The organism is Arenimonas daejeonensis, from assembly GCF_007993735.1.
GTDB classification, from domain to species: domain Bacteria; phylum Pseudomonadota; class Gammaproteobacteria; order Xanthomonadales; family Xanthomonadaceae; genus Arenimonas; species Arenimonas daejeonensis.
In genome coordinates this window covers 2,623,860-2,734,727 of sequence record NZ_CP042453.1, presented here as the reverse complement: position 1 = coordinate 2,734,727, position 110,868 = coordinate 2,623,860, and the positions used below count along the sequence as shown (strand labels likewise).

General features: G+C 67.7%; 92 protein-coding genes, 12 tRNA genes, 1 other RNA gene, 35 pseudogenes and 1 riboswitch (1 of these 141 cut by a window edge). Of the genes and pseudogenes, 80 read left to right on the top strand and 60 right to left on the bottom strand.

The annotated features are described in order from the left end of the window. Positions 1-63 precede the first annotated feature (63 nt). Positions 64-714 carry an arsenical resistance protein ArsH gene (gene arsH / locus FRZ33_RS13450; protein WP_227977900.1) on the top strand — a complete coding sequence of 217 codons (651 nt, stop codon included), beginning with the start codon at positions 64-66 and terminating at the stop codon, positions 712-714. 59 nt (positions 715-773) lie between these two features. On the opposite strand, the pseudogene gcvP reads toward arsH, so the two are convergent. From gcvP to pstS, 6 genes and pseudogenes are all read right to left on the bottom strand, one after another. After that, positions 774-3,658: pseudogene (gene gcvP, locus FRZ33_RS13445) on the bottom strand (aminomethyl-transferring glycine dehydrogenase). A gap of 41 nt (positions 3,659-3,699) precedes the next feature. Then, positions 3,700-3,801: riboswitch (glycine riboswitch) on the bottom strand. Between the two features lie 576 nt (positions 3,802-4,377). After that, positions 4,378-5,102, bottom strand: a pseudogene (gene phoU / locus FRZ33_RS15545) (phosphate signaling complex protein PhoU). Positions 5,103-5,117: 15 nt separating this feature from the next. Further along, positions 5,118-5,936, bottom strand: coding sequence for a phosphate ABC transporter ATP-binding protein PstB (pstB, locus tag FRZ33_RS13435; RefSeq protein WP_146910220.1), 819 nt, complete (start codon positions 5,934-5,936; stop codon positions 5,118-5,120). Beyond that, a complete protein-coding gene (gene pstA, locus FRZ33_RS13430) occupies positions 5,929-6,792 on the bottom strand; it encodes a phosphate ABC transporter permease PstA (protein WP_146910219.1) in 864 nt (287 codons plus the stop codon). The genes pstB and pstA overlap by 8 nt, the downstream gene beginning before the upstream one ends. Further along, positions 6,792-7,755: pseudogene (gene pstC, locus FRZ33_RS13425) on the bottom strand (phosphate ABC transporter permease subunit PstC). The gene pstA and the pseudogene pstC overlap by 1 nt, the downstream one beginning before the upstream one ends. Before the next feature lie 85 nt (positions 7,756-7,840). Further along, a complete protein-coding gene (pstS, locus tag FRZ33_RS13420) occupies positions 7,841-8,860 on the bottom strand; it encodes a phosphate ABC transporter substrate-binding protein PstS (RefSeq protein WP_146910217.1) in 1,020 nt (339 codons plus the stop codon). Between the two features lie 285 nt (positions 8,861-9,145). Between pstS and FRZ33_RS17105 the strand changes: the two genes are divergently transcribed. Together FRZ33_RS17105 and FRZ33_RS13415 are read left to right on the top strand one after the other, a co-directional pair. Further along, positions 9,146-9,271, top strand: coding sequence for a hypothetical protein (locus tag FRZ33_RS17105; protein WP_265468640.1), 126 nt, complete (start codon positions 9,146-9,148; stop codon positions 9,269-9,271). Then, positions 9,271-10,449 (top strand): OprO/OprP family phosphate-selective porin, encoded by a 1,179-nt coding sequence (locus FRZ33_RS13415; RefSeq protein ID WP_146910215.1) that lies wholly within the window; start codon positions 9,271-9,273, stop codon positions 10,447-10,449. Before FRZ33_RS17105 ends, FRZ33_RS13415 begins: the two co-directional genes overlap by 1 nt. Here FRZ33_RS13415 and nth read toward each other — a convergent pair. The 7 genes and pseudogenes from nth to FRZ33_RS13385 form a co-directional block, all read right to left on the bottom strand. Beyond that, a pseudogene (nth, locus tag FRZ33_RS13410) lies at positions 10,446-11,164 on the bottom strand (endonuclease III). The gene FRZ33_RS13415 and the pseudogene nth sit on opposite strands and share 4 nt — an antisense overlap. Positions 11,165-11,233: 69 nt before the next feature. Continuing rightward, positions 11,234-11,803 (bottom strand): annotated as a pseudogene (gene rsxE, locus FRZ33_RS13405) (electron transport complex subunit RsxE); the annotation flags it as partial. Next, positions 11,800-12,471: an electron transport complex subunit RsxG gene (gene rsxG / locus FRZ33_RS13400; RefSeq protein WP_146910213.1), complete on the bottom strand. Its 672-nt coding sequence runs from the start codon at positions 12,469-12,471 to the stop codon at positions 11,800-11,802. The pseudogene rsxE and the gene rsxG, both read right to left, overlap by 4 nt. Then, positions 12,468-12,794, bottom strand: a complete 327-nt coding sequence (locus FRZ33_RS16520) for an RnfABCDGE type electron transport complex subunit D (RefSeq protein ID WP_265468639.1) — start codon at positions 12,792-12,794, stop codon at positions 12,468-12,470. Before FRZ33_RS16520 ends, rsxG begins: the two co-directional genes overlap by 4 nt. Beyond that, entirely contained in the window at positions 12,773-13,516 is a 744-nt protein-coding gene (locus tag FRZ33_RS16515) for an RnfABCDGE type electron transport complex subunit D (protein WP_227977899.1), read from the bottom strand. Before FRZ33_RS16515 ends, FRZ33_RS16520 begins: the two co-directional genes overlap by 22 nt. Next, positions 13,513-15,021 carry an electron transport complex subunit RsxC gene (gene rsxC, locus FRZ33_RS13390; protein WP_146910212.1) on the bottom strand — a complete coding sequence of 503 codons (1,509 nt, stop codon included), beginning with the start codon at positions 15,019-15,021 and terminating at the stop codon, positions 13,513-13,515. The genes FRZ33_RS16515 and rsxC overlap by 4 nt, the downstream gene beginning before the upstream one ends. Before the next feature lie 16 nt (positions 15,022-15,037). Continuing rightward, the gene (locus FRZ33_RS13385; RefSeq protein WP_146910210.1) at positions 15,038-15,820 is read right to left on the bottom strand and encodes an enoyl-CoA hydratase/isomerase family protein; all 783 of its coding nucleotides are present in this window, start codon (positions 15,818-15,820) and stop codon (positions 15,038-15,040) included. A 151-nt stretch (positions 15,821-15,971) separates the two neighbouring features. On the opposite strand from FRZ33_RS13385, the pseudogene FRZ33_RS13380 reads away from it, so the two are divergent. The 3 genes and pseudogenes from FRZ33_RS13380 to FRZ33_RS13370 all read left to right on the top strand — a co-directional run bounded on the left by FRZ33_RS13380 (position 15,972) and on the right by FRZ33_RS13370 (position 18,415). Further along, a pseudogene (locus FRZ33_RS13380) lies at positions 15,972-16,699 on the top strand (FKBP-type peptidyl-prolyl cis-trans isomerase N-terminal domain-containing protein). Between the two features lie 56 nt (positions 16,700-16,755). After that, positions 16,756-17,561, top strand: a pseudogene (locus FRZ33_RS13375) (CoA pyrophosphatase). Next, positions 17,558-18,415 (top strand): sulfurtransferase, encoded by an 858-nt coding sequence (locus tag FRZ33_RS13370; protein ID WP_146910208.1) that lies wholly within the window; start codon positions 17,558-17,560, stop codon positions 18,413-18,415. The pseudogene FRZ33_RS13375 and the gene FRZ33_RS13370 overlap by 4 nt, the downstream one beginning before the upstream one ends. Here FRZ33_RS13370 and FRZ33_RS13365 read toward each other — a convergent pair whose 3' ends face one another. The 3 genes from FRZ33_RS13365 to FRZ33_RS13355 are packed head-to-tail and all read right to left on the bottom strand — an operon-like array spanning position 18,416 to position 20,368. After that, positions 18,416-18,766, bottom strand: a complete 351-nt coding sequence (locus tag FRZ33_RS13365; protein ID WP_158637241.1) for a hypothetical protein — start codon at positions 18,764-18,766, stop codon at positions 18,416-18,418. It abuts the gene before it with no gap. A gap of 29 nt (positions 18,767-18,795) precedes the next feature. After that, entirely contained in the window at positions 18,796-19,548 is a 753-nt protein-coding gene (locus FRZ33_RS13360) for an enoyl-CoA hydratase/isomerase family protein (protein ID WP_146910204.1), read from the bottom strand. A 7-nt stretch (positions 19,549-19,555) separates the two neighbouring features. Continuing rightward, positions 19,556-20,368, bottom strand: a complete 813-nt coding sequence (locus FRZ33_RS13355) for a DUF4139 domain-containing protein (RefSeq protein WP_265468780.1) — start codon at positions 20,366-20,368, stop codon at positions 19,556-19,558. Positions 20,369-20,496: 128 nt separating this feature from the next. Here FRZ33_RS13355 and FRZ33_RS16510 point away from each other — a divergent pair, with 128 nt between their 5' ends. Both FRZ33_RS16510 and FRZ33_RS15300 read left to right on the top strand, forming a co-directional pair. Continuing rightward, positions 20,497-20,925, top strand: a complete 429-nt coding sequence (locus tag FRZ33_RS16510; RefSeq protein ID WP_146910200.1) for a hypothetical protein — start codon at positions 20,497-20,499, stop codon at positions 20,923-20,925. A 12-nt stretch (positions 20,926-20,937) separates the two neighbouring features. Then, entirely contained in the window at positions 20,938-21,498 is a 561-nt protein-coding gene (locus tag FRZ33_RS15300; RefSeq protein WP_146910198.1) for a copper chaperone PCu(A)C domain-containing protein, read from the top strand. On the opposite strand, the gene FRZ33_RS16505 is transcribed toward FRZ33_RS15300, so the two are convergent. The 3 genes and pseudogenes from FRZ33_RS16505 to uvrA form a co-directional block, all read right to left on the bottom strand. Then, positions 21,495-21,692, bottom strand: coding sequence for an acyl-CoA thioesterase family protein (locus tag FRZ33_RS16505; protein WP_227978369.1), 198 nt, complete (start codon positions 21,690-21,692; stop codon positions 21,495-21,497). The genes FRZ33_RS15300 and FRZ33_RS16505 overlap by 4 nt on opposite strands. Next, a pseudogene (locus FRZ33_RS17100) lies at positions 21,689-21,847 on the bottom strand (acyl-CoA thioesterase); the annotation flags it as partial. The pseudogene FRZ33_RS17100 and the gene FRZ33_RS16505, both read right to left, overlap by 4 nt. Positions 21,848-21,893: 46 nt before the next feature. Continuing rightward, a pseudogene (uvrA, locus tag FRZ33_RS13335) lies at positions 21,894-24,746 on the bottom strand (excinuclease ABC subunit UvrA); the annotation flags it as partial. A 314-nt stretch (positions 24,747-25,060) separates the two neighbouring features. On the opposite strand from uvrA, the gene rplU reads away from it, so the two are divergent. The 3 genes and pseudogenes from rplU (at position 25,061) to cgtA (ending at position 26,873) form a co-directional block, all read left to right on the top strand. Then, on the top strand, positions 25,061-25,372 hold the full coding sequence (gene rplU, locus FRZ33_RS13330) for a 50S ribosomal protein L21 (RefSeq protein ID WP_146910195.1): 312 nt from the start codon (positions 25,061-25,063) through the stop codon (positions 25,370-25,372). An 11-nt stretch (positions 25,373-25,383) separates the two neighbouring features. Beyond that, entirely contained in the window at positions 25,384-25,650 is a 267-nt protein-coding gene (rpmA, locus tag FRZ33_RS13325; protein WP_146910193.1) for a 50S ribosomal protein L27, read from the top strand. A gap of 148 nt (positions 25,651-25,798) precedes the next feature. After that, a pseudogene (gene cgtA / locus FRZ33_RS13320) lies at positions 25,799-26,873 on the top strand (Obg family GTPase CgtA). A gap of 118 nt (positions 26,874-26,991) precedes the next feature. On the opposite strand, the gene rpsT reads toward cgtA, so the two are convergent. Beyond that, on the bottom strand, positions 26,992-27,261 hold the full coding sequence (gene rpsT / locus FRZ33_RS13315) for a 30S ribosomal protein S20 (RefSeq protein WP_146910192.1): 270 nt from the start codon (positions 27,259-27,261) through the stop codon (positions 26,992-26,994). Between rpsT and FRZ33_RS17370 the strand changes: the two are divergent. From FRZ33_RS17370 to FRZ33_RS13285, 7 genes and pseudogenes are all read left to right on the top strand, one after another. Beyond that, positions 27,190-27,576 (top strand): annotated as a pseudogene (locus tag FRZ33_RS17370) (lipid II flippase MurJ); the annotation flags it as partial. The gene rpsT and the pseudogene FRZ33_RS17370 overlap by 72 nt on opposite strands. Positions 27,577-27,715: 139 nt before the next feature. Further along, positions 27,716-28,983: pseudogene (murJ, locus tag FRZ33_RS17360) on the top strand (murein biosynthesis integral membrane protein MurJ). Continuing rightward, positions 28,980-29,936, top strand: a complete 957-nt coding sequence (locus tag FRZ33_RS13305) for a bifunctional riboflavin kinase/FAD synthetase (RefSeq protein ID WP_146910190.1) — start codon at positions 28,980-28,982, stop codon at positions 29,934-29,936. Before murJ ends, FRZ33_RS13305 begins: the two are co-directional and overlap by 4 nt. Positions 29,937-29,995: 59 nt before the next feature. After that, positions 29,996-32,814: pseudogene (gene ileS, locus FRZ33_RS13300) on the top strand (isoleucine--tRNA ligase). After that, positions 32,811-33,314 carry a signal peptidase II gene (gene lspA, locus FRZ33_RS13295; RefSeq protein ID WP_146910655.1) on the top strand — a complete coding sequence of 168 codons (504 nt, stop codon included), beginning with the start codon at positions 32,811-32,813 and terminating at the stop codon, positions 33,312-33,314. Before ileS ends, lspA begins: the two are co-directional and overlap by 4 nt. An 8-nt stretch (positions 33,315-33,322) precedes the next feature. Beyond that, positions 33,323-34,273: a 4-hydroxy-3-methylbut-2-enyl diphosphate reductase gene (gene ispH, locus FRZ33_RS13290; protein ID WP_146910188.1), complete on the top strand. Its 951-nt coding sequence runs from the start codon at positions 33,323-33,325 to the stop codon at positions 34,271-34,273. Positions 34,274-34,433: 160 nt separating this feature from the next. After that, positions 34,434-34,509: transfer RNA gene (locus tag FRZ33_RS13285), tRNA-Thr, on the top strand. A 40-nt stretch (positions 34,510-34,549) separates the two neighbouring features. On the opposite strand, the gene FRZ33_RS13280 is transcribed toward FRZ33_RS13285, so the two are convergent. The 4 genes from FRZ33_RS13280 to FRZ33_RS13265 form a co-directional block, all read right to left on the bottom strand. Then, the gene (locus FRZ33_RS13280; RefSeq protein WP_146910186.1) at positions 34,550-34,831 is read right to left on the bottom strand and encodes a DUF6953 family protein; all 282 of its coding nucleotides are present in this window, start codon (positions 34,829-34,831) and stop codon (positions 34,550-34,552) included. A 487-nt stretch (positions 34,832-35,318) separates the two neighbouring features. Next, entirely contained in the window at positions 35,319-35,987 is a 669-nt protein-coding gene (locus tag FRZ33_RS13275; RefSeq protein WP_146910184.1) for a DUF5343 domain-containing protein, read from the bottom strand. Between the two features lie 371 nt (positions 35,988-36,358). Then, positions 36,359-36,583 carry a hypothetical protein gene (locus FRZ33_RS13270; protein ID WP_146910182.1) on the bottom strand — a complete coding sequence of 75 codons (225 nt, stop codon included), beginning with the start codon at positions 36,581-36,583 and terminating at the stop codon, positions 36,359-36,361. A 168-nt stretch (positions 36,584-36,751) separates the two neighbouring features. Beyond that, a complete protein-coding gene (locus FRZ33_RS13265) occupies positions 36,752-37,495 on the bottom strand; it encodes a hypothetical protein (RefSeq protein ID WP_146910181.1) in 744 nt (247 codons plus the stop codon). A 65-nt stretch (positions 37,496-37,560) separates the two neighbouring features. On the opposite strand from FRZ33_RS13265, the gene FRZ33_RS13260 reads away from it, so the two are divergent. After that, entirely contained in the window at positions 37,561-38,952 is a 1,392-nt protein-coding gene (locus FRZ33_RS13260; protein ID WP_146910179.1) for a helix-turn-helix domain-containing protein, read from the top strand. Here FRZ33_RS13260 and FRZ33_RS13255 read toward each other — a convergent pair. The 12 genes and pseudogenes from FRZ33_RS13255 to FRZ33_RS17845 all read right to left on the bottom strand — a co-directional run. Continuing rightward, positions 38,949-40,340, bottom strand: coding sequence for a phage terminase large subunit (locus tag FRZ33_RS13255; RefSeq protein ID WP_146910178.1), 1,392 nt, complete (start codon positions 40,338-40,340; stop codon positions 38,949-38,951). The genes FRZ33_RS13260 and FRZ33_RS13255 overlap by 4 nt on opposite strands. Positions 40,341-40,343: 3 nt before the next feature. Beyond that, positions 40,344-40,733 carry a hypothetical protein gene (locus FRZ33_RS13250; RefSeq protein ID WP_174754973.1) on the bottom strand — a complete coding sequence of 130 codons (390 nt, stop codon included), beginning with the start codon at positions 40,731-40,733 and terminating at the stop codon, positions 40,344-40,346. After that, positions 40,715-41,314: a recombinase family protein gene (locus tag FRZ33_RS13245; RefSeq protein ID WP_227977897.1), complete on the bottom strand. Its 600-nt coding sequence runs from the start codon at positions 41,312-41,314 to the stop codon at positions 40,715-40,717. The genes FRZ33_RS13250 and FRZ33_RS13245 overlap by 19 nt, the downstream gene beginning before the upstream one ends. Position 41,315: 1 nt before the next feature. Then, a complete protein-coding gene (locus tag FRZ33_RS15295) occupies positions 41,316-41,492 on the bottom strand; it encodes a hypothetical protein (protein WP_227977895.1) in 177 nt (58 codons plus the stop codon). 189 nt (positions 41,493-41,681) lie between these two features. After that, positions 41,682-41,924: a hypothetical protein gene (locus tag FRZ33_RS13240; protein WP_146910174.1), complete on the bottom strand. Its 243-nt coding sequence runs from the start codon at positions 41,922-41,924 to the stop codon at positions 41,682-41,684. A gap of 364 nt (positions 41,925-42,288) precedes the next feature. Beyond that, entirely contained in the window at positions 42,289-44,607 is a 2,319-nt protein-coding gene (locus tag FRZ33_RS13235) for a virulence-associated E family protein (protein WP_146910173.1), read from the bottom strand. Further along, positions 44,597-44,890 (bottom strand): hypothetical protein, encoded by a 294-nt coding sequence (locus tag FRZ33_RS13230; protein ID WP_146910171.1) that lies wholly within the window; start codon positions 44,888-44,890, stop codon positions 44,597-44,599. The genes FRZ33_RS13235 and FRZ33_RS13230 overlap by 11 nt, the downstream gene beginning before the upstream one ends. A 68-nt stretch (positions 44,891-44,958) precedes the next feature. Beyond that, a complete protein-coding gene (locus FRZ33_RS13225; protein WP_174754971.1) occupies positions 44,959-45,207 on the bottom strand; it encodes a helix-turn-helix domain-containing protein in 249 nt (82 codons plus the stop codon). After that, positions 45,194-45,556 (bottom strand): hypothetical protein, encoded by a 363-nt coding sequence (locus tag FRZ33_RS13220; protein ID WP_146910169.1) that lies wholly within the window; start codon positions 45,554-45,556, stop codon positions 45,194-45,196. The genes FRZ33_RS13225 and FRZ33_RS13220 overlap by 14 nt, the downstream gene beginning before the upstream one ends. A 94-nt stretch (positions 45,557-45,650) precedes the next feature. Further along, positions 45,651-46,334, bottom strand: coding sequence for a hypothetical protein (locus tag FRZ33_RS13215; protein ID WP_146910168.1), 684 nt, complete (start codon positions 46,332-46,334; stop codon positions 45,651-45,653). Next, positions 46,331-46,798, bottom strand: coding sequence for a site-specific integrase (locus FRZ33_RS16495; RefSeq protein ID WP_227978368.1), 468 nt, complete (start codon positions 46,796-46,798; stop codon positions 46,331-46,333). The genes FRZ33_RS13215 and FRZ33_RS16495 overlap by 4 nt, the downstream gene beginning before the upstream one ends. A 565-nt stretch (positions 46,799-47,363) precedes the next feature. Next, positions 47,364-47,600, bottom strand: a pseudogene (locus tag FRZ33_RS17845) (hypothetical protein); the annotation flags it as partial. A 383-nt stretch (positions 47,601-47,983) separates the two neighbouring features. Here FRZ33_RS17845 and radA point away from each other — a divergent pair. Further along, a pseudogene (gene radA, locus FRZ33_RS13205) lies at positions 47,984-49,380 on the top strand (DNA repair protein RadA). 32 nt (positions 49,381-49,412) lie between these two features. Here the strand turns inward: radA and FRZ33_RS13200 are convergent. Continuing rightward, positions 49,413-50,126: pseudogene (locus FRZ33_RS13200) on the bottom strand (cytochrome C assembly family protein); the annotation flags it as partial. 191 nt (positions 50,127-50,317) lie between these two features. Here FRZ33_RS13200 and ffh point away from each other — a divergent pair. From ffh to FRZ33_RS13160, 8 genes and pseudogenes are all read left to right on the top strand, one after another. Beyond that, positions 50,318-51,662, top strand: a pseudogene (gene ffh / locus FRZ33_RS13195) (signal recognition particle protein); the annotation flags it as partial. 153 nt (positions 51,663-51,815) lie between these two features. Further along, a pseudogene (gene rpsP, locus FRZ33_RS13190) lies at positions 51,816-52,071 on the top strand (30S ribosomal protein S16). Between the two features lie 35 nt (positions 52,072-52,106). Beyond that, a pseudogene (gene rimM, locus FRZ33_RS13185) lies at positions 52,107-52,612 on the top strand (ribosome maturation factor RimM). Positions 52,613-52,631: 19 nt separating this feature from the next. After that, positions 52,632-53,390, top strand: coding sequence for a tRNA (guanosine(37)-N1)-methyltransferase TrmD (gene trmD, locus FRZ33_RS13180; RefSeq protein ID WP_146910162.1), 759 nt, complete (start codon positions 52,632-52,634; stop codon positions 53,388-53,390). Between the two features lie 114 nt (positions 53,391-53,504). Then, positions 53,505-53,867 carry a 50S ribosomal protein L19 gene (rplS, locus tag FRZ33_RS13175; RefSeq protein ID WP_146910160.1) on the top strand — a complete coding sequence of 121 codons (363 nt, stop codon included), beginning with the start codon at positions 53,505-53,507 and terminating at the stop codon, positions 53,865-53,867. Positions 53,868-53,971: 104 nt separating this feature from the next. After that, positions 53,972-54,361, top strand: coding sequence for a hypothetical protein (locus tag FRZ33_RS13170; protein WP_146910159.1), 390 nt, complete (start codon positions 53,972-53,974; stop codon positions 54,359-54,361). Between the two features lie 20 nt (positions 54,362-54,381). Beyond that, on the top strand, positions 54,382-55,005 hold the full coding sequence (locus FRZ33_RS13165) for a PHB depolymerase family esterase (RefSeq protein WP_158637234.1): 624 nt from the start codon (positions 54,382-54,384) through the stop codon (positions 55,003-55,005). Positions 55,006-55,036: 31 nt separating this feature from the next. Next, positions 55,037-55,441 (top strand): RNA-binding S4 domain-containing protein, encoded by a 405-nt coding sequence (locus tag FRZ33_RS13160; protein ID WP_146910155.1) that lies wholly within the window; start codon positions 55,037-55,039, stop codon positions 55,439-55,441. 10 nt (positions 55,442-55,451) lie between these two features. On the opposite strand, the pseudogene mutS reads toward FRZ33_RS13160, so the two are convergent. The 4 genes and pseudogenes from mutS to FRZ33_RS13140 all read right to left on the bottom strand — a co-directional run bounded on the left by mutS (position 55,452) and on the right by FRZ33_RS13140 (position 59,671). Further along, a pseudogene (gene mutS, locus FRZ33_RS13155) lies at positions 55,452-58,034 on the bottom strand (DNA mismatch repair protein MutS). Between the two features lie 186 nt (positions 58,035-58,220). Further along, positions 58,221-58,910: pseudogene (locus tag FRZ33_RS16485) on the bottom strand (TonB family protein); the annotation flags it as partial. Beyond that, entirely contained in the window at positions 58,846-59,313 is a 468-nt protein-coding gene (locus FRZ33_RS17840) for a M56 family metallopeptidase (RefSeq protein ID WP_146910153.1), read from the bottom strand. The gene FRZ33_RS17840 and the pseudogene FRZ33_RS16485, both read right to left, overlap by 65 nt. Continuing rightward, entirely contained in the window at positions 59,303-59,671 is a 369-nt protein-coding gene (locus FRZ33_RS13140) for a BlaI/MecI/CopY family transcriptional regulator (RefSeq protein WP_146910151.1), read from the bottom strand. Before FRZ33_RS13140 ends, FRZ33_RS17840 begins: the two co-directional genes overlap by 11 nt. A 114-nt stretch (positions 59,672-59,785) precedes the next feature. On the opposite strand from FRZ33_RS13140, the gene FRZ33_RS13135 reads away from it, so the two are divergent. The 22 genes and pseudogenes from FRZ33_RS13135 (at position 59,786) to FRZ33_RS13030 (ending at position 75,673) form a co-directional block, all read left to right on the top strand. After that, positions 59,786-60,292, top strand: a complete 507-nt coding sequence (locus FRZ33_RS13135) for a CinA family protein (protein WP_146910149.1) — start codon at positions 59,786-59,788, stop codon at positions 60,290-60,292. Between the two features lie 54 nt (positions 60,293-60,346). Beyond that, positions 60,347-60,975: pseudogene (lexA, locus tag FRZ33_RS13130) on the top strand (transcriptional repressor LexA). A 182-nt stretch (positions 60,976-61,157) separates the two neighbouring features. Then, positions 61,158-62,192: a recombinase RecA gene (recA, locus tag FRZ33_RS13125; RefSeq protein WP_146910147.1), complete on the top strand. Its 1,035-nt coding sequence runs from the start codon at positions 61,158-61,160 to the stop codon at positions 62,190-62,192. 28 nt (positions 62,193-62,220) lie between these two features. Then, positions 62,221-62,699: pseudogene (locus FRZ33_RS13120) on the top strand (regulatory protein RecX). Between the two features lie 154 nt (positions 62,700-62,853). Beyond that, positions 62,854-65,515, top strand: a pseudogene (alaS, locus tag FRZ33_RS13115) (alanine--tRNA ligase). 138 nt (positions 65,516-65,653) lie between these two features. Continuing rightward, positions 65,654-65,869 (top strand): carbon storage regulator CsrA, encoded by a 216-nt coding sequence (gene csrA, locus FRZ33_RS13110; protein ID WP_146910145.1) that lies wholly within the window; start codon positions 65,654-65,656, stop codon positions 65,867-65,869. A 55-nt stretch (positions 65,870-65,924) separates the two neighbouring features. Beyond that, positions 65,925-66,017: transfer RNA gene (locus FRZ33_RS13105), tRNA-Ser, on the top strand. 140 nt (positions 66,018-66,157) lie between these two features. Further along, positions 66,158-66,234, top strand: a tRNA-Arg gene (locus FRZ33_RS13100). A 136-nt stretch (positions 66,235-66,370) separates the two neighbouring features. Beyond that, positions 66,371-66,447: transfer RNA gene (locus tag FRZ33_RS13095), tRNA-Pro, on the top strand. A 71-nt stretch (positions 66,448-66,518) separates the two neighbouring features. Then, positions 66,519-66,595: transfer RNA gene (locus FRZ33_RS13090), tRNA-Arg, on the top strand. 39 nt (positions 66,596-66,634) lie between these two features. Beyond that, positions 66,635-66,711, top strand: a tRNA-His gene (locus FRZ33_RS13085). A 63-nt stretch (positions 66,712-66,774) separates the two neighbouring features. Beyond that, positions 66,775-66,850 (top strand) — tRNA-Lys (locus FRZ33_RS13080). Positions 66,851-66,883: 33 nt separating this feature from the next. After that, a tRNA-Leu gene (locus tag FRZ33_RS13075) sits at positions 66,884-66,968 on the top strand. An 88-nt stretch (positions 66,969-67,056) separates the two neighbouring features. Next, the gene (gene tig / locus FRZ33_RS13070) at positions 67,057-68,358 is read left to right on the top strand and encodes a trigger factor (RefSeq protein ID WP_146910143.1); all 1,302 of its coding nucleotides are present in this window, start codon (positions 67,057-67,059) and stop codon (positions 68,356-68,358) included. A gap of 26 nt (positions 68,359-68,384) precedes the next feature. Continuing rightward, positions 68,385-69,008 (top strand): ATP-dependent Clp endopeptidase proteolytic subunit ClpP, encoded by a 624-nt coding sequence (gene clpP / locus FRZ33_RS13065; protein WP_146910142.1) that lies wholly within the window; start codon positions 68,385-68,387, stop codon positions 69,006-69,008. A gap of 114 nt (positions 69,009-69,122) precedes the next feature. Beyond that, entirely contained in the window at positions 69,123-70,409 is a 1,287-nt protein-coding gene (gene clpX, locus FRZ33_RS13060) for an ATP-dependent Clp protease ATP-binding subunit ClpX (RefSeq protein WP_146910140.1), read from the top strand. 137 nt (positions 70,410-70,546) lie between these two features. Continuing rightward, positions 70,547-72,984: pseudogene (gene lon, locus FRZ33_RS13055) on the top strand (endopeptidase La). Between the two features lie 208 nt (positions 72,985-73,192). After that, the gene (locus FRZ33_RS13050; RefSeq protein WP_146910138.1) at positions 73,193-73,465 is read left to right on the top strand and encodes an HU family DNA-binding protein; all 273 of its coding nucleotides are present in this window, start codon (positions 73,193-73,195) and stop codon (positions 73,463-73,465) included. A gap of 15 nt (positions 73,466-73,480) precedes the next feature. Continuing rightward, a tRNA-Val gene (locus FRZ33_RS13045) sits at positions 73,481-73,555 on the top strand. Between the two features lie 15 nt (positions 73,556-73,570). Beyond that, positions 73,571-73,647 (top strand) — tRNA-Asp (locus FRZ33_RS13040). An 83-nt stretch (positions 73,648-73,730) separates the two neighbouring features. Further along, on the top strand, positions 73,731-74,315 hold the full coding sequence (locus FRZ33_RS13035) for a SurA N-terminal domain-containing protein (RefSeq protein ID WP_146910136.1): 585 nt from the start codon (positions 73,731-73,733) through the stop codon (positions 74,313-74,315). Next, positions 74,234-75,673, top strand: coding sequence for a peptidyl-prolyl cis-trans isomerase (locus FRZ33_RS13030; protein ID WP_158637233.1), 1,440 nt, complete (start codon positions 74,234-74,236; stop codon positions 75,671-75,673). Before FRZ33_RS13035 ends, FRZ33_RS13030 begins: the two co-directional genes overlap by 82 nt. Positions 75,674-75,739: 66 nt before the next feature. Here the strand turns inward: FRZ33_RS13030 and FRZ33_RS13025 are convergent, their stop codons facing one another. The 6 genes and pseudogenes from FRZ33_RS13025 to FRZ33_RS17830 form a co-directional block, all read right to left on the bottom strand. Then, positions 75,740-76,531, bottom strand: a complete 792-nt coding sequence (locus FRZ33_RS13025; protein WP_146910133.1) for an enoyl-ACP reductase FabI — start codon at positions 76,529-76,531, stop codon at positions 75,740-75,742. Between the two features lie 90 nt (positions 76,532-76,621). After that, positions 76,622-76,840, bottom strand: a complete 219-nt coding sequence (locus FRZ33_RS13020; protein WP_158637232.1) for a LysM peptidoglycan-binding domain-containing protein — start codon at positions 76,838-76,840, stop codon at positions 76,622-76,624. Next, complete coding sequence (locus FRZ33_RS13015; protein ID WP_158637231.1) at positions 76,837-77,340, bottom strand: transglycosylase SLT domain-containing protein; 504 nt, start codon at positions 77,338-77,340, stop codon at positions 76,837-76,839. Before FRZ33_RS13015 ends, FRZ33_RS13020 begins: the two co-directional genes overlap by 4 nt. After that, complete coding sequence (locus tag FRZ33_RS15290) at positions 77,288-77,731, bottom strand: hypothetical protein (protein WP_158637230.1); 444 nt, start codon at positions 77,729-77,731, stop codon at positions 77,288-77,290. Before FRZ33_RS15290 ends, FRZ33_RS13015 begins: the two co-directional genes overlap by 53 nt. A 61-nt stretch (positions 77,732-77,792) precedes the next feature. Then, entirely contained in the window at positions 77,793-78,128 is a 336-nt protein-coding gene (locus FRZ33_RS17835; protein ID WP_425480592.1) for a hydroxyacylglutathione hydrolase C-terminal domain-containing protein, read from the bottom strand. Positions 78,129-78,348: 220 nt separating this feature from the next. Beyond that, a pseudogene (locus FRZ33_RS17830) lies at positions 78,349-78,603 on the bottom strand (MBL fold metallo-hydrolase); the annotation flags it as partial. Between FRZ33_RS17830 and FRZ33_RS13005 the strand changes: the two are divergent. From FRZ33_RS13005 to FRZ33_RS12985, 4 genes and pseudogenes are all read left to right on the top strand, one after another. Next, complete coding sequence (locus FRZ33_RS13005; protein WP_146910128.1) at positions 78,602-79,294, top strand: methyltransferase domain-containing protein; 693 nt, start codon at positions 78,602-78,604, stop codon at positions 79,292-79,294. The pseudogene FRZ33_RS17830 and the gene FRZ33_RS13005 sit on opposite strands and share 2 nt — an antisense overlap. A 24-nt stretch (positions 79,295-79,318) precedes the next feature. Then, the gene (rnhA, locus tag FRZ33_RS13000) at positions 79,319-79,756 is read left to right on the top strand and encodes a ribonuclease HI (protein WP_146910126.1); all 438 of its coding nucleotides are present in this window, start codon (positions 79,319-79,321) and stop codon (positions 79,754-79,756) included. A gap of 4 nt (positions 79,757-79,760) precedes the next feature. Continuing rightward, a pseudogene (gene dnaQ, locus FRZ33_RS12995) lies at positions 79,761-80,472 on the top strand (DNA polymerase III subunit epsilon). A 128-nt stretch (positions 80,473-80,600) separates the two neighbouring features. After that, a pseudogene (locus FRZ33_RS12985) lies at positions 80,601-82,026 on the top strand (serine/threonine-protein kinase). A gap of 6 nt (positions 82,027-82,032) precedes the next feature. On the opposite strand, the gene FRZ33_RS12980 reads toward FRZ33_RS12985, so the two are convergent. The 3 genes and pseudogenes from FRZ33_RS12980 to FRZ33_RS17825 form a co-directional block, all read right to left on the bottom strand. Continuing rightward, complete coding sequence (locus FRZ33_RS12980; protein WP_146910118.1) at positions 82,033-82,734, bottom strand: PP2C family protein-serine/threonine phosphatase; 702 nt, start codon at positions 82,732-82,734, stop codon at positions 82,033-82,035. Between the two features lie 120 nt (positions 82,735-82,854). Then, entirely contained in the window at positions 82,855-83,754 is a 900-nt protein-coding gene (locus FRZ33_RS12975; RefSeq protein WP_227978353.1) for an autotransporter outer membrane beta-barrel domain-containing protein, read from the bottom strand. 496 nt (positions 83,755-84,250) lie between these two features. Beyond that, positions 84,251-84,526: pseudogene (locus FRZ33_RS17825) on the bottom strand (hypothetical protein); the annotation flags it as partial. A gap of 937 nt (positions 84,527-85,463) precedes the next feature. On the opposite strand from FRZ33_RS17825, the gene FRZ33_RS16475 reads away from it, so the two are divergent. The 5 genes and pseudogenes from FRZ33_RS16475 to FRZ33_RS12950 all read left to right on the top strand — a co-directional run bounded on the left by FRZ33_RS16475 (position 85,464) and on the right by FRZ33_RS12950 (position 88,510). After that, positions 85,464-85,634, top strand: a complete 171-nt coding sequence (locus tag FRZ33_RS16475; protein ID WP_227977891.1) for a hypothetical protein — start codon at positions 85,464-85,466, stop codon at positions 85,632-85,634. A 228-nt stretch (positions 85,635-85,862) separates the two neighbouring features. Beyond that, positions 85,863-86,378 (top strand): annotated as a pseudogene (locus FRZ33_RS17820) (tetratricopeptide repeat protein); the annotation flags it as partial. A 181-nt stretch (positions 86,379-86,559) separates the two neighbouring features. Next, positions 86,560-87,957, top strand: a complete 1,398-nt coding sequence (locus FRZ33_RS12960) for a caspase family protein (RefSeq protein WP_146910114.1) — start codon at positions 86,560-86,562, stop codon at positions 87,955-87,957. Continuing rightward, positions 87,936-88,026: transfer RNA gene (locus FRZ33_RS12955), tRNA-Ser, on the top strand. Before FRZ33_RS12960 ends, FRZ33_RS12955 begins: the two co-directional genes overlap by 22 nt. 76 nt (positions 88,027-88,102) lie before the next feature. Further along, a complete protein-coding gene (locus tag FRZ33_RS12950) occupies positions 88,103-88,510 on the top strand; it encodes a DUF6165 family protein (RefSeq protein ID WP_146910112.1) in 408 nt (135 codons plus the stop codon). Between the two features lie 4 nt (positions 88,511-88,514). Here the strand turns inward: FRZ33_RS12950 and FRZ33_RS12945 are convergent, their stop codons facing one another. Further along, complete coding sequence (locus FRZ33_RS12945; protein ID WP_146910110.1) at positions 88,515-89,561, bottom strand: glycosyltransferase family 9 protein; 1,047 nt, start codon at positions 89,559-89,561, stop codon at positions 88,515-88,517. A gap of 18 nt (positions 89,562-89,579) precedes the next feature. On the opposite strand from FRZ33_RS12945, the gene FRZ33_RS12940 reads away from it, so the two are divergent. Genes FRZ33_RS12940 through FRZ33_RS12915 form a run of 6 tightly spaced genes read left to right on the top strand, consistent with a single transcriptional unit; the run spans position 89,580 to position 93,239 of the window. Beyond that, a complete protein-coding gene (locus FRZ33_RS12940) occupies positions 89,580-90,326 on the top strand; it encodes a 3-deoxy-D-manno-octulosonic acid kinase (protein ID WP_146910108.1) in 747 nt (248 codons plus the stop codon). After that, entirely contained in the window at positions 90,323-91,078 is a 756-nt protein-coding gene (locus tag FRZ33_RS12935; protein ID WP_146910106.1) for an MBL fold metallo-hydrolase, read from the top strand. The genes FRZ33_RS12940 and FRZ33_RS12935 overlap by 4 nt, the downstream gene beginning before the upstream one ends. Beyond that, entirely contained in the window at positions 91,075-92,097 is a 1,023-nt protein-coding gene (gene moaA / locus FRZ33_RS12930) for a GTP 3',8-cyclase MoaA (RefSeq protein ID WP_146910104.1), read from the top strand. The genes FRZ33_RS12935 and moaA overlap by 4 nt, the downstream gene beginning before the upstream one ends. A 1-nt stretch (position 92,098) precedes the next feature. Then, a complete protein-coding gene (gene moaC / locus FRZ33_RS12925) occupies positions 92,099-92,590 on the top strand; it encodes a cyclic pyranopterin monophosphate synthase MoaC (protein ID WP_146910103.1) in 492 nt (163 codons plus the stop codon). After that, a complete protein-coding gene (locus FRZ33_RS12920; protein ID WP_146910101.1) occupies positions 92,587-92,823 on the top strand; it encodes a MoaD/ThiS family protein in 237 nt (78 codons plus the stop codon). Before moaC ends, FRZ33_RS12920 begins: the two co-directional genes overlap by 4 nt. Then, positions 92,820-93,239 carry a molybdenum cofactor biosynthesis protein MoaE gene (locus tag FRZ33_RS12915; RefSeq protein ID WP_146910099.1) on the top strand — a complete coding sequence of 140 codons (420 nt, stop codon included), beginning with the start codon at positions 92,820-92,822 and terminating at the stop codon, positions 93,237-93,239. The genes FRZ33_RS12920 and FRZ33_RS12915 overlap by 4 nt, the downstream gene beginning before the upstream one ends. Before the next feature lie 154 nt (positions 93,240-93,393). On the opposite strand, the gene ffs is transcribed toward FRZ33_RS12915, so the two are convergent. Together ffs and FRZ33_RS12905 are read right to left on the bottom strand one after the other, a co-directional pair. Continuing rightward, positions 93,394-93,489: signal recognition particle sRNA small type (gene ffs, locus FRZ33_RS12910), an RNA gene on the bottom strand. A gap of 84 nt (positions 93,490-93,573) precedes the next feature. Then, positions 93,574-93,666, bottom strand: a tRNA-Ser gene (locus FRZ33_RS12905). Positions 93,667-93,804: 138 nt separating this feature from the next. Between FRZ33_RS12905 and dnaX the strand changes: the two are divergent. The 4 genes and pseudogenes from dnaX (at position 93,805) to FRZ33_RS12885 (ending at position 96,817) form a co-directional block, all read left to right on the top strand. After that, positions 93,805-95,500, top strand: a pseudogene (gene dnaX / locus FRZ33_RS12900) (DNA polymerase III subunit gamma/tau). A gap of 16 nt (positions 95,501-95,516) precedes the next feature. Continuing rightward, a pseudogene (locus FRZ33_RS12895) lies at positions 95,517-95,843 on the top strand (YbaB/EbfC family nucleoid-associated protein). A 19-nt stretch (positions 95,844-95,862) separates the two neighbouring features. Beyond that, positions 95,863-96,465 carry a recombination mediator RecR gene (recR, locus tag FRZ33_RS12890; protein WP_146910095.1) on the top strand — a complete coding sequence of 201 codons (603 nt, stop codon included), beginning with the start codon at positions 95,863-95,865 and terminating at the stop codon, positions 96,463-96,465. Between the two features lie 11 nt (positions 96,466-96,476). Then, positions 96,477-96,817, top strand: a pseudogene (locus tag FRZ33_RS12885) (histidine triad nucleotide-binding protein). 7 nt (positions 96,818-96,824) lie between these two features. Here the strand turns inward: FRZ33_RS12885 and FRZ33_RS12880 are convergent. From FRZ33_RS12880 to FRZ33_RS12865, 5 genes and pseudogenes are all read right to left on the bottom strand, one after another. Beyond that, positions 96,825-97,289 carry a Slp family lipoprotein gene (locus tag FRZ33_RS12880; protein WP_146910094.1) on the bottom strand — a complete coding sequence of 155 codons (465 nt, stop codon included), beginning with the start codon at positions 97,287-97,289 and terminating at the stop codon, positions 96,825-96,827. 15 nt (positions 97,290-97,304) lie between these two features. Beyond that, complete coding sequence (locus tag FRZ33_RS16465) at positions 97,305-97,574, bottom strand: DUF4129 domain-containing protein (RefSeq protein ID WP_227977889.1); 270 nt, start codon at positions 97,572-97,574, stop codon at positions 97,305-97,307. Positions 97,575-97,588: 14 nt separating this feature from the next. Then, positions 97,589-99,238, bottom strand: a complete 1,650-nt coding sequence (locus FRZ33_RS12875; RefSeq protein WP_227977888.1) for a transglutaminase TgpA family protein — start codon at positions 99,236-99,238, stop codon at positions 97,589-97,591. Further along, positions 99,231-100,105, bottom strand: a pseudogene (locus FRZ33_RS12870) (DUF58 domain-containing protein). Before FRZ33_RS12870 ends, FRZ33_RS12875 begins: the two are co-directional and overlap by 8 nt. 98 nt (positions 100,106-100,203) lie before the next feature. Then, positions 100,204-101,157 carry an AAA family ATPase gene (locus tag FRZ33_RS12865; protein ID WP_146910092.1) on the bottom strand — a complete coding sequence of 318 codons (954 nt, stop codon included), beginning with the start codon at positions 101,155-101,157 and terminating at the stop codon, positions 100,204-100,206. 51 nt (positions 101,158-101,208) lie between these two features. On the opposite strand from FRZ33_RS12865, the gene FRZ33_RS12860 reads away from it, so the two are divergent. Then, a complete protein-coding gene (locus tag FRZ33_RS12860) occupies positions 101,209-102,102 on the top strand; it encodes a glycosyltransferase family 39 protein (protein ID WP_146910090.1) in 894 nt (297 codons plus the stop codon). Between the two features lie 64 nt (positions 102,103-102,166). Further along, entirely contained in the window at positions 102,167-103,045 is an 879-nt protein-coding gene (locus FRZ33_RS12855; RefSeq protein ID WP_146910088.1) for a hypothetical protein, read from the top strand. 15 nt (positions 103,046-103,060) lie between these two features. Here FRZ33_RS12855 and FRZ33_RS12850 read toward each other — a convergent pair whose 3' ends face one another. Both FRZ33_RS12850 and FRZ33_RS12845 read right to left on the bottom strand, forming a co-directional pair. Then, positions 103,061-103,636: a Maf family protein gene (locus FRZ33_RS12850; RefSeq protein WP_146910086.1), complete on the bottom strand. Its 576-nt coding sequence runs from the start codon at positions 103,634-103,636 to the stop codon at positions 103,061-103,063. Further along, on the bottom strand, positions 103,633-104,118 hold the full coding sequence (locus FRZ33_RS12845; RefSeq protein ID WP_146910085.1) for a hypothetical protein: 486 nt from the start codon (positions 104,116-104,118) through the stop codon (positions 103,633-103,635). Before FRZ33_RS12845 ends, FRZ33_RS12850 begins: the two co-directional genes overlap by 4 nt. Positions 104,119-104,236: 118 nt before the next feature. On the opposite strand from FRZ33_RS12845, the gene FRZ33_RS12840 reads away from it, so the two are divergent. The 9 genes and pseudogenes from FRZ33_RS12840 to FRZ33_RS12805 all read left to right on the top strand — a co-directional run. After that, positions 104,237-104,752, top strand: a complete 516-nt coding sequence (locus tag FRZ33_RS12840) for a YceD family protein (RefSeq protein ID WP_146910083.1) — start codon at positions 104,237-104,239, stop codon at positions 104,750-104,752. Between the two features lie 13 nt (positions 104,753-104,765). Then, complete coding sequence (gene rpmF, locus FRZ33_RS12835) at positions 104,766-104,960, top strand: 50S ribosomal protein L32 (RefSeq protein WP_146910081.1); 195 nt, start codon at positions 104,766-104,768, stop codon at positions 104,958-104,960. Between the two features lie 136 nt (positions 104,961-105,096). Then, on the top strand, positions 105,097-106,071 hold the full coding sequence (locus FRZ33_RS12830; RefSeq protein ID WP_146910079.1) for a beta-ketoacyl-ACP synthase III: 975 nt from the start codon (positions 105,097-105,099) through the stop codon (positions 106,069-106,071). Positions 106,072-106,077: 6 nt separating this feature from the next. Continuing rightward, positions 106,078-106,800, top strand: coding sequence for a BUD32 family EKC/KEOPS complex subunit (locus FRZ33_RS16460; protein WP_227977885.1), 723 nt, complete (start codon positions 106,078-106,080; stop codon positions 106,798-106,800). 97 nt (positions 106,801-106,897) lie between these two features. Next, positions 106,898-107,815 (top strand): ACP S-malonyltransferase, encoded by a 918-nt coding sequence (gene fabD, locus FRZ33_RS12825; protein ID WP_227978351.1) that lies wholly within the window; start codon positions 106,898-106,900, stop codon positions 107,813-107,815. A 21-nt stretch (positions 107,816-107,836) separates the two neighbouring features. Further along, complete coding sequence (fabG, locus tag FRZ33_RS12820; protein ID WP_146910075.1) at positions 107,837-108,580, top strand: 3-oxoacyl-ACP reductase FabG; 744 nt, start codon at positions 107,837-107,839, stop codon at positions 108,578-108,580. A 130-nt stretch (positions 108,581-108,710) separates the two neighbouring features. After that, positions 108,711-108,950 carry an acyl carrier protein gene (gene acpP, locus FRZ33_RS12815; RefSeq protein ID WP_034210536.1) on the top strand — a complete coding sequence of 80 codons (240 nt, stop codon included), beginning with the start codon at positions 108,711-108,713 and terminating at the stop codon, positions 108,948-108,950. Positions 108,951-109,070: 120 nt separating this feature from the next. Next, positions 109,071-110,309, top strand: a complete 1,239-nt coding sequence (gene fabF / locus FRZ33_RS12810; protein WP_146910073.1) for a beta-ketoacyl-ACP synthase II — start codon at positions 109,071-109,073, stop codon at positions 110,307-110,309. A gap of 23 nt (positions 110,310-110,332) precedes the next feature. After that, positions 110,333-110,868: pseudogene (locus tag FRZ33_RS12805) on the top strand (aminodeoxychorismate synthase component I) (it continues 807 nt past the right edge of the window).

Sequence of the window (110,868 nt, the reverse complement as noted above, 5' to 3'; positions counted from 1 at the left end):
GACAGACCTGCTTCCCAACCTCAGCCCCGGCGCCCTGCAGACCCCAGCCTGGCCGGTCTGGCCATGGATGGCGCCGGCCATGCGCCGCGGATCCTGATCCTCTACGGCTCGCTGCGGCCCGAGTCCTACAGCCGCAAGCTGGCGCTGGAAGCCGAGCGGTTGCTGCGGCATTTCGGGGCCGAGACGCGGGTGTTCGATCCGGCGGGATTGCCCTTGGTGGGGTCCGTGGCGCCCGAGCATCCGGAGGTGCAGCGGCTGCGCGCTTCGTCTCTTTGGTCCGAAGGCCAGGTCTGGGTCAGCCCGGAGCGGCACGGCACCCTGACCGCGGTGTTCAAGAACCAGATCGACTGGCTGCCGCTGGAGCAGGGCGGCGTGCGGCCCACCCAGGGGCGCACCCTGGCGGTGATGCAGGTCTGCGGCGGTTCGCAGTCGTTCAATACGGTGAACGCGCTGCGCGTGCTGGGCCGCTGGATGCGCATGGTCACCATCCCGAACCAGTCCTCGGTGGCCAAGGCCTGGCAGGAGTTCGACGACGACGGGCGCATGAAACCCTCGGCCTACTACGACCGTGTCGTGGACGTGATGGAGGAACTGGTGAAGTTCACCCTGATGGTGCGCGGTCGCAGCGATTACCTGACCAGCCGCTACAGCGAACGCAAGGCCGATGCGGCGGCGGCGAAGTTGGCGGCGGTTTCGGGTGCCGTGGCGCGATAGCCGGCCCAAACGAAAGGCCCCGCATCGCGGGGCCTTCCTGACACGTCTTCGCCGGTCGATCAGGCCTCGGCTTCGTCCTTGTACGCATCCACCGGGATGCAGGCGCACATGATGTTCTTGTCGCCGTAGACGTTGTCCACGCGTGCCACCGGCGGCCAGTACTTCTGCTGGCGCAGGCTGGCCAGCGGGAACACCGCCAGTTCGCGCGGGTAGGCGTGGCTCCACTCGCTGGCCGAGACCGCGGTGGCGGTGTGCGGCGCGTTCTTCAGCGGATTGTCCTCGCGGTCCAGGCGGCCGTCCTCGACCGCGCGGATCTCGTCGCGGATCTGGATCATGGCGTCGATGAAGCGGTCGAGTTCGTGCTGCGATTCGCTTTCGGTCGGCTCCACCATCAGCGTGCCGGCGACCGGGAAGCTCAGCGTCGGGGCGTGGAAGCCGAAGTCGATCAGGCGCTTGGCGACGTCCTCGGCGCTGATGCCGGTGGCGTCCTTGAGCGGGCGCAGGTCCAGGATACACTCGTGCGCCACCAGGCCGTTGCGGCCGGTGTAGAGCGTCTTGTAGTGCGGCGCCAGGCGGGTGGCGATGTAGTTGGCGTTGAGCAGGGCCACCTGGGTCGCCTTGCGCAGGCCTTCGGCACCCATCAGGGTGACGTACATCCAGCTGATCGGCAGGATCGAGGCGCTGCCGAAGCTGGCGGCCGACACCATGCCGACATCGCCGGCGCCGACGCCCTCCGTGCGCAGGCCGTTCTTGTCGAGCGGACGCGGCAGGAAGGGCGCCAGGTGCGACTTCACCGCGCAGGGGCCCACGCCCGGGCCGCCGCCGCCGTGCGGGATGCAGAAGGTCTTGTGCAGGTTCAGGTGCGACACGTCCGAACCCCACTTGCCGGGCTTGGCCAGGCCGACCAGCGCATTCATGTTGGCGCCGTCGGTATAGACCTGGCCGCCGTGCTTGTGGATCAGCTCGCAGATCTCGACCACATCCTCTTCGAACACGCCGTGGGTGGACGGGTAGGTGATCATCAGCGCGGCCAGGCGGTCGCTGTACTTCTCGGCCGCACGGCGCAGGTCGGCGACATCCACGTTGCCGTTGGCATCGGTCTTGGTGACGACCACGGTCATGCCGCACATCTGCGCGCTGGCCGGGTTGGTGCCGTGCGCCGAATCCGGGATCAGGCAGATGTCGCGGTGCGCTTCGCCGCGGCTGCGGTGGTAGGCGCGGATCGCCAGCAGGCCGGCGTATTCGCCCTGCGCGCCGGAGTTCGGCTGCAGGCTGACGGCGTCGTAGCCGGTGCATTCGACCAGCATCGCCTCCAGGCTTTCGATCAGCGCCTTGTAACCGGTGGTCTGCGCGGCCGGCGCCAGCGGATGCATGTTGCCGAACTCCGGCCAGGTCACCGGGATCATCTCGGCGGTGGCGTTGAGCTTCATCGTGCAGCTGCCCAGCGGGATCATGGTGCGGTCCATCGCCAGGTCCTTGTCGGCCAGGGCGCGCATGTAGCGCAGCAGCTCGTGTTCGCTGTGGTGGGTGTTGAACACCGGGTGCTGCAGGAAGGTGCTGGTGCGCCACAGCGCCGCCGGCACCGCCTTGGTCACCGCCGCGTCCAGCGCGTCCACGTCGGCTTCCACGCCGAACAGCGCGGCCAGTGCGACCACGTCTTCGCGCGTGGTGGTCTCGTCCAGGCTGATGGCCAGGCTGCCGGCGTCGAGGCGACGCAGGTTGATGCGGGCGGCTTCGGCCTTCGCGTGCACGGCCGCGGCGTCGATGCCGGTGATGTGCAGGGTGTCGAAGAAGCCGTCGCCGACGCCCACGCCGGCGCCACGCAGCGCGGCCGCCAGGATCGCCGCCAGGCGATGCGTGCGGCGGGCGATGCGGGTCAGGCCCTCGGGGCCGTGGTAGACGGCGTACATGGACGCCATGACGGCCAGCAGCACCTGTGCGGTGCAGATGTTGGACGTGGCCTTTTCGCGGCGGATGTGCTGCTCGCGGGTCTGCAGGGTCAGGCGGTAAGCCGGCTTGCCCTCGGCGTCGACGGACACGCCGATCAGGCGGCCCGGCATCGAGCGCTTGAAGGCGTCCTTGCAGGCCATGAAGGCCGCGTGCGGGCCGCCGAAGCCATAGGGCACGCCGAAACGCTGGCTGTTGCCGACCACGATGTCGGCGCCCCATTCGCCCGGGGCGGCGATCATCGTCAGCGCCAGCAGGTCGGTGGCGACGGCGACCAGGCCGCCGCGCGCGTGCACGGTTTCGGCCAGGGCCCTGTAGTCGTTGATGCGGCCGAAGGTGTCGGGGTACTGCAGCATCACGCCGAAGGCGTCGATGCCCGCCGCGTCGGCGTCATCGGCGACGACCACTTCAATGTCCAGCGGTTCGGCGCGGGTGCGGATCACCTCCAGCGACTGCGGATGCAGGCCGCTGGAGACCACGAAGACCTTGGACTTCGACTTGCACGAGCGCTTGGCCAGGGTCATGGCCTCGGCGCAGGCGGTGGCCTCGTCCAGCAGGGAGGCGTTGGCGATCTCCATGCCGGTCAGGTCGGCGCACATCGTCTGGAAGTTGATCAGCGCTTCCATGCGGCCCTGGAGATCTCGGCCTGGTAGGGCGTGTAGGCGGTGTACCAGGCCGGGTTCTCGAGGATGTTGCGCAGGATCACGTTCGGCGTGTGGGTGCCGTAATAACCTTGGCCGATGAAGCTTCGGAAGACCTGGTTCCGGTCGGCGATGGCGCGGATCTTGGCGATGGCCTCGACTTCGGTCACCGGCGCCGGCAGGGCCAGCGGGGCGGCGGACTTGATGCTGGCCGGCACGATGGCGTCGGTCAGGGCATCCAGGCTGTCGTGGCCCACGACGCGCAGCATGTGGGCGATCTCGGCGTCATTGGGGCCGATGTGGCGTTCGAGGAAGGCGTCGTGTTGCTCGAGCGAGCGCAGGCTGTCGCGGTTCATGGGCGGTCCGGGCAAAGGGGAGGGCCGTGCATGGATGCACGGGGCGCCCCTCTGTCCTTTTGCCTGAGAGTTTTGGGCCGCGTTCCCTGCGGTCCCATGCCCCTTCGGCGCCGGAATGAACCGGTCTCTCCAGAGTTGCTCGCGCGGTACGGTTCCGGGTCCTGAGCGATTACGGGCGTTACGCCTTCGGCGCTGGCCTTGGCCAGCCTCTCCCGCACCACGCATCGAGCCCGCGCATTCTACCCCAGCCCTGCCGGTCGCGGGTGTCCCTGCCTTCCTGGCCTGCCGTAGCTAAGTCATTGCTGCGCAAGAATATTGGTGCCGGGGTGGCTGTGCCGGGCTCGTTCGTGGCGATAGGCCGCCGTACGTGAGGTCTTTTTCCGCGGACGCCGTGAATCCATCCATGGAGGCTCTTCGAAAACGTCCATGTTTTCGAAGCCGCGGAAAAAGACCTCACGCACGACGACCTGCGGACCGTCAGGGCCGGGATGCCGATCTGGGGCATGGGCTCGCGAGGCTCTTCGAGTTCGACAGTCCGGACCAGATCGACCACAGGCCGTCGTGCGAGGGAACTTTTCCGGACCTTCAGCGACATGGACGTCGCTGAAGAGCCTACAGGGACGTACTTGCGGCGTGTCCCGGAAAGTTTCCTCGTGCGGCGGCCTATCGCCTCGAACGATCCCGGCACACACTCGAACACCTGCCCCCGCGCGATGGATCTACTTGCGCAACAGCGCAAGCGTGTCACTGGCTGGTGAGGTCGCGTTTTCGCGCTCGCCTTCGGGCTGCTCGCCGTGCACCAGAACCAGGTGTTCTCGGCGATGTTGGTGGCGTGGTCGCCGATGCGCTCGATGTTCTTGGCCATGAACAGCAGGTGCGTGCAGGCCGTGATCTGGCGCGGGTCCTCGGCCATGTAGGTCAGCAGCTCGCGGAACAGGCCGGTGTATTCGGCGTCGAGTTCGGCGTCGCGGCTGCGCACCGCCATGGCGCGGTCGGCGTCGCGGGCGGTGTAGGCCTCCAGCGCCTCGCGCACCAGCGTGTTGGCGAGTTTGGCAAGCGCCGGCAACCCGCGCGCCGCCGAGACCGGCGCCGTCTGGTTGAGCACGATCGAACGCTTGGCGACGTTCGCCGCGTAGTCGCCGATGCGCTCGATGTCAGACGAGATGCGCAGCGCCGCATAGACCTCGCGCAGGTCGCGCGCCATCGGCTGGCGCAGCGCCAGCAGGCGCAGCACGTCGTGGCTGACCTCGTGCTCCAGCGTGTCGATGGCCTCGTCGTTGGCCACCACCCGCATGGCCGCCTGGCTGTCCCGGCGCTGCAGCACGTCGATGGCGGCGTCGAGCTGGGCGATGGCGATCCCGCCCATGCGCTGGATCTCGCCGTCCAGGCGCTTGAGCTCGCTGTCGTAGCTCTTGACGATGTGGTCGTTGGAGGTGGGGCTCATGGTCGCGTCCTGTGCTCAGCCGAAACGGCCGGTGATGTAGTCTTCGGTCTGCTGCTTGGTCGGCTTGGTGAAGATGGTGGACGTGACGCCGTGCTCGACCAGTTCGCCCAGGTACATGAAGGCCGTGTAGTCCGAGCAGCGCGCCGCCTGCTGCATGTTGTGGGTGACGATCAGGATCGTGAAGTGCTGCTTGAGCTCGGCGATCAGCTGCTCGATCTTGCCGGTGGCGATCGGGTCCAGCGCCGAGGTCGGCTCGTCGAACAGGATCACCTCGGGCTTGAGCGCCACCGCGCGGCCGATGCACAGGCGCTGCTGCTGGCCGCCGGACAGGCCCAGCGCGTTCTGCTTGAGCTTGTCCTTGACCTCGTCCCACAGCGCCGCCTGGCGCAGCGCCTCTTCCACGCGGTCGTCCATCGCCGAACGCGACAGCTTCTCGTAGTGGCCGATGCCGTAGGCGATGTTGTCGTAGATGGACATCGGGAACGGAACCGGCTTCTGGAACACCATGCCGATCTTGCTGCGCAGCTTGTTGAGCGGGTACTTCGGGTCGAGGATATTCTCGCCGTCCAGGATCACCTCGCCGCTGGCGCGCTGGCCCGGGTAGATCGAGTAGATGCGGTTGAAGATGCGCAGCAGCGTGGACTTGCCGCAGCCGGACGGGCCGATCAGCGCGGTGACGCGCTTCTCGGGAACGTCGAGGTTGATTTCCTTGAGCGCGGTGAAATCGCCGTAATGGAAGGCGAGGTTGCGCGCCGACAGCTTCGCCGAGCGCGGCGACAGTTCGGCGGCGACCGGAACGGCCGTGTTGATGGCGATCGAATGGGCGTTAGTCATGGCTCATCTTCTTGCGAAGCAGGAAAAAGCGGGCGGTGATGCTGACCAGCAGCACGAACACCGTGATCAGGAAGGCGCCGGCCCAGGCCAGCTGGTTCCAGTATTCGAACGGGCTGAGCGCGAACTGGAAGATGGTGACCGGCAGGTTGGGCACCGCCGCCGTCATGTCCGTGTTCCAGTACTGGTTGTTGAAGGCGGTGAACAGCAGCGGCGCGGTTTCGCCGCTGATGCGCGCCAGCGCCAGCAGCACGCCGGTCAGGATGCCGGGTGCGGCGGCGCGGTAGAGGATCTGGGTGGTGACCTTCCACTGCGGGATGCCCAGCGACAGGGCCGCTTCGCGCATCTGGGTCGGCACCAGCTGCAGCATCTCGTCAGTGGTGCGCACCACCACAGGCAGCACGATGAACGCCAGGGCGATGGCACCTGCGAATCCCGAGAATCCGCCGGTGGTCCGCACCACCAGGGTGTACACGAACAGGCCCAGCACGATCGACGGCGCCGACAGCAGGATGTCGTTGACGAAGCGGATCACCTCGCCCAGCACGCGGTGGTTGACGTATTCGGCCAGGTAGGTTCCCGCGGCCACGCCGATCGGCGCGCCCAGCAGCACGGCCAGAGCGCTGATCAGCAGGCTGCCGACGATGGCATTGAGCAGGCCGCCGGTGTCCTGGCCCGGGGGCGGAGTCATCTCGGTGAACAGCTGCAGGCTCATCGCGTCCACGCCCTTGGTGAACGTGGTCCACAGGATCCAGACCAGCCAGAACAGGCCGAAGATGGCCGCGGCGCCGGACAGCACCAGGGACAGGCCGTTGATGATGCGGCGCTTGAGGAACAGGCGGTCGGCGACGACGGACATCACTTGCCTTCCCTCTTCTTGAGCTGCATGAGCATGAGCTTGGCGATGGCCAGGACGATGAAGGTGACCACGAACAGCAGGAAGCCCAGCGCCAGCAGCGCCGACTGGTACATCGGCGTGGTCGCTTCGGCGAATTCGTTGGCGATGCTGGCGGCGATCGAGTTGCCGGGTTCCAGCAGCGAGGCGCTGATGCGGTGCGCGTTGCCCAGCACGAAGGTGACGGCCATGGTCTCGCCCAGCGCGCGGCCCATGCCCAGGAAGATGCCGCCGATCACCGCCGAGCGGGTGTAGGGCAGCACGATGTCCCAGACCACTTCGGTGGTGGTCGAACCCAGCGCGTAGGCCGATTCCTTCAGGCGCGTCGGCACGGTCAGGAAAACCTCGCGCATCACCGAGGAGATGAAGGGGATGACCATGATCGCCAGCACGATGCCGGCGGTGAGCATGCCGATGCCCAGCGGCGGGCCGCGGAACAGCGCGCCCAGCACCGGCCAGGGTCCGATGGTTTCGTCGATCCAGGATAGACGTGGTTGCCCAGGATCGGCGCGAGCACGAACAGGCCCCACATGCCGTAGATGATCGAGGGAATGCCGGCCAGCAGTTCGATGGCGGCGCCGAGCGGCTGCCGGATCCAGGCCGGTGCCACCTCAGTGAGGAAGAGGGCGATGCCGAAGCTGACCGGCACGGCGATGATCATGGCGATCAGGGTGGTGACGACGGTGCCGTAGATCGCGACGGCGGCGCCGTATTTTCCTGCACCGGGTCCCAGTCGGTCGAGGTCAGGAAGCCCCAGCCGAATTCGCCGAAGGCCTCGCGGCCGCCCCAGTACATCGAGAACGCGGCCAGGAACAGCGTGATCAGCACGAACCAGCCGGCGATCGCGACGATGTTGCGGAACACCCAGTCGCCGATCCCGTCCAGGGATCGCGGCGCGGTGTCGGCGTTGGCGGCGGGACTGTGCATTCAGTCGTACTCGGCGTTGACGCCCCGTCGGGGGCGGAAACAGCCGCGCGCGCCGGAGGGCGCGCGCGGCCAGTCTAGAGCAGCCTTACTTGGTCAGCGACTTGGCCCAGTAGGCCTCGATCTGCTGTACCAGCGGGGCCGGCAGCGGCACGTAGCCGAGGTCGGTGGCCTGCTGGGCGCCGTTGGCGTAGGCCCAGGCGAAGAACTCGCGGGCGTGGCGGTTGTTCTCCACGTTCTTCGGCTTCTTCGACAGCAGGGCGAAGTTGGTGGCGGTGATCGGCCAGGAGGCCTCGCCCGGGGCATTGGTGATCACCAGGAAGAAGTCCTTGGACTTGCTCCACTCGGCGCTGGCGGCCGCGGCCTGGATCGACTCGTTGGACGGGGTGATGAAGTTGCCCGCGGCGTTCTGCAGCTGGCCGTAGGCGACCTTGTTGGTCAGCGCGTAGGACAGTTCGATGTAGCCGATCGAACCCTTGATCTGCTTCACGTACGCGGTGACGCCTTCATTGCCCTTGCCACCCACGCCCACCGGCCAGCGCACCGAGGTGCCTTCGCCGACCTTGGTCTTCCACTCCGGGCTGACCTTGGACAGGTAGTTGACGTAGTTGAAGGTGGTGCCCGAACCGTCCGAGCGGTGCACGACGGTGATGCGCTGGTCCGGCAGGGCCAGGCCCGGGTTGACCGTGGCGATGGCCGGGTCGTTCCACTTGGTGACCTTGCCCAGGTAGATGTCGGCCAGCAGCGGGCCGGTGAACTTGATCTGGCCCGGCGCCACGCCGGCCAGGTTCACGACCGGCACGATGCCGCCCATGACCAGCGGGAACTGGATCATGTTGGACGCCGCCAGGTCCTCGGGCTTGAGCGGGGCGTCGGACGAACCGAAGTCCACCGTGTTGGCCTTCATCTGGGCGATGCCGCCGCCCGAGCCGATGGACTGGTAGTTGATGCGGTGGCCGGTGGCGGTGTTGTAGTCGGCCGACCACTTGGACATGACCGGGAACACGAAGGTCGCGCCGGCACCGGTGATGTCGGCGGCCTGGGCGGCGGTGGTGAGGCTGGCGGCCAGGGCCAGGGTGGCCAGGTTGCGCTTGAAGGACTTGAGCACGGAACGACTCCTCGGATGGATGGACGGCGTCGGAGGGGGCCTCCGATGGCGGCCATTACAGGACGCTTGGGTGACAAGCCTGTTTCTCAAACATGACAACCGTGTGACAGTCGCGTCCGTAAGCCTGCGGACACCGGTCACGCGGCTGTCATGAAACTCACAACTGGCGGTAATGAAACCGGTGCAGCCTGTGCTCGCTTAACAGCCCCGTAACGGACCGGGGCAGGGGCCGTTGATCCGGCCATGCACCGGTGCCGCGTCATCACATTTCCAAGGAGTTCCACCATGCGTCTGACCACCCTGGCCGCCGCCCTCGCGGTCGCACTCACCGGCCTCAGCCCCGACGTCGCCGTCGCCGCGGAAGCCTCGTCCCATAAATCGCCGAGCTCAAGGCCCAGGTGGCCGCCCTGATGGGCCGCATCGATGAACTCGAAGCCCGCGACGAAGCCCAGTCCGGCATCAACGTCGACACCGCCGAGGCCCTGAAGGCCCAGGCCGCCACCCAGCCCAAGGTCGAGACCAAGGGCGGCATCAAGGTGACCTCGCCCGACGGCCAGTTCTCGGCCCAGATCGGTGGTCGCATACACGGTGACATCTACGCCTTTGACCGCGATCTGGCCGCGACCACCGGCACCTCCGAATTCCGTCGCGCCCGCCTGACCCTGTCCGGCACCGCAATGGGCTGGGAATACAAGATGGAGCAGGACTTCGCCGCCGGCACCAATCTCGACGGCCTGCGCGACCTCTACATCGCCAAGGCCTTCGGCCTGGGCAAGCTGACCATCGGTCACTTCAAGCCCTATCGCTCGATGGAAGAACTGACCAGCTCGAACGAGATCCTGATGATGGAGCGCCCGTTCGCCTCCGCCACCGGCATCTACAGCGGCCGCCAGTTCCAGCAGGGCCTGGGTTATCTGTACGGCGGCCGCAACTACAGCGCCGGCGTGTCCGTGTTCAACCTGCGTGGTGCTTCGGGCCCCCGCAACGAGGGCATGGGCGTGTCCGGCCGCGCCACCTGGGCGCCGATCATGAGCGGCACCCAGACCTTCCACCTGGGCGCCTCGGCCAGCCATGAGGACGCCAACCAGGGTTCGGCCGACCTGGCCGCCAGCGTCAACTACGCGGGCCGTCGCGGTCCGTCGCAGCTGATCGCCACCACCACCGGCGCCAGCCGCAACCAGGTGGATACCTTTGGCCTGGAAGCGGCCGGCCAGTTCGGTCCGCTGTTCTTCCAGTCCGAGTACGCCAACGCCAGCTACGGCCAGCCGATCGGCGGCGACCAGGAAGTCGAGACCTATTACATCCAGGGCAGCTGGATGCTTAATGGCGGCCAGAAGATCTACAAGCCGCAGACCGGCGTGTTCGGTTCGCCCAAGGTCACCGACAAGGGCCTGTGGGAGCTGACCGCGCGTTACGACCACATCGAGAACAAGGACCTGTTCAACACCGAGGCCGAGTCGATGATCCTGGGCATGAACTACTACGTGAACTCGAACCTGCGCTTCATGTTCAACTACACCCAGGGCGACAACGAGGTCACGGGCGACGAAACCGCGCAGTACGCCGTGCGCGCCCAGTTCGCGTTCTAAGGCTGCACCCGCCGCGGTCTGGCGGACTTCGCGCCCCCGGTCTCCGGACCGGGGGCGTTTGTTTTGGCGGGGACTTCATCGTCGGCTGGCGTCTTGTCGCGGTAAGCGCACAGGTCGCGGATCACGCACTGCGGGCAGTCGGGTTTGCGGGCCTTGCAGACGTAGCGGCCGTGCAGGATCAGCCAGTGGTGCGCATCCATCAGGTACTCGGGCGGCACCGACTTGAGCAGTTTGTCCTCGACCGCGCGCACGGTCTTGCCCGGCGCCAGGCCGGTGCGGTTGGCGACCCGGAAGATGTGGGTGTCCACCGCCATGGTCGGCTGGCGGAAGGCGGTATTGAGCACCACGTTGGCGGTCTTGCGCCCGACGCCGGGCAGGGCCTCCAGCGATTCGCGGTCCTGCGGCACCACGCTGCCGTGTTTTTCCACCAAGATCCGGCAGGCGGCGATGATGTTGGCGGCCTTGGCGTTGTACAGCCCGATCGTCGAGATGTGGCGTTTGAGGCCGTCCTCGCCCAGCGCGAGGATTTTTCCGGCGTATCGGCGACCGGGAAGAGTTTGCGCGTGGCCTTGTTCACGCCCACGTCGGTGGCCTGGGCGGACAGCGTCACCGCCACCAGCAGTTCGAAGGGCGTGCGGTATTCGAGTTCGGTCTTCGGGTGCGGATTGAGTTCGGCCAGGCGGGCGAACAGTTCGCGGCGCTGCGCCGGCTTCATGCGGCGGTCCCGCGCCGCTGCCGCCAGCCCTGGCGCAGCGCGATCAGGCCGGCGAGCACCAAGGAAGGCGCCGATCGGCAGCACCGCCAGCAGGAAACCCGGATAACCCGCCGCCGCCAGCTCCAGGCCGGGCAGGCCGAGCAGGCGGCCGGCCCCGGCGAACAGGCTGCCTTCGCCCAGCAGCTCACGCACCACGCCGATCACCAGCAGCACCCAGAGGAAACCCAGGCCGATGGCGAAACCGTCCAGCGCGGCGCGCGCCGGGTCGTGCCGCGACGCGAAGGCCTCGGCGCGCCCCATCAGCGCGCAGTTGGTGACGATCAGCGGGATGAACAGGCCGAGCACCGCATGCAGTTCCGGCAGCCAGGCGCGCAGGCCCAGTTCGATCGAGGTCACCACCGCGGCGATGATCATCACGAAGGCGGGGATGCGCACGTCGCGCCCGGTCAGCCGCCGCAGCAGCGACACCGAGGCATTGGTCAGGGTCAGCGCCAGCACCGTCGCCAGGCCCAGGCCGAGCGCGTTGACGGCGTTGTTGCTGACCGCCAGCAACGGGCACAGGCCCAGCAGCTGCACCAGGCCGGTATTGCCGCTGGCCAGGCCGTATTCGAGGATCGCGCGGGGCGTGGTGGCGCTCATCGCGGGGCGGTGTCGTCGGGGGCGGTGTCGAAGCGCAGTGTAGCGCCGGCCGGTGCGGCCCTGAGTTCGTCGCCGTGGCGGGCGACGAAAGCGAGGCAGCGTTTCACCGCACGCACCACCGCGCGCGGGGTGACGGTGGCGCCGGCGAACTGGTCGAAATGGCCGCCGTCACGGCGCACCGCCCACTGGTCCGCGGGCGGGTCGCCCAGCGCGCGGCCGGTGAAGCGGGTGATCCAGTCGCTTCGTTCCACTTCGATGTCATCGCCCAGGCCCGGCGTTTCCTGGTGGCCGGTGACACGCACGCCGAGCACGCGGCCATCCTGCGCGACGGCGACCAGCAGGCGGATCGGGCCGGCATAACCGTCCGGCGCCGAAACCTGCAGCACCAGCGCGCTGGGTTCGCCCGCCAGGCGCGCGCGGTGCACGGTCGCCGTGTCCAGGCCCAGCCAGGCTTCGGCGTGCACCTGCACGCTGTCGGCCACCAGGTCGTTGTCGTAACGCGTGGACGGCAGCACGATTTCCAGTGCCGCCATCTGCGCGTGGTGTTCGGCGGCGACGATGTGTTCGCGGGTCAGCACCCAGGTGCCGGCCAGCAGCAGTGCCGCCAGCAGACCGGCCAGGCCGAGCTGGGCGGCGGCGCGCAGCGGTTCTCGCGCGGTGCCGTTCATGGCGACCGGCCTTCGCCGTAGATGCGCGGACGCGTGTGCAGGTCGATCCAGGGCGCCGCGCAGTTCATCAGCAGCACGGCGAAAGCGACGCCGTCGGGAAAGGCGCCCCAGCGGCGGATCAGCAGCGTCAGCACGGCCACGCCGATGCCGAACACCAGCCGCCCGCGCGGCGTGGTGCAGCCGCTGACCGGGTCGGTGGCGATGAAAAACGCGCCCAGCACCAGTGCGCCGGAAAACACGTGCTGCAGCGGGAACGGGTGCAGGTCGGGGTCGTACAGCCAGAAGGGCAGGGTGAGCAGGATCACCGTGCCCAGGGTCGCCACCGGTACCTGCCAGGGTATGACCCGCTTCCAGAGCAGGAAAAAAGCCGCCCAACGCGAAGAAGTTGGCCACCCATTCCCAACCGCGGCCGCCGAAATCGCCGAACAGCGGGTCGTGCCGGATCTCCGCCAGCGTGGCGCTCTGGCCGGCCAGCGTGCGCACCGTGTCCAGCGGCGTGGCCTGGGCGATGGTGTCCCAGCCCCCAGGGCGCCGGCAGCACGCCGGTGAAGACCACGCGCAGGCTGTCGCCCAAGCCGGGCAGACCGATAGACGGATCCAGTCCGGCCGGCGGCAGCCATTGGGTGAATTCGCGCGGGAAACACAGCAGCACCACCGCCACGCCGGCCATCGCCGGGTTGAACAGGTTGTGGCCCAGTCCGCCGTAGAGATGTTTCGCCAGGATGATCGCCGCGGCCATGCCGATCGCCGCGATCCACCACGGCGCCAGCGGCGGCACCGACAGCGCGAACAGCACCGCGGTCAGCGGCGCGCTCAGGTCGGTGAGGAAGGGCCGCAGCGGGCGGCCGCGCAGCCTGAGCATCGCGGCTTCGAAACCGAGCGCGAACAAGGTCGCCAATACGATCTGGATGGCGATGCCCGGACCGAAGAACCAGCCGTGCGCCAGCACGCCCGGTGCCAGAGCCAGCAGCACCAGGCCCATCACCGTGCGCACGTTGCGCTTCGGCGGCAGGTGCGGGGCGCTGGCGGTGTCGAAGGTTTTCACGCGCCCGCCCCTGGTTCGCCCGGTGCGGCGCGTTTGGCGCGGGCGCGTTCCAGCGCCGCGGCCACCGCGTCGGGGCTGGCGGCGTTGCGGCGTCGCGCGGCATCCCGTTCGACGCGTTCGGCGGCTTCGCGCTCCAGGCGCTGCTGGCGCGATTCATGGCGTTCGCGCGCCGCCAGGGCACGGGCGGTTTCGGCGGCGCGCGCACGCTGTTCGCCCTTGGCGTGGCGGAAGTGCGCGGTCAGCGGGATGTGGCTGGGGCAGGCCAGGTCGCAGCAGCCACATTCGATGCAGTCGAACAGGCCCTGGTCGGCAGCGCGCTCCGGCCGTTCGGCGCGCACCTGCCAGAGCAGTTGCTGCGGCAGCAGCCGGGCCGGGCAGACCGGCGCGCAGTCGCCGCAGCGGATGCAGGGCATCTCGGGTTCAAGCGTTTCGGCCGCGACCTCGGCGGCGGTCTGCACCAGCACGCAGTTGTGGGTCTTGCCCACCGGCACGTCGTCGTGCGGCAGCGCCAGGCCCATCATGGGTCCGCCCAGCAGCAGGCGGGCGGCATCGGGCGTGTAGCCGCCGGCCTGTTCGACCAGGTGCGAAACCGTCGTGCCCAGCGGCACGACGTAATTGCCCGGGTTCGCCACGCCCGGACCGGTGACGGTGACGATGCGTTCGGTCAGCGTTTCGCCCAGCGTCACCGCACGCCAGGCCGCACGCGCGGTGGCGACGTTCTGCACGATCACGCCCAGGTCGCGCGGCAAGCCGCCGCGTGGCACCTCGCGGCCGGTGAGCGCCTGGATCAGCTGGCGTTCGCCGCCTTCGGGATAGATCGTCGGCACGACCGCCAGTTCGACCTCGCCGGCGCCGTGTCCGGCCAGCGCCGCGCGGCAGGCTTCGAGCGCGGCGGTCATGCTGTCCTCGACCGCCAGCTGCACGCGTGCGGCGCCGGTGGCGCGCGCCAGCAGACGGCCGCCCAGCACCACTTCGTCGGCGTGGGCGCGCAGCAGGGCGTCGTCGCAGGCGATCCAGGGCTCGCATTCGGCGCCGTTGAGCACCAGGCGCTCGCGGCAGGCCGAGAGTTTTTCTGCGGTCGGGAAGCCGGCACCGCCGAGGCCGACGATGCCGGCTTCGCGGATGCGCTCGCGCAGTGTTTCCGGGGAGGCGAGGGTCCAGTCGAGTGGCGGCAGCGTCGTGACGCCGTCGCCTTCCACATCAATCCAGACTTCGACCACGCGCTGCCCCGGGAAAGCGGGCGACTCGCCGGATTCGATGGCCTGGATCCGGCCCGCGCACGGTGCGTGCACGTCGGCGCTGTACTCGCCCTCGGCGCGGCCGATGCATTGCCCGCGCCGCACCCGTTCGCCGACGGCGACGCAGGCTTCGGCGGCGCGGCCGGCGTGCTGCAGCAATGGCACCCGCAGCCGCGCCGGTGGCGGGCAGGGCCGCAGGCCGTCGGCGCTGGACTCGGCCTTGTGGCCCGCCAGCCTCAGTCCGCCGTGGAAGCGCTGCGGGCGCATGGCGCCGGTCCGCGCCTCAGCGGCCCGTGAACTGCGGCTTGCGCCGGGCCAGGAAGGCGCCGGTGCCTTCCTTCATGTCCTCGGTGGAGAAGGCCAGCGCGAAGGCCTGGGTTTCGTAGTCCAGGCCCGCCTCCAGGGGCGCCTCGCCGCCGGTCAGCACGGTGTCCAGCACGCCGCGCAGGGCTTGCGGCGCCGCGGCGGCCAACTGTTCCGCCAACTTCTGGGTTTCGGTCTCCAACTGGTCGGCCGGCACCACCCGGGTGACCAGGCCGAGCTGGGCGGCGCGGGTGGCGTCGATCGGGGCGCCCAGCAGGCACAGTTCCAGCGCGGCGCCGCGGCCGACCAGCCGCAGCAGGCGCTGGGAGCCGCCGAAACCGGGGATCAGGCCCAGGTTGACCTCGGGCTGGCCCAGTTTCGCGGTGTCGGCGGCGATGCGCAGGTGGCAGGCCATGGCCAGCTCCAGGCCGCCGCCCAGGGCGAAACCATTGACCATGGCCAGCACGGGTTTGCCCAGCTGTTCGATCCGGCTCATCAGGCGCTGGCCGTGGCGGGAGAAGTCGCGCGCCTGGACCGGGCTCAGGCCGCTCATCTCGGCGATGTCGGCGCCGGCCACGAAGGCCTTGGGGCCGGCGCCGGTCAATACCACCACGCGGATATCGGCATCGGTGCCGGCGGCCTCGAAGGCGGCATGCAGTTCGGTCAGGGTGGCGTGGTTGAGCGCGTTGAGCTTGTCGGGACGGTTGAGCGTGATGCGCCGGATGGCGCCGCTGTCCTCGACCAGCAGGTTGCTGAAAGCCATGGGAACTCCGTGGATGAATGAACTTCGGCCGCCCGTACGGGTCCGACGCCGGCACTGGCTGATGTCAGTAGCGGTTCAGCCGTGCGGGGGCTATCCTAGCGCGGCCTTTGGGGCCCCACATGGTCCCCGCATCCACAACTGGAGATTCCTGATGAAGTTGCGTCTGTTGGCTGCCAGTCTGGCGGCCCTTGGTCTGAGCGCCGGCGTTGCCCTGGCCCAGACCGCCCCGGCTTCGGCTCCGCAGGCCCAGCCGGCCCCGGCGCCGGTCAACAAGCCGGTGTTGAGCTATGCGATCGGCTACGACCTGGGCAAGGACCTGGCGCAGCAGAACGTCGATGTAGACATCAATGCGGTGATCCGCGCCTTGCAGGACGGTTTCGCCAAGAAGGCGCCGGCCCACCCGCAGGAGCAGATGGACGCCCAGCTGAGCGGCCTGCAGCAGCGCATGGTCGGCCAGGCCCGCGCCGAGTTCGAGCGCGTGGCGCGCGAGAACAAGGCCAAGTCCGACGCCTTCCTTGCCGCCAACCGCGCCAAGCCGGGTGTCACCACCCTGCCCAACGGCCTGCAGTACCGCGTGATCGAGCCGGGTGCCGGCGCCAAGCCGACCACGGCCAGCACGGTGCAGATGCACTACCGCGGCTCGGTTTCCAGCGGCCAGGAGTTCGCCAACACCTACGCCCAGCAGAATCCGACCCCGGCCAGCTTCAAGGTCAGCGAGTTCCCGATCATGGGCGTGCGCGAAGCCCTGGTGATGATGCCGACGGGCGCGCGCTGGGAAGTCTTCCTGCCGGCCGAGAAGGCTTTCGGCAACGACCCGCGTTCGCCGGTCGGCCCGGGCCAGGCCCAGTGTTCGACATCAAGCTGGTCAGCGTCAAGTAAGCACACACTGCCGCCGCGCCGGGTCTCCCCGGCGCGGCGGTTTCGTGTCCGGAGCCATGAACAGCAGTCCTTTCCGTGCGGTGCTCAGTCCTTGCGTCGGGGTTTGTTCCCTCGACCTCGCGGGCTTGTGCGAAGGCTGCCTGCGCACTACCGCCGAAATCGCCCGGTGGCCGCAGATGAACGACGACGAGCGCCTGCACCTGATGGAAGTGGTGCTGCCGCGACGCGAGGCGCAGCGGGTGTGACGCCGCCGTTCGATCCGTTCGAACGCCTGCCCCGCGCGCTGCATCCGCTCGCCCAGCCGCCGCCCGGGCCGGGCTGGAACCATTCCGAACTTGCCGATCTGTTGCCTGCGGGCACCCTGTTGCGTCCGGCCGCCGTGCTGGTCGCGCTGGTCGCCCGCGCCGATGGGCCACGCGTGCTGCTCACCCGCCGCACGGAAGCGCTGCGCCTGCACGCCGGCCAGATCAGTTTTCCCGGTGGCCGCATCGAGGCCGATGACGCCGACCCGGTGGCCGCCGCGCTGCGCGAGGCGCAGGAGGAAGTCGGCCTGGCCGCGTCGCTGTCCTCGCCGCTCGGTTACCTGGATCCGTTCGTCACCATCACCGGCTTCCATGTCTATCCCGTGGTGGCGACGGTGACGGGGGACTATGTGCCGCGACTGGATCCATCGGAAGTGGCGGAGGCCTTCGAGGTGCCGCTGGGTTTTCTGCTCGACCCGGCCAACGTGCACGAGCTGGACGTGGACTGGCAGGGCCGGCGCCGGCGCCTGCTGGAGTACCGTTACGGCAACCACCGCATCTGGGGCGCGACCGCCGCGATGCTGGTGAACTTCCGCCACCGCCTGGAGCAGGCCCCATGAACTGGACCACGCTGGTTTCCGCCGAGGACCTGGCCGCCGCGTACGGCGACCCGTCACTGGTCGTGGTGGATTGCCGCCATGTACTGGCCGGTGCCGATCCCGGCGCCGGCGAACGCGCCTGGCAGGTGTCGCATCTTCCGGGCGCGGGGCACGCGCATCTGGATCGCGATCTTTCCGACCATTGCAAGCCGGCATCGCTCGGGCGCCACCCTTTGCCCGAAGCTGCCGATTTCCGCGCGGTGCTGGTGCGACTCGGCATCACGCCGGCCTCGCAGGTCGTGGCCTACGACGCGGGCGACGGCGCCATGGCCGCCGCGCGTTTCTGGTGGCTGCTGCGGCTGCTGGGGCACCGGCGCGTGGCGGTGCTGGACGGCGGTTTCGCGCGCTGGACCGCGCTGGGCCTGCCGCTGGAGACCGTGCCGCCGACGCCCAAGGCGGGTGCCTACGAGGGCGACTTCGACATGGCGCAGGTGGCCGGCACCGACGAGGTGCGGACGCGCCTTCACGACGCGCCAGGCTGGTTGCTGGACGCACGTGCGCCGGAACGTTTCCGTGGCGAAATCGAACCGCTGGATCCGGTCGCGGGCCATGTGCCCGGCGCCCGCAACCGCCCCTACACCGACAACCTGGCGGACGGTCGCTTCCGTGCGCCCGGGGCCCTGCGTGCCGACTTCGAACGGCTGATGGGAGGGCGCGATCCGCGCGAAGTCGTGCTCGGCTGTGGCTCCGGCGTGACCGCCTGCCACAACCTGCTGGCGATGGAACATGCGGGCCTTGCTGGCGCGCGCATCCATGCGGCGTCGTGGAGCGGCTGGGTCAGCGACGCCTCGCGGCCGGTGGCGACCGGCGCCTGATCACAACCTCAGGCTGTCCTGGCCGCTTTCGACCGGCAGGATGTCCACGCGCGTCAGCTCGACCCCGTCCACCGTCATGCGCCAGCGGCCGTTGTCCAGGTGCGGTCCGCGCTGCACATCGAAATCGGCGCTCAGCGGCCCCACGCCGATGCGGAAGCCGTCATCGTCGAAGCTGTGCACATTGCCTTCGATCGAGACCCGGCGCTGCGCCTGCACCCGGTCGTAGTCGGCATGGCCGTCGGCGCGGATCACCAGCCGCATGCCGTCGCCGCGCCAGTGGCCGACGTAGTCGGCGAAGGCGGGTGGCACGGGTTCGGCGCAGGCCGCAAGCAGTCCCAGCAGCATGACCATAACGAAACATTTCAGGGGTGTCGCGGCGTTCACTTCTTGAGTCGCGCCACCAGGGCCTGCAGAGCGGCCTGGGTGCCGGGCGCATACCAGTCTTCGATGAAGGCATCGAGCTGGTCGTCCTGGAAGGCCTCCAGTGCGGCGACCGCATCGGCCCGGGCGATGTCGCGACTGGCCAGCATGGCGCCCGACGGCAGCGCCAGAAGTTCCTCGAGCCAGCGCACGGCGCGGGTGACGACCCCTTCGGCCTCGGTGAGTTCATCGACCAGGCCGATCGCATGGGCCTGCTCCGCCTCGACCAGGGCGCCAGCGACCAGCAGGCGTTCGGCGCGATAGGTGCCGACCACGCGCCGCATCAGGTGCTGGATCGAGTCCGGCGCCACCAGGCCCACCTGCACCTCGTTCAGGCCGATGCGGAAGGGACCGCGCGCCATGATGCGGTAGTCGCAGCACAACGCCAGCACGCAGCCGCCGGCCGGGCTGTGACCGCCGATCGCGGCCACCACCGGCACCCGCGAGCCGGCAATGGCGCGCGCGGCGGCAAACAGCGTGGACCAGCCGGCCTTCAGGCCCGCCCGGTCCAGGCCCATCAGGTGCGGCACGTCCATGCCGGCCGAGAAGATCTGCGTGCCGCCGGTGAGCACGATGCCGCGCGCGCCTTCCGAAGGCGCCGCCTGCACCGCCGTGCGCAGCGCCAGCAGCAGCTCCGGCGTCAGCGCATTGACCGGCGGGCGGGCCAGGCGGATCTCGTGGATGTCGCCGTGGCGGTGCAGTTCGATGCTCATGCGGGCCTCAGGGAATCTGGACGTCGGGAGCCCAACGATACCGCACCGTGTAGGTCACTTTCGCCGTGCCGCCCGCAGGCACGGTCAGGGCGAACGCGGCGGTCTGGGCATCGCGCTTGCCCGCCGGCACGGTGCTGGACACGATTTCCCAGTCGCTCCAGCGCGTCATCTGCTCGACCACGTGCACGGTGGCGGCTTCGGGCTTGGCGTTGCGGACGATGATCGAGACACGCTCTTCCATCGTGCGGCCGGTGCGGTCCAGGCGGAAATCATCGCGCGTGCGTTCGGTGGTCAGGTCGAACACGGTGCCCAGGTCCAGCGTGGTGCGGGCGTTCGCCGGCGTGTGGCCGAGCGTGGCTTCGCCCAGCAGGTCACCGCCGTCGAACACGCGCACGCGGCCGGCCGGCAGCGGTACGCCGAGGCCGTCGGTCTTGCGGTTCTCGAACTGCAGGCTGGCGATCACCTCATGTGCACTGGTTCCGGAATTGAAGCCGGCGTCGATCAGCGGGTAGGGCGGACGCCAGTCGCCCATCTGCGAACGTGTTTCGTAGCGGCGCTCGCAGGCGACGCCGCGCGCGGGGTTGATGAGCGGCAGCCGTTGCACGCTGCCCTGGGGCAGATTGGCGCTGCCTGGCATGCGGTAGGCGTGGTATTCGCCGGAAGCGACCGGGGCCGGGGCGGCGGCATCCGCCACCATCATTTCGGCGCGTGCGTAGCCCTTGGCCTGCATCGGCCCGGAAGCCGGCGCGCGGTTCGGCTGCCCGGCAACCAGCGTCAGCGCCACGCCGTTGAAATCGGCGCCCGAACGGTTGGCCACCATCGCCGCACCGTCGATGTCCATGCGGCAGGCCTTGGCCTGTCCGGCCAGGTCCACCCTGGTATTCGGCACGCCACGCCAGGCCGGCGGTGGCGTAGGCCAGGTCGAATTCCTGGCGGCCGGTGCCGGCGATGTCCCAGGTCAGCGTGGGTTCGTTGACGATGCCCTCGGGCAGCACCGGCAGCTCGAAGCTGGAATATTCCGACAGCACCTTCACCCGGCCGTCGGGCAGGCGCAGCGTGAGGCCGTTGCCGGCCGCCATCAGCACGCCGGTATGGCTCTGGCGGTTGCCGCCGCTGGACTGTTCGACGGTCACGGTCTGGCCGATGGAGCGGCGCAGCAGTTCGTCCTGGCCGGCGATCGCGAAGTCGAAACGCTGGCCGCGCACGCTGGCGTTGCCGCGCGGCTTCAGGCGCACCGAGCTGGCGTCGAGCGCCGTCGGCAGGCCGCCCTGGCTGACGCGGTTTTCGCCCTTGCGCAGGTCGAAACCAAGCGTGGAGTCGAACAGCGCGAAGCCCGGGCCGCCAGGCATCGCCTCGGACTGCACCACGGCGTCGTAGTCGCCGCTGTAGATGGTGAGGCGGGATGCCGCGGCGTGGGCCGGGGCGGCGAACAGGGAAGCGAAGGCGACGGCAAGCAGGGTACGGGTCATGCGGAACTCCTGGGGCGCGTGGGATTATCATAGGCCCATGAACGTACTGCGCCTTTCCATGGGGTTGATGCTTGCCCTTTCGTCTTCAGCCGCCGTTGGGGCTGAGACCGACTGTGTCCCTCTGATCGAAAAAGCCTGGGTGCGTGCCGCGCCGCCGGGTGCCAGCACGCTGGCCGGTTACCTGGTGCTGCGCAATCCGTGCGCCATGGCCGTGGACGTGGTGGATGTCGAGAGCCTCGATTTCGGCATGCCGATGATCCACCGCACCGAACAGGTGGATGGCGTCAGCCGGATGCGGCCCGCGGGCAAGCTGCAGGTTCCCGCTGGCGGCGAACTGCGATTCGAACCCAATGGCCTGCACCTGATGCTGATGAAACCGCTGCGCCCGCTGGCTGAAGGCGATACCGCGCGCTTGCGTCTGGTGCTGGCCGACGGCCGCCGGCTCTACGCCGAAGTGCCGGTGCGGCGCGAGGCGCCTTAACCGACGGCGCAGGCTGCGCGCACGTTCTCCGGCAGCAACACGGATTGGCCGCTGCGGTCGATCCAGACCAGCACGGTGTGGCCATCGCAATACAGCGTGTCCGCCGAGCCGGCGGCGACGATGCGGTGGCCCAGGTCAGGCTCTTGTTGCCGGTGCGCTCGGCGATCAGCTCGATGCGCAGTGTTTCCGGCCATACCGCCGGGCGCCGGTAGTTCATCGTCACCGACGCCATGACGGGTGCGGCGGTTTCGCCGGCCCAGTCGGTGCTGAGTGACTTGAACCAGCGCACGCGTGCTTCTTCGACATAGCCGAGGTAACTGGCGTTGTTGACATGGTTGAAGGCGTCCATGTCGCGCCAGCGCGCTTCGATGTCCAGGTGTAGACCACGTGGCTCATGCGCTCTTCTTCCGCTTGGCCGGCGCGGCGGGCGCCAGCAGCTTGGCCAGGAAACGGCCGGTGTGCGAACCCGGAACCGCCGCCAGGTCCTCCGGCGTGCCTTCGGCCAGGATCTGGCCGCCACGGTGGCCACCCTCGGGACCGAGGTCGATCACCCAGTCGGCGGTCTTGATCACGTCCAGGTTGTGTTCGATCACGACGATGGTGTTGCCGTCGTCGCGCAGCTTGTGCAGCACGGCCAGCAGGTGTTCGATGTCGTGGAAGTGCAGGCCGGTGGTCGGTTCGTCGAGGATGTAGAGCGTGCGGCCGGTGTCGCGGCGGCTGAGTTCCTTCGACAGTTTGACGCGTTGCGCCTCACCGCCCGACAGCGTGGTCGCCGACTGGCCGAGCTTGATGTAGCTCAGGCCGACGTCCACCAGCGTCTCGAGCTTCCGGGCCAGGGTCGGTACCGGCTCGAACAGCTTGAGCGCATCCTCGACCGTCATCTCCAGCACGTCGTGCACGCTGTAGCCCTTGTAGTGGATCTCCAGCGTCTCGCGGTTGTAGCGTTTGCCGTGACAGACGTCGCAGGGCACGTAGACATCGGGCAGGAAGTGCATCTCGACCTTGATCAGGCCATCGCCCTGGCAGGCCTCGCAGCGGCCTCCGCGCACGTTGAAGCTGAAACGGCCCGGCGAATAACCGCGGGCGCGCGCTTCCGGCACCTGCGCGAACAGTTCGCGCAGCGGCGTGAACAGGCCGGTATAGGTGGCCGGGTTGGAGCGTGGCGTGCGGCCGATCGGCGACTGGTCGATGTCCACGACCTTGTCGAACAGCTCCATGCCGACGATCTCGCGGTGCGGCGCCGGCGTGTGCGAGGCGCCGTTGAGCTCGTTCGCGGCCAGGTGGTAGAGCGTGTCGTTGATCAGCGTGGACTTGCCCGAACCGGACACGCCGGTGATGCAGGTGAACAGCCCGGCCGGGATCGTCAGGTCCACGTCCTTGAGGTTGTTGCCGCTGGCGCCCAGCAGCCTGAGCGACATCTTCGGGTTGGGCTTGTGGCGCTTCTTCGGGATCTCGATGCGGCGTTTGCCCGACAGGTAGGCGCCGGTGATCGAGCGCGGCGCCTTCAGCACGTCGGCATAGCTGCCCTGGGCCACCACTTCGCCGCCGTGCACGCCGGCGCCGGGCCCGATGTCGACGATGTGGTCGGCCAGGCGGATCGCATCCTCGTCGTGTTCGACCACGATGACGGTGTTGCCGAGGTCGCGCAGCCGGGTGAGGGTGCCGAGCAGGCGCTCGTTGTCGCGCTGGTGCAGGCCGATGGAAGGCTCGTCCAGCACGTACATCACGCCGACCAGGCCGGCGCCGATCTGCGAGGCCAGGCGGATGCGCTGGGCTTCGCCGCCGGACAGGCTGTCGGCCTTGCGCTCCAGGGTCAGGTAGTCGAGGCCGACATCCACCAGGAAACGCAGGCGATCGCGGATTTCCTTGACGATCTTGGCGGCGATCTCGCCGCGCCAGCCGGGCAGGGTCAGGTCGGAGAAGAAGGCCAGCGACTCGTCCACCGGCAGCTGGGTGATCTGCGAGAGGTTGCGTTCGGCCACGAAGACGTTGCGGGCCGAACGGTTCAGGCGCGCGCCGCCGCAGTCGGGGCAGGCACGGTCGGAGATGAACTTGGCCAGCTCTTCCTTCACCACCTGCGATTCGGTTTCGCGGTAGCGTCGCTCGAGGTTGGGCACGATGCCCTCGAACTTGTGCTTGCGCTGGGTGCGGCCGCCGGATTCGGTGAGGTAGGTGAAGGTGATGATCTCTTCGCCGCTGCCGTACAGCACGGCCTGGCGCACCTGTTCGCTCAGCTCCTGCCAGTGCGTGTCGGGGTCGAAGCCGTAGTGCTTGGCCAGCGAGGCGATCAGCTGGAAGTAGTAGGCGTTGCGGCGGTCCCAGCCGCGCACGGCGCCCGCGGCCAGGCTCAGCTCGGGATGCACGACCACGCGCGAGGGATCGAAGAACTGGGTGATGCCCAGGCCGTCGCAGCTCGGGCAGGCGCCCACCGGCGAGTTGAACGAGAACAGGCGCGGCTCGAGCTCGGGCAGGGCGTAATCGCAGACCGGGCAGCTGAACTTGGACGAGAACAGCAGCGGCGCGGCGGTCTCGTCGTCCAGGTCCTGGACCTGGGCCAGGCCGTCGCCGAGCTTGAGTGCGGTCTCGAAACTTTCGGCCAGGCGCTGCTTGAGCTCGGCGCGCGGCTTGAAACGGTCGATCACGGCTTCGATGGTGTGCTTCTGGCGCAGCGCCAGCGCCGGCACCGAATCGAGCTCGTGCAGCACGCCATTGACGCGCACGCGCACGAAACCCTGGGCGCGCAGCTGGTCGAACACCTGGGCGTGTTCGCCCTTGCGCTCGCGGATCACTGGGGCCAGCAGCATGTAGCGGCGGTCCTCGGGCAGGGCCAGCACCTGGTCCACCATCTGGCCGACGGTCTGGGCTTCGAGCGGGTAGTGGTGGTCCGGACAGCGCGGGGTACCAACGCGGGCGAACAGCAGGCGCAGGTAGTCGTAGACCTCGGTGATGGTGCCGACGGTCGAACGCGGGTTGTGCGAGGTGGACTTCTGCTCGATCGAGATGGCCGGCGAAAGGCCCTCGATGTGGTCCACGTCGGGCTTTTCCATCACGCTCAGGAACTGCCGGGCATAGGCCGACAGGGATTCGACGTAGCGGCGCTGGCCCTCGGCGTAGATGGTGTCGAAGGCCAGGGAGGACTTGCCGGACCCGGACAGGCCGGTGATGACGATCAGCCGGTCCCGGGGCAGGTCCAGGTCGATGTTCTTCAGGTTGTGGGTACGGGCACCGCGGATTCGGATCGTGTCCATGCGCCTGGGAGAGGCTCCGGAGGGGGCAGCCGGGCAGTTTAGCAGGGCCTCGTCGGCAGGCTGTGACCCTGCTTCGGGGCGAAACAAAAACCTGTCTGGTCAATGGTTTGGACGTAAGTTTTCCGATCCGCCAGCCCGTTTCCCGGTCCAGTCGCCTGACGCTCCCCGCGAGGGCGGGCAGCCCCGGTCGTCTGGTCACGGGGCGGAAAGTCAGCAGGCGATTGACCGTAAAGGCCTGTTTCCCCTAGAATTCCGCTTCTGTCCCGTGACCGCGGGGCAGGTTTGACCAAAATAACTACAGAGGAATCCCGGTCATGTACGCAGTCATCGTTACCGGCGGTAAGCAATACCGCGTTATGCAGGGCGAGACCCTGAAGGTCGAGAAGATCGACCTCGAGGAAGGCAAGAGCTTCGACATCGACTCCGTGTTGATGATCGGCGACGGCGAGAAGGTCACCGTCGGCACCCCGAACGTTTCGGGCGCCAAGGTCACCGCCACCATCAAGTCGCACGGCCGCCTCGACAAGGTCCGCATCGTCAAGTTCCGCCGTCGTAAGCACCATCGCAAGCAGATGGGCCACCGGCAGTACTTCACCGAAATCGAAATCACCGGCATCGCCGGCTAAGCAAGAGGAGCATTCGTCATGGCACAGAAAAAGGCGTAGGCTCGTCGCGCAACGGCCGCGACTCCAACCCGAAGTACCTGGGCGTCAAGATCTACGGCGGCCAGGCCATCGAAGCGGGCAACATCATCGTCCGCCAGCGTGGCACCGAGTTCCACCCGGGCATGGGTGTCGGCCTCGGCCGCGACCACACGCTGTTCGCGCTGGTCGACGGCGTCGTCGACTTCTCCGTGAAGGGCCCGAAGAAGCGCCGCACCGTGAGCGTCGTCCCGGCGGCCTGAGGCCAGCCCGGACCGGCTTGAAGGGCCCCGCTTCGGCGGGGCTTTTCGTTTCTGAACCCCGGCCACCGCGGCCCGCGCCCTTCACGGCGCGACGCGGACGGCCCACAATCGCGGCGGACGGCCTCGCGCCCCCGCCAGGGACCTGCCTGTGAAATTCGTCGATGAAGCCCAGATCATGGTGTACGCCGGAAAGGGCGGCAATGGCTGCATCAGTTTCCGTCGCGAGAAGTTCATCCCGCTCGGCGGTCCCGACGGCGGCGACGGTGGCAATGGCGGCAGCGTCTGGCTCGAAGCCGACGAGAACCTCAACACGCTGATCGACTTCCGCCACCAGCGCCAGTTCCGCGCCCAGAGCGGCCAGAGCGGAATGGGCCGCCAGGCTTTCGGCAAGGCCGGCGACGACATCGTCATCCGCGTGCCGATCGGCACCGAGGTCATCAACGTCGAGACCGACGAGATCATCGGCGACCTGACCGAACACGGTGGCCGCCTGCTGGTGGCCCAGGGCGGCATCGGCGGCAAGGGCAACGTGCACTTCAAGAGCTCGGTCAACCGCGCGCCGCGCAAGGCCGGCACCGGTACCCCGGGCGAAGAGCGCGAGATCCGGCTCGAACTCAAGCTGTTGGCCGACGTCGGCCTGCTCGGTTTCCCGAATGCCGGCAAGTCCACCTTCATCCGCGCCGTCTCGGCCGCGACGCCGAAGGTGGCCGACTATCCGTTCACCACGCTGTACCCCAACCTGGGCGTGGTCAGCGTCGAGATGGACCGCAGTTTCGTCATCGCCGACATCCCCGGCCTGATCGAGGGCGCGGCCGACGGCGCCGGCCTCGGCAGCCTGTTCCTGCGCCACGTGCAGCGCACCCGCGTGCTGCTGCACCTTGGTGGACATGGCGCCCTTCGACGAAGGCGTGGACCCGGCGACCCAGGTGCGTGCGATCGAGAACGAGCTGCGCAAGTACGATCCCGGCATGCTGGAAAAGCCGCGCTGGCTGGTGCTCAACAAGGCCGACCTGCTGCCGGAGGACGAGCGTCAGGCCCGCGCCGAGGCGCTGGTGAAGGAGCTGGACTGGAAGGAGCCCTGGTTCATGGTCTCGGCCATCGGCCGCGAGGGCACCTGGCCGATCGTGCTCAAGATCCAGCAGTTCTTCGACGACCAGAAGGCCGCGGCCCTGGAGGCGGCGGAAGACGCCGCCGCCCGCGCGGAGATGAGCCGCAATGGCTGATGCGCGCCGGGGCGCGCGGCAGGCCGGTACGTGCCGGGCCGGCCGGTCCGTCGGAACCCGGAAAGCAGAAAGGCCGGCTTGCGCCGGCCTTTCGCTGCAACCCTCCGGTGTGACCGGATCAGGCCTGCTTCAGCGCCTTGATGTGGGCGGAGATGCGGCTCTTGTGGCGGGCAGCCTTGTTCTTGTGGATCAGGCCGCGGGCCGAATAACGGTCCAGGATCGGCTGGGCGGTCGCGAACGCGGCCTCGGCGGCCGGCGCGTCCTTGGCTTCCAGCGCCTTGAGGACCTTCTTCACGGCAGTGCGCAGCATGGAGCGATGGCTGACATTGCGGGCGTTGCGGACGAGGGTCTGCTTGGCGCGCTTCTTGGCGGACTTGATGTTGGCCACGGAGGGCTCCTGAAATCGATGGTTGGTGGCCGGGTCGGTGTTCGGAACCGGCGGGGAAAGAGGGGTGGAGCTAGAAAGACCCGGAATTATGGGCGATTCAATGGCTTGAGTCAATTCCCCGAACCCTGCCGGGGTGCGGGCGTGAGCCGGGGCGGCCTGCTGCGGTCCACCGCGGTGTTCAGCGCCATGACCCTGCTGTCCCGGATCGCCGGTTTCGTCCGGGACATGGTCCAGGCCCACCTGTTCGGCGCCGGCGGCATTGTGGATGCCTTCGCGGTGGCCTACCGGATACCGAATTACCTGCGGCGCATCTTCGCCGAGGGCTCCTTCGCCTCGGCTTTCGTGCCGGTGCTGTCGGAATTGCGCCAGAAGAACGACCCGGCGGCGCTGAAGGACTTCCCACCACGTCGCCGGCGCCCTGTGCGCGGTGGTGCTGGTGGTCAGCGGGCTGGGCATGCTGGCCGCGCCGGCCGTGGTGGCCCTGATCGCGCCCGGCACGCTCGACGACCCCGCCAAGTTCAAGCTCACCTCCGACCTGCTGCGCATCGTTTTCCCTACCTGGCCCCGGTGTCCATGACGGCGCTGGCAGGCGCGGTGCTCAACAGCTTCCAGCGCTTCGCCCTGCCGGCGGTGACGCCGGTGCTGCACAACCTGGCGGTGATCGCGGCGATGCTGTGGCTGTCGCCGCTGCTGGCGGTGCCGATCAGCGCCCTGGCCTGGGGTGTGCTGGCCGCGGGCGTGATGCAACTGGTGCTGTTGTGGCCGGCGATGGGCCGGTTGGGCCTGCGGCCGCGCCTGCGCCTGGATTTCAGGCATTCGGGCGTGCTCCGGGTCGGCCGGCTGATGCTGCCCACGCTGTTTTCGTCGTCGGTGGCGCAGCTGAACCTGATCGTCGGCACCATGTTCGCGTCGCTGTTGATCGACGGCAGCCAGAGCTGGCTGTATTACTCCGACCGCCTGATCGAGTTCCCGCTGGGCCTGTTCGGCGTGGCCCTGGCCACCGTCATCCTGCCCCACCTTTCGCGCCGCCACGCCGACACCGACGCCGAAGGGTATGCCGCGGCCCTGGACTGGGGCCTGCGCACCGTGCTGCTGCTGGCGGTGCCGGCGGCGCTGGGCCTGGCCCTGCTGGCCGAACCGATGGTGGTGACGATCTTCGAGCGCGGCGAATTCGATGCCGGCGACGCCCGCATGACCGGCCTGAGCCTGATGGCGATGAGCCTGGGCATTCCCGGCTTCATGGCCAGCAAGGTGCTGTTGTCGGCCTTCTACGCCCGCCAGGACACCCGGACGCCGATGCGCGCGGCGGTGGTCACGGTGTTCCTCAACATCGCACTCACTGCCGCCCTTGGTGACGCCGCTGTGGCTGGGCGGCGTGTCCGGCGCGCACGCGGGCATCGCCCTGGCCACCGGCCTGGCCGGCCTGGCCAATGCCTGGCTGCTGTGGCGGGCCTTGCGCCGCGACGGCGGTTTCGTGCTCGCGCCCGGCTGGGGTCGGCACCTGCTGCGCATCGGCGTGGCGGCGCTGGTGATGACCGGGGTGGTGCTGATGTCGGCCCATGCGATCGGAGACTGGCGTGCCTGGTCGGGCATGGCCCGCTGGGGCTGGCTGCTGGCCGTGGTCGCGGCCGGTGCCGGCGCCTACGGACTGGCCCTGATGGCCTGCGGCTGGCGGCCGCGCGAACTGCGCGGGCTCTGAGCCCGGCTATAATTTCGGCATGAGCAGGCTGTTCCGGGACGTCGAGGGCGAATCACTTTGCCCGCAGGGCAGCGTGGTTTGCATCGGCGCCTTCGACGGCCTCCATCTGGGGCATCGGGCACTGGTCGACCGCGTGCGCGAGCGTGCGCGCACTGCCGGCCGCGCTGCGGTGGCCCTGAGTTTCGAGCCACTGCCGCGCGAATTTTTCGCCCGTGACCAGCCACCGCCTCGCCTGCTGCTGCCGCGCGCAAAGTTCGAGGGCCTGTGCGGGTTGGGCATGGACATGGTCGGCCTGCTGCGTTTCAACGCGGCGATGGCGGCGATGAGCGCAGAGGACTTTGTCGACCGGGTGCTGGTGCGCCGGCTGTCGGCGCGTGAGGTCTGGGTCGGACCGGATTTCCGCTTCGGCAACGGCCGTCGGGGCGACCTGGCCCTGCTGCAGGCACTCGGCGCGAAATCGGGTTTCAGCGCCGACGCGATCGCGCCGGTGGACGGCGAGGGCGGACGGTATTCGAGCACGGCGATCCGCCAGGCCCTGGCCGCCGGCGACCTCGACGGCGCGGCCCGCGCCCTGGGCCGGCGCTACGCGATCGCCGGCAAAGTCGTGCGTGGCCGGCAACTGGGCCGCAAGCTCGGCTACCCTACGGCCAACCTCAGGCTGGCGGGCAAGCGGCCCGCGCTGTCGGGCATCTACGCTACTTGGGTGCATGGCATCGGCGCCGAGCCGATGGCCAGTGTCTCCAGCCTGGGCACGCGCCCGACGGTGCTGGGTGTGGAGCCGCTGCTCGAGGCGCATGTGTTCGACTTCGATGGCGACCTGTACGGGCGCCGCATCGAAGTGGAGTTCGTCGCCAGGCTGCGCGACGAAGTGAAGTTTGACGATTTGCCCGCCCTGGTCCGGCAGATGGACCTGGATGCGGCGCAAGCCCGGCGCGTTTTGCGCCACGACCTGGAAGAACGCGGAGCGTTGGCGTGACCGAGAACGGCGGCAAGGACTACAAGCACACCATCAGCCTGCCGGAGACGGCGTTCCCGATGCGCGGCGACCTGCCCAAGCGGGAGCCGGGCATGCTGGCCGGGTGGCAGAAGCAGGGGCTGTACGCCCAGGTGCGCGCGAAGGCGAAGGCGGAAAAACGCCCGCTGTTCGTGCTGCACGACGGCCCGCCCTACGCCAACGGCTCGATCCACATCGGCCATGCGGTCAACAAGATCCTCAAGGACATGGTGGTGAAGTCAAAGCTGCTCTCCGGCTTCGACGCGCCCTACGTGCCGGGCTGGGACTGCCACGGCCTGCCGATCGAGCTGGTGGTGGAGAAGAAGTTCGGAAAGGTCGGCGACAAGCTCGACGCCGCCGGCTTCCGGGCCAAGTGCCGCGAGTACGCCGCCGAGCAGATCGCCGGGCAGTCGAAGGATTTCCAGCGCCTCGGCGTGCTGGGCGATTGGGACAACCCGTACCGCACCATGGACTTCGCCTTCGAGGCGGACATGCTGCGGGCGCTGGCGAAGATCGTCGAGCGCGGGCACCTGACGCGCGGCGTGAAGCCGGTGCACTGGTGCTTCGACTGCGGCTCGGCCCTGGCCGAGGCCGAGATCGAATACGCCGACAAGACTTCGCCGATGGTGGACGTGGCCTACGACGCCTTCGACCCGAAGGCGCTGGCGGCGAAGTTCGGCGTGGATTCCGGCGACGCCATCGTCGGCGTGCCGATCTGGACCACCACGCCCCTGGACGCTGCCCGCCTCGCTGGCGGTCACGCTCGGTCCCGAGGTCGACTACGTGCTGATGGTCGGCCCCGAGCGCGCGGGCAGGCACCAGTACCTTTATGATCGCCGAGCCGCTGTTCCACGAGGCCGCCAAGCGTTACGGCCTGGAGGCCACCGACGGTAACGGCCTGCCGCACTACGCCAAGAAGGGCGGCACGGTGAAGGGCGCCGAGCTCGAAGGCGTGCTCCTGAAGCACCCGTTCTACGAGCGCGAAATCCCGGTCATCCTGGGCGATCACGTCACTACCGATGCCGGCACCGGCGCCGTGCACACCGCGCCCGGCCATGGCCAGGAGGACTACCAGGTCGGCCTGAAGTACGGCTTGATGGAGAAATACTCCACGCCCGAGCTCAATCCGGTCGGCGGCAACGGCGTGTACCTGCCGGGCACGCCGATCTTCGAGGGCCAGTTCATCTGGAAGGCGAACAAGACCATCGTCGAGCTGCTGCGCGAGCGCGGTGTGCTGCTGTCCAGCGGTGAGATCAACCACAGTTATCCGCACTGCTGGCGGCACAAGTCGCCGGTGGCCTTCCGGGCCACGCCGCAGTGGTTCATCTCGATGGAGCAGGCGAACCTGCGTCGTGACGCGCTGGCCGCGATCGGGCAGGTCGGATTCGTGCCCGACTGGGGCGAGGCGCGTATCGCCGGCATGGTCGAGGGCCGCCCGGACTGGTGCATCAGCCGCCAGCGCACCTGGGGTGTGCCGATCGCGCTGTTCGTGCACAACGTCAGCGGCGAGCCGCATCCGCGTTCGATGGAACTGATGCGTGCGGTGGCCGACCGCGTGGCGGAGCAGGGCGCCGACGCCTGGTTCAAGCTCGATGCGGCGGAACTTCTGGGCGCGGAAGCGGGCGACTACCACAAGATCACCGACATCCTGGACGTCTGGTTCGACTCCGGCGTCACCCACGAAGGCGTGCTGGCGGCGCGCGCGGGCGACGGCCTGCGCAAGCCGGCCGACCTCTACCTCGAAGGTTCCGACCAGCACCGCGGCTGGTTCCAGAGCTCGCTGCTGACCGGCATCGCGATGGATGGGGCGGCGCCGTATCGCCAGGTGCTGACGCACGGGTTCACCGTGGACGCGCAGGGCCGCAAGATGTCCAAGTCGGTCGGCAACGTGGTCGAGCCGCAGAAGGTCAACGACTCGCTGGGTGCCGACGTGCTGCGCCTCTGGGTGGCCGGCACCGACTACCGCAACGAGATGTCGGTGTCCGACGAGATCCTCAAGCGCAGCGCCGACGCCTACCGCCGCATCCGCAACACTGCGCGGTTCCTGCTGGGCAACCTGCATGGCTTCGACCCGTCCGTGCACCTGCTGCCGAACGACCGGCTGCTGCTGCTCGATCAGTGGGCCGTGCACCGCGCCCACTCGCTGCAGGAAGAAATCAAGGCCGCCTACGAGCGCTACGACTTCGCCGCCGTGGTCGCCAGGGTGCAGAACTTCTGCACCAACGACCTGGGCTCGCTGTACCTGGACGTGACCAAGGACCGCCTGTACACGATGAAGGCGGACAGCCACGGCCGGCGTTCGGCCCAGAGTGCGATGTACCGCATCGCCGAGGCCTTCGCACGCTGGGTGGCGCCGGTGCTGAGCTTCACCGCCGACGAGATCTGGCAGCACCTGCCGGGTACGCGCGAAAGCCATGTACTGCTGGCGACCTGGTACGACGGCCTGGCGCCGCTGCCGGCCGCTGCCGCGCTGTCGGCCGCGGACTTCGATCGCCTTCTCGAGCTGCGCGAGGCGGTGAGCAAGGTGCTGGAGCCCATGCGCGCCGATGGCGCCATCGGCGCCTCGCTCGAGGCCGAGGTGGACATCTACGCCGACGAAGCGACGCTGGCGCGGTTCGCGCCGGTGGCCGACGAGCTGCGCTTCTTCTTCATCACCTCGCGCCTGGAACTCAAGCCGGTGGCGGCCAAACCCGAGGCCGGTGCCGGCCCCTGGGTGCATGCGGTGTCCACCACTTACGGCAAGTGCGTGCGCTGCTGGCACTACCGCGCCGACGTCGGCAGCCATGCCGGGGATCCCGAGCTGTGCGGCCGCTGCGTCGAGAACGTCAACGGCGCCGGCGAAACCCGGCGGTGGTTCTGATGTCACTGCCCAAGCCGAACGCGCTGTCCTGGCTGGGACTGTCGGCACTGCTGATCGTCGCGGACCAGTGGTCCAAGGCCTGGGCGACGGCCAGTCTGGTCTATCGCCAGCCCGTGCCGGTCATCGACGGCTTCTGGAACTGGACCCTGGTGCACAACTACGGTGCCGCCTTCAGCTTCCTGTCCGATGCCGGCGGCTGGCAGCGCTGGTTCTTCAGCACGCTGGCGGTGGTCATCAGCGGGGTGCTGGCGGTGATGCTGGCACGCACGTCGCGTTCGGACTGGCGCACGGCCCTGCCGTTCGCGCTGGTGATCGCCGGTGCCCTGGGCAACCTGGTGGACCGGGTGCGCTACGGCTACGTCGTGGACTTCGTGGACTGGTACGCCGGCAGCTACCACTGGCCGGCCTTCAACGTGGCCGACTCGGCCATCGTGGTCGGCGCCGTGCTGCTGGTCCTGTTCAGCTTCAAGGCCCCGGGCGGGGCGGAAAAGGGCGGATAATCCGCGCCATGGACGTCCTGCTCGCCAATCCCCGCGGTTTCTGCGCCGGTGTCGACCGCGCCATCGAGATCGTCAAGCGCGCCATCGAATCGCTGGGCGCGCCCATCTACGTGCGCCATGAAGTGGTGCACAACCGCTTCGTGGTCGAGGACCTGCGCCAGCGTGGCGCGATCTTCGTCGAGGAGCTCGACGAGGTTCCCGCCGGTGCCACCGTCATCTTCAGCGCCCATGGTGTCTCCCAGGCCGTGCGTGCCGAAGCCGAGCGCCGCGGCCTGAAAGTGTTCGACGCCACCTGTCCGCTGGTGACCAAGGTGCACATCGAGGTCGCGCGCCATTGCCGCGCCGGCCGCGACGTGATCCTGATCGGCCACGCCGGGCACCCCGAGGTGGAAGGCACCATGGGCCAGTGGAAGAAGGAATTCGGCGAAGGCCGGATCTACCTGGTCGAGGACGTGGGCGGCGTGGCGACGCTGGCGGTGAACCAGCCCGAGCAGTTGGCCTACACGACCCAGACCACGCTGAGCGTGGACGACACCCGTGAAATCATCGCCGCCCTGCAGGACCGGTTCCCGGCCATCCAGGGCCCGAAACACGACGACATCTGCTACGCCACCCAGAACCGCCAGGACGCGGTGCGCCTGCTGGCCGAGCAGTGCGACCTGGTGCTGGTGGTCGGCTCGGTGAACAGTTCCAACTCCAACCGCCTGCGCGAGCTGGCCGAGAAGCAGGGCGCCCGCGCCTACCTGATCGACGGTGCCGAGCACATCGATCCGGCCTGGGTGGCCGGCGCACGCCGGGTCGGCGTCACGGCCGGCGCCTCGGCGCCCGAAGTGCTGGTGCAAGGGGTCATCGCCCGCCTGCGTGACCTGGGCGCCGGCGTGGTCGAGCACCTGGAGGGCAAGCCCGAGGACGTGGTGTTTGCCCTGCCCAAGGAACTGCGGATCAGCCTGGTAAATTGACCCGGCTGGCCCTGGAAGCCTAGAATCCGCGCCTTCCGCCGGAATAGCTCAGTTGGTAGAGCGGCGCATTCGTAAGATTAAGGTCTCCTGACCGAAGCCCCATGAATTCGTGGATTCCCGGCTCGTGAGAACGGCCCTAGTAAGGCTATAATAAGGCTTCGCCGGAATAGCTCAGTTGGTAGAGCGCGTCATTCGTAATGATGAGGTCGTAGGTTCGATTCCTATTTCCGGCACCAGTAGACCCAGAAAGGCCGCCCCGAAAGGGCGGCCTTTTTGTTAGCGGACCATCCGCTTGTCAGGCGGATCGGTTTCGCGACGTTGCCGCCACGTTTGTGAACTCCGGCTCCACACCACGTCGTCAGGCGTCAGCTTGCGGAATTCCTCAAGGATGCCCTTGTTGATCCCCCAATTGTGCTGGCGGTTCTTGTAGACGTGCTGTTCGCCGAAGGTGGCTCGAATGCCGCGCGCCGCGGTTGCCTGAACCAGGCGATTGGATCGCCGGTATTGCTCAAGCATCCACTGCGCAACGTCCTTCTCTTCCTCGGTCGAAGAAGTCATGTTGCCTCCATTACCCGAGGGGACTGTGATGCCAGTGACGGGAGGCGCCCCGAAGGGCGCTCCCGGGTGCTGCTCAGCCCGGCGGGCTGCGCATATGCTTGCAGACGTATTCCAGACGGCCCTTTCGGAACCGGCTGTACGCGCAAACATGCACCGTCTTGGCACCGGACATAAGTCCTCCTCAAGTCGGTATGAGGAGGGCGATATGGAATACCAGAGTTCAAAGAGGTATACTCTTTGCCGTATCAAGGGCCTCGGTATCGGCAGAGGGACGCCCTCACTGCCTTGCCGTTGTCCGCCTCGCGCCTCAACTCAAGCCTGTTTAGTAGACGGGGACTTGGGTTGGGGCGTTTCTTTTTCTCGGCCACTCGCGGCGGCGGTTTTACGCGAGTAGCCAGCTGCTCTCCTCATCCCGGCTCCTCCTTGTTGACAGTCGGAACCGACTCCTCGGCCATCGTGTCGCGGTAGTTCTGCAGGATGAACTCCGTCATCTTGATGACGTTCTCCCACTGCTTAGCCGACATCTGGTCGGGCAAGTAGATGACGCCGTCCTGTCCCCCGAAGATGGGGATCGGGATCGCAACCATTCCTTCCCGCGGCGGCTTGGGCTTGCCGTGCGCGTGATGGTCGGGCGCCAGCGGGGCGCTGTCTGCTGAAGCGGCGTCGGAGTCTTGGTCTTTCGCTTCGTACCGCCATTGCTGGGAGCCGGCGGCGCCTTCGCATGAGGGCTGACCTTGATGCCCGCGTCCTTCGCTGCCGACAGGAAGAAGCTGATCGACTTCGTCAGCGTCGAACCACTGATCTCAAACTCGCGGAACTTGTCCGCGAGCATGTTGGTCGTCGCGCTTCCCAGCGCGAAGGAGCCGTCGGTGACTGCGCTGTAGGACTGCTCGACCATCTTCTTGAACATCGCGGCGGCTTTGATCTCGTCCGCAACGATGTAGTCGCGCAAAAGCTGCGTCGGAGCGCCGGAGTCATCAATCATGCCGAACCACTTCAGCGCCGCAATCAGGCCCGACTGCTCCGAGCCCGACCGCTTTTTCAGATAGCCACGGTCAATCGCACCCGGGAGGACGTCATGGGTGCGCAGCTCACCGATGAGCCACTGCCAGGTCTTGTAGGTGATGTAAGGCGGCTTCGCGATCTTCTCGTTCATATGGGTCCTTCCCCGGCCGGTGGTGGCGCGAGTGGCACACAGAATGACAGGACGAAGACGAGAATGCAAGCGCTCTCGCGCAAAAAGATGTTAAAAGAATGTTATATGTGCGAAACACATAGAACGGCTGACTATGTGTCATTAACAATCAACAACTTATGTAACAAAGGAGCGTATTCAGATTAGGCGTCTAAACGTTTCCGGTCTAGACCGAGTTTACCTAGACGCCTCCATGCATTCTCATTCCGTGAGAATGCCCGGCTCCGTTGCCCCGGGCCGGTGACGTCGTAAACGATCCCTCCTGTGGGTCGGACGGGCTGGAGCGGACGAAGCGCCTTTGGGCTAGGGAAACACCCATCTTGGGCCGCCGCTCAGCAGGACGCTGGGCGCGATTCGCCACCCCGGGACGTCTGGATGCGCCCAGCCACGAGGTCGTCAAGGGCGGGGGACTTGAGCCCGAACTGCTGGCGCATTTCGAGCTTCGTCCGGGACACGATCTGCCCGGAGGACACGCGCTGCCAGTAGTAGGTGCGCTCGTCCCGCCGGAAGCTGCCCGCGTTCTCTCGATAGGCCGTGTCCTGCCAGCGGGCCTTCATCTGGGCCGAGATTCGCTCCCGGAAGGCAGGATCGGCCCACTTGGCGCGAATCGCCTGCCTAGAGGCCTCCGCTTGGCGGGAGGCGGGCGCGTCGGCTAGGTCGGGGCCTCTGTTCGCGTCAGGGCGCAGCTTGCGTGATGCACCCACGAACCGAGGCCCCGAGTTCGACTAGGCGGATGCTTCCGCGATTGCCCGGGCGGCGAGCTGGTTCGACAGGTTCATGATCGGGTCTGCCCGGCCGCGGATGAACTCGGCGTTGGCGGCGCGGGCCGTCTTCTCGGCGAGGATCACCCCTTGCAGCTTCGCGTGTACCTGGCGATGGATCGCCCCGTAGGCACGCTCCGCAAAGGCGGAGGCGGTAAACGGCCGGCGATTCGTGGGGCGCCGGTCGATCACGGTCACGATTGCGGCGCAAAGGACGACATCCTCCGTGGCAATCGCGGTGATCGCCGCGGTTTCCAGCTCGACCGGGCCGGCGCCCTCCAGCTGCAGCTGGTACTGGGTGCGCTTGGTTTCGCCCAAGGCAACGCGACCGAGCATCTGGGCGGGGGAGTGGCAGAGGCTGAGAAGGAACTTCGCGTCCTCGGCAAGCCTTGCCAGCGGGCGAAGAATCTCCTCCCGCTGGGCGCGGCTCGAAACCTCGATGTTGGTCTTGAACTTGATGAGGCGCATCGCGGCCTGCTGCTTCGCGAACTGGCGGGCAACATTGCGGTTGGCCGGTTCGGTTTCGTTGACGATCTCATCGGCCTCGCGGCTATAGCGCTCGCGTGCCTCTCCGACCTGCTGCTGGATGTTCCCGATGCGATTCGCGAAGGCCGTGGCGAGTTCCGCGGCGCGATCCGCGAGGCGGTTGATGTTCTCGACGGTAAGGGGAACATCGGTGGGGATAGTGCTGAAATCAACGGCGGCCATGGGCTGGTCCTCGGCGAGTATCGTCAGGGCTATTCCTGAGTGTCGCGAGGACCATAGCTGGCCGGTTGGACCGAAATAAAGAAAAGCTTTTTGTATCTGCTATCTTCCGCAGAATAAGGGGCAGTCTGGAAGGCGAGAAGACTATGAACGTTTGGGAGTTCTATGGATTTTCTGAAAATCCCTATAGTCCCCGCCCTATAACGGCGAGCGACGATGGTGTCCGTTTGCTTGTTGGCCGCGACGATGAGTTGAGGTGGCTAGGTCGCTACCTGCGGTCAGCGGATACGCATCCAACTATTGAGGGTCCCAACGGCGTAGGAAAGACGAGCTTGGTGGCTGTTAGCACGTACACGCTTCAGCTCGAATTCTTTAACAAGGAGACGGAGCAGGCACTCATTCTGGTGGATCCGCCTTTCCAGCTAACTGGTGAGACGAAGCCTAGAACTTTCAAAAAGGAAGTGTTGTTCAAGATCGCGCAATGCTATATCGAGCACGAGCAGATGTTGCGCAGTCGGGGCAAGTTTGCGCCGGATGTTGACGAGGTTAGGCAATGGTTGAACTCTCCGCTATTCGTGACTGAGGGCGGCGGAGTGACGATAGCGGGTTTCGGCGGTTCTGCATCCGGTGGGTCTTCCCCGAACACCTCCTCCGGCTTTTCGGAGGAGGGCTTCATTGCGATGGTCAGTGACTGGCTATCGAAGACCTTCCCGAAAGCCAAAGATGGTGCTTTCGTTTGCGTCATAGACAACCTTGAGCTGCTCAACACTTCGCGTGCCGCGCGCGAGTTAATCGAGGCGCTGCGTGACGACGTACTGAACCTGCGTGGCCTGAAATGGGTTCTCTGTGGTGCGCGGGGAATTGCACGAAGTGTAGCCTCATCGCAGCGGCTGCAAGGTGTTATTTCTGAGCCGCTTGACGTCAGTCCGGTAGCGAACAAGTACATCGAACCGCTGATCGCGGCTAGGTTAGAGAGCTTTGCCACTTCTGGTGAAACGTTGGTGCCAGTCGAGGCGAGAGGATTCAATCATCTGTATTTGGTTGGGAACTCAAACCTTAGAAACGCGATGAAGTACAGCGAAGACTTCTCAATGTGGCTTTTTGACCGGGCGTCGAAGGATTTGAGTTCAGATGACAAGTACGAGCTGTTGGAGATATGGATGTCGGAAGTGGCGGACAAGGCCGCGGCAGACACCAAAGATGTGAAGCCAAGGGCCTGGACGGTTTTTGATCAGTTGGCCAAGGCTGGAGGGTTTACCTCTCCGGGGGAGTTTGCGGACTACGGCTTTGAAAGCAATCAAGCTATGCGCCCCCATTTGCGATCTCTCGAGGAAGCGAAACTGATTGACAGCGAAGTAGACGAGACGGACAACCGGAGAAAGACAATTTCCGTGACGTCCCGCGGATGGATCGTCTCATATCAGAGAAGTGGTTACCGACACTTGGCTGGTGCCCGCTAGACTCGAATCACTTTCGTTATATTTGGTTCTCGCTGCGAAGCGCCAAACGCGGTGACGCGAACCCGGCCTTGGGCCTCGCCCGCGATCGCGTAGCTCGTCGCGTCGAGGAAGTGGTCGTTGGCCTTCGTGTCCACGTCCTCGGGGATGCGGGAATCCCGCGGCAGGCTCGGCACGGTCGCCAGCCAGTAGCGGCAACGACTGGCGACGAAGAATTCGCCGTTGACCATGAGCTGCTTTAGATGCTCAAAACGTGGGACGCGCGCGCCCTTCTTTGCGGGCGTGACGCGAATGCCCGCCGCCCGGAACAGGTCAGAGATCGACGCTTCTAGCCGGCCGGCGGTTCGTGCCTCCGCGGCCGAGTCGATCACGCCGCGTGCGCGACAACGGTTCCGCCCAGCCATGGCATGGAGGGCGGGGGCAATCTGGCCCGGCGTCCGTCCGGTGCCGCGAGCCAGATTTCTTGGATCTATCTCCGCGTGTTCGTCGTAGATCACCCATGCGCCCTTCGGCAGGACGCGATCATCCGGAAGCCGAATGTCGAACGCGAGCTGCCCAGCAAGGACCGCGGCCATTGGAGCGGCGCTACCCCAGTCGATGGAGAGCTTCAGCGTCGAGAAACACTCCGGCGGAACGTCGTGATGGTCAATGACCATCCGCTCGGCGCTCCATATTCCTTGGAAGTAATCGCCCACCAGCGCGGACCAATCGCCCAAGCGCATGGCGCGGTAGATCGCGGGGTCCGTATGGCGGAGTACCTCGAAGTTCTTGCGGTATGCCGTTGGTAAATGCGGGTTGTCGTCGACGGTGGATGGGGCGTAGACCCACGTATTCCCAGCGAACTCGAACGGCGCCCACGGCTCGCGCGCGGTCACGTACCGCTCGGCGAGTGCGGAATGGTTGGCCCCGCCCGGGTTGCCGGCCAAGATCACGCGCAACGGCACCCCGCCGCCGCCGCGGAGCGAAAGGCCGAGCTGGTCGATTACTTCCATGCTCGGACCTTCGCCGGCTTCGTCCACGGCGATCAGCGTAAAGCTCATGCCTTGGGCGACGTCGGAAAGGGCGGACGGGGACTCAACGTGGGTGAGCTGGATCGTCGCGCCGTTGGGGAGCCGGAACACGGAATCGTTCTGGTTGTAGGCGACCTCCCGTCCATAGGCCGAGCGGAGCAGGGCGCGCATTTCCTCGGCGAACTGGATCAGGGACTTCAGCCGCCGCCGGGTCACGAGGACCTTCGCGCGCGTCGTGTATTGGTCGCAGTGCCGAAGGATCAGGAATTGCAGCGCCATGGACTTGCCGCCACCACGGCCCCCGCCCAAGAACACGAAGTGGTCCTCGGGAACGGACAGGACCTGCGACTGGTACGGCGTCGGCCGGATTTCAACCTTCATGGGTCAATGCCCCCGCTGGATATCGATCACCCGGGCGTAGTCGTCCGGCGTCAGCGCGGCATTGATGAAGATCGAGACGCGCGGCACCTCGACGTTGCCGTCGCCGCGGTTGAGCTGGAACACGCGATCCGCCAAGAATTCGGCCGCGCGCTCGGAGCCCTCCTTCATGCGGACCTTCATGAAGGCGATCACGTCGCCAGCTCCCTCGGCCCGGCCTTCCTCCAAGGCGAGCGCCAGTGGAGACAGCTCCCCGTCCTCGGCCTCGGTCTTCAGGGCCTTCCATTGCGCCACGGTCAGCCCCAGCGCGCGGCGGATGGTGTGTTCCCGGCATCCCTCCTGCGCCAGCAGGCGGACCGAGGCGAGCGCCTGCTCGGTCAGGTCGGCAGCGGACATGCTTCCAGCTCCCTCTTGATTCGGTAGACGGCGGCATTGCCCGTACAGGTCATGCGGGCGACCCTGTTCGCCGGGGTCCCTGCTTCGAGGAGTGCGCTTATGCGGCGCTCGGTCGCCGGGGCCACCCTCGGCCTGCCTAGCTTCTTTCCCTGCCGCCTCGCACGTTCTAGGCCCATTAGCGTGCGTTCCCGGATCAGCTCGCGCTCGAACTCGGCCAGCGATCCGATCACGTTGAACATCAGCCGGCCGGCCGGGGTGGAGGTATCAAGGGCGAGGTTGCGGACGAACAGGCCGACGCGGAGGGCTTCCAGCTCGGCCACGAACTGGACCAGGTGATTGAGGCTCCGGCCCAGCCGATCCAGCGCGGTAATGGCGATGAGGTCCACCTCCCGTCGCCCAGCGGCGAGGGCGAGGGCGGCGAGTCCCGGCCGTTTGTCCTTGCCCTTGGCCCCGCTGATGCCGTCGTCGCAGAACTCGGCCACGATCTGGTGGCCGTGGGCGGCGGCCCAATCGCGCAGGACCAGCAGCTGGTTCTGCACGGTCTGGTCCTTGTTCGTGGAGACCCGGACGTAGAGCGCCACCCTACTCATCGTCGTCGCCCCGGACGGCGCTCCGGGCTTCCCCGTCGTCGTCGATGTAGACCGCCTCGAAGGAGGTCGCCCCGGCGTCCCGTAGCCGCTCCTTGGTCTCCTCGAAGGAGGCTTCCAGCGCGGCCGATGCCTTGGCCCCCTCTTCGCCCGTCAAATGCCTGATCCGCATAGCTCACCCTCCGTCTCATCGGTGCGTGAGACGGCCGAGTATAGGCCGGGGTCCAATCCGAAATCGACCCTCATCAGGGGAAGAGATCGAGGAACTTGTAGAACTCAAATTCGTGGACGGAAAACGGCAATTTCCGAACCCGATTTCAGATTGAGTGGGTCTTGTATGTGGGCGGCGGTGCGCTGCCTTTCACTCGTTGGGGAGTCGCTCGATCTTCGCAACCTCTACGAGCCCTTGGCTGAGGTTCACGCAATGGCCTTCCGAGAGCACGTTGATCCGAAGCGCCGTGCATCGGCGGTACTCGGGCGGGTACTCCCGGGTGCGGAACCAGCCGGCCTTTGGCGTGTCGCGCGGCGGATAGTTCTCGATCTCGATCACTTCATCGTCGCGATAAGTGCGGACGACACCATTAACGAACGTCACTCGGACCATGGCCAGACTCCCGAAGCTGATGCGCCATTGTGCCTGCCGCCCAGAGGGAGGAGAAGCCGGGCCGGAACGATGCGGAACGATGCGAAACGATGCCCATCGTTCCCCCAGCCGACCACGTTTTCTGGTCCGCTTCTGTTCTAGGAACGATAGAACGATGGAATTTATAAGTAGCAGGAAGGAAGCAGGAGGGAGGGCAGGACGATCCCTGCTCCTCGTTCCTGGGCGTCTCCCCTAACGCCGTTTGCAGCCAATCGGAAATCCATCGTCCGTCGTTCCGGAGTGCTTATTTCCGCTCTCGGCTCATGCACTTAGGTGGGAACGATGGAAACCCCATAGCATCGTTCCGGCGCCCGAGGTCCGGGCATCAGAATGGCGGGTCCGCTTCGATCTCTGGCGGCTCGCCCTCGCCGCACCAAATGTAGATGCGTTGCTTAATGCCATCGACCGTGATCGCGTTTGGCGCCGCTTTCCAGCCCAGTGCCGCCATGACCGCCCGGACACGGTGGGCCACGTTACCAGCGCGCCGCCCGGCGTCGAGCCCCAGCCGCCGATAGACGCGCGCGTTGGTCACGAAGCGCTCCCCGTTGATCTCCCCGCTGGCCCTGATGAACTCCAACAGCTCGAAGTAGCTTTCGTCCACCACGACGCGCTCGCCTTGGATGCGCTTGGCTTGTGCTGCAGCCTCGCCTTGGAGCCACAATTGACGGTCGCCGCCGCGATAGCGCGCCAAAGCCTCAGCCAGCAGTTGGTCGCGCGCCGCGGCCAGCCCGTCGAGATCGATCCGCGTCACATCCACGGGCCAGAAGCGCCGGTTGCCGGTCGGGTCCTGCAGGAAACGCCTCTCATTGGTCGTTCCAGCGAGAACGAAGCGCCGGGGTACGTCACAGGTCGTCCGACCGAAAGCCCGCCGCGCCTTGTCGTGCGTCCGGGTGATTAGGGCCTTCAGAGCGGAAACATCCTTCTTCGTGATGCCGTCGAGTTCGGCGCATTCCTGAATCCAGACGCCGCCCGACAGCTCAAGCACCTCGCGGCCGTCGCGCGCGCCCAGCAAAGCAGCATCGGAAAAGAAGTCTTTGCCGCCCGCTATGACTTCCAGTGCCATCGACTTCTTCATGCCCTGTTCGCCGACAAGGATCAGCATGTAGTCGAACTTGGCGCCCGGCTCGAAGGCGCGCACGACGGCCGCGAGGAGCCACGCGGCCCCGACGGCGCGAACAAATGCGCTGTCCTCGGCGCCGCAGAAGTCGATGAGCCAGCGGTCGTTGCGCGGCTCGCCGTCCCATTCGGGCAGCGCGCTCAAGTGGTCATGCAGCGAGTCGCAGCGGCGAACCTCGCAGAGTTCCGCAATGGCGTCGTGCAGCGCTTCTTTGCCGGGATCGAACCCAAAGCGCCCGCGCACTTCGCGGCGGAGGATGACTTCGGCGCCGTCGGTCAGGCTGCCGGCATAGGCTTGCAGGCGGTGGCCGCCGATGACGCGCTGATCGCGGAAAACGTCATAGGAGAAACTCAACCCAAAGGTTTGAAGCGCCTCCACCGTGTTGTGGAAGCTCCGAACCGGCACGCCCACTTTGTTTATTGGATTCCACTGCGGGGTGTAGTCCCCATCCGAATAGTTGGTGACCGCGCGCTCCAAGGCCTCGGCGGTGACCTTTTCGCGCGCGCGATCAAGCTGGCGCCGCGCGTAGGAAACCTTGTTTCCCTTCTGATCGTAGATATGTGCAGAAACTGGGTTTTGCTTGTCGAGGAGAGCGCCCAGGATCAGGGCGTCGGGTACTTCGGCGCGGACAAGATCGAGGGCGACGCGATGGACCATGCGCGAGCGGTCGCCGCCGTACTCCGAGGCGTCGCCGGTCGCGATCAGTGCCAGCGTCTTGTCGTCTAGTTTCCGTCCCGCTTCTTCAGCCCAACGCGCTAGGTCGCCGGTACTGACACAAGCGGCCGGCTCGGCCTCTGAACGGGATACTTTGGGCTTGCTCGCGACCGTCCGTGTGGGCGCGGGCTGAAACTCGCTCAGATCGAAGGCGCGCTCGGGGTGGAACTCTACCAGCACGGCGGGGCGATCCTCGCGACCCTTCGCGCGCTTCTTGGCATCGACGCGGTTCACGCACCCGGGAAGCCGAAGAATGCGGGACACGTCCTGCGTATGGTCGCCACCTAGCTCGTTGGCGATCTGGACGTTGTAGCGGCTCAGCAGGTCCGCGCGCTCCTCGGTTCCGTCCAGCTCTGCCGCGTCACTTGGGCGAATGCGCCAGCCGCACTGGTAGCCATTTCCGCTGTCTACGACGAAGGTCGGCGGCTTCGGGTAGGCCCGGATTGCCGCGAGGATGCGGGCGCGCTCCGCGTCGCGCGCTTCGTTCGCGCGAGCCTTGAATTCATCGGCGCTCTCGCCCTTGGACGGCTCCACCGGGACCGGGTCAATATCGACGTGGAGGTACTCGACGCACGCGACGTCGGTCCGGCTGGCCTTCTTGTTGGCCTCGGCGTCGCCGCGCAGGGGATTGAGGTGGTAGTAGACGGAGTGGGTTCTGCCTACGTCCCGCGCCCAGTGCTCAGCCTCTTCGAGCGTGGCGAGGGTCTTCGCGGTGATTGGGCTGTGGTCATTGGCGCGCTTCTTGTCTGGGTGAATCGCCATTAGCACCCACGGCCCTTGAGGGCGAAGGTCGCGCAGGAAGTCAGCGATCATCGCGCGAGTTCCTGCGGCTGAGGTGGGCCTTGGGGCTCAAGTAGATTCCGCGTCCGAACTTCTCGGCCACGCTCAACCAGTGGCGCCGCGGGACAATAACCCGCCCGGCCAGAATGTCGGCGCACAGGGCGAGGCGCTGGCGGTACATGGAAAAGGCCTCGCTACCGTCGTCCTCTTCAGGCAGGCGCTTGGTCAGGTCGTCAACCTTGCCGACTACAGTCTCGACGAAATGCGCGTCTGCCTCCTCGGTGGTTTCGGCGCCGTGTGGGAACACTTCGTCCACGGGCAGGCGGAGGACCATTGCGACAAGGGATGCGTTGTCCAACGAAGGCTCATGCGCTATCGGACGCATCACTTGCCTCCGGCAGTATTGGCGCGTTCGTTGTCGGCGAGCCAGCGGTCGAGCGAGACCCTGCGGTAACGGACTAGCCGGCCGAGCTTCGCGAACATCGGACCGCCGCCGTTGAGACGGAGTAGCTCCAGGTTCTGTGGCGACATGCGGAGGTAGCCCGCCGCCTCGTCGGTGTCCATGACCGCGTTCGGGCGAGCTTGGCGAATTTCCGCCAGAAGGATCGCGAACTGTTGCTCAGAGAGGTCCATGGTCGTCGGCCTCCGTCCGCGCAAGGTTGAGAAAGACCCGTAGGTAGAACTCGAAGAGCGATATGCCGTAGATCAGCCAGTGAGCCCGGTCGAGATCGCGAATGCAGTTGCGCCAAGCGCGCTTCCGGAAAGGGTCGGCATCACCCGCGGCTTCGTCGCGCAGCTCGGCGAGGCGGAGATTTACTTGGGCCGCGGCGGCGGCCTCGATACGGGCAAGAAACTTGTCCGGCACCTCGTCTTCGGAGCCGCGAAGCCACGAACTTGCTGTGGCGGTCGAGACGCCTAGCGTCTCGCCCAGACTCGGGGCTTCGCCACCGGCGAGACTGTATGCAGCGAGTAGGGGGTGCATGGTTTGCCTTCCGTCGCGAAACTACGGATAGGCTAGATCGGTCGAAAATAATAACTACCGGGGGTAAGGCTTCCCCGGGGGCAGTCGGGATTATTTATTTCCGGGCTTCGGAGTTGAGGTTCTGTAGCCTTTTGACGCTCACCTCGAAGCCGTAAAGGCCCATGATTTCCGCGACCAACTCCGCAGCGCGCTTAGCGCTGTACTCGTCGCCCTGTCCCTTGCCATGGCCGTACCCAATTGCGCGGGTTAGTGCCATCAGCGATGCGCCGAGCATGGTTTCTTCGGTGGACTGCCCGCCACTCACGGACGCCTTCTGCTTGGGTGGCGGTTCGATCCGGCCGCGGATATCGAGGAGCGCCGACGAAAGCTTGGAAAGTTCATCGTCGGAAACCACGCCTTCAGTATTCAGCTCGTGTAGAGCGGTGACGGCCGATTCCAGCCGACCCTGAAGCTGCCCTCGATCCTTGCGGTGCTTGTTGGCGACCTTGAGCTCGTCATATGCGTCCACGTCTGGGATATCGCGAAGTGCGGCAGCGGGATTCGGCGTCGAGGCGCCCGCTTTCGGCCTGTAGTATTCGCATAGCGCCCGCGCCATTTCTGATGGAGCCGCGCGCGTAACTATTCCGCCGAGAATCTCATGCTCCTTCGCCCAGGCATCGAGTCTGTCCGGGCTATTGGCCAGCTTCTTGGCCGCGGCGTCGAGCTGCGCGAGCTTAGCTTTCAGTTCCGCCGGCTTCGCTGCTGCCGAGTCAACTGCCTTGTGGCTGGGCTTCGTCATGCGGCTTTCGCCTTTGGTTGGCAGAGGGTGAGGAGCTTGTCCGTCACTTGCTGCATTGGCTTCCGAAGCCGCTCCACCTCGGCGGAAATGTAGCCCGCGGTGACGTCCTGCTTGTTCGGGAGCGAGTGGTTAACCAGCATCTTGATCGCGTAGGGCGATAGGTCCAGCGAATCGGCGACGGTGATGAAAGTATTCCGAAGGCCGTGGACGGTGAACGCTACGGGGAGTGCCTTGACGATCTCGCCCTTCTTGTTCTTCTTCTCCTTTTCCGGCTCGGCAATATGGCCGTGCTTCTTCTTGCTGTTGGCGGGGAAGACCCAAGGTGACTTCGGATAGAACATCTTGGCGGATTCGCACGTCTGCCGGCGTTGGAGCAGCTTGAGAAGGTAGTCGGAGAGGGGCAGAAGGAACGGCTTCTGTCCCTTGGGCTGCGGAACCAGCAGCGCCTTGTTCGCGAGGTCCACGATTGGAGCCCGGGGAAGTCCCGGTCGGGCTCCACCTTTTTCGGGTCCTTCGGCCACCGGACGGCCTCGGCGTCCGAGCGGCGCAGCCCAGAGAAAGGACGAATAGGTGCCAGTCCCGGCGGATCGGGTCCTGAAGGCCGTTGATGTAGTTGTACCAAGTGGCGAGCTGCGCGCTGTGGATCGCGGCCTTCTTGCGTTGCTCCGGATACCAATCAACGGCGATGGCCGGATTTACGCCGAGGTCCTCGTGCACCTTGAGCGCGGAGTTGTAGACGGCACGGAAGACCCGAAAGGCGTGGTTGGCGACGTAGGGACCATTGTTGGTTCCGATCTTCTTGTGACGCTCTCGGCAGTCCGCTCGGGTGATCTCGCCCAAGGGGCGCTTGAGCCAGTCGGAGAGGTACTGGTCGGACAGGTAGCGGTAGTCCTCAAGCGTCCGAGGAGAGCGCTTCTTGTTCGAGTTGATGTGGGCGTCGAGGGCCTCGCCGTAGGTGACGGACCCGGGCTTGCGGCGCTCCTGATTCGGGTTGACCCCCTTGCTCATCTGCATCAGCAGCTCACGGGCCGCGTCGGTCGCCTGCCGGACCGTGTAGACGCCGTGCCGCCCGATAGTCGTCCGGACGGTTCGTCCGTTGAGGTCGCGCTGAACAAAGAAGGTCTTTGCCCTCGCGCCCACACAGACGCCGAAGCCCTTCAGGTCGGCGTCGAAAAACAATTGCTGGCGCTTCTTGTCGTTCGGCTGGACGAGCGACAGCGCGTCGATGGTCGATTGCTTGAACTTGAAGACGTTGGTCTGGGTCATGGTCTAGTAAGGCAATAAGAAGGGGGATCGCTAGGTCCGCCGAGGTCGCCCTTCTAACGGAAAGGGCGGAGAACGGCCCTACCATAGTGCTTCGCATGCCTTATTAGAATCCCCTAGGGCCGCCTCAGCCTTGGCCCTAGGGATTCGTAATGCGTAGGTCGCAGGTTCGACTCCTGTTTCCGGCACCAAAGTCCACGAATGGAAAGCAAGACCGGCCGCACTCCCCCTGCGAAGCCCTCGAAGCCCCAACCCGGGCTCTTCCGTGCCTCTCACCGTCCATTCGAAAAAGCCCGCCACCCGCGGGCTTTTTCTTGCCCCGCGATCTCAATCCCCGCGACGCCGCCCGGTTACAGTACCCGTCCACCCCACACCCGCCGGACCCCATGGCCAAAGCCAAGACCGCCTACGTCTGCAGCGAATGCGGCGACTCCTCCAGCAAATGGCAGGGCCAGTGCGGCGAATGCGGCGCCTGGAACACGATGAGCGAGTTCGTCATCGAACCCGCCTCCTCGGCCAAGGGCGGCGGCGCGGCGCCGGCGCGCCAGGGCGGCTGGGCTGGCCGGCCCGAGGCCGCGGGCATCACCGCGCTCAAGGACGTCAGCAAGGATGTCGAGGTCCGCGTCTCGACCACCATCGGCGAACTCGACCGAGTACTCGGTGGCGGCCTGGTCGAAGGGTCCGTAGTGCTGGTCGGCGGCGACCCGGGCATCGGCAAGTCCACCCTGCTGCTGCAGGCCCTGGCGCTGATGTCGGCGAACGTGCCGGCGCTGTACGTCACCGGCGAGGAAAGCCTGGCGCAGGTGGCGGGGCGCGCGCAGCGGCTTGGCCTGCCGCTGGACAACCTGCACGCGTTGGCCGAAACCTGCGTCGAGAAGATCCTCGGCCAGGCCGCGTCGGCGAAACCCGCGCCGCGGCTGCTGGTCGCCGATTCCATCCAGACCCTGTGGAGCGAACTGCTCACCGCCGCGCCCGGCTCGGTCAGCCAGGTGCGCGAGCGCGGCGCGGCTGGTGCGTTTCGCCAAGGAAACCGGCACCTCGGTGTTCCTGGTCGGCCACGTCACCAAGGAAGGCGGCATTGCCGGCCCGCGCGTGCTCGAGCACATGGTGGATGCCGTGCTGTATTTCGAGGGCGAGTCCGGCAGCCGCTTCCGCGTGCTGCGTGCGTTCAAGAACCGCTTCGGCGCGGTCAACGAACTGGGCGTGTTCGCGATGGGCGACAAGGGCCTGCGCGAGGTGCCGAATCCTTCCGCGATCTTCCTGTCGGGCTCCAGCACCGCACAACCCGGCAGCGCGGTGATGGTGACGCGTGAAGGCACACGCCCGCTGCTGGTTGAGGTGCAGGCGCTGGTGGACAAGTCACCGCTGGCCAATCCGCGTCGTGTCGCGTTGGGCCTGGAGCAGAACCGGCTGGCGATGCTGCTGGCGGTACTGCATCGCCACGGCGGTGTCGGCGTGTTCGACCAGGACGTGTTCGTGAACGTGGTCGGCGGCATCCGCGTGCAGGAAACCGCCGCCGACCTGCCGGTGCTGCTGGCGGTGCTGTCCTCGCTGCGCGATCGCCCGCTGGCGGAAAAAGACGGTGGCCTTCGGCGAAGTGGGCCTAAGCGGTGAGATCCGCCCGGTGCCCAATGGCGAGGAGCGGCTGAAAGAGGCCGCGACGCACGGGTTCAAGCGTGCCATCGTGCCCAAAGCAAACGCACCGAAGAAAGGGGCCTACAAGGACCTTGAAGTCATCGCGGTGGAGCGGCTGTCCGAGGCGCTGGAAGCCGCGGCGGAATAGGACGCCGCCCACGACCCGGTTGTTTGAGCGCGTCAGCTGCGATGCAGCACCAGTTCGTACACGAACTTGCTGCCGAAGAACGCCAGCAGCAGCAGCGCCATCGCTGTGATCGTCAGCTTCACCGCGCGCGGCCCGCGCCAGCCCCAGCGCCAGCGGCCGAACAGCAGCACGCCCAGCACGCCCCAGGACAGGATAGACAGCACGGTCTTGTGGCCCAGGTCCTGTGCGAACAGGTTGTCCACGAACACCACGCCTGTGAGCAGGGTCAGGCTGAGCAGTACGAAAGCGGCGCCCAGGCTCCGGAACAGCAGCGTCTCCATCTGCGTCAGCGGCGGCAGCACGCGCAGCCAGCCGCCCAGGTCGCGCCGGCGCAGCGCGCGCTCCTGGAACCACAGCATCAGCGCGACCAGCGCCGCCACCGCCAGCGTCGCGTAGGCGAGCAGGGCCAGCAGCGCGTGCATCTGCAACTGCCAGCCCAGGTCCGCGCGCGGTTTGCCGCCGCCCAACAACGCGTAGGCAACCAGCACCGCCGCCGCCAGCGGGAACACGATGATGCCCAGCGCCTCGATGCGCTGCGCCGGGCCGACCAGGGTGGTCAGCGCGGCCATGCCCAGGCCCACCAGGGACAGGGCGGCGAAGAAGTGCAGGTCCGGGCCACCCAGCAGGCGCCAGGCGAACAGGTGCACCCCGGCGTGCAGCAGCACCGCCGGCACTGCCATCAGCAGCCAGCGGCGGGGCAGGGGATTGGGCCCCGCGCATGCCCGGCCAGCTGCTGGCTGGCGAAGGCATACAGTGAAACGGCGAGCAGGCTGAGGACTAGGGCGGTCATGGCCGGAGTTTGGCACAGCTGCCGGAAGTCGAGAACCATTCTCGACAACCGGGGCGGGCACGCCGGCCGCGTTATACTTCGCGCCCCATCCGCAAGACCCCAGACCCCATGTTCGAGTCGCTGACCCAGCGCCTGTCCGGCACCCTCCAGCGCCTTCGCGGCCGCGGCCGCCTGACCGAGGAAAACATCCGCGAGGCCACCCGCGAGGTGCGCATCGCCCTGCTCGAGGCCGACGTCGCGCTGCCGGTGGTGTCGGCCCTGATCGAGCGCATCAAGGTGCGCGCGGTCGGCCAGGAAGTGCTGACCAGCCTCACGCCGGGCCAGGCCCTGATCAAGGTCGTACGCGACGAAATGGCCGCCGTCATGGGTTCGGCCGCCAGCGAATTGAACTTCAATGTGCCGGCGCCGGCCGTGATCCTGATGGCCGGCCTGCAGGGCGCGGGCAAGACGACCACCGTCGGCAAGCTCGCGAAGCACCTGAAAGAGCGCAAGAAGAAAAAGGTGATGGTGGTGTCGGCCGACGTCTACCGTCCAGCCGCGATCGAACAGCTGCGCACGCTGGCCCAGCAGGTGGACGTGCTGTTCTTCCCGTCCAGCGCCGACCAGAAGCCCGAAGCGATCGTGCGCGCCGCCATCGACGACGCGCGCAAGTCCTTCGTGGACGTGCTGATCGTGGATACCGCCGGCCGCCTCGCCATCGACGAGGCGATGATGGCCGAGATCAAGGCGCTGCATGCCGCCGTGAATCCGGTCGAGACGCTGTTCGTGGTGGACGCCATGACCGGCCAGGACGCCGCCAACACCGCCAAGGCCTTCAGCGAGGCGCTGCCGCTGACCGGCGTGGTGCTGACCAAGACCGACGGCGATGCCCGCGGCGGCGCCGCGCTGAGCGTGCGCTACATCACCGGCAAGCCGATCAAGTTCGTGGGCGTGGGCGAAAAACCCGATGGCCTGGACGTGTTCCATCCCGACCGCGCCGCCAGCCGCATCCTCGACATGGGCGACGTGCTCAGCCTGGTCGAGCAGGTCGAGCAGCAGGTGGACAAGGACAAGGCCCAGAAGCTGGCCGAGAAGGTCGCCAAGGGCAAGAAGTTCGATCTCAACGACATGCGCGACCAGTTCGAGCAGATGCAGAACATGGGCGGCCTGTCGGGCCTGATGGACAAGCTGCCGGGCATGGGCCAGGTCCCGGACCACGTGAAGGCCCAGGTGACCGGCAAGGAAGTGCCGCGCATGGTCGCCATCATCAATTCCATGACCAAGAAGGAGCGCCGCAACCCGGGCCTCCTGAACGGCTCGCGCCGGGCCCGCATCGCCCGGGGCTCGGGCACCAGCCCGGCCGACGTGAACAAGCTGCTCAAGCAGTTCCAGCAGATGGAAAAGATGATGTCCAAGCTGTCCCAGGGGCGGCATGAAGGGCATGCTGCGGAACATGAAGGGCATGATGGGGGCGGCTTCCCGGGCCGTTTCCCCGGCCGTTGAGCCCCCGGCACGGGCAAAATCGGCCCGCCGGGGTATCTTTCGGGCCGGCAAGGGCATACAATTCGCGATTCCCCGGCCCGCTTACGGCCGGACTTCCTGTCCCAGAACTACAGAGCAAACCGACATGGTCAAGATCCGTCTGACCCGCGGCGGCGCCAAGAAGCGCCCCTTCTACCACATCATCGTCACCGACCAGCGCAACAAGCGCGACGGCCGTTCGATCGAGCGCCTGGGTTTCTACAACCCGGTTGCCCAGGGCAACGAAAAAGCGCGTCGAGCTCGACACCGCCCGCGTGCAGCACTGGGTTTCCCACGGTGCGCAGCTGACCGACAAGGTCCGCATGCTGGTCAAGGAAGTCTCGGCCCAGGCTTCGGCCTGAGCCCTGCGGCCTCGCCCCGCGCGAGGCCCGTTGCCATGAGCACCGAGCGCCGCATCCTGCTGGGCAGGGTCGCCGGTGCCTTCGGCGTCCGGGGTGAGCTGAAGCTGCTCTCCTGGACCGACCCCGCGACGCCCTGTTCAAGTACCAACCCTGGATCCTCCGCGCTGGCGAAAGCGAGCGCGAGGTTTCCGGCGTGCGTGGTCGCGACACCGGCAAACAGGTCACCGCCAGTTTCCCGGGCGTGGACAGCCGCGAGGCGGCCGAGGCCATGTACGGCACCGAGATATGGGTGCCGCGCGACCGCCTGCCGCCGCCCTCGCCGGGCGAGTATTACTGGGTGGACCTGGAGGGCCTGGCGGTGGAAACCGTCGAGGGCCAGCCGCTGGGTACCCTGTCGCACCTGTTCAATACCGGCGCCAATGATGTGATGGTGGTGTCGGGCGAGCGCGACCGGCTGATTCCGTTCGTGATGGACCAGTACGTCAAGTCCGTGGATTTCGAGGCCGGCCGGGTCGTGGTCGACTGGGATCCGGAGTTCTGAACCGACGGTGGGAGCCGCCGTGCGCATCGACGTCGTCACCCTGTTTCCCGATTTCATCCGCGACAGCGCCGCGCTCGGCGTGGTGGGGCGCGCGCAGGAGCGTGGGCTGCTGTCGGTGCACGGCTGGAATCCGCGCGACTACGCCACCGACAACTACCGCCGGGTTGACGAACGTCCCTTCGGCGGCGGCCCTGGCATGGTGATGCTGGCCGAGCCGCTGTCGGCCTGCCTGGCGGCGGCGAAGGCGGCCGACCCGGCGCCGGCCCCGGTGATCTACCTCAGCCCGCAGGGCCAGCGCCTGACCCAGGCCAGGGCCCGCGAGCTCGCGGCGCGACCACGCCTGGTCCTGCTCTGCGGCCGCTACGAAGGCCTGGACGAACGTTTCATCGCCCGCGAGGTGGACGAGGAACTGTCCATCGGCGATTACGTGCTGTCCGGCGGCGAGCTGGCCGCGGCCGTGCTCATCGACGCTGTCGGCCGGCTGCAGGAAGGCGCCCTGAACCACGCCGAATCCGCGGTCCAGGACAGTTTCGAGGACGGCCTGCTGGACTGCCCGCACTACACCCGGTCCGACCTGGCCGGCACCGACGGGGTGCCCCCGGTCCTGCTGTCCGGCGACCATGCCGCCATCGCCCGTTGGCGCCGGCAGCAGAGTCTGGGCCGGACCTGGCTGCGCCGCCCGGACCTGCTGGCCCGGGTGAGCCTGGGCAAGGCCGACCGGGCCCTGCTGGAGGCCTTCATCGCCGACTGGCGGGCGGCCCACCCTTCCGGGGCCTGAACCCCTTCCCATTCAATGGTTTGGCGGGCTATACTTGCCAGCTCCGTTTTTCAGCCAAGCACGGTTACCGGGCCTCTGGCGCGCACATCAAACAACTATCAGAGGCGTGTAACCATGAATTTCCTGCAGCAGTTCGAGCAAGAGCAGTCGCAGCGCAAGCTGCCCGATTTCGGCCCCGGCGACACCGTCGTGGTCAACGTGAAGGTGAAGGAAGGCAACCGCGAGCGCCTGCAGGCCTATGAAGGCGTGGTCATCGCGATCAAGAACGCCGGCCTGAACTCCGCCTTCACCGTGCGCAAGATCTCGCACGGCTTCGGCGTCGAGCGCGTCTTCCAGACCCACAGCCCGATCATCGACTCGGTGTCGGTGAAGCGCCGCGGCAAGGTCCGCGCCGGCAAGCTGTATTACCTGCGTGGCCTGGAAGGCAAGAAGGCGCGCATCAAGGAAGACCTGGCCGCGCGTTCCTCGGCCGACTGATCCCGCCGCACCGTGTCCCCGAAACGGCCGCCCTTGGGCGGCCGTTTTGTTTTGGCGCCCCGCGGGCACTTGAGCGGCGATTTTCACCGGCCTAGGCTGGCGTGATGCGATCCGTGTTCACGCTGCTGTTCCTCGTGGCCTTCGGCGCCGCCGCGGCCCAGCCGGCAGGTGGTTCCCGCCAATCCCTGGCGCAGGCGTCGCCGCGGGCGACCGGCGAGGAGTTCTCGCGGCGATTGCTCAGTCCGATCGCAGCGGACGACATCGCGCGATTCCTGGCATCGGAAGGGCGTTCGTTGGCGCCGGAGCCGTTCGAACCTGGCAGCGAGGCCATTGACGTGTTCGTGCCCGCGCAGATGCCCGTCGCGGGTTTCGGCCTGATCGTCTTCGTGCCTGCGGGGGATGATTTTTTCCTGCCGCGTGACTGGAAGGCCTCGCTGGAGCGGCGTGGCATCGTGTTCGTCTCCTGCGCAATGCCGGCAACGACGCCGACGTGATTGGCCGGCGCATCCCGCTGGTGTTGCATGCAACCGACCATGCGATCGCATCGCTGCGCATCGACCCCGCGCGCGTGTACGTGTCGGGATTCTCCGGCGGCGCCCGGCTCGCGCAGCGCGTGGCCCTGGCCTGGCCGGACCTGTACAGCGGCAGCCTGCAGTTCGCGGGCAGCGTCGTGGTCGGAACACACCGCCTGCCGCCGCCGCCGATGGAGCTGATGACGCGGTTCCAGGACAACACGCGCGTGGTGATGGTCAGCGGCAACCTCGACTTGCCCAACCGGCGCAACGACGCCGAGACGCGCGAGGGCCTGCGCGCGTTGTGCGTGGCCGGCGAACGCGGCTTCGGCCCGGCGCGGCTGGACCACTGGGTGCCGGATGGACGCGCCTTCGCGCGTGCGCTGGAAATGCTGGAAACACCGGTGACGGTGGATCCGGTGGCGCAGGCCGACTGTCGCCGCCGACTGGCCGAAACCATCGCCGCGGAGCTCGATGCCGCGAAGGCCGACGCCGATGCGGCCAGGTGGACGCAGGCGGTGGATCGCCTCGTTGCGCTGGACGACCGGTTCGGTGGCCTGGCGGCGCCACGCTCGGTCGAGATGGCGCGCAAGATACTGGCGCGCCGCGATGGCGCCGGGCATTGACTTCGATCTCCCGAGAACCCATGCAGGCCCCATGACCGCGACTACTGAACTGGTTTCCGTCCGCCTCGATGTGTGGCTGTGGGCCGCGCGCTTCTACAAGACCCGCGCGCTGGCCAAACAGGCCATCGAAGGCGGCAAGGTCGAAGTGCAGGGGCAGGGCGCCAAGGCCTCGCGCCTTCTCAAGGTCGGCGAACAGCTGAAGGTGCGACGCGGCGAGGACCATTTTGAAGTCGAAGTGCTCGGACTCAGCGAACGGCGCGGCTCCGCACCGGTAGCGCAGGCGCTTTACGCGGAGTCCGAGGTTTCTCGCGAAACCCGCCTGCGCCTGGCCGCCGAACGCCGCGCCGCCAACGCCGGCTATCGCGCGCCGGCGAGCAAACCCGACAAGCGCGCCCGCCGCCTGATCCAGGCCCTGGGCGACCTCGACGCGCTGTGAGCGATGGCGGCTAGCGCAGCAGCTTGAGCCGGTACAGCGCCTCGAGCGCCTGCTTGGGCGTGAGTTCGTCCGGATCGATGGCCGCCAGCGCCTCCAGTGCCGGCGACGGCTGCGGGGCGAACAGCCCGAACTGCTGCGGCGAATCCAGCACTTCCGGACTCATCGCCGCCACGGCGTGCGGCGCACCCCGCTGCTCGAGCTCGGCCAGCGTGCGACGCGCCTGCTCGACCACCACGCGCGGCAGGCCGGCCAGTGCCGCCACCTGCAGTCCGAAGCTGCGGTTGGCCGGGCCATCCTTCACCGCGTGCATGAACACCAGCTTGTCGCCGTGTTCGATCGCATCCAGGTGCACGTTGGCGATGCCGCTGCCGGGTTCGGCCAATGCTGTGAGTTCGAAATAGTGGGTCGCGAACAGCGTGTAGGCGCGGTTGTGCTGCGCCAGGTGCCGCGCGCAGGCTTCCGCCAGCGCCAGGCCGTCATAAGTCGAGGTGCCGCGGCCGATCTCGTCCATCAGCACCAGCGACTGCGAAGTGGCGTGGTGCAGGATGTAGCTGGTCTCGGCCATCTCGACCATGAAGGTGGACTGCCCGCGCGCCAGGTCATCGCCGGCGCCGATGCGGGTGAGGATGCGGTCGGTGGGGCCGATCACCGCACGCGATGCCGGCACGAAACTGCCGATGTGCGCCAGCAGCACGATCAGCGCGTTCTGGCGCATGTAGGTGCTTTTGCCGCCCATGTTCGGGCCGGTGATGACCAGCATGCGCCGGTCTTCGTCCAGCACCAGGTCGTTGGGTTCGAAGGGTTCGTCGCGCACGGCCTCGACCACCGGGTGGCGGCCACGTTCGATGCGCAGGCCGGGGGCGTCGGTGAGTTCGGGGCGCGACCAGTCCAGCGCCAGCGCGCGTTCGGCGAAGGCGGCCAGGACGTCGAGTTCGCTGAGCGCGCCGGCGCAGCGCTTCAGCGCTTCCAGCCGGCCGTTGAGCGCATCCAGCAGATCCTCGTACAAACCCTTCTCGCGCGCGAGCGAACGTTCGCGCGCACTCAGTACCTTGTCCTCGAAGGCCTTGAGTTCCTCGGTGATGTAGCGCTCGGCACCGGTCAGGGTCTGGCGGCGGGTGTAGTGGGTCGGCGCGCGTTCGGACTGGCCCTTGCTGATCTCGATGTAATAGCCGTGCACGCGGGTTGTAGCCGACCTTCAGGGTCGGGATGCCGGTGGCGGCCTTTTCGCGCGCTTCCAGGTCCACCAGGAACTGGTCGGCATTCGTCGACAACGTGCGCAGTTCGTCGAGCTCGGCATCGAAGCCTTCGGCGATGACGCCGCCGTCGCGCAGCAGCACCGGCGGCTGCGGCACCACGGCGCGTGCCAGCAGGTCGGCGTTCTCGGCGTGTTCGCCCAGTTCGGCGGCCAGCGCAGTCAGGCGCGGCGAATCCAGCGGCGCCAGCAGCGCGCGCAGGTCGGGCAGCATGGCCAGGCCATCACGCAGTGTCGAGAGGTCACGCGGCCGCGCCGAACGCAGGGCGATGCGCGAAAGGATGCGCTCGATGTCGCCCAGGCCGCGGAAACGTTCGCGCAGTGCGTCGTGCGCGCCGGATTCGATGAAGGTGGCCACCGCATGGTGGCGTTCGCCCAGCACGCGCCGGTCACGCAGCGGGCGGTTCAGCCAGCGCCGCAGCAGGCGGCCGCCCATCGGGCTGATGCTGGCGTCGAGCACGCCGAGCAGGGTGTGTTCGACCCGGCCGTCGGTGCGGCTGTCGAGTTCCAGGTGCCGGCGCGTGGCGGCGTTGATGGCGATGCCGTCGTCGGCGGATTCGAAGGCGATCGCGGTCAGGTGCGGCAGGCGCTGCTTCTGGGTTTCCTCGACATAGGCCAGCAGCGCACCGGCGGCGCCGATGGCCAGCGGCTTGTCCTCGAGTCCGAAGCCGGTGAGGTCGTGCAGCTGGAAAAAACGCAGCAGCTGGCGGCGGCAGGCATCGGTTTCGAAACCCCAGGGCGGCCGGCGGCGCAGGCCGGGCAGGGTGGCCAGGAAGGGCGGCCAGCCGTCTTCGTCGGGCAGCAGGATTTCAGCCGGATCCAGGCGTGCGAGTTCCGCGGCGAGCTGATCGTCACTGCCGACTTCGGAAACCAGGAATCGGCCACCGGCCAGGTCGGCCCAGGCCAGTCCATAGCTGCCGCGTCCGCGAGACACCGCCAGCAGCAGCGTGTCGCGGCGTTCCTGCAGCAGGGCTTCGTCGGTGACGGTGCCGGGGTGACGATGCGCACGACCTTGCGCTCGACCAGGCCCTTGGCCAGCGCCGGGTCGCCGATCTGTTCGCAGATCGCCACCGATTCGCCCAGCGCCACCAGCCGCGCCAGATAACCCTCCATGGCATGCACCGGCACGCCGGCCATCGGAATCGGCGCACCGGCCGAGGCGCCACGCTGGGTCAGGGTGATGTCGAGCAGGCGCGCCGCCTTGCGCGCGTCATCGTAGAACAGCTCGTAGAAGTCGCCCATCCGGAAGAACAGCAGGATGTCCGGGTGCTCCGCCTTGGCGGCGAAGAACTGCTTCATCAGCGGGGTGTGCTGCGGCGGGGACGAGGTGTCGTTCGACATCAGGACGGGGAGGGGAGGAGGCTTCCGGAAGGCCGTCCATTGTGCCGGAACCGGCGGCCCGTCGCCGCCGGTCCAGTGCGGATGATCAGGGTGCGGCCGGCTCCGCGGGTTCGTCGGCGGAGAACTGCACCGGCACCATGACCCAGCCGGCGACCGGTTCGCCGGTGGAGGTGCGGCTGCCGGGCGAGAACTTCCATTTTTCGCGGCCTCGACCGCCACGGCGTCGAACACGCCGGCCGGCTCCGACTTCGCGACCTGCACTTCGCTGACGCTGCCATCGGCGGCCACCCGCACCTTCAGCCAGACCATGCCGCTGACACCGGCATCGACTGCGGATTTCGGGTATTTCGGTGGTGTCAGCACATCCGCGTCGGTGGTGGATTGAAGGTGCGGAATCTCCACCTTGGCCACGGGCTGCGCCGCCCAGGCCGTCAGCGCGCAAGCCGCGGTCAGCACAGTCACGAAAACCAGTCCGATCCGTCGGCGGGTGGTGCCGGGCAGCGGTTGTTTCAGCATGGCGAGTCTCTCCGTCAGTGGGTGGCAGGATTGCCAGTGGCAACCCAGCGGCAGGCCGAAGTCCGCCAGTTGGGTCTTGACCATGGCCGTGCCGTAGGCGCGGCGCGAACCAGGGTGTCGGGCCAGTACATCGGCGTCGCAGGCCAGTTCCTGGTCGAAACGGAAACGGCGGGCGCCGAGATGCACCAGCGGGTTGAACCAGAACAGCACGCGCAGCAGGCTGCACAGCGCCTGGGCGTGCAGGTCCCGGCGCGTCAGGTGCAGGTGTTCGTGCGCCAGCACCAGCGCCTGTTCTTCACGCGTGTAGCGCTGTTCGAAATCGGAGGGCAGCACCAGGCGCGGCTTCAGCAGGCCGATCACGGCCGGGCCGGCATGGTCCGCGACTTCGTATCCGGCGGCGGCGCCCGGGCGCAGCAGGCGGCGGAAGGCGATCTGCCGGCCCATCAGCAGCGCGAGCATCCCAAGTGCGCCGGCTGCCCAGGCCACCAGCCAGAGAAGCGAGCGCCGAAGACGGTGCCGGCGACAGCGTCGCCACCGAGGCGGCGATCACGGCGCCGACCGGCGGCGCGAACGTGGCGGCGGCCTGTTCGCTGCCCGGCAACAGGCTGGCGACCACGGCAGCGGGTACCAGCAGCCACAGGGCATACGCAGCCCGTGCGCCAAGGCTGCGCCTTACCGGTGAGCGCAGCAGCCAGGCGACGGCGACTGCGGCCGATGCCAGCAGCGTCGCCTGCACCAGTTGCGCAAACAGTTCACTGCTCATCGTCAAGTTCCTCCAGCAGGCGCCGCAGTTCGGCGATGTCTTTCTTGCCCAGGGCCTGCTTCTGGCTGAAGTGCGCCACCATCGGCGCGATGCGGCCGTCGAACAGGCGGTCGATCAGGTTGCGGCTCTGGCCGTGCACCCAGGCTTCGCGTTCGAGCACGGGGTGGTAGCGGTAGCGGCGCCCGTCCTTTTCGGCACGGAGGGCGCCCTTGTTGAGCAGGCGGTTGAGCAGGGTCTTGATGGTGGCTTCCTGCCACTGTTGGGCCTGGGCCAGTTCGGCCACCACTTCCTCGGCGTAGCGCGGGCTGCGCTGCCAGAGGACCTCCATCACCAGGCTTTCGGCGTCGCTGATCTGCATGGGCGTGTTTACGTTCGTAATCGTGGCTTGAGATTACGCCCGTAATCGAACTTGTCAAGGGGTGGGCCGCGCGCCGCCGTGGCTGCCGGCGCGGGCAGGCTTTAGGCTAGGGCCATGAATACCGAAGCCACGCCTGACGAAGCCGCCCTGCATGCCCTGGCCGAACAGGTTGGGGCCGCGCTACAGGACCACCACCTGATGCTGGCCACCGCCGAAAGCTGCACCGGCGGCTGGATCGCCAAGATGATCACCGACATCCCGGGCTGCTCGTCCTGGTTCGATTGCGGCATCGCCGCCTACAGCTACGAAGCCAAGCAGGCGCTGCTGGGCGTGCGCCCGGAAACCCTGACCGAACACGGTGCCGTCAGCCGCGAAACAGTGATGGAAATGGTCTCCGGCGCCCTGGTGACCTCGGGCGCAAGCATCGCGGTGGCGGTCACTGGCATCGCCGGCCCCACGGGCGGCACGCCGGACAAGCCGGTCGGCACGGTCTGGATCGGCTGGAAGCGTCGTGGTGGTTATCCGAAGGCCGAACTTTTCCACTTCGACGGCGACCGCGATGCGGTCCGCCGGCAGACGGTTTCGGCCGCACTGCAGGGCTTGTTGAAGCTTGCGGGCTGAAGTTCGACGCGGGGCTTGACAGGCCTGGGGTTGTCGTTAGTAGTATTACTACTAATGGACATCACCGACACCCAGCAGGCCATCCTGGCCATGATCGCCGAACGCATCGAGAGCGACGGCGTGCCGCCGTCCCAGGTCGAAATCGCCCATGCCTTCGGGTTCAAGGGTGTCCGTGCGGCCCAATACCACCTTGAAGCCCTGGAACAGGCGGGCGCCATCCGGCGTGTCCCTGGCCAGGCGCGGGGCATCCGCCTGGTGTCGTCCCCGGCCGCCGACCTCGTCCCGGCGGCCGGGGACGATCTCCTGCGCCTGCCGATCCTCGGCCAGGTCGCCGCCGGTCTGCCGATCGGCGCGGATGCCGGCGTCAGGACATGGTCCTGCTGGACCGGGTGTTCTTTTCGCCGGCGCCCGACTACCTGCTGCGGGTGAAGGGCGACTCAATGCGCGACGAAGGCATCCTGCACGGCGACCTGATCGGCGTGCACCGCACCACAGACGCGCGCAGCGGCCAGATCGTCGTTGCCCGCATTGATGAGGAAATCACCGTGAAACTGCTCAAGATCGGCAAGGACGGCATCCGTCTGCTGCCACGCAATCCCGACTACGCCCCGATCGTCGTCAAGCCGGACCAGGAGTTCGCCATCGAAGGCTTGTACTGCGGCCTCGTAAGGCCGAACCGTTGAGCTTCGGTCGGAAGAAATCGCCGCCGAAGAAGTCCCTTTCCCTACAGCGCGTCGAAGCGGAAACGGCTGCCGCGGGAGCGAGGGATGACGCAGATTCAGGGCCGTCGGCAGGTTCTCAGCCCGTGAGACCACCCCCGGCTAACCTGGCGCCCACTGAGAACAGAACCTCGAGGAGCAACACGATGGACGAGAACAAGAAGCGAGCCCTGACCGCGGCCCTGGGCCAGATCGAGAAGCAGTTCGGCAAGGGTGCCGTGATGCGCATGGGCGACAAGGCCACCGAGCCGGCCGAGGTCATCGGCACCGGTTCGCTGATGCTCGACATCGCGCTCGGCATCGGCGGGCTGCCCAAGGGCCGCGTGGTCGAGATCTACGGGCCGGAGTCCTCGGGCAAGACCACCCTGACCCTGCAGGCCATCGCCGAATGCCAGAAAGCCGGTGGCACCGCGGCCTTCATCGACGCCGAGCACGCGCTGGACCCGACCTATGCGGTCAAGCTGGGCGTGAACATCGACGACCTGCTGGTCAGCCAGCCGGACACCGGCGAGCAGGCGCTCGAGATCGCCGACATGCTGGTGCGCTCCAACTCGGTGGACATGGTCGTGGTCGACTCCGTGGCGGCGCTGACGCCGCGTGCCGAGATCGAAGGCGAGATGGGCGACCAGTTGCCCGGCCTGCAGGCCCGCCTGATGAGCCAGGCGCTGCGCAAGCTGACCGGCAACATCAAGCGCAGCAACTGCATGGTGATCTTCATCAACCAGCTGCGCATGAAGATCGGCATCATGATGCCGGGCCAGAGTCCCGAGACCACCACCGGTGGCAACGCGCTGAAGTTCTACGCCTCGGTGCGCCTGGACATCCGCCGCATCGGTTCGGTGAAGAAGGGCGAAGAGGTCATCGGCAACCAGACCAAGATCAAGGTGGTCAAGAACAAGATGGCGCCGCCGTTCAAGGTCATCGTCACCGAAATCCTCTACGGCCAGGGCATCAGCCGTGAAGGCGAGATCATCGACATGGGCGTGGACGCCAAGCTGATCGAGAAGGCCGGCGCCTGGTACAGCTACAACGGCGAGCGCATCGGCCAGGGCAAGGAGAACGTCCGCCAGTGGCTCAAGGACAACCCGGCCGTCTGCAAGGACCTGGAAGCCAAGCTGCGCGAGAAGTTCGTGCCCGGCCTGGTGATCGGCGACGAGTCGGCCGAGGCGGCCGAAGCCTGAGGCCGGAAGCACACGGAGACGGCCCGGAATGGACAGCGGAAACCGGACGGACCGGGCCTCGCGGGACGCTTACCAAAAGGCCTTGGAACTGCTGGTGCGACGGGAGCATTCCCGTCGCGACCTCAAGCGCAAGCTGGGGCTGAGGGGGCGGATCCCGAGGAAGCGGCCGCGGCAGTGGAGAAGCTGGCCGGCCTGGGGTATCAGGATGACGCCCGGTTCGCCGCTTCATTCGCCCGGGACCGGGCTTCGGCGGGTTACGGCCCGGTCCGCATCCGGCAGGAGCTGTCCGGGCATGGGCTGGATCGGGATCAGGTTGAAATCGCCCTGGCGACCTGCGAAACCGACTGGGCCGAACTGGCTAAGCAACAGGTATCCCGACGCTTCCGTCCCGCCGACCTGGACGACCCGGCCCGGCGCAGGAAGGCGCTGGACTTCCTGCTGCGCCGCGGGTTCGACCAGGACTGCGCCTGGGCCGCGGTCCGGCATCGTCCCGACGACGAGGGCTGAGCCGGGCCCCCGGAAACTGCCTGCGGGCTGGTAACCTTGGCGGTCACGCCGATTCGATTGCGAACTCCAGCGCCTGCCCACATCTTCGAGGGCAGGGTGGGCGGAAGCGTCGCCGGCCCCAGACCGCCACGAGATTCCAGAGCCGCCGCCGTCCATGACCAAGACCAGCAACCAGATCCGCCGGGACTTCCTGGAGTTCTTCCGTTCCAAGGGCCACGAAGTTGTGGCCTCCAGTTCACTGGTGCCCGGCAACGACCCGACCCTGCTGTTCACCAATGCCGGCATGGTGCAGTTCAAGGACGTGTTCCTGGGGGCGGAGAAACGCAGCTACACGCGCGCCGCCAGTTCGCAGCGCTGTGTGCGCGCCGGCGGCAAGCACAACGACCTCGACCAGGTCGGTTACACGGCGCGTCACCACACCTTTTTCGAGATGCTGGGCAACTTCAGCTTCGGCGACTACTTCAAGCGTGACGCCATCCTCTACGCCTGGGAGCTGTTGACCGGCGTCTGGGGCCTGCCCAAGGACCGGCTGCTGGTCACCGTCTACCACACCGACGACGAGGCCTACGATCTCTGGCACAAGGACGTGGGCCTGCCGGCAGACCGCATCATCCGCATCGGCGACAACAAGGGAGCGCCCTACGCGTCCGACAATTTCTGGCAGATGGCCGACACCGGCCCCTGCGGCCCCTGCACCGAGATCTTCTACGACCACGGCGCACACATCGCCGGTGGTCCGCCGGGCAGCCCGGACGAGGACGGCGACCGTTTCATCGAGATCTGGAACAACGTCTTCATGCAGTACGACCGCCAGCCCGACGGCACGCTGGTGCCGCTGCCGGCGCCTTGCGTGGACACGGGAATGGGGCTTGAGCGCGTTTCCGCCGTGCTCCAGCACGTGCACAGCAACTACGAGATCGACCTGTTCCAGCACCTGATCAAGGCGGCGGCGACCCTGACCGGCACCACCGACCTGGAGCACAAGTCACTTCGCGTGATCGCCGACCATATCCGCGCCTGCAGCTTCCTGATCGTGGACGGGGTGCTGCCCTCCAACGAAGGCCGCGGTTACGTGCTGCGCCGGATCATCCGCCGCGCCATCCGCCATTTCTGGAAGCTCGATGGCCTGAGCCCGGACGGCAAGTTCTGGCGCATGGTCCAGCCGCTGATCGACGTTATGGGCGAGGCCTACCCCGAGCTTGGCAACAAGCGTGCGCTGGTCGAGCAGGCGCTCAAGGCCGAAGAGGCCGCCTTCGCGCAGACGCTGGACGCCGGCATGGGCCGCCTGCACGACTATCTGGCCGCTTCCGGCAACCGCATCCGTGGCGAACAGCTGTTCCAGCTGCACGACACCTACGGCTGCCCGCCCGACCTGATTGCAGACCTGCTGCGCGAGAATGCAGACAAGGGCTGGCGATTGGCCGATGGTGCATTGGCCGAATACGACGTGCTGATGGAGCAGCAGCGCGACCGGGCCCGTGCCGCCAGCAAGTTCTCCGGCGCCACCGCGCTGCCGGCCGACCTGGTGGCCAGCCTCAAGCCGACCGAATTCCTTGGTTACGAGTCGCTCGAAGCCGACGGCGGCAAGATCGTCGCCCTGCTGCGCGACGGCAAGCCGGTGGATGCCATCACCGCCGGCGACGAGGCCATCGTGCTGATGGACCGCACGCCGTTCTACGCCGAATCCGGCGGCCAGGTCGGCGATGTCGGCGTGTTGCTTGACCCGCGTGGTGATCGTTTCGAGGTGCGCGACACGGTAAAGCTTTCCGGTGCCTTCCACGGCCACGTCGGCCGGCTCGCGAGTGGCAACCTGAAGCTCGGCGATCGCCTCTCGGGTCGCGTAGACGAGGCCCGCCGCCAGGCGACCGTGCTCAACCATTCCGCCACGCACCTGCTGCATGCCGCGCTGCGCCAGGTGCTGGGCGAACACGTGACCCAGAAGGGCTCGCTGGTCGCCCCCGACCGCCTGCGTTTCGACTTCTCGCATTTCCAGGCCATCCCCGCCGTCGACCTGGCGCGCATCGAAGCGCTGGTGAACGCCGAGATCCGCCGCAACGCGGAGGCCGAAGTGCACCACATGGGCATGCAGGAAGCGCTGGATTTCGGCGCCATGGCCCTGTTCGGCGAGAAGTACGGCGAACATGTGCGCGTGCTGCGCATGGGCGATTTCTCAACCGAGCTCTGCGGCGGCACGCACGTGCACTACACCGGTGACATCGGCCTGTTCAAGATCGTCAGCGAAGGTGGCGTCGCCGCCGGCGTGCGCCGCATCGAGGCGGTCACCGGCGAAGGCGCGCTGGCCCACATCGCCGAAGAAGAGCGCCAGCTGGACGAAGCCGCGCACCTGCTGGGTGGCAACGCCGGTGACGTGATCGACAAGCTCCGCCAGTTGCTCGACCGCCAGAAGAAGCTCGAGCGCGAACTGGAATCGCTGAAGGCCAAGGCCGCCGCCGGCGCCACCGCCGACCTGGCGGCTTCGGCGCCCGAGATCTCCGGCATCAAGGTGGTCGCCGCGCGTCTTGAGGGCCTCGACGCCAAGGCGTTGCGCGATGCCGTCGACCAGCTCAAGAGCCGCCTGGGCGACGCCGTGATCGTGCTGGCGTCCGCGGAGGCCGGCAAGGCGGCCCTCGTGGCAGGTGTGCAGGGCAAGGCCGCCGGCAAGGTGAAGGCGGGCGAACTGCTCTCGCACGTCGCCGCCCAGATCGGCGGCAAGGGTGGCGGCCGGCCGGACATGGCCCAGGCGGCGGGCCCGACGGCCCGGGCTGGTGGCCGCCCTAGAGGGCGTCCGCGACTGGGTGAGTGCCCGCCTGGGCTGATTCCAACCGTGCGGGGGCGTTTGCGCCCCGCGGTGGCCCGAACTACCATCGTGCCAGGCCGCTATCCTGCGGCCGGGGAACCGCGTTCGGCGCATTCGCCGCGCGGGCCGGTGCAAGGACGTATCGGGAGGGAAAACGATGCTGATTCTGACGAGAAGGGTGGGAGAAACCCTGATGATCGGCGACTCGGTCACGGTCACCGTGCTGGGCGTCAAGGGCAATCAGGTGCGCATCGGGATCACGGCACCCAAGGACGTGGCGGTGCATCGCGAGGAAATCTTCCAGCGCATCCAGAAGGATGACGCCGCGGCTCCGGGTGAATCCACCGTGCCGGGTTTACCGAAGGCCGAGTGAAAGGCTATCCTATGCGGCCGGTTACACCCGAAAGGGCGGGCCGGTGCCAATATCCGGAGTGATGCCCGAGAGGCCGAAGGGGCTCCCCTGCTAAGGGAGTATGGGGTCAAAAGCTCCATCGAGGGTTCGAATCCCTCTCACTCCGCCAGACCTGGAAGCGCCGCCCGAGGGCGGCGTTTTTCGGCAAGGCGATGGATGTCGGCAAGGTGTGCTTGGGTGGAATGCGGCATGTTGTTTGCAGGCAGATGTTGACGGCTTCCGCATCGTCCCCCATAATTTCGCTTCTGCGCGCCCGTAGCTCAGCTGGATAGAGCACCAGGCTACGAACTTGGTGGTCGGGAGTTCGAATCTCTCCGGGCGCGCCACTAATCGCAAGCAAACAGGGTGCTTCGGCACCCTTTTTGTTCGGAGGAACCGGTCAAGGATGCATTTGCACCCGCGGCCGGCCCCGCCGTAGAGTGGAACCCTTCGGCGGGCCGGTACGGTCGCCGGGCTTCAAGCCGGGGTATAGCTCAGCCTGGTAGAGCGCCAGCTTTGGGAGCTGGATGTCGTGGGTTCGAATCCCTCTGCCCCGACCAGGTCGTGCCATCCCCTGGACCCGCAACCCCCGCATGGATGCGAGCGGACGCGGCCGGTATCATCCCGGCAGGCGCCCGTAGCTCAATCGGATAGAGCACCGGCCTTCTAAGCCGGCGGTTGCAGGTTCGATTCCTGCCGGGCGCGCCAGGCGGGGAGGGTGCCGGAGCCGTAACAGGTCACAATGTGGTGGATGTAGCTCAGTCGGTTAGAGCATCGGATTGTGATTCCGAGGGTCGCGGGTTCGAATCCCGTCTTCCACCCCAGTTCCAGCCAGTCCAATGATGCGGCATAATGCCGCGTCGCAGCCGCTTCGGCGGGAAGATTACGGGCCGTTAGCTCAGTTGGTAGAGCAGTTGACTCTTAATCAATAGGTCGAAGGTTCGAATCCTTCACGGCCCACCAATCTTCCCGATTGAATCGTTACCGCGCGGCGTTGCGAAAGTGGCGGAACTGGTAGACGCGCTGGATTTAGGTTCCAGTGGGGCAACCCGTGAGAGTTCGAGTCTCTCCTTTCGCACCATCCGGCAACGGAGGCGCGGGGATGAGCCGGGGCTCTGCGGGTTTTTTCATTTTCGCGCCCAAGAAACGGCGCGGTCGCAGGAGTGGATATGCAAGTCTCGCTTGAGAACACCGCCAATCTGGAACGTCGCCTCACCGTCAGCCTGCCGGCCGAACGCCTCGACGGCGTCGTCGGCGAGCGCCTGCGCGAGATGGCACGCACCGCCAACATCAAGGGCTTCCGCAAGGGCAAGGTCCCGACCAAGGTCATCGAGCAGCGTTTCGGGCCGCAGGTCCGCAACGAGGCCTATGGCGAGCTGATCCGCGACAGCTTCGGCGAAGCGGTTCGCCAGCAGAACCTGCAGATCGCCGGCAACCCGGAGATCAAGGCCGAACCGGCCGGCGACGGCGGCGAGATCCGCTTCACCGCCACCTTCGAAGTCGTGCCCGACTTCGGCAAGGTCGACCCGGCCCAGCTCAAGATCGTGCGCGCCACCGCCACGATCGACGAAGCCGACATCGACGGCATGATCGAGACCCTGCGCCAGCAGCGCCGCGGCTGGGATCCTGTCGAGCGTGCCGCCGAAGCGGGCGACCTGGTCATGGTCGAGACCTTCGCGGTCACCGACGCCGGCCGCGTGCCGGCCGAGGGCTTCGATCGCGGCGCCACGGTGCTGGGTTCGAACGTGATGTACCCCGAGCTTGAAGCCAAGCTGGCCGGCATGAAGGCCGGTGACGAGCAGGCGGTCGACGTCAACTTCCCGGCCGGCTGGCGCGTTGCCGACCTGGCCGGCAAGTCCGCCAAGGTCACCCTGAAGGTCACGCGCGTCTCCGCGCCGCGCCTGCCCGACGTGGACGAAGCCTTCGTCAAGAGCTTCGGCATCAAGAGTGGCAAGTTGGAACAGTTCCGCAAGGAAGTGCGCGCCAACCTCGAGCGCGAGCTCAAGGGCAACCTGATGCAGCGCCTGCGCGCCGAAGTGGCCGAGAAGCTGGTCGCCGCCTTCGCCGCGGTCGAACTGCCGCCGCGCCTGATCGAGGCCGAAGCCCGCCAGATGGCCCAGGCCGCCGAGCAGCAGGCCCGCCAGCAGGGCCAGGCCAACGCCAAGTTCGGCCACGAGCAGTTCCTGCCGGCCGCCCGCAACCGCGTCGCCGCCGGCCTGCTGGTGGGCGAGGTCGCCCGCCAGAACGGCCTCAAGCTCGACAGCAAGCGCCTTAACGAGACGCTGCAGCTGATCGCTTCGACCTACGAGGACCCGCAGCAGGTCATTGAACTCTATCGGAACGACCCCAACCTGATGTCCAGCCTTCGCAATCGCGTGATGGAGGAGCAGGTGATCGACTGGATCGCCGAGCGCGCCGACGCCACCGAGCAGGCGATGAGCTTTTCCGAACTGATGCGTCCGGCCGCCTGAGGCGGCCCCAACGGAGGAAGTAGGGCATGGAACCGACCAAGGGCTTGAACCTGGTGCCGATGGTGGTCGAACAGACCAGCCGTGGCGAGCGGGCGTACGACATCTACTCGCGCCTGCTCAAGGAGCGCGTGATCTTCCTGGTCGGCCCGATCGACGACTACATGGCCAATGTCATCGTCGCCCAGCTGCTGTTCCTCGAGGCGGAAAACCCCGAGAAGGACATCAGCCTCTACATCAACTCCCCGGGTGGCGTGGTCACCGCCGGCATGGCGATCTACGACACCATGCGCTTCATCAAGCCGGACGTGAGCACGATCTGCGTCGGCCAGGCCGCCAGCATGGGTTCGTTCCTGCTGGCCGCGGGCACCAAGGGCAAGCGCTACATCCTTCCGAACTCGCGCGTGATGATCCACCAGCCCTCGGGCGGTGCCCAGGGCCAGGCTTCCGACATCGCCATCCAGGCGAAGGAAATCCTGTTCCTGCGCGAGCGCCTGAACAAGGAGCTGGCCGACAACACCGGGCAGCCGATCGAAAAGATCGAGCGCGATGTCGAGCGCGACTACTTCATGTCGGCCGAAGAGGCCAAGACCTACGGTGTGGTGGACGCGGTCATCAGCTCGCGCCCCGAAGACACCGTCCAGGCCTCCTGATCCCCTCCGGACACCGCCTTCACGCCCCGTCCCGGCCCCGGCCGGGCCGGGGCTTGACCCGTGCCGGCCTGTGATATTCTCGATTCCGACCCATTCCACCAGGGCAGCGACAGCATGACCGAAGACCGCCAGGGCCGTTCCGGCGACAGCAGCAAGATCCTGTATTGCTCCTTCTGCGGGAAGAGCCAACACGAGGTGCGCAAGCTGATCGCGGGCCCCAGCGTGTTCATCTGCGATGAATGCGTCGAGCTCTGCAACGACATCATCCGCGAGGAGCTGGAGGAGAAGGCGCACGCCGCCCGCAGCCACCTGCCCAAGCCGCGCGAGATCCTCGAAGTCCTCGACCAGTACGTGATCGGCCAGCAGCGCGCGAAGAAGACGCTGTCTGTCGCCGTGTACAACCACTACAAGCGCATCGAGAGCCGGATCAAGAACGACGACATCGAACTGTCGAAGTCCAACATCCTGCTGATCGGCCCGACCGGCTCCGGCAAGACGCTGCTTGCCGAGACGCTGGCGCGCCTGCTCAACGTGCCGTTCACGATCGCCGATGCGACGACGCTCACCGAGGCCGGCTATGTCGGCGAGGACGTCGAGAACATCATCCAGAAGCTGCTGCAGAAGTGCGACTACGACGTCGAGAAGGCGCAGCAGGGCATCGTCTACATCGACGAGATCGACAAGATCTCGCGCAAGTCCGAGAACCCGTCCATCACCCGCGACGTGTCGGGCGAGGGCGTGCAGCAGGCGCTGTTGAAGCTGATCGAGGGCACCGTTGCCTCGGTGCCGCCGCAGGGCGGCCGCAAGCACCCGCAGCAGGAATTCCTGCAGGTGGACACCAAGAACATCCTGTTCATCGTCGGCGGCGCCTTCGCCGGCCTGGACAAGATCATCCAGGCCCGCAGCACCGACGCTGGCGGCATCGGTTTCGGCGCCAAGGTCAAGAGTTCCGAGCGCAAGGTCGAAGTCGGCAAACTGCTGGCCGAAGTCGAGCCCGAGGACCTGATCAAGTTCGGACTGATCCCGGAATTCGTCGGCCGCCTGCCGGTGGTCGCGACCCTGGAAGAGCTGGACGAGGCTGCCCTGGTCAAGATCCTCACCGAGCCCAAGAACGCCATCACCAAGCAGTTCAAGAAGCTGTTCGAGATGGAAGGCGTCGAGCTTGAGGTGCGCACCGACGCGCTGATGGCGATCGCCCGGCGTGCGCTCAAGCGCAAGACCGGTGCGCGCGGCCTGCGCACGATCATGGAGTCCGTGCTGCTGGACACCATGTACGACCTGCCGTCGCTCGAGAACGTCAGCAAGGTGGTCGTTGACGAGTCCGTCATCAACCACCAGACCGAGCCCTACCTGATCTACAGCAGCGCCCCGGCGGCGCCCAAGGCCGCCTCCGGCGACTGACCCCGGTGGTGCAAGTGATTGAAAAACGGGCCGGTCTTGCCGGCCCGTTTTATTTGCGGCGGAAAAACTTGCAAGCCGGCCCGCAGGACCCCATAACCTGAGCCATAGCGGGGCCCAAGCCCCGGATGGAGCCCTCCATGGAAGAAGCGATCCCCACCCCGACCCGCCACGACCTGCCCGTGCTGCCCCTGCGCGACGTGGTGGTCTACCCGCACATGGTCATCCCGCTGTTCGTCGGCCGCGACCGTTCGATCAAGGCGCTCGACCAGGCCATGGCGGCCGACAAGCAGATCCTGCTGATCGCCCAGAAGAGCCCGGACACCGATGACCCGGGTGCCGACGACCTGTATTCGGTCGGTACGCTGGCCCAGGTGTTGCAGCTGCTCAAACTGCCCGACGGCACCATCAAGGTGCTGGTCGAAGGCTCCACGCGCGTGGCCATCGATGGCTACGGTGATCGCGATGGCGCGCTCACCGCCACCGGCATCGAAGTCGAATCGGTCTACGAGCGCGAAGAGCGCGAACTCGAGGTGACCCTGCGTTCGCTGATGACCCTGTTCGAACAATACGTCAAGACCAACCGCAAGCTGCCGCCCGAACTGCTTACCACGCTGTCCGGCATCGAGGACCCCAGCCGCCTGGCCGACACCATCTCGGCGCACCTCGGCGCGCGGCTGTCCGACAAACAGCAGTTGCTGGAAACGCTTGAGGTCGGCCAGCGCATGGAAATGCTGATCGGGCTGGTGGACGGCGAAATCGACGTCCAGCAGATCGAGAAGCGCATCCGTGGCCGCGTCAAGTCACAGATGGAGAAGAGCCAGCGCGAGTACTACCTCAACGAGCAGATGAAGGCGATCCAGAAGGAGCTCGGTGAACTCGACGAAGCTCCCAACGAGCTGGAAGAGCTGACCAAGAAAGTGGCCGCCGCCGGCATGCCCAAGGCGGTCGAGGCCAAGGCCCGCACCGAGCTCAACAAGCTCAAGCAGATGTCGCCTATGTCGGCCGAAGCCACCGTCGTGCGCAACTACATCGACTGGCTGGTGGGCGTGCCGTGGAAGAAGCGCAGCAAGATCCGCAAGGACCTCAAGGCGGCGCTGGACGTGCTTGACGCCGACCACTACGGCCTGGAGAAGGTCAAGGAACGCATCCTCGAATACCTCGCGGTGCAATTGCGGGTGAAGCAGATGAAGGGTGCGATCCTGTGCCTGGTCGGGCCGCCGGGCGTGGGCAAGACCTCGCTGGGCCAGTCCATCGCCAAGGCCACCAACCGCAAGTTCGTGCGCATGTCGCTCGGCGGCGTGCGCGACGAGGCAGAGATCCGCGGCCACCGGCGCACCTACATCGGGTCGATGCCTGGCCGCATCGTGCAGAACCTGAGCAAGGTCGGCAGCAAGAACCCACTGTTCATGCTCGACGAGATCGACAAGATGAGCATGGATTTCCGCGGCGACCCGTCCTCGGCCCTGCTCGAGGTGCTCGACCCGGAGCAGAACCACGCCTTCAACGATCATTACCTCGAGGTCGACCTGGATCTGTCGGAGGTGATGTTCGTAGCCACATCAATTCGCTCAACATTCCCGGCCCGCTGCTCGACCGGATGGAAGTCATCCGGATCCCGGGGTACACCGAAGACGAGAAACTGCACATCGCCGAGAAATACCTGATCCCCAAGCAGCTCAAGGCCAACGGCATGAAGTCGGCCGAGCTGAAGATCAGCGAGGGCGCGGTGCGCGACATCGTGCGCTACTACACCCGGGAATCCGGCGTGCGCAACCTCGAGCGCGAGATCTCCAAGATCTGTCGCAAGGTGGTCAAGGAAATCGCGCTTGCCGGTCCGCGCAAGACCACCGCCAAGGCTTCGTCGGTCAGCGTGACACCGAAGAACCTCGACAAGTACCTGGGCGTCCAGCGCTTCGATTTCGGCCGTGCCGAACAGGAAAGCGAGGTCGGCCTGGTCACCGGCCTGGCCTGGACCGAAGTCGGCGGCGACCTGCTGCAGATCGAGGCCACGCTGTTGCCCGGCAAGGGCCAGCTCATCCTCACCGGGCAGTTGGGCGACGTCATGCAGGAGTCGGTGAAAGCCGCCTACAGCGTGGTGCGTTCGCGCAGCGAGCGGCTTGGGCTGGACAGCGAGTTCCACCAGAAATTCGATACCCACGTGCATGTCCCGGAAGGCGCCACTCCCAAGGACGGCCCGAGTGCCGGCATCGCCATGGTGACCGCGCTGGTGTCGGTGTTGTCGGGTGTGCCGATCCGGGCCGACCTGGCCATGACCGGCGAGATCACCCTGCGCGGACGCGTACTGCCCATCGGCGGCCTGAAGGAAAAACTGCTTGCGGCATTGCGCGGCGGTATCCGCACGGTGCTGATCCCCGAGGAGAACCGCAAGGACCTTGCCGACATCCCGAAGAACGTCACCCAAGGCCTTGAGATCATTCCGGTCAAGTGGATCGACGAGGTGCTGGATGTCGCCCTGGTGCGGCCGCTGGCGCCCGAGTCGAGCTCGGAGCCGCCGGTCGATAACACCGGCGAGAGTGGCGCCAAGGATGCCGGCGGCGCTGCGTTGACGCATTGATCCGGAAGCGTCAGAAAACCCGGAAACCCGCGGAATATCTGGCTCTCACGTATTGCGCGGGCAAAATGCCGCTGGTATAAATCATTCCAACCGCTGCGTTGGATCAGGTCTTTCGTGGTGGCACAGGTGGATCGGTCCCGAGCCCAGGCCAATGCCGGGCAGGGCCGGTTTTTCAGTACGCGGGTTCAAACCGCTCAGGGAGTCAATAATGAACAAAGCCGAATTTACGAGTGCCGTCGCCGACGGCGCCGAGCTGTCGAAGGCCGATGCCGGCCGTGCGGTCGATGCGGTCATCGAAGTCATCAAGAAGGCCCTGAAGAAGGGCGAGACCGTGACGCTGGTGGGCTTTGGCACCTTCTCGGTCCGCAAGCGCGCCGCCCGCCAGGGCCGCAATCCGCAGACCGGCGACACCATCAAGATCAAGGCTTCCAAGAATCCGGCCTTCAAGGCTGGCAAAGCCCTAAAGGATGCTGTAAACTGAGCGTCTTCCTTGGAAGGGTGCTTAGCTCAGCGGTAGAGCGTCGCCCTTACAAGGCGAGGGTCGGGGGTTCGAAACCCTCAGCACCCACCAGGTAAGAGATGCAGCGGAGTGGTAGTTCAGTCGGTTAGAATGCTGGCCTGTCACGCCGGAGGTCGCGGGTTCGAGTCCCGTCCACTCCGCCATATCCTCGAGGGCGCCCCGCAAGGGCGCCTTCGTTTTTCAGGCTCCGGAAGGTCCGGGGCACCCACCGAACGGCATAGCCCACATGCTCCAGAGAATCCGCGACAAGTCCTCAGGCTGGATCGCTTTCGTCATCCTGGGTCTGGTGATCATCACGATGGCCTTCTTCGGCATCGAGTCGTATTTCGCCCCGAAGGTCGAGACGTTCTCGGCGAAGATCGAGGGTCCGGCCAAGTTCTGGATCTGGGGCAAGCAGTCCCGCGAAATTTCCCAGGACGAGTTCCGGCGCCGTTTCGAGCAGGTCCGCGTACAGGAGCGCAACCGCCAGGGCGAAAGTTTCGACAGCGCCGCGTTCGAGTCCATGGACATCAAGCGCCAGGTGCTCGATGCAATGGTCGACCAGGAACTGCTGGCCCTGGTGGCCGAACGCGACGGCATCACCGTCGGCGAGGCCGAAGTGGCCGAAGAGCTCAAGGCCACCCCCGAGTTCCAGGTCAATGGTGCCTACAGCGCGGACCAGTACCGGCTCGCGCTTGCGGCGCAGGGCCTGAGCCACGCGCAGTTCATGGCCCGTGCATGCGCAGCGACATGGCCCAGCGCACGATCCCGGGCCAGATCGTCGATACCGCGCTGGCCAGCGACTCCGAGCTCGAGGCCTTCCTGCGCCTGAGCCAGCAGACCCGCGACCTGCAGCTGATCGACCTGCCTACGCCTGCGCTGCCATCCGAAGCGCCGGGCGAAGCCGAACTGCAGGCCTTCTATGACGAAAACGCGTCGCGCTATCGCAGCGAAGAAAAGGTGGCGATCGAATATGTCGAGATCGACGGATCCCTGCTGGAGTCGCCGACCACCGTCGACGAAGCGACGCTGCGCGCGCGGTACGAGGACCTGAAGTCCCGCTACGTGACCGAGCCCCAGCGTTCCGCCTCGCACATCCTGATCTCGGTGCCGGCCGATGCCGCGTCCGAGGCGGACACGGCGGCACGCGAGCGCGCTGCGGCCCTGGCGGCCAAGGCACGCGAGGCCGGAGCGGATTTCGCGGCGATCGCCCGCGAGAACTCCGAGGACCTGGGTTCCAAGGCCGAAGGCGGCGATCTGGGCGTGGTGGAGCGGGACGTGTTCGCACCGGAATTCGAGCAGGCGCTGTTCGCGCTGCAGCCGGGTGAGGTCAGCGACCCCGTGCGCACGCCAGACGGCTGGCACGTGATCAAGCTGCGCGAGCTGAGCGGCGGAAGCGAGCGTTCGTTCGAAGACGTGCGGGCCGAGCTCGAGGCCGAGTTCCTGGCCACCGAACGCGAGCGTGTGTTCAGCGACCTCAGCGGCCGCCTGGTCGAGCTGATCTACAAGGACCCGACCGCGCTTGCGCCGGCGGCCGAGCAGGTTGGCCTGGAAGTGCAGCGCACCGGTCTGTTCGGCCGCGCGCAGGCCGAAGGCATCGCCGCGATCCCGGCCGTGCGCCAGGCTGCGTTCAACGACGCCCAGCGGCTGGAGCGCCAGGTCAGCGATACCGTCGAGATCGGACCGAATCACGTCGTGGTGGTGCACGTCATCGACCACCAGCCCGAGGCGCAGTTGCCCTTCGACCAGGTGCGCGAACGTGTGCTGGCCGACTTCAATGCCGACCGCCTCGCCAAGGCCTCCCAAGCCCAGGCGGAAGCGATCCTGGAGCGTGCCCGCAAGGGCGAGACGCTGGAAACGCTGGCCACCGACGTCGGCCGGACCGTGGCGACCATGCCCGATGTGGGCCGCCAGGCCCAGCTGCCGCCGGCGCTGATAGATATCGCCTTCAGCCTGGCCGCGCCGGAAGCCGACAAGCCCAGCCTGGGCATCGCCAAGGTTGGCGCTGATCGCCACGTGCTGGTCGCCGTCACCGCCGTCAAGCCGGGTGACCTGGCGGAACTGGACGAGGACACCCGCAAGCTGTTGCGCGACCAGCTGGCCCAGGCCCGTGGACTGGTGGAATACCAGGATTACGTCAAGGCCTTGCGTCGCCACTACACCGTGACGGTGGCCGAAGACCGGCTCTGACCGGCTTTCGTGGCGATAAAAAAAGGCCCGGGAAACCGGGCCTTTTCATTGGTGCCTGGCTGGCGTTCAGACGTCGTCGATGCCGGTCATGCCCAGGATGTTGTAGCCGGCATCCACGTAGGTGATCTCGCCGGTCACGCCGGCCGCCAGGTCCGAACACAGGAAGGCGGCGACATTGCCCACATCCTCGATGGTCACGCTGCGGCGCAGCGGCGAATAGGCTTCGACATGGCCCAGCATCTTGCGGAAGTTGGAGATGCCGGCTGCCGCCAGGGTCTTGATGGGGCCGGCGGAAATGGCGTTCACGCGGGTGCCTTCCGGGCCCAGGTTGAGCGCCAGGTAACGCACGTTCGCCTCCAGGCTGGCCTTTGCCAGGCCCATGACGTTGTAGTTGGCCAGGGCGCGCTCGGCCCCCAGGTAGCTGAGCGTCAGCACGCTGCCGTTGCGGCCTTTCATCATCGGCCGCGCCGCTTTGGCCAGCGCCGCCAGGCTGTAGCTGGAGATGTCGTGGGCGATGCGGAAGTTCTCGCGGGTCAGGCCACTCAGGAACTCGCCCTCGATCGCCTCGCGCGGCGCGAAGCCGACCGAATGCACCAGGATGTCGAAGCCGTCCCAGCGCTTGCCGAGGTTGGCGAACACCGCCTCGATCTGCGCATCCTCGGCCACGTCCAGCGGCAGCACGATGTCGGATCCGCACTCCCTGGCGGCATCCTCGACGCGCGATTTGAGCTTGTCGCTCTGGTAGGTGAAGGCGAGTTCGGCGCCCTCACGGTGCATCGCTTCGGCGATGCCGCTGGCGATCGAACGCTGGCTGGCGATGCCGACGATCAGGGCGCGCTTGCCGGACAGAAATCCCATCGTGTTCCTCCCGAGGCCGCCCGAGCGGCGGCGAAAGAAGCCTAGTTTGAACCGTGCGGGGCCATACCGCCAAGCATGGTCCACGACCGATCAGGGGTCGAGCCGGATCACCTGGCCGGGCCGGATCACCGACTTGGCGCTCAGTCCGTTCACCGAAAAAATCTGTTCCAGAGGCACCTCGTAGCGATGCGCGATCCGGGACAGGCTGTCTCCGCGCCTCACGGTGTGCGTGCGTGCGGCAAAGCCAGCTTCCCCGGTCGAAGCAGGCAGGTCGTTGCCGGCCGCGGCCAACATGGCCAGGGATGTCACCGGGGCCAGTACGTCACGTGGTGCGCCGGCGACGATGCGACCCTGGCGGTAGGCCGGGTTGAGCGAGCGCAGGCGTGCGGCGTCGGTGCCCAGGCGGATGGCGGCCTGGTCCAGGTGTGCACGCCGGCTGGCAGCGTCATGCGTGCCAGCGGCACGAAGCGGGCCTCGCGTGGCAGCACCAGTCCGTGCCGTTCCGGTTTGGCGATCAGGCAGGCCAGCGCGTGCAGTTTGGCGACGTAGTCGTAGGTGGTGCGCGAGAGGCCTTTCGGCAGGTGGCTTTCGCCGGAGACGCGTTGGTCGCCGTTGGCTCGGAAGGCGCGGACGATGCGGTACTCGCCGGCGTTGTAGGCCATGGCCATCGCCCGCCACTCGCCGTCGAACATGCCGTCCAGTTTCTGCAGGTAGGACAATGCGGCATCGGTGGACTCCACCGGCGACAGCCGGCCGTCATAACCCTGTTTGATGTGGATGCCGTGGTTGCGCGCCGTGCTCGAGATCATCTGCCACATGCCCGCCGGCCCCCGGGCCGATCGCGGCGGGACGGTACCAGCTTTCGACGATGGGAATGAGCACGAACTCCCCTGGCAGATCCTTGCGTTCGACTTCCTCCAGCACATAGGCCATCAGCGGCAGGATCTGCTCGACATGCCGGGCGAAGTTGGCTGGATATCCGGCGTAGCGTTTGCGCCATGTGCGGTTGTGCTGGCCCTTGACGCAGATGGGCGCCGAAAAGCGTGCGCTCATGCGGTCGAATACTTCCGCGCCGGTATCGATCGGGTCGGGGGCGGTTGGCGCCGGCTCCTGTTCCGGGGCCTGCGGGACCGGACTGGGCGTTGGGCTGATCGTCACCGGTGTAGCCGGTTCCTTCGGCTCGTCCAGGTCGGGGCGCACGGGGACTGGCAGGCCGCCAGCGCGAGCGTGAGGGCGGCGATCGGGACAAGACGCGTTGGGTTCATGTACGGAAATGGTCCTTCCAGTGGCGCAGCGCGGCGAAGGCCTCGATGCGGTCGCGGGGCGGGTGGCCCAGTTGCCGGGTCAGGCCCTCCTGCAAACCGGGTTCGTCGATTCGCAGGAATGGATTGCACGCACGTTCGATCGCGAGGGTGCTGGGCAGGCTGGGTTGGCCGCGGCTGCGCAGCGAGCGCACGCGTTCGAGGTGGCGGTCACGGGCGGAGTTGTCGGGTTCGGCCGCAACGGCGAAACGGCCATTGCCTTCGGTGTACTCGTGGCCGCAGCAGACCGCGGTTTCGCCGGGCAGGGCGGCCAGGCGCTCGAGCGAGGCCAGCATCTGTCCCGGCGTGCCCTCGAACAGCCGGCCGCAGCCGAGGCTGAACAGGGTATCGCCGCAGAACAGGTGGCCACCCCGTGGAAGGCGATGTGGCTGCGTGTATGGCCCGGTACGGCGATAACGTCCAGCGCCAGGTCCAGCGCCGCGATACGGACACGGTCGCCGTCACCGACCCGGTGGTCGGCCGCGTGGATGCGATCGTCCACCGGGGCATGGCAGGGCAGGGCGAAACGGTCGCGCAGCACCTGGCGCCGCCGACATGGTCGGCGTGGTGGTGCGTCAGCAGGATGGCCACCGGCCGGATGCCTTCGGCCACCGCCTGCAGCACCGGGCCGGGTTCGCCCGGGTCCACCACCAGAGCCTCGCCGCCAGGCGCCACCAGCAGCCAGATGTAATTGTCCTCGAAGGCGGGCAGGGCGATGGCACGCAGCACGGGATGACCTGGGGCGCGCTTATGACGCAGAATCGCGACCATGCCCCCGGCTCCCGCCCGACGTCAACCCGAAAAACCAGCCGATATCTGGTTCCGCCGCGAGGCCACCCTGCGCCTGACCCAGGAAGTGCAGCGCCAGGCGATTCCCGAACTGACCCGGGTCTTCGGCCACAGCGGCCTCTACCTGCGACCCAGCGACGCGCTGCCGCCGGTGCTGTCGGGCAACATGCTGGCAAACGTGCTCAGCCTGCACCGTCGTGGAGAGGACTTCTCGGGCGACCTGGCCTGCCGGGATGCCGGCCTTCCGATCGCCAGCGGATGCATGTCGCTCGTTTATGTGCTGTTCGTGTTGGAGAGCTCGCCGGATCCGTCGGCGCTGCTGGCCGAAGCCGCGCGCGTGCTCAAGCCTGAAGGCGTGGCCCTGGTCCTGAGCCTGAATCCCTGGGCGCCGGCCCGGCTGCGCTGGGCTTTCCGTGGGCTGAATTGTTTCGATCCGTCCGAATTGGCCTCGCAGGTGCGGGCGGCGGGGCTGGATGTCCAGCGTCGGCGCTACCTCGGTCCGCTGTGGTCGCCCCCGGCCGCGATCGACCTTTCGGTCCGTCGCAGCGAAGGCCCGGCTGCACGCCTGCGCATGGCCAGCCTGATCGTCGCCCGTCGCCGCGAACCCGGTGTCACGCCGCTGCGCAGCGCGGCCGGTTCCCTCAAGTTCCGACCCGGCGTCAGCGCCGGATGAGCCCGACCCCGCATGGAAGCCCAGATGAAATCCGTTGAAATCCACACCGACGGCGCCTGCCTCGGCAACCCCGGCCCCGGCGGCTGGGCCGCGCTGCTGCGGCATGAAGGCCGCGAGCGCGAACTCGCCGGTGGTGAAACCCTGACCACCAACAACCGCATGGAACTGCTGGCGGCGATCATGGCACTGGAGGCGCTGAAGTCGCCGTGCACCGTTGTGCTTTCCACCGACTCGCAGTACGTCCAGAAGGGCATCGGCGAGTGGCTGCCGAACTGGATCCGGCGCGGCTGGAAAACCGCCGCCGGCGAGCCGGTGAAGAACAAGGACCTCTGGCAGCGCCTGGAAGCCGCCGCCAAGCCGCACCAGGTGCAGTGGAAGTGGGTCAAGGGACATGCCGGCCACGTCGAGAACGAGCGCGTGGACAAGCTGGCCCGCGCCGAAGCCGAAAAATTCAGGAGCTGAGACCTTGCGCCAGATCGTGCTCGATACCGAAACCACCGGCCTGTCCTGGGAGAAGGGCAATCGCATCGTCGAGGTCGGCTGCATCGAGCTGATGGAGCGGCGGCCCACGGGGCGTCATTTCCAGCGCTACTTCAATCCCGGCCGCGAGATGGAGCCCGGCGCGCAGGAAGTCACGGGCCTGACGCTGGATTTCCTGCAGGACAAGCCGCGTTTCGAAACGGTCGTGGACGAGTTGCTGGAATTCATCGCCGGCGCCGAACTCATCATCCACAACGCCAGCTTCGACGTCGGTTTCCTGAACTACGAACTGTCGCTGGCCGGCCCGCATTACGGCCGGCTGGACCAGCACGCCTCGGTGCTGGACACGCTGGCGATGGCGCGGGAGCGGTTTCCCGGCCAGCGCAATTCGCTGGACGCGCTGTGCAAGCGCCTGGGGGTGGACAACGCCCACCGCAAGCTGCACGGCGCGCTGCTCGACGCCGAGCTGCTGGCCGAAGTTTATCTTGGTCTCACGGCCGGCCAGGGCGACCTGGGGCTGGCTCCTGCGGGTGAACCCCGGGCCGCGGCGGCAAACCAGCCTGGCCGGCCCGGTGACAGGCGTGCGCCGCGTATTGCGCGCCAGCGATGCCGAACAGGCCGCGCACGAAGCCCGTCTCGAAAAGATCGCCGCCAAGGGCGGCAAGCGGCTCTGGCCCGCCACCGGGCCGGCAGCCTGAGCGGCCTTGATGGATAATCGGCCCCGGTCAACGGCAGCGAGGTCGTCTTGAACGCCACGGTCCTGCTCACCTCGGTGGACATCAACATCCCGGGTTACCGCATCCTGCGCCCGATCGGCGAGGGCGGCATGGCCTCGGTGTTCCTGGCGGTGCAGGAATCGCTGGACCGCGAGGTGGCACTGAAGGTGATGTCGCCGGCGCTGGCGGCCAACACCGAGTTCGCCAGCCGCTTCCTGACCGAAGGCAAGATCACCGCCAAGCTGCAGCACCCGAACCTGGTGACGGTTTACGACATCGGCAGCCATGGCGGCGTGTATTACCTGGCGGCGGAATACATCCCCGCCGGCACGCTCAAGGAGCGCATCGCCGAAGGGCGGGCTTAGCGTCGCGCAGATCCTCGACATCGCCACCGACATCGCCCACGGCCTGGACTTCGCGCACGAGAAGGGTTTCGTGCACCGCGACGTGAAGCCCGGCAACGTGCTGTTCCGCAAGGACGGGCGGGTGGTGCTGGCCGATTTCGGCATCGCCAAGGCGATGGACGGCAGCAACAGTTCGACCGTGGCTGGCGCCTCCATCGGCACGCCGGACTACATGAGCCCGGAGCAGGCGCGAGGCGAGCCGGTGGATGGCCGCTCCGACCTCTACAGCCTGGGTACGGTGATCTTCGAGATGCTGACCGGCAGCCCGCCCTACCAGGCCGGCGATCCGTTCACGGTGGCGTTGATGCACGTCACGCACCCGGTCCCGGAACTGCCCGAGCCCTACGAATGGCTGCAGCCCTTGATCACGGGCCTGATGGCGAAGCAGGCCGGCGACCGCTACAACACCGGCGCCGCTTTCGTGGACGCGTTGAACAAGCTGGTGGCCACTGCGCCACAGGGCGCCGTGCTGCAGGAAACCAGTGCGCGCAAGGCGGCCGTGGGTGGACGCATCGCCGCCGGTGCCGCGACCCAGCAGCGCACCCGCATCCGCGCCCGCCAGCACGGCAGCCGTCCGGGCTGGGTGCTGCCCTCGGCAGCGGCGATCGTGATTTTCGCCCTGGCCGTATCGGCCTGGTGGCTGCTTTCCCCGTCGCCGGAACCCGCTGCTGACGCACCAGTGGTGACGACAGCCACGACGCCGCCAGAGTCAGCAGATGTGGCCCTGCCCGAGGATTTCGTCTTGCCAAAAGCGGTGGATGCGGCCGATGGCGAGGAAGTCGAACGCCTGCTCAATGCCGCCGACCAGCTCTATGAATACGCCACCAAGACCGAGATCGGCCGCAAGCTCGACCATCCCGAGGACGACAGCGCGCTCGGGTACTACCGGCGGGCGTTGGCGATGGATCCCGGCAATGCGCGCGCCATCGCCGGCATCGCCGAAGTCGTGAAGTTCTATCGCACGTATTCGTACCAGGCCTGCGAGCGCGGCCAGTGGGTGCAGTGCGGGTTCCTGGTCCGCAAGGGGCTGGCCGTGGACGACCAGGATCCCTACCTGCGGCAGATGCAGGAAGCTGCCAGGGCAGGCGAGGCAGGCGAGACGACGACACTGCCGCCGGCACCGCCGGGCTGAGCCGCCTCAGCTGCGGCGCAGCAGGACGACGGTGACGTTGTCCGAACCGCCGCCGTCCAGCGCGGCAGAGACCAGGTGGTCCACGCATTCCTGCGCCGTGAAGTCGGCCTTGCCCAGCAGGGCGGCGATGCTGGCATCGTCCACTTCCTCGGTCAGGCCGTCGCTGCAGAGCAGCAGCTGGTTGCCGGCGCGCAGCTCGCCGGACAGGGTTTCGACTTTCAGGTTCTGCGGGTCGGTGACGCCGAGCGCCTGGGTCACCACGTTGCGGTGGGGGTGCGCGCGCGCCTGTTCGGCGGTGATGGCGCCCGAGTCGATCAGTTCCTGCACATAGCTGTGGTCCGATGACAGCTGGCGCAGCTGGCCGTTCCAGAGGTAGGCGCGGCTGTCGCCGACCCAGGCCAGTTCGAACCGGTTGTCCTTGATGCGAAGCGCGACCATGGTCGTGCCCATCGGCAGGCTTTCGGCGCGCTGCCGGCTGTGCCGGATGATGTCCTCGTCGGCGCGGCGGATCGCTTCGGCCAGGCTGCGTCCGGCGCGCACTTCGCGCACCACCGCGTCGCGTGCCAGGGCGCTGGCGACTTCTCCGAATTCGTGCCCGCCCATGCCGTCGGCCACCAGCCAAAGGCCCAGCTCGGCGTCGCCGTAGTAGGTGTCCTCGTTCAGCTCCCGGCGCAGGCCGACGTGGCTGAGGTGCCCGAATTCGATCATCGGTGGGCCCGCGGTGTCGGCAGGGAAGGGGCGGTCATGGCCACCATCATGCGTTCGCGGCCCGCGGCGCCGCAAGCGCGGCCCGGGCCGACGGACGGGACGGGGAGGCCGGCGTACAGGTCAGAACTCCATCCGCAGGCCGAGCGCCAGGTTCCACTGCGACATGCCGTTACGGCCCACCAGCTGCTCGTAGTAGAAGAATCCCGAGCGGCCGCGGGTCAGCACCATGGACATGCCCAGGCCCAGGCGGAAATAGTCGGTGTCCAGCGGGTCGCCGCGGATCACCATCGCCGTGCCGGTGGGGTCGTTGATGAAGCGCGCCTCGACCGCCTGGGGGTCGTCCTTGAACTCGTGCTCCCACTCGAGCTGGACATGCGGTATCAGCACGCCCCAATCCGCGCTGTGGGTGTAGGTGAGCTTCCCGCCGAGCACGCTGGCCAGCGAGCTGACGTCGCGATCCTCGATCCGCAGGCCCAGGCCGCTGCCCGGCTCGCCGGCCTCCAGGGTTTCGTTGATCGTGTCGAAGCCGACCCGTGTGTAGAGCAGCCGGCCGTAAGGACCCAGGCCCCAGGCGCCGCGGTTGAAGTCGCGGCCGAAGGTGTACGCGGTCGAAAGCAGGTCGCCGGAAGCATCGGCGCGCGCGGTCTGGTCCACGCTGGTGAAACCGCCGCCGGCGGTCGGCAGGGTGTACCGGATGTGCCGCAGCAGCTCGTAGTCGTTGCGGCCCCAGGTGATCACGCCATCCATGTACCAGCTGTCCTGCCGGTAGTAGGTGGTGTAGGCCGACACGGTCCAGCCGCTGGTGTCCAGCCCGCTGCTTTCGCCGGGCAGCTCGGTGTCCTGGCGGGTGTAGCCGAGCGACGCGCCGACGATCCACTGGTCGTTCTTGCGGTAGTCCACGCCGGCGGTGAGGCCCTCGATGTCGTAGTCGTAGGCGGGGTTGCGTTGCCCCGGGTCGGCCTCGCCGCGGCCGATGGTGCCGGCGGCGAAGAATCCCCAGCGGCTGAAATCCGTACCGATCTCGGTCGGGTCGGCGTCGGCACCCAGGGGCGTTGCCCAGCATGCCCAGAGAGATCGGGCCGGTCGGCGTGTTCAGCGCCAGGCCACCGAAACTGGTGCCGTTGGTGCCGCTGCGCAGGGCGGCGATGCGGGTCTTGAGGTTCTGGAACTGTGCCTGCAATGCATTGAAGGCGGCATTGGCCTGGGTCAACGCGAGGTCGGGAAGCAGTTCGTCCAGTGCATCCACGGTGGCGCCGGGGTCGATGCCGGCGGCGGCGGTGAGGTCCTTGCAGCGCTGCAGCATGTCCTGCTGCTCCGGCGTTGGGGCGGGCAACGCCGCGAGCGCCGGGCAAGCGTTGTCGATGGCGATGGCAACGCTGATCTGCGGCGTTGTCAAACCCGTCAGGCTGGCGAGTGCGCCCTGCAACGCGAACTTGACTGGCGCCGAAGCCAGCGGCGAGCTGGCGCTTACCTCGACGGCCCCGGCCACGGTGGTGGTGACGGTGTTGCTGGCGATGCCGGTGGCGTCGGTGATGCTGGTCGCGCTGCCGAGGGTGCCGGCACTGGTGGACCAGGTGATCGTCGCTCCGGCCACCGGCACGCCGGCGGAATCCCTGAGCTCGACTTCAAGCGGTTCGGAAACGGCATTGGCGACCAGCGTCTGGTCATCACCGGAGACGATGGACAAGGTGCCCAGGGCACCCACGGCAAGTGTGAAGGTGGCAGTGGCGGCGGGGGCGTCCTGGCGCGTGGCCACGACCGTCACCGCACCGGGCGTGGTGCCGGCGGTCATGGTGGCGCTGGTGGTGCCGGCCGCATCGGTCGGGCCGCCAGCGACCAGCGTGGCATCGCCCGTGACGGTCCAGGTCACGCCCACGCCCGCCACCGGCGTCGCGCCGTTCAGGGCGGTCACCTGCAGCGGCAGCGCGAAGGCATCGCCCGGCAGCGCGTTCTGGCCGTCGCCGCCCGAAACAACCAGTGTCGGCGGCGGCGGCGCGACGGTGACGGTGAAGTCCTGCTGCGAGGTTGCGCAGAATGCGCAGCCGCTGTTCGCGTTCACCGTGTAGACACCGGCAACGCTGGCCGAGAAGCTGGCGTCGCTCTGGCCGCCCGCCGTGGGATTGCCGGTGACCGCGCCGTCGCCTCCGGCGGGTTGTGCAGTCACTGTCCAGGTGATGTTGGTGCCGTCCGCGGCCGGGATGCTGGCGCTGCCATACGTCACGGCGAGGTCGAGCGGTGTGCCCGAGGCGGTGGACGGGGTGGTGGTGCCGACCGCCAGCAGGTTCACTGCCTCGATCTGCACGGCCATGTCTACCGGCGCCACGGCGGCGCAGCCTTCAAGCACGAACGCGGTCGGGCAGTTCAGCGTGCCGCGCACTACATAGGCACCCGCGTTGAAGATGCTCTGTGTCGTGCTGGTGTCGCCTGCGGCATCCGGTACCAGCGTGCCGTAAGCGGTCGCGGGGGCGAGCAGGGCGAAGGTCGTGGCAAGCGTCCCGGGCGCGCCGTTGAGCTGGAGGTTCGTGCCGACGGTGAAGGGGGTGATCTGGTTGGCCACCACCGGGGTCGCCACGTTGGCGATGTAGTCGAAGTCGTTGTTGGTGGCGAAGTTGTAGACCAGCGTGTCGCCGGCGCAGCCGCCGGTGACGCAGGTGACAGTGACCGTGCCACTTCCGCCCGGCGTCGGGCCGAGCAGCACGTTGAAGGTCTCATCGGTGTCGAGCGTCGCCGTGAACGCAGCCGGAGCGGTGGCGCCGCCGGTGCTGTCGGTACTGATGACGATCGTGCCGGTCACGGTGGCCGCGCACGCTGTCTGCGCCTGGAACGTGAAACCGACCGATGTGCCCGGGAGGCCGATCTTGCTCGGCGCTGGATCTACGTTGACGAAGTCGCAGGCCTGAGCGAACGATTGCCCGCTCCACGCCATCGCCGACAGTGCCACCACGCACAGTGCAAGTCGGTTCAATAGCCGCGTGACGAATGTGGGTGCCGTCCGTCGGCTGCGTGCCGCGTCGCTGCGGAAGTCCATCGCTTTTCCCCTGGAATACGGCTATAACCCCGTCTCGAGTATAGCGGCTGGCGCGCCGCTGCAAGGGTCTCGGCGCGGGCCGCATCGCTTCCACGGAGCCATGCCAATGATCGTGCGCCCTCACTGTCCGGATCGGTCCCGACTTTTCGTTGGGGTTTCCAGTTGCCTGCTCGTTTTCGCAGTCGGTTCCGTGCCCGCGCCCGTGCATGCGGCGGTGCGAAATGCAGAAGACCTGCTGATCGTCGACTGCCTGCTGCCCGGCCAGATCCGCAAGCTTGGACGCCAGGCCACCTACCTCAGCGCGCGCCGTCCGGTGCGCACCACCCAGGCCGACTGCGAGATCCGTGGCGGCGAGTACGTGTCCTACGACCGCGCCAACTACCAGACCGCACTGAAGGTCTGGCTGGAGGGGGCGATGGGCGGCAGCGCCGAAGCGCAGAACAACGTCGGCGAGATCTATTCCAAGGGCCTGGGCACGGCGCCCGACTACGGCATGGCTTTCCAGTGGTTCCGCAAGGCCGCCGACCAGGGATACGGCCGCGCCAAGATCAACCTGGGTTACCTGTACGAACAGGGCCTGGGCGTGCCGCAGGACCAGGCGATGGCGCTCAACCTCTACCGCGAGGCGTCCGGCATCCAGGACGAGCTGCTCTACGCGTCGGTGGTGCAGGTGCAGATCAAGGCCAAGGACGAGCAGATCACCGGCCTGCAGCAGCAGGTGCAGCAGGGCGAGGCGGAATCCGCGGCGCTGCGTCAGCAGGTTGAACAGCTGCAGCGCGAACTGCAGCAGAGGCGCAGTGCCCTGCAGGCGGCGCAGAACGAACTTTCGTCCACCCCAGGAAAAGCTGGCGCAGGCGCGGCAGCAGCAGGACGACAGCCTGACCAGGCTGCTGGAAAACCAGCTGCTGGCCCAGGAAGAACAGATCAACAGCCAGCGTACCCAGCTCGCCTCGCTCGAGCAGCGGGCAGGCGCCGCCGGCGGCATGTACGCCGCGGCACCGATGCTCGAAATCCTGGACCCGGTGTTCGTCGCCACCCGCGGCCGCAACACCGCGGTCTACCGTGGCGGCCCCGGCAAGCGCCAGGTGGTCGGGCGGGTCACCGCACCGCAGCTGGTGCGCCAGATCACCGTCAACGGCCAGCCGGCACCGCTCAATGCCAGCGGCGGTTTCAGCGCCCAGGTGGACGTGCCGGCCGGTGGCGCCCAGGTCCAGGTGGCCGCCGTGGACAAGGAAGGCGCACGCGCCGAGCTGGCGTTCACCCTGCTGCCGCAGGCCACCTCCGGTGCCACGGCGGAGGCTGCGCCGGCACCTACCGGCAAGTTGCCGCGCGACGTCAAGCTGGGCCGTTATTACGCGGTCGTGATCGGAAACAACAGCTACCGCGATCCCAACTACGCCACCCTGCAAAGCGCCGCCAACGACGCCAATGCGGTCGCGGCCATGCTCAAGTCGCGTTACGGCTACCAGACCAGCCTGGTGCTCAACGGTGGCCGGCTGGAGATCCTGACGGCGCTCAACGAGATGCGCGAACAGCTCAAGCCCGAAGACAACCTGCTGATCTATTACGCCGGCCATGGCGAGATCGATTCCGCCGGGCAGGGGTACTGGGTGCCGACCGACGGCGCCGCCAACGCCAGCAAGACCTGGATCTCGAACGCCGCCATCAGCGACATCCTGAACACGATCGCCGCCAAACACGTGCTGGTGGTGGCCGATTCCTGCTATTCCGGCACCCTGACCCGCGCGTCGGCCCCCACCTTCGATGCCGGCTCGATGCCGGCCGACAAATGGGCCACCTGGGTCAAGGCCATGGCCAACGGCCGCTCCCGCACCGCTCTGACCTCGGGCGGCGTCATGCCGGTGCCGGACTCCGGGTCCGGCCGCCACAGCTATTTCGCCCGGGCCTTCCTGAACGTCCTGCAGGACAACAACCGCCTGCTCGAGGCCCAGCGCCTGTATCAGGAGGTCTCGACCTCCCTGGCCCTCGGGGCGATCGACTCGCCGGTGCCGCAGGTGCCGGAGTATTCCCCGATCCGCTACGCCGGCCACGAGAGCGGCGAATTCTTCTTCATGCCCAAGGGGGCGGCAGCGCGGCGGGTCCCTGAGGCTGGCGCGGGGACCGCAGCCCCTATAATTTGCGGCCCGGTGGTCGCCAACGCGGCGCCGGGTCCGGAGAGGTGGCAGAGCGGTTGAATGTACCTGACTCGAAATCAGGCGTGCGTTTATAGCGCACCGAGGGTTCGAATCCCTCCCTCTCCGCCAGATCAAGCCAGAAAGGGACCCTCGGGTCCCTTTCTTTTCCTGGCGCTAGACTGGCCGCTCATTGGAGCCCCTGCCCATGTCCGAAATCCAAGTCCCCGTCTCCTTCGGCGAACTGCTCGACAAGATCGCCATCCTGCAGATCAAGTCCGAGCGCATGGCCGACCCCGCCAAGCTCGCCAACGTGCGCCGGGAGCTCGATGCGCTGGACGCCACCTGGGCCGCACACCCCGCCTCGCGGACCGACATCTCGGAATTGCGCGCGGCCCTGAAGGCCGTCAACGAGCGCCTCTGGGTGATCGAGGACGATATCCGCCTGAAGGAAAAGGCCCAGGCCTTCGACGCCGAGTTCGTGCGCCTGGCGCGCGCCGTCTATTTCGAGAACGACGACCGCGCGAAGATCAAGAAGGACATCAACCTCGCCCTGGGTTCGGCCTACGTCGAGGAAAAGTCCTACCAGGACTACCGGGCCGGTTCGACGCCCTGAGCGCTCACTGGCCGGTGTCGGCGCAGAAGGCGTCGAAGCGTGCGGTCACTTCGTCCACGCCGACCAGGTCCATCACGCCGGGGAACTCGATCCGGCGGCCCCAGCGCACACGTTCCGCGGGCAGGCGCAGGAATTTTTCCGCCGCCTCGCCATAGTGGTTCACCGACCAGCGCCGGTCCGAGTAGGGTCCTGAACGTTCCGCATCGGTGGCGGCATGCAGGCCCAGCACGGCCGTGCCCATGGCATTGGCCATGTGGGTGGGTCCCGAGTCCGGCGTGAGCACCAGGTCGGCCCGCGCCAGCAGGGCGAGCAGCTGCTTGAGCGTGTCCTTGCCGACGAGGTCGAGGGCGGGATGCTGCATCGCCGCCATGATCGCGTCCGCCATGCGTCGCTCCGGTTCGCTGCGGCCGCCGCAGATCACCACGCGCCAGCCGCGGGATGCCGCATGGTCGGCCACTGCCGCGTAACGTTCAGGCCGCCAGTTGCGCAGCGGGTGGCTGGAGCAGGGCGAGACCAGCAGGGTCGGCTGGTCGCCAGGCAGTTGCGCTTGCGCCCAGGCGTGGGCTTCGTCCGGCACCGGCAACCGCCACTCCACCGGTCCCGGCGCCAGGCCCAGCAGGAGCAGGAACTGCAGGAAGGCGTCGAGTACATGGTGCCCGCCCTCCGGGATGCGTTCGTTGATGAACAGGGAGTGGCCTTCCTTGCTGCGTGCCCGGTCGTAGCCGATGCGGCGGTCGGCGCGAACGAGGGCCGACACCAGGCTCGCCCGCAGCGCCAGCTGCAGGTTCAGCAGCACGTCGAAACGCCGCCCTGCCAGTTTCGTGCGCAGCTCGCGGTAACCGGCCAGGCCGGCCTTCTTGTCGAAGACGACGAACTCGACGCCGTCCAGCCCTTCCAGCAGTTTCGCTTCGCCCTTGCCGATGATCCAGGTGATCGGCAGCTGCGGCCAGGCGCGCTGCAACGCGCGCACCAGGACCACCGCGTGGGTGGCATCGCCCAGGGCGGACAGGCGCAGCAGGCAGAGCGATCGCGGCGCGGGGGGCACGGTCATTGGTTAAACTGGCCTGGTATGGGAGTCAACGCCGCCGCCGAACGCCAGCAGCCCTTCCGCGATGCGCGCGGGCCGGGAGCGATTGTGTTCGACCCCGCGCGCCTGCGGCAAGCCGAACCGGCGATGCTCGAGCCGGGGTACTGGGGCGAGCGTGCGCTTCCCGTAAGCGGGCAGGGCGGCCGCGGCGCCGCCTGGTTCGTGAACGGTGGCGAAGGCCAGGCCGTGCTGCGGCATTACCGCCGCGGCGGCTGGATGGCGCGGATCAGCCGTGACGCTTACCTCTGGCAAGGTGAATCGCGTGTTCGCAGCGTGGCCGAGTTCCGCCTGCTGGGCGAACTGCAGGCCGAAGGCCTGCCGGTGCCGGCGCCTCTGATGGCCGGTTATTGGTGTTCGGGTCCGGTTTACCGGGCCGCGATCCTGGTCGAGCGCATCCCGCAGGTGCGTGCGCTGGCGGACTGGCTGGGACCGATGGCCGGGCAGGCGCCTTGGGAGGCTGTCGGTACGACGATCGCGCGCTTCCACCACGCCGGCGTCGAACATGCCGACCTCAACGCCCACAACATCCTGGTCGATGCCACCGGCAAGGTCTGGCTGATCGATTTCGACCGTGGCCGTCGACGCGTGCCGCAGGCGGCCTGGCGCCGCGCCAATCTCGCGCGCCTTTCGCGGTCGCTAGCCAAGCTGGCGGGCGACGACGGCTGGCGCGAGGGTTACGCACGCCTGGTCGCGCAGTACGAACGTGATTTCGCGCAGGCCACGCCATGAGCTGGTCGCTGCGTTTCCTCGGGGTCGGCAATGCCCAGGCGGCGATGACGCTGGGTTCGGCATCGGCGGTGATCGAACACCAGGGGCGCCCGGTGTTGATGATCGACTGCGGCCAGGAAGCCCTGGCCGCGTTCGAACGCCAGTACGTGGGCCTGCCCGATGCCCTGTTCATCACCCACGTGCACATGGACCACGTCGCAGGCCTGGAGCGGCTGTTCTTCGCCACCTATTTCGATCCCGCCCGCCGCGGCAAGGTGCGCCTGTACGTGCCGGTCGGCGTGCTGCCGCACCTGCAGTCGCGCCTGGCCGACTACCCCGGCGTGGTGGCCGAAGGCGATGCCAACTGGTGGGACGCTTTCCAGCTGGTGCCGGTGACCCGCGGCTTCTGGCATGGCGGGCAGTGGTACGACGTGTTCCCGGTTCGGCACCATCTGCCCGATACCGCTTTCGCGCTGCGCCTGCCCGGCAGCGTGGTGTGGACCGGAGACACCCGGCCGATCCCGGAGATGCTGGCGAAGTTCGCCGACGCCGGCGAAACCGTGGCGCACGACTGCGCCCTGCACGGCAATCCCTCGCACAGCGGCGTGGACGACCTGGAGCGCGAATACCCGCGCGGGCTGCTGGCACGCTGTGTGCTCTACCACTACGCCTCGGCGGCAGATGCCGAAGCCCTGCGCGCGCGTGGCCACCGGGTCGCCGAGCCGGGCGAATGCCTGCCGCTGTCCGGGCCCGCGCCGGGGATGTCGCGATGAGCGCCGCCGTTGCATCGGTTGGCTTGCCGCGCGACCGCCACGGCCGCCCGCTGCACGACCTGCGCATCTCGGTGATCGAGACCTGCAACTACCGCTGCCCCTACTGCATGCCCGAGGGCCTGACGCCGGAGGAGACCGCGCTCGGTCGTGCCCGGCGCCTTGATTTCGACGAGATCGAGACGGCGGTGCGTGCCTTCGCCCGGCTCGGGGTCAGCAAGCTGCGCCTGACCGGCGGCGAACCGCTGCTGCGCAAAGGCTTGCCCGACCTGATCGCCCGGCTGGCACGGGTGCCGGGCATTGATGATCTTGCGCTCACCACCAACGGTTCACTGCTGGCCGGCCAGGCGCGCGCACTGCGCGAGGCCGGGCTGCACCGCATCACGCTGAGCCTGGACGCGCTCGATCCCGCCGTGTTCAAGGCCATGTCCGGCGGCCGCGGCGACCTCGCCGACGTGTTGGCCGGCCTGGACGCTGCCGAAGCGGCGGGTTTCCGTTCGATCAAGATCAACTGCGTGGTGCAGCGTGGCGTCAACGAAGACCAGGCGCTGGCGCTGGTCGAACACTTCCGCGGCACGCCGCACGTGCCGCGCTTCATCGAATACATGGACGTCGGCACCTGCAACGGCTGGCGCCGCGAGAACGTGCTGCCTTCGGCCGAACTGCGCGACCTGATCGCCGCACGCTGGCCACTGCGGGCGCTGACGCCGACCTACCGCGGCGAAGTCGCTTCGCGGTACGGCTACGAGGACGGTGCCGGCGAAATCGGCTTCGTCAGCTCGGTCAGCGAACCGTTCTGCGGCGATTGCCACCGGGCGCGGCTGTCGGCCGATGGCCAGTTGTTCACCTGCCTGTTCGCCACGCGCGGGCAGCCGCTGCGGGCGCGCATCGCCGAGGGCGAGGATGCGCTGGCCGCGCACCTGGCCACGCTCTGGCAGGCGCGCGGCGACCGTTACAGCGAAGAACGCGCCTCGGCATCGCCGGCGCGCCGGAAGATCGAGATGTTCTACATAGGCGGTTGAGATGAAAAAGCGCTCCGCACTCACGCACGTGGATGCCGCCGGCCGGCCGGCGATGGTCGACGTGTCGGCCAAGGCCAGTACGGCGCGCGAGGCCGTCGCCGAATGCCGCGTGCGTTTCCCGGCGGCGGTGGCGGCGGCACTTCGCAAGGCGGGCATGGCCACGGCCAAGGGCGCGGTGGTGGATACGGCGATCATCGCCGGCACGATGGCGGTCAAGCGTACGCACGAGCTGATCCCGTTCTGCCATCCGCTGCCCATCGACGGCTGCCGTTTCGACGTCGCCTGGGCGACGGACGCCACGCTGCGCATCGAATGTGCGGTCAAGACCACGCACCGCACGGGTGTCGAGATGGAGGCGCTGACCGGCGCCACCGTCGCGGCGCTGACGGTCTACGACATGGCCAAGGCGCTGTCGCACGCGATCGTGATCGGCCCGGCGAAACTGTTGGCCAAACGCGGCGGCAAACGCACTGTCGGAAAGGCGAAGGCATGAGCATCACCGTGCTGTATTTTGCCAGCCTGCGCGACGCCGCCGGCCGCGACAGCGAACAGTTGCCGTTGCCGGCGTCACTGCACGGCCTCTACGACGAGCTGCGCGCACGCCACGGTTTCAGCCTGCCCGCGGATAAGCTGCGTGTGGCCGTCGACGGGGCCTTCGCTGCCTGGGACACGCCACTGCGCGACGGCAACGAGGTCGCCTTCATCCCGCCGGTGTCGGGCGGATGAAACGTTTCGCGATCAGTCCCGAGCCGTTCGAAATCGCGCCGCTGCGCGAACGCCTGCTCACGAACACGGCCGGCGCCTACGCCAGCTTCGAAGGCTGGGTGCGCGACCACAACGACGGCAGGCCCGTGCAGGGCCTGTTCTACGAGTCCTACCGCGACCTGGCCGAAGCCGAAGGTGAACGCATCCTCGAAGAAGCCATGTCGCGCTTCGATATCACCGCCGCCGCCTGCGTGCACCGCACCGGCGAACTCGCCCTGGGCGACCTCGCCGTCTGGGTCGGCGCCAGCGCCGCCCACCGCGGCCCCGCCTTCGACGCCTGCCGCTGGATCATCGACGAAGTCAAATCCCGCGTCCCCATCTGGAAACGCGAGAAATACGCCGAAGGCAACCAAACCTGGCTCCACCCCGATCCATAGAATCCGGGGACAAAGCGCGCAGACACGGTGTACGAAGCCCCCCTTGGTAAGGGGGCGCGCCGACAGGCGCAGGGGATCGGAAGTGGAGACGGGGACCCCTGGGTTTGCGAAGCAAACTTAGGGCGCCCTTTTGGGCTCCGCCCAAAGGGCGGTAGCCCCGCCGGCATTCCCCGGCACCCGCATCAGCCAATACCGTTGCTGCCTTCCGGCCCTGGCGGGATTTTCGACCTAGCGTCGCGGGGGCCGACGGGGCCACCATTGAAACAAACGGCGCACCGGGGGCGCGCCGTCTTTGGACCTCGCCGCGGCCGGAAAGTGCCGTGGCGTTGAAGAGTGGCGGAGAGAGAGGGATTCGAACCCTCGATACGGGGTTTAGCCGTATACACACTTTCCAGGCGTGCTCCTTCAACCGCTCGGACATCTCTCCGCAGAGATAACCGCCTGAAACAAGCCGGAAATCATACCCGTCGGCGGGGTCCGGGACAAGCGCGGCGATTCGCGCTGGCCCGGGGCCGGGGGTTGGCACAATGGCCCGGCCGGTCCCCGACCTGTCCCGAGTCCCCGAATGTCCTACCTCGTGCTTGCCCGCAAATGGCGCCCCCGGCGCTTCTCCGAACTGGTCGGGCAGGAACATGTCGTGCGCGCGCTCACCAACGCGCTGGAATCGGGCAAGGTCCACCACGCCTTCCTGTTCACCGGTACGCGGGGCGTGGGCAAGACCACCATCGCCCGCATCTTCGCCAAGTCGCTCAACTGCGAACGCGGCACCAGCGCCGAGCCCTGCGGCGAGTGTGCCGCCTGCCGCGACATCGATTCCGGCCGCTACGTGGACCTGCTCGAGATCGACGCCGCCAGCAACACCGGCGTGGACGACGTGCGCGAACTGATCGACAACGCCCAGTACATGCCGTCGCGCGGCAAGACAAAGGTCTACCTGATCGACGAAGTGCACATGCTGTCCAAGAGCGCGTTCAACGCGCTGCTCAAGACGCTGGAGGAACCGCCGGAGCACGTGAAGTTCCTGCTGGCCACCACCGACCCGCAGAAACTGCCGGTGACCGTGCTTTCGCGCTGCCTGCAGTTCAACCTGCGCCGGCTCGACGAAGCGCAGATCGGTGGCCAGATCGGCCGCATCCTCGAGGCCGAGGGCATCGCCGCGGAACCCGGCGCGGTCGAGCTGCTGGCGCGCGCCGCCGATGGCAGCCTGCGCGACGGCCTGTCCCTGCTCGACCAGGCCATCGCCTACACCGGCGGCAAACTCGACGAAGCGGCGGTGAACGCCATGCTCGGCACCGTCGACCGCGCCCAGGTCGGTGCGCTGCTGGAAACCCTGGCGGCCGGCGACGGCCCCGGCCTGATGGCGCGGATCGAAGAACTGGCGGCGTTTTCCCCGGACTTCAGCCACGTGCTGGAAGACCTGGCCACCGCCCTGCACCGCATCCAGCTGCAGCAGCTGGTCCCCGGCCTGGCCGGCACGGCGGACCGCGTGGACGTGGCCGGACTGGCGGCGCGGCTGTCGCCCGAGCTGGTGCAGCTCTGGTACCAGATGGCGGTCACCGGCCGCCGCGACCTGGGCCTGGCGCCCAGCCCGCGCACCGGTTTCGAGATGGCGCTGCTGCGCATGCTGGCCTTCCGGCCGGCAGGCGAGGGCGGGGCTGGCCTTCCGCTGCCGCAGGCGGGTGCCGCGGCGCCGGTGCGCGGCCCATCGCCAGCCACCACGGCACCCGCGATGCGTCCTGAATCCCCGCGCCCGGCGGCTCCGCCCCGGAGCCGGTGCGCCACGCTTCGCCGCCGGCCGCTGACCCCCGCGTGCTACGCCTGCCCCAGTCGTTGCACATTCGGACACCCCGGCCCACCACGGCGCGGTGCTGAAAACCGCCGAAGACTGGCTGTCCCTGGTCGCCGGCGCCGGCCTGAAGGGCCCGGTGCGCGAACTGGCGGCGCACAGCGCCTTCTGCGGCCATGCCGACGGCGTGCTGCAGCTTTCCCTGCCCGACAGCTTCGACCACCTGCGCAGCGACAACCTGGTGCGCCAGCTCGCCAACGCCCTGGCCGGTGCGCTGGGCGCGCCGCCCTCGATCAAGTTCGAATCCGCCCGCGCGGCCGGCTCGGAAACCCTGCACGCCCGCACCGAACGCCAGCGCGGTGAACGCCAGACCGGCGCCGAGGAGGCCTTCCTCGCCGACCCGGTGATCAGCCGCCTGGTGCAGCAGGGCGGCACCGTCATTCCCGACTCCATCCGTCCCCTGGACGACCACTGACACGAAGGAACACATCATGCGAGGCAATATCGCCCAACTCATGCAGCAGGCCCAGCGCATGCAGGACAACCTCAAGAAGGCCTAGGAAGAACTGGCCAGCATCGAGGTGCAGGGCCAGTCCGGCGGCGGCATGGTCAAGGTCACCCTGACCGGCAAGATGGAATGCCGCAGCGTGCGCATCGACCCGTCGGTGCTGGCCGATCCCGAGATGCTCGAGGACCTGGTTACCGCCGCCTTCAACGACGCGGTGAACAAGGCCAATGAAGAGAGCGGCAAGCGCATGTCGGCCGCCACCGCCGGCATGCCGATCCCGCCGGGCATGAAAATCCCGGGCCTGTTCTGATCCCGGGCGACGCCACGACGTGAGCGCTTCCCCGCTGCTCGAACAACTCATCGAGGCCCTGCGCTGCCTGCCCGGCGTCGGCCAGAAGTCGGCGCAGCGCATGGCCTACCACCTGCTCGAACGCGACCGCGAGGGCGGACTGCGGCTGGCCGGCGCGCTGGCCGAAGCGGTCGAACGCGTGGGCCATTGCGAAGCCTGCCGCGATTTCAGCGAAGCGCCCTTGTGCGCGATCTGCGCCAGCGCCTCGCGCGACCGCGGCCTGCTGTGCGCGATCGAATCGCCGGCCGATCGCCTGGCGATCGAAACCGCCACCGGCTACCGCGGCCTGTATTTCGTGCTGCAGGGCCGGCTGTCGCCGCTGGACGGCATCGGCCCGCGCGAGCTCGGCCTGGACCGGCTGGCCGCGCGCCTGGCCGAGGGCGAGGCGCGCGAGCTGATCATCGCCACCAACCCCACGGTCGAAGGCGAGGCCACCGCGCACTACCTCGCGCAGCTGGCGCACCAGGCGAACGTGAAGCCCAGCCGCCTGGCCCACGGCGTGCCGCTGGGCGGCGAGCTGGAATACGTGGACCGCGGCACGTTGGCGCACGCCTTCGGGTCGCGCACCGAGATACCTTCCTGACGGAGGCCGCCATGGCCACGATTTTCGACAAGATCATCGCCCGCGAGATTCCCGCCGACATCGTCTTCGAGGACGAACACGTGCTCGCTTTCCGCGACATCAACCCCAGGCGCCGGTGCACGTGCTGTTCATCCCCAAGCGCGCGGTGGCCACGCTCAATGACTTGGGCGAAGGCGACGAAGTGCTCGTCGGGCGCCTGGCGATGGCGGCGGCGGCGTTCGCGAAGCAGGAAGGGTTCGCCGAAAACGGCTACCGCGTGGTGATGAACTGCAACCGCGACGGCGGCCAGACCGTGTTCCACATCCACCTGCACCTGCTGGCCGGCCGGGCCATGCACTGGCCGCCGGGTTAGGCGCGTCTCACCACCCGTAGGGATAACGCTCGACGATCACGTCCACGTCGCGGCGTTCGGGCCACAGGAAGACCACGTCGGCGGCCAGGCGCGGGTAGCGGTAGTCGTATTCGCCGATCCTGCGGGTTTCGTAGCCGTCCACGTGGCCGGAGATGGTCACTTCGCGCCCGGGCAGGAACACCTCGGGGTCGTAGAAACCGGCGCGGCAGGCCAGGAACCGGCCCGAACTCTGGTCGTCCGGCAGCGGCCGGCCGTCTTCGCCCAGGTGCACGCCGACGATCTCGAAGCAGCTGCGGTCCACCAGCGGTTCCACCTTCACCACGCGTCCGCCCCAGCGCACCGGCAGGCCGATCTCACCGGTGCGGGCGGCCTGGGCCGGCTGGACCGGCGCAAATTCACCCTGCAGGGCTGCGGGCGTGGACACGCAGCCGGCGACCAGCAGCAGGGGGATCAGGGCAGTCAGGCGGCTCATGGGGGTCTCCTGGGCTCAGCGGACGGGGCGGTAAGCGCGCAGTTCGGCGATCAGTTGTGCCTTTTCGTCCGGCGCCAGGACCGCGCCACCGTAACGCCAGGCCGCATAACGCCGGCTGAGCGATTCCAGCGCGGCGGCCTGCGTCGGCAGGGCCGTGGCCAGCCGCTGGCCGAAACTCAGCGGCGGCTCGGACGGCGCCTTCGCCAGGCCGGCGCGATCCAGGCGGCGGGTGAATACCCGCCAGGCCGAGACCAGTGGATCCCGCGGCGGCGGCTGCCCACGCATCAGCACCCACAGCGTCAGTCCAGTGCCAGGCCGGCGCCGATCGAGAACGCCGTCACCAGCTGCCAGGTGTCGGCCCGGGAAATGCCCAGCGGCCGCAGCAGACTCGCTTGGCGCGCGGCATCGAAGCTGACCACCAGGTCGTTCCAGTTGCGCCGCAGCCAGTCGCCCATGTCGCGAAGCGGGGCGAAGGTTTCCGGCATCAGCGCTTCGCTGCGTGCGAGATCTTCGACCGTGTCCAGGATGCGGGCCGGGTGGACCGCTGCGGTCGGGTCCACGCGCACCCAGCCACGACCGCGCAACCAGACCTCGGTCCAGGCGTGCGCATCCATGCTGCGCACCACCCAGTAGCCGCCGTAGGGATTCCGGTAACCGCCGGCATATCCCAGCACCACGCGGGACGGAATGCCGGCGCCGCGCATCAGGTTGGCGAAGGCCGAGCTGAAGTGCTGGCAGAATCCGACGCGGGTCTCGAACAGGAAGTCGTCCACCGAATGGCGGCCGGCCGGCGGCACGGTCAGGCTGTAGCTGAATTCGGCGCCGATCCAGTCCAGCGCCCGGCGCACCACGGCGACGTCGTCCCCGGCAGCTTCCTGACGCCAGCGTTCGGCCAGGGCGCGCATGCGTGGATTGAAGCCGCGGGGCAGGGAAAGGGCGCGGCGCATTTCCAGTGGATCCAGCGGCACATCGTGGATGCCCTGCACGGTCGAAATGCCGGAATACTGGAGCAGGGATGTCACCGGCTGGTCGGTGGTCACGCTCATGTCGGCGCCGAGCCGGCCCGGGTCCGGTGCCTGCAGTGGCAGGTCGAGCGTGACCAGGTAGGGGCGATCGGTCGGTTCCAGCGTGGCCTGGTAACGGTAGATGTCGGCGCCGGCGTCCACGCGCAGTGCGCGGCCTTCGACAAAGGGCATGCCGCGGTTCCACGACTGGCCGTCGAACTCCCACAGCACCTGTCCACGCCAGTAGAGATCCTGGCGCCGGGGCTCGCGGTCTTCGAAGCGCACGCGCAGGGCCGGGCGATCGTCGGCGAACATCTCCACCCATTCGTCCGGCGTCATGCGCTCGCCCAGGCCGGTACGCCCCATTGCGTTCTCGGGCATGCCCCAGAGCGGGCTGGCCAGCCGCGGGAACAGCCAGAACCCCGCCAGCGCCAGCGGTACCGCCATCAGCACGGCCAGGCCCACGCTGCGCAACCGGGTGCGGCCCACCACCGGCACCGGTGCGCCCGGGCGCTGTTCGGCGAGCACCGACAGCGCCACCAGCAGCAGGCCCATCGCCGGCAGCGACAGCCCGAGCACCAGCGGCCCCTGGTCCTGCAGGAAAGCGGTGAACGGGGCGAACAGCGAGAAGCCGAGCAGGCTGTTGGCATCACGCAGGTCGCGGGTCTCGTAGGGCTTGAGCGCAAGCAGCGAGGCGAGCATCGCGCAACCGGTGTCGCGACCCAGGCTGTAGCCATGGCTGACGAGCACGTAGCCGCCCAGCAGCGCCAACAGCACCAGGCGCAACACCGTCGGCCAGGGGCGGACCACGATCATGCCGAAAGCGGCTGTCGCCGCCAGCGTCCAGGCCAGGCCGGTCGGCAACTGCAGCAGAAGCGGCAGCAGGCAGGACGCGGCAGCGGCCATGCACCAGAAGCGCACCCGCGGCGGAATGGCCTCAGCCATCAGGCAACAGCGCCAGGGCGCGCAGGCAGGCATGGCGGTGCTCGGGGCCACGTCCCGGGCCGATCACGTTGCCGGGCAGGCGGACGCGCCAGCGGCTGCCGAGTCGTTCCGCCTCCAGCACCCAGCGGGTCAGGCGGCGGATGCGGGCTTCATGCGGCAGGGGGCCAGCGTGTACCAGTCGAGTTCGATCTCGCGCTGCGCGCTGGCCTCGTACTCGCGCACCATCAGGCGGTCCACGCGTGCCGTGGCTTTCCAGGCGATCTGGCGCAGGGCGTCGCCCTGCCGGTATTCGCGCAGGTGATGCGGCTGTTCACCGTAGGCGCGCGTCCGGTTGGACGGGCCGTCGCCGCCGGGGTCCGGCAGCGGCACACCTTCGGCTTCCGGCGCCGGATAGACGAGCAGGCGGACATCGGGCTGCAGCCAGGACCAGGCGCGGGCGAGTCCGAACGGACGCACCGTGGACAGGCGCAGGCGGCCCGGAACCAGCCAGCCGCGGCGCCGGGTCGGCAGCTGCAGGCGCAGCTCACCCCGTTCGCCGGGAGCCAGCTGCAGGAATCCTTCCTCGTCGCCCACGCGCAGTTCCAGGCCTTCGCGCGCCAGGTTGCCGCTGGCCTCGAAGGCCAGCCGCAGCACGATCGGCTGCCCGGCGTGCACGGGCTCGGCATGCAGCGCCGTCAGGCGCAGGCCGGACAGCGTGAGGTGCGCGTGCACCAGGCTGTTGTGCGCCACCGCGATCATGATGAAGGCCAGCAGCAGCGCCGGGTTGTTGTTGTAGTTCAGGCCGCCGACCATCATCGCCAGCAGCATCGCCGCCAGGAACAGACCGAACCCGGTGGGCAGGATGTAGATGCGCCGGCGGTTGATCACGATCGGCAGCGGCTCCGGCTGCTTCGGCCGCACCAGTGGCAGGCCGGAGAGCCGGTCGCTCCAGCGCTCGACGAGGTCGCGCGGCCGGGCCACGGCCGTCAGTCCACCGCCACCGTGCGCAGGATGCGTTCGGCCAGCGCGTCGCGACCTTCGGATTCCGATTCCGGCACCAGCCGGTGCGCGGCCACCTGGGCGAACAGCGCCTGCACGTCCTCGGGCTGTACGTGGCCGCGGCCATCGAGCAGGGCATAAGCACGCGCGCCGCGCAGCAGGCCGAGGCCCGCACGCGGCGACAGCCCGACCTGCACGCCGGGATGCCGGCGGCTTTCCTGCAGCAGCGCCTGCACGTAGGCCACCAGCGCTTCGCTGGCGTGCACGCGTTCGACCGCATAACGCAGCGACAGCACCTCGTCGCCGGTCAGGCGCGGCAGGCTCTGCGCGATCAGGTCGCGGCGGTCTTCGCCCGACAGCATCTCGCGCTCGGCGCCGGCGTCGGGATAACCGAGCTTGAGCCGCAGCAGGAAACGGTCCATCTGCGAGTCCGGCAGCGGAAAGGTACCGGCCAGGTCCACCGGGTTCTGGGTGGCGACGACGAAGAAGGGCTGCGGCAGCGAATGGGTGACGCCATCCACGGTCACCTGGTGTTCCGCCATCGCCTCCAGCAGCGCACTCTGCGTACGCGGTGGCGCGCGGTTGATCTCGTCGGCCAGCAGCAGTTGGGTGAACACCGGGCCGGCGTGGAAGCGGAACTCGCGCGCCGTCTGGTCGAAGATGGACACGCCGATGATGTCCGATGGCAGCAGGTCGGACGTGAACTGCATGCGCTGGAAGTCCAGGCCCAGGCTGGCCGCCATCGCCCGTGCCAGCGTGGTCTTGCCCAGGCCGGGCAGGTCCTCGATCAGCAGGTGGCCGCCGGCCAGCAGGGTGGTGAAGGCCAGGCGCACTTCGCGCGGCTTGCCCAGCACCAGCCGGTTGACCTGGTCCACGGCTTCGGCGAGGGCCTGGCGGGTGCGGTCGGTTAGGATGTGCGGGTCGATGGCCTGCGCGTGCATGTGTGCGTCCGGGCGGAGTTTGGAAGAAGGATAACCCTCCCGGATGCTGGCATGCCCCTGAGTTCCGTGCGCGTGAAGTTCATCGCCGCCTGGGCGCTGCTGCTGTTGGCGAAACTGTGGCTGGCGCTGTCGCTGCAGCCGTTTGGCGACGAGGCTTTCTACGCGCTCGAGAGCCGGCGCCTGGCCTGGGCCTATTCCGACCTGCCTGGTTTGACCGCCTGGCTGATCCGGCTGGGCACCGAGATCGGCGGGCAGAACATCTTCGCGGTGCGCTTGCCCTTCCTGCTGCTGGGCGCGGTGCTGCCCTGGCTGGTGGTGCGCATCGCGCGGCGCTGGTTCGGCGACGAGGCCGGCTGGCAGGCGGGGTTGCTGGCGCTGCTGTTGCCACTGTCGGGGATGATGGGCGTGCTGGCGCTGCCCGACGTGCCGATGCTGTTCGCGGCGCTGCTGTGCCTGGATGCGTTCGCGGCGCTGCTGCGCCGGGTCGGTCCCGGCGCGCTGCTGCAGCTGGCGCTGGGACTGGCACTGGGCGCGTTCGCGCACTACCGCTTCGCGCTGGTGGTGGTGGCGGGTGCGGCGGGCCTGTTGTGCGTGCCGCGTGGACGCGCGCTGCTGCGCGAACCCGGTTTGTGGCTGGTGGTGGCTGTCGGCGCAGCGGCCTGGTGGCCATTGCTGGCATGGAACCAGGGGCACGCGGGTGCCGGCCTGGAGTTCCAGCTGGTGGACCGCCACCCGTGGAATCCGCACCTGGATGGTTTCTGGTGGCCGCTGGTGCAGGCGGTGGCGGTGACGCCTGCGTTGTTCCTGCTGCTGCTGGCGACGTTCCGCGAAAGCTGGCGCCGGCGCGCGGGAGCGCAGGAAGCCTGGCCGCTGCTGCTGGGCACGGCGTCGGTGTCGGTGCTGGGGTATTTCCTGCTCGGTTTTTCGCCGACAGCGAGCGCGTGAGTTTCCATTGGCCGCTGGCGGGCTGGTTGGCCTTGGTCTGTGCGGCACCGGTCGTGCTGGTGTCGTGGCGGCCGGGGCGCGGCTCGCCGTGCATGCGGTCGCCGCGGCGGGACTGGTCGCGCTGCTGGCTTATTTCGCCGTGCTCGCGCTGCCGCAGGGGCGGGCGTGGCTGGCGGGCGGCAAGGCCTACGCCGACAACTTCTCCGGCTGGCAGGAAGTGGCCGTGGCCGTGCGCGCGGACCTGGCGACGATGCCGGCGGACACCCGCATCGTGGCGGACAATTTCATGCTCGGTGCGCAGCTGTCGCTGGCGCTTGATCGCGACGACATCGTCGTACTGGACCATCCGCTGAACCACAAGCACGGCCGTGCCGCGCAGCTGTCGGACTGGGGCCTGTCGAGCGCGGGCCGCGCCGACTGGGGCGAGGGTCCGGTGCTGCTGGTGGTCGAAGACACGGCGCGTCCGCTCAAGCGGCGCCTGGAGGGTTATCGCGGGCTGTGCGCGAAAGCCGGTCACCTGCCCGTGCCGCAAGTTCTCAACGTGGACCACGGCCGCAAGCGTTTCCTGCGCTTCCAGCCGGATCCGCAGCGAAGCGGTTGCTCCATTCCGGCGATGGCCTGGGTGGACGTGCTCGATCCGGGACTGCGTGGTACGAAGCGGCGAACCCTGGAAGGCTGGGCGATGAAACCCGGCGTCGGTGTCTCCCGTGTCGCGGTCACGCTGGACGGTGTCGAGGTGGTCGAGGCCGAATACGGGCTGCCGCGGGCCGACGTGCTGAACTACTGGGGACTCGCGCAGGAAGAATCTGACGTTGGCGTCGGCTTGCGCGCCGACATCGATCTGACGGATCGCGCGCCGGGCATCGTCTGGCTGGGGCTGGTGGTCTACGGAAAGGACGGCAGCATCGAGCCCTGGCCCGAACAGCCGGTCCGGATCGAATAGCCCGGACCGGATGGTTCAGGGCAGCCGGAACCCGGCCACGCGCAGCGCCTGCGACAGCGCGATCAGCGGCAGGCCGACGAGGGCCGTCGGGTCCTGGCTGTGGATGGCTTCGAACAGCACGATGCCCAGGCCCTCGCACTTGAAGCTGCCGGCGCAGTCGTAGGGCTGTTCGATCTCGAGGTAGCGCAGGATCCCGTCGCGCTCCAGTTCCCGGAACCGCACTTCGGTCAGGTCCTGCCCGGCCAGGCGTTGCCCTTCCGGCCCCAGCAGGCACCAGGCGGTGTGGAATCGCACGCTGCGGCCCGAGGCCGCCAGCAGTTGGGCGAGGGCGGCATCGCGGTCGCCGGGTTTGCCCAGCAGTTGGCCGTCACGGTCCGCCACCTGGTCGGAACCGATGATCCAGGCGCCGGGGTGACGCACGGCCACGGCCCGGGCCTTGGCTTCGGCCAGGCGGGTTGCCAGTCCGGCCGGGGTTTCGCCGTGCAGGGCGGCTTCATCCACCTCCGGGCGGTCTGTGTCGAAGGCCAGGCCCAGCCGGCCCAGCAGCTCACGCCGGTAGCGTGAGGTCGAGGCCAGGATCAGGGGGTTCACGTCGGCCCCGGATCCCGCCGCAGCGTGGCCGGTTCCCGTCTGGCCGCCTCGGCACTGGCCTCGGTGGCCTGGGCCAGCTCGGCGCCGGCGCGTTCCAGCTCGTCCAACTGGGCCGCCAGGCGGCTGCGGGCGCGGTCCAGGGCGGCGCAGGCGGTGTCCAGCTCGCGCTGGCTGGCGCTTTGCCCGTGTTTCTGGATCCAGAGCCGGTGCTGCAGCACGTCGCGCTTGGCGTCCAGGATGGGCTGGGTGCCATCCAGCGAGGCATGGGCCACCGCAGCGATGTCGGCCGGGACCCGCCCGACCACGGCCTGCATCGCGGCCATGCGCTCCTGGCTGCGGTCGAGCAGGGCCTGCATGGCGTCGGCCAGGTCCAGCAGGCGGATCAGGCTGCGGTCACGGCGCCGGGCGCGCAGGATCGAGGCCAACAGGTAAAGGGCCAGGGCCAGGGCGGCCAGGCCGGCGATCGTCAGGGCGGTGGGCATGATGGGGTCCGAAAGGCTGGCGGCAGTCTGCACCAGGCCCCGACGGGGCGGCAAACCCCAGCGGACGCAAAGGCTTAGGTTTGACATGACCCGGCCCCGGCCCTATCATTTCGCGCTTATGTCCGCGTCCCTGCCCCCTGTGCTCGATGCCTGGCGCATGGTCGCGGCCAAGCGGCGTTTCGAAGGCCGCCTGCCGCTGTCCGGGATGACCCGGCTGCGCGAGGGCCTGATGGACGCCGAGGGTGACTGCCGCTACGAGATGGAGTTCGGCCGCGATTCGCTCGACCTGCGTTATGTCGAGATCCGGTTGGAAGCCGAGTTGCCGCTGCAGTGCCAACGGACGCTGGAACGTTTCCTGCATCCGGTCCAGCTGGTCCAGCGCCTCGGCCTGATCACCGACGAAGCGCAGGAAGCCGCGCTGCCGGAGGGCATGGAGCCGATCCTGCTGGATGCCCACGGCGAGCTGCACCCGGCCGAGCTGGTGGAGGACGAACTGATCCTCGCCATCCCGGTGGTACCGATCGATCCGCGCTCGATGGAGGTCACGGCCGAATGGCCCGCCGACATCGAGGAAGAAGAAGTGAAACCGAACCCTTTCGCCGCGCTCGCCGCGTTGAAGGCACCGAAGAAGTAGTTGGAGATAGACCATGGCCGTCCAGAAGTCCCGCGTCACCCCGTCCCGCCGCGGCCAGCGCCGCTCGCACGACGCCCTCACCGCCAAGCAGCTGGCCACCGACCCGACCTCGGGCGAGACCCACATCCGCCACCACGTGACCAAGGACGGCTACTACCGTGGCAAGAAGGTCATCGACGTGAAGTCGTCGGCGGTCGCCGAAGACTGAGTCCGGCCTTCGCCCCCAGGGGGCGAAACGGATTTATGCTGGACGCGGCGGGCCTGGTCCCGCCGCGTGCGTTTCTGGTGTTCCCCTCCGCCATGGCCGCCCGGGCCGGCGGGGCGCGTCGCTGAGAGGAAAGACGATGGCCGTGTATTCGCGTATCGCCGGCACCGGCAGTGCCCTGCCGGCCAAGATCCTGACCAACAAGGACCTGGAGCAGTTCGTCGAAACCAGCGACGAATGGATCACCAGCCGCACCGGAATCCGCCAGCGCCACGTCGTGGCCGAGGGCGAGACCACCTGCGACCTGGCCGAGCGCGCCGCGATCGCCGCCATGGAAGCCGCCGGCGTCACCGCCGCCGAGCTCGACCTGATCATAGTCGGCACCACCACGCCCGACCTCATCTTCCCGTCCACCGCCTGCCTGCTGCAGCACCGCATCGGTGCCAACGGCTGCGCCGCGTTCGACGTCAACGCCGCGTGCTCGGGTTTCATCTTCGCGATGAGCGTGGCCGACAACTTCATCCGGGCGGGCAACGCGAAGACGGTGCTGGTCGTCGGCGCGGAAACCCTGACCCGCATGCTGGACTGGTCCGACCGCAACACCTGCGTGCTGTTCGGCGACGGTGCCGGCGCGGTGGTGCTCAAGGCCGATGCCGAAGCCGGCATCCTGTCGACCCACCTGCACGCCGACGGCGGCAAGAAGGAACTGCTGTACAACCCGGTCGGCGTTTCCGTCGGCTTCAAGCCGGAAGAGAAAAACGCCGGCGTGCGTGTGCTGATGACCGGCAACGAGGTCTTCAAGCATGCCGTCAAGGCGCTCGATGCCGTCGTGGACGAAGCGCTCGCGGCCAACGGCCTGGACAAGCACGACCTCGATTGGCTGATCCCGCACCAGGCCAACCTGCGCATCATCGAGGCCACGGCCAAGCGCCTGGACATGCCGATGGACCGCGTCATCGTCACCGTGCACAAGCACGGCAACACCTCGTCCGGCTCGGTGCCCCTGGCGCTGGACGAAGCCGTCCGCTCGGGCAAGGTGCAGCGCGGCCAGTTGCTGCTGCTGGAGGCCTTCGGCGGCGGTTTCACCTGGGGTTCGGCGCTCATCCGCTATTGATCGGCCGTGGCGCAGACGCGAGTCCAGCGGGTCGCCGATGCGCCTGAGGGGGTGGCGTGGCGCAAGACCTATGCCGACGGCGGCCATCGCCGCCGCGTGGCCGCGCTGCGCTGGCTCGCGCGCCGGCTCGGCGCCAATGCGCTGCTGGCGCCGATCCCGCTGAGTCCCGAACTGGCCTGCCGCACCGAGCAGGCGATGATCCGGCGGCTGGCGGTGCTCGGAGCGCATGTTCCACGCATCCTCGAAGTGGGCGAACGCGAGCTTCTGCTGTCCGACCTCGGCCCGACCCTTGCCGAAACCTGCCGGCACGAACCCGATGCGCACCGTCGCCAAGCGCTGGTGTCGCTCGGGCTGGACGCGCTGCACGATCTGCACGTGCGCGGCGGTTACCTGAGCCAGGCCTTTGCGCGCAACCTCACCCTGCGCGATGGCCGCATCGGCTTCATCGACCTTGAGGAGGATCCGGCGACGATGATGTCGCTGCCGGCGGCGCAGGCGCGCGATGTGCTGTTCTACGCGCACTCCACCGCCCGTTTCCTCACCGACCTGCCGGGCGGGCATGCGCAGTTGCTGGTCGCCCACCTCGGGCGCGAGTCGGCGGAAACCCGGCGCGAGGTCTCGCTTACCGCGCGCCGGCTGGCCTGGCTCGCGCCGCTCACGCGGCCGTTCGGCGAACGCGCGCGCGCGGTGGGTGACGCACTGCACAGTCTGCATCGGGCCACCCGCTGACCCTACGCTTCGGTACAGACGCCACGCCGCTTCGCTCGCGTATCATTCGCCCCGTTCCGCCAACCGGACTCCCGATGAGCCAGCGCATCGCCTTCGTATTCCCGGCCAGGGCTCGCAGTCCCTTGGCATGCTCGCCGATCTCGCCGCGGCGCATCCGCAGGTGCGCGAGAGTTTCGCCGAGGCTTCGGAAGGCGCCGGCGTCGACCTCTGGGTCTTGTCCCAGCAGGGGCCGGAAGCGCAGCTCAACCAGACCGAGTTCACCCAGCCGGCCCTGTTGGCCGCGGGTGTCGCCGTATGGCGCGCCTGGCAGGCGCAGGGCGGCACGCAGCCGACCCTGCTGGCCGGACACAGCCTGGGCGAATACGCCGCGCTGGTGGCGGCCGGTTCGATCAGCCTGGCCGATGGCGCGAAGCTCGTGCGCGAACGCGGTCGCCTGATGCAGCTGGCGGTGCCGGCCGGCACCGGCGCGATGGCCGCCGTGCTCGGCGCCGAAGACGCTCTGGTCGCCGAGGTCTGTGCCGCCGTCGCCGGCGACGAGGTGGTGGTGCCGGCGAACTACAACTCGCCCGGCCAGATCGTCATCGGCGGCAGTGCCGCGGCGGTCGACCGTGCCCTGGCCGAACTGGCCGCGCGCGGCGTGCGCAAGACGGTGAAGCTCGCGGTGTCGGTGCCTTCGCACACGCCGCTGATGCGCGAAGCCGCGAACCGCCTGAGCGAAGTGATGAATGCGATGGCCTGGCGCGAACCCGCGCTGCCGGTCGTGCAGAACGTCGACGGCGAAGTGCACGAGGGCGTGCAATCGATCCGCGACGCGCTGGTGCGCCAGCTCTACCTGCCGGTGCGCTGGACCGACTGCGTGCAGGCGCTGGCCGCGCGCGGCGTCACGCACGTCGCCGAATGCGGCCCGGGCAAGGTGCTGGCCGGCCTGGTCAAGCGCATCGACAAGTCACTGGACGCACGCGCACTGGGCGCACCGGCCGATTTCGAGGCCGCGCTGGCCGAGTGGAAGAACTGAGCATTCCCGGAAAGGAAAACGATGAGCGACGTACTGAAAGGCGAAATCGTCCTGGTCACCGGCGCCAGTCGTGGCATCGGTGCCGCCATCGCCGACGAACTGGCGGCGCTCGGCGCCACGGTCATCGGCACCGCCACCAGCGACTCCGGCGCCGCCGCCATCGGCGAACGCCTGGCGCCGAAGGGCGGGGCGGGGCGCAAGCTCGACGTCGCCAGCAGCGCCGAGGTCGAGGCGGTGATCGAGGAGATCGGCAAGAGCTTCGGCCCGGTCTCGATCCTGGTCAACAACGCCGGCATCACCCGCGACAACCTGCTGATGCGCATGAAGGACGAGGACTGGCAGGCCATCCTCGACACCAACCTCAGCTCGGTCTACCGCACGTCCAAGGCCGTGATGCGCGGCATGATGAAGGCGCGCAAGGGCCGCATCATCAACATCGCCTCGGTGATCGGCGTCACCGGAAACGCCGGCCAGGCCAACTACGCGGCGGCCAAGGCCGGCATCATCGCCTTCAGCAAGTCGCTGGCCAAGGAAATCGGCAGCCGCGGCGTCACCGTCAACGTGGTGGCGCCGGGTTTCATCCAGACCGACATGACCAAGGACCTGCCGGAAGCCTCACGCGAGGCCCTGGTCGGCCAGATCGCCCTGGGCCGCCTGGGCGAGCCCTCGGACATCGCCAGGGCGGTGGCCTTCCTGGCCGGCCCGTCGGCGGCCTACATCACCGGCGAGACCCTGCACGTCAACGGCGGCATGTACATGCCCTAAGCCCTTGCTTTGGCAGGATTTGCGCTAGAATCCCGCCACCCCATCCAGACCGCGGCGCGACCGGCGCCCGCCGCGGCCGCCATTTGATTACAATGCGCCCGCAAACATCCCTCCGGGAGGAGAAAGATCCATGAGCAGCATCGAAGAACGCGTCAAGAAAATCGTCATCGAGCAGTTGGGCGTGAAGGAAGAAGAAGTCACCGTGAACGCCTCGTTCGTGGACGACCTCGGCGCCGACTCGCTGGACACCGTCGAGCTGGTCATGGCCCTCGAAGAAGAGTTCGAGTGCGAAATCCCGGACGAAGAGGCTGAGAAGATCACCTCGGTCCAGCAGGCCATCGATTACATCAAGGCCCACGTCAAGGCTTGATCGCCTGACGGTTGTGACGCCGGGGCCGCGCTTGCGCGGCCCTGCGCGTTTCAGGCGCCGGAGCGATACTCCGGCGCATGCGCGGATCGGCCGCGCGGACAGAATTCAGCGGAGTTGACCATGAGCCACCGTCGCGTCGTCGTCACCGGTATGGGCATCGTCTCGCCCATCGGCAACACCCTGGCCGCCGCCTGGGACAGCATCCAGGCCGGCCGCTGCGGCATCGGCCCCATCACCCATTTCGACGCGTCGGCCTACGCCACCCGCATCGCCGGCGAAGTGCGCGATTTCGACGCCAAGTCCTTCCTGCCGCCGAAAGACGTCAAGAAGATGGACACCTTCATCCACTACGGCCTCGCCGCCTGTTTCCAGGCGATGGACGACGCCGGGCTGGAAGTGACCGACGCCAATGCCGAACGCATCGGCGCCATCATCGGCGCCGGCATCGGCGGCGTGCGTGGCATCGAGGAGACCGCGATCGCCCTGCACGAGGGCGGCCCGCGCAAGATCTCGCCCTTCTACGTGCCCAGCACCATCATCAACATGTTGCCGGGCCAGCTGACGATCATGAAGGGCATCAAGGGCCCGAACTTCTCGGCCGTCTCGGCCTGCGCCACCTCCAACCATTCCATCGGCATCGCCATGCGCATGATCCAGTACGGCGATGCCGACATCATGGTCGCCGGCGGCGCCGAACACGGCTGCACCCCGACCTCGGTGGGCGGCTTCTGTTCGATGAAGGCCATGTCCACCCGCAACGACGATCCGCTCCGCGCCTCCCGCCCCTGGGACAAGGACCGCGACGGTTTCGTGCTCGGCGACGGCGCCGGCATCCTCATCCTCGAGGAGTACGAGCACGCCAAGGCCCGCGGCGCCCGCATCTACTGCGAGCTGGCCGGCTTCGGCGCCAGCTCCGACGCCTTCCACATGACCGCGCCCAGCGAGAACGGCGACGGCGCGGCGCGCTGCATGCGCGCGGCGCTCAAGGACGCCGGCGTCAATGCCGAGCAGGTCGGCTACCTCAACGCGCACGGCACTTCGACGCCGCTGGGTGACCTGGGCGAGACGATGGCGATCAAGGCCGCGTTCGGCGACCACGCCCGCGACATGATGGTCAGCTCGACCAAATCCATGACCGGCCACCTGCTGGGCGCCGCAGGCGGCGTCGAAGCGGTGTTCTCGGTGATGGCCCTGCACACCGGCGTGATCCCGCCGACGATCAACCTCGATAACCCGGGCGAGGGCTGCGACCTGGACTACGTGCCCAACGTCGCACGCCAGAAGAAGGTCGAGGTCGCCGTGTCCAACGGCTTCGGCTTCGGCGGCACCAACGGCACCCTGGTGTTCCGGACGATCTGATCGAACCCCGGGGCCATGCCGCGATGCTGACCCGCGAGCTGGCTCCCGGCACCGACCTGCTGCGGATGCAGTCCGCCGACCCGGCGCGTTTTCCGCTGCTGCTGGAAAGCGTCGCCGGCGGCAATGCGCTGTCGCGCTGGGACCTGCTGCTGCTGGGCGATGGCGACGGCCTGCGGCTCGACACCGATGGCCGGGTGCGCCGGCTGGACGGAAGCGATGCCGGCGCCGATTTCCTGGCGGCGCTGGACGCCGACTGGCTTTATGCGACGCTGCCGCATGCCGACGCAGGATTTCCTTTCCGCGGCGGTTGGGCCCTGTTCCTGGCTTATGAACTCGCGGGCCAGGTCGAGCCCGGCCTGCGGCTTACCGCGGCCCCCGGTACGTTGCCGGTGGCCCTGGCCCTGCGCGCGCCCGCCGCCGTCCTGCGCGACCGCGACAGCGGACGCGTGCTGGCGATCGCAGAGCCGGGGGCGGACACTGGCTTGAAGAGATCGGGCGTCTTTCGGCGGTCGGCCCGGCCGGAGTTCCCTCGTTTTCTCCGCCGCGCCTGCACGAAGAC

Excerpts from the sequence above, each read along its gene's own strand:
- arsH (WP_227977900.1), top strand. The coding sequence starts at position 64 with ATGGATGGCGCCGGCCATGCGCCGCGGATCCTGATCCTCTACGGCTCG.
- pstB (WP_146910220.1), bottom strand. The coding sequence starts at position 5,936 with ATGACTAACGCCCATTCGATCGCCATCAACACGGCCGTTCCGGTCGCC.
- pstA (WP_146910219.1), bottom strand. The coding sequence starts at position 6,792 with ATGTCCGTCGTCGCCGACCGCCTGTTCCTCAAGCGCCGCATCATCAAC.
- FRZ33_RS17105 (WP_265468640.1), top strand. The coding sequence starts at position 9,146 with ATGCGTCTGACCACCCTGGCCGCCGCCCTCGCGGTCGCACTCACCGGC.
- FRZ33_RS13415 (WP_146910215.1), top strand. The coding sequence starts at position 9,271 with ATGGGCCGCATCGATGAACTCGAAGCCCGCGACGAAGCCCAGTCCGGC.
- rsxG (WP_146910213.1), bottom strand. The coding sequence starts at position 12,471 with ATGAACGGCACCGCGCGAGAACCGCTGCGCGCCGCCGCCCAGCTCGGC.
- rsxC (WP_146910212.1), bottom strand. The coding sequence starts at position 15,021 with ATGCGCCCGCAGCGCTTCCACGGCGGACTGAGGCTGGCGGGCCACAAG.
- FRZ33_RS13385 (WP_146910210.1), bottom strand. The coding sequence starts at position 15,820 with ATGGCTTTCAGCAACCTGCTGGTCGAGGACAGCGGCGCCATCCGGCGC.
- FRZ33_RS13370 (WP_146910208.1), top strand. The coding sequence starts at position 17,558 with ATGAACTGGACCACGCTGGTTTCCGCCGAGGACCTGGCCGCCGCGTAC.
- FRZ33_RS13365 (WP_158637241.1), bottom strand. The coding sequence starts at position 18,766 with ATGGTCATGCTGCTGGGACTGCTTGCGGCCTGCGCCGAACCCGTGCCA.
- FRZ33_RS13360 (WP_146910204.1), bottom strand. The coding sequence starts at position 19,548 with ATGAGCATCGAACTGCACCGCCACGGCGACATCCACGAGATCCGCCTG.
- FRZ33_RS13355 (WP_265468780.1), bottom strand. The coding sequence starts at position 20,368 with ATGGTGGCCAACCGTTCGGGCGCCGATTTCAACGGCGTGGCGCTGACG.
- FRZ33_RS16510 (WP_146910200.1), top strand. The coding sequence starts at position 20,497 with ATGTCCCAGGTCAGCGTGGGTTCGTTGACGATGCCCTCGGGCAGCACC.
- FRZ33_RS15300 (WP_146910198.1), top strand. The coding sequence starts at position 20,938 with ATGGTGAGGCGGGATGCCGCGGCGTGGGCCGGGGCGGCGAACAGGGAA.
- FRZ33_RS16505 (WP_227978369.1), bottom strand. The coding sequence starts at position 21,692 with ATGGCCGGAAACACTGCGCATCGAGCTGATCGCCGAGCGCACCGGCAA.
- rplU (WP_146910195.1), top strand. The coding sequence starts at position 25,061 with ATGTACGCAGTCATCGTTACCGGCGGTAAGCAATACCGCGTTATGCAG.
- FRZ33_RS13305 (WP_146910190.1), top strand. The coding sequence starts at position 28,980 with ATGAGCAGGCTGTTCCGGGACGTCGAGGGCGAATCACTTTGCCCGCAG.
- ispH (WP_146910188.1), top strand. The coding sequence starts at position 33,323 with ATGGACGTCCTGCTCGCCAATCCCCGCGGTTTCTGCGCCGGTGTCGAC.
- FRZ33_RS13280 (WP_146910186.1), bottom strand. The coding sequence starts at position 34,831 with ATGACTTCTTCGACCGAGGAAGAGAAGGACGTTGCGCAGTGGATGCTT.
- FRZ33_RS13275 (WP_146910184.1), bottom strand. The coding sequence starts at position 35,987 with ATGAACGAGAAGATCGCGAAGCCGCCTTACATCACCTACAAGACCTGG.
- FRZ33_RS13270 (WP_146910182.1), bottom strand. The coding sequence starts at position 36,583 with ATGAAGGCCCGCTGGCAGGACACGGCCTATCGAGAGAACGCGGGCAGC.
- FRZ33_RS13265 (WP_146910181.1), bottom strand. The coding sequence starts at position 37,495 with ATGGCCGCCGTTGATTTCAGCACTATCCCCACCGATGTTCCCCTTACC.
- FRZ33_RS13255 (WP_146910178.1), bottom strand. The coding sequence starts at position 40,340 with ATGAAGGTTGAAATCCGGCCGACGCCGTACCAGTCGCAGGTCCTGTCC.
- FRZ33_RS13250 (WP_174754973.1), bottom strand. The coding sequence starts at position 40,733 with ATGTCCGCTGCCGACCTGACCGAGCAGGCGCTCGCCTCGGTCCGCCTG.
- FRZ33_RS15295 (WP_227977895.1), bottom strand. The coding sequence starts at position 41,492 with ATGCGGATCAGGCATTTGACGGGCGAAGAGGGGGCCAAGGCATCGGCC.
- FRZ33_RS13240 (WP_146910174.1), bottom strand. The coding sequence starts at position 41,924 with ATGGTCCGAGTGACGTTCGTTAATGGTGTCGTCCGCACTTATCGCGAC.
- FRZ33_RS13235 (WP_146910173.1), bottom strand. The coding sequence starts at position 44,607 with ATGATCGCTGACTTCCTGCGCGACCTTCGCCCTCAAGGGCCGTGGGTG.
- FRZ33_RS13225 (WP_174754971.1), bottom strand. The coding sequence starts at position 45,207 with ATGGACCTCTCTGAGCAACAGTTCGCGATCCTTCTGGCGGAAATTCGC.
- FRZ33_RS13220 (WP_146910169.1), bottom strand. The coding sequence starts at position 45,556 with ATGCACCCCCTACTCGCTGCATACAGTCTCGCCGGTGGCGAAGCCCCG.
- FRZ33_RS13215 (WP_146910168.1), bottom strand. The coding sequence starts at position 46,334 with ATGACGAAGCCCAGCCACAAGGCAGTTGACTCGGCAGCAGCGAAGCCG.
- rplS (WP_146910160.1), top strand. The coding sequence starts at position 53,505 with ATGAATTTCCTGCAGCAGTTCGAGCAAGAGCAGTCGCAGCGCAAGCTG.
- FRZ33_RS13170 (WP_146910159.1), top strand. The coding sequence starts at position 53,972 with ATGCGATCCGTGTTCACGCTGCTGTTCCTCGTGGCCTTCGGCGCCGCC.
- FRZ33_RS13160 (WP_146910155.1), top strand. The coding sequence starts at position 55,037 with ATGACCGCGACTACTGAACTGGTTTCCGTCCGCCTCGATGTGTGGCTG.
- FRZ33_RS17840 (WP_146910153.1), bottom strand. The coding sequence starts at position 59,313 with ATGAGCAGTGAACTGTTTGCGCAACTGGTGCAGGCGACGCTGCTGGCA.
- FRZ33_RS13140 (WP_146910151.1), bottom strand. The coding sequence starts at position 59,671 with ATGCAGATCAGCGACGCCGAAAGCCTGGTGATGGAGGTCCTCTGGCAG.
- FRZ33_RS13135 (WP_146910149.1), top strand. The coding sequence starts at position 59,786 with ATGAATACCGAAGCCACGCCTGACGAAGCCGCCCTGCATGCCCTGGCC.
- recA (WP_146910147.1), top strand. The coding sequence starts at position 61,158 with ATGGACGAGAACAAGAAGCGAGCCCTGACCGCGGCCCTGGGCCAGATC.
- csrA (WP_146910145.1), top strand. The coding sequence starts at position 65,654 with ATGCTGATTCTGACGAGAAGGGTGGGAGAAACCCTGATGATCGGCGAC.
- tig (WP_146910143.1), top strand. The coding sequence starts at position 67,057 with ATGCAAGTCTCGCTTGAGAACACCGCCAATCTGGAACGTCGCCTCACC.
- clpP (WP_146910142.1), top strand. The coding sequence starts at position 68,385 with ATGGAACCGACCAAGGGCTTGAACCTGGTGCCGATGGTGGTCGAACAG.
- clpX (WP_146910140.1), top strand. The coding sequence starts at position 69,123 with ATGACCGAAGACCGCCAGGGCCGTTCCGGCGACAGCAGCAAGATCCTG.
- FRZ33_RS13050 (WP_146910138.1), top strand. The coding sequence starts at position 73,193 with ATGAACAAAGCCGAATTTACGAGTGCCGTCGCCGACGGCGCCGAGCTG.
- FRZ33_RS13035 (WP_146910136.1), top strand. The coding sequence starts at position 73,731 with ATGCTCCAGAGAATCCGCGACAAGTCCTCAGGCTGGATCGCTTTCGTC.
- FRZ33_RS13030 (WP_158637233.1), top strand. The coding sequence starts at position 74,234 with ATGGCCCAGCGCACGATCCCGGGCCAGATCGTCGATACCGCGCTGGCC.
- FRZ33_RS13025 (WP_146910133.1), bottom strand. The coding sequence starts at position 76,531 with ATGGGATTTCTGTCCGGCAAGCGCGCCCTGATCGTCGGCATCGCCAGC.
- FRZ33_RS13015 (WP_158637231.1), bottom strand. The coding sequence starts at position 77,340 with ATGATCTCGAGCACGGCGCGCAACCACGGCATCCACATCAAACAGGGT.
- FRZ33_RS17835 (WP_425480592.1), bottom strand. The coding sequence starts at position 78,128 with ATGCTGGCCTCGCTCGAGCGCCTGGCCGCCCTGCCCGGCGAAACCGCG.
- FRZ33_RS13005 (WP_146910128.1), top strand. The coding sequence starts at position 78,602 with ATGCCCCCGGCTCCCGCCCGACGTCAACCCGAAAAACCAGCCGATATC.
- rnhA (WP_146910126.1), top strand. The coding sequence starts at position 79,319 with ATGAAATCCGTTGAAATCCACACCGACGGCGCCTGCCTCGGCAACCCC.
- FRZ33_RS12980 (WP_146910118.1), bottom strand. The coding sequence starts at position 82,734 with ATGATCGAATTCGGGCACCTCAGCCACGTCGGCCTGCGCCGGGAGCTG.
- FRZ33_RS12950 (WP_146910112.1), top strand. The coding sequence starts at position 88,103 with ATGTCCGAAATCCAAGTCCCCGTCTCCTTCGGCGAACTGCTCGACAAG.
- FRZ33_RS12945 (WP_146910110.1), bottom strand. The coding sequence starts at position 89,561 with ATGACCGTGCCCCCCGCGCCGCGATCGCTCTGCCTGCTGCGCCTGTCC.
- FRZ33_RS12940 (WP_146910108.1), top strand. The coding sequence starts at position 89,580 with ATGGGAGTCAACGCCGCCGCCGAACGCCAGCAGCCCTTCCGCGATGCG.
- FRZ33_RS12935 (WP_146910106.1), top strand. The coding sequence starts at position 90,323 with ATGAGCTGGTCGCTGCGTTTCCTCGGGGTCGGCAATGCCCAGGCGGCG.
- moaA (WP_146910104.1), top strand. The coding sequence starts at position 91,075 with ATGAGCGCCGCCGTTGCATCGGTTGGCTTGCCGCGCGACCGCCACGGC.
- moaC (WP_146910103.1), top strand. The coding sequence starts at position 92,099 with ATGAAAAAGCGCTCCGCACTCACGCACGTGGATGCCGCCGGCCGGCCG.
- FRZ33_RS12920 (WP_146910101.1), top strand. The coding sequence starts at position 92,587 with ATGAGCATCACCGTGCTGTATTTTGCCAGCCTGCGCGACGCCGCCGGC.
- FRZ33_RS12915 (WP_146910099.1), top strand. The coding sequence starts at position 92,820 with ATGAAACGTTTCGCGATCAGTCCCGAGCCGTTCGAAATCGCGCCGCTG.
- FRZ33_RS12880 (WP_146910094.1), bottom strand. The coding sequence starts at position 97,289 with ATGAGCCGCCTGACTGCCCTGATCCCCCTGCTGCTGGTCGCCGGCTGC.
- FRZ33_RS16465 (WP_227977889.1), bottom strand. The coding sequence starts at position 97,574 with ATGCGTGGGCAGCCGCCGCCGCGGGATCCACTGGTCTCGGCCTGGCGG.
- FRZ33_RS12875 (WP_227977888.1), bottom strand. The coding sequence starts at position 99,238 with ATGGCTGAGGCCATTCCGCCGCGGGTGCGCTTCTGGTGCATGGCCGCT.
- FRZ33_RS12865 (WP_146910092.1), bottom strand. The coding sequence starts at position 101,157 with ATGCACGCGCAGGCCATCGACCCGCACATCCTAACCGACCGCACCCGC.
- FRZ33_RS12860 (WP_146910090.1), top strand. The coding sequence starts at position 101,209 with ATGCCCCTGAGTTCCGTGCGCGTGAAGTTCATCGCCGCCTGGGCGCTG.
- FRZ33_RS12845 (WP_146910085.1), bottom strand. The coding sequence starts at position 104,118 with ATGCCCACCGCCCTGACGATCGCCGGCCTGGCCGCCCTGGCCCTGGCC.
- FRZ33_RS12840 (WP_146910083.1), top strand. The coding sequence starts at position 104,237 with ATGTCCGCGTCCCTGCCCCCTGTGCTCGATGCCTGGCGCATGGTCGCG.
- rpmF (WP_146910081.1), top strand. The coding sequence starts at position 104,766 with ATGGCCGTCCAGAAGTCCCGCGTCACCCCGTCCCGCCGCGGCCAGCGC.
- FRZ33_RS12830 (WP_146910079.1), top strand. The coding sequence starts at position 105,097 with ATGGCCGTGTATTCGCGTATCGCCGGCACCGGCAGTGCCCTGCCGGCC.
- fabG (WP_146910075.1), top strand. The coding sequence starts at position 107,837 with ATGAGCGACGTACTGAAAGGCGAAATCGTCCTGGTCACCGGCGCCAGT.
- acpP (WP_034210536.1), top strand. The coding sequence starts at position 108,711 with ATGAGCAGCATCGAAGAACGCGTCAAGAAAATCGTCATCGAGCAGTTG.
- fabF (WP_146910073.1), top strand. The coding sequence starts at position 109,071 with ATGAGCCACCGTCGCGTCGTCGTCACCGGTATGGGCATCGTCTCGCCC.